This window comes from Seonamhaeicola sp. (genome assembly GCF_028281565.1).
GTDB lineage: Bacteria > Bacteroidota > Bacteroidia > Flavobacteriales > Flavobacteriaceae > Seonamhaeicola.
In genome coordinates this window covers 57,672-157,469 of record NZ_JANQJQ010000010.1, presented here as the reverse complement: position 1 = coordinate 157,469, position 99,798 = coordinate 57,672, and the positions used below count along the sequence as shown (strand labels likewise).

Sequence of the window (99,798 nt, the reverse complement as noted above, 5' to 3'; positions counted from 1 at the left end):
ATCAAACTCTTCATCGTTAAATTGTTAAGCACTTTAAAAAATGCTCTTATCTTCTAACAACTAAATAGAATCTTCAGTACTCAAAATGGTTTATTCTCTTGTCTGTAACAACCGTTTCCAGTTGCTACTTACGCTGTCAATTTCAATATGTTTATGAACTTATTATATACTTATCTAAAGCCTTCCCGACTTTAGCGGGTGCAAATATAAAACCCTTTTTTTTTACCCACAATACTTTTTATATTTTTTTTAGAAAAAATTTTTTACCACTTTTTCTAAATCCAAATACCTATTATGAACATCGCAAAAACAAAAATTAATTCCCCATTTTTGCGGCTGCAAACATAATACCTATTTTCCGTTCCACAATACCTTTTTACAACCTTTTTTTAAATCTTTTTTAAACACCTCTTCTATAGCCTTATAACCAGTAGGTTACAACTCAAAAAAATCCTGAAAAAAATTACTCAAAATAAAAAACCCGCGGAAATCACAAACCTATAAAATACGAAATAACAAGCAAAATACAAAATACAAAATACAAAATACAAAGAACAAAGAACAAAGACCGAAGACCAAAGACCAAAGACAGAAGACAAAAGACCGAAGACAGAAGACGGAAGACGGAAGCTCGAAGTACGAAGCAGGAGACTGAAATAATGAATAGTGAATAATTAATAATGAAACAGGAAACATGAAACAGGAACCAAGAACAAAGACAAAAGACCAAAGACTGAAGACTAAAACTTTTCTTAATATCCTACTCCTTATATTATATATTAAGAACCGAATACTGCTCACTGCCACTGCTTACTGAACACTGAACACTGCTTACTGAATACTGAGTACTGCTTACTGAATACTGAGTACTGCTTACTGAATACTGCACACTGCATACTGAACACTGCATACTGAAACGCGTTAGGGATTGTAGCGGCATCCTTTATGCACAGCCTTAAAAAGAAAAACTCCTGTCATGAGATAGGGCCTACTCCTCAATGAGATCCCAAAACCAGTTCCGGACTGCTGCGCAGAAAGATATAGCAGAAAGCCCGACCTGAGGTACGAAGGGAACGCCATTGAAAAAAATTCAATCAAAAGACTCCTTTCCTATAAAGCCAGGTTGCAACTAATTTTACTGCTTATTATAATTAATCTCACAAGATACTTGTGATATTTTCGTACTTTTGATTCCTTAAAAACTAAAACTCATTCCCAGGAATGAAAATCATAAATAACATCAGAACACACATAGAACGCTTATCTGATACCTCAATAATCATAAGCATCAGCATAATTACTTTTTTAGCATTCTCAAATATTTTCTTTGGTCATGAATTTACCGATTATGACGATAAGTGGTATATTTCTGAAAACAAAAATGTAATCAACCTTTCGTGGAAAACCATTGTCAATATCTTTAGCACTCCAGAAAACGGCCAGTATTCACCTATTGCGGTCACCTACCACGCTATCATTTATTATTTTTTCGGTGCCAATGCCATTGCCTTCAAATTTTTCGCAGTTCTTACGCATATATTCAACAGTATCTTAGTATATAAACTATTCAAAAATTTATCTTCCAATAGATATCTTATTATTTTCGTTACGCTTGTATTTGCCATCCACCCCATGCAAGTTGAAACTATAAGCTGGCTTTCTGCAATTTTTAGAATCGCGGCTACGTTTATGCTACTAGGATTTCTTTTTTATTGTAAGTACATTAAAAAGGAGAGAAGACTAAAATACTCGCTGATTTTTATCCTTTTTTTTATTCTGGCCCTGTTCACCAAAGAACAAGCCATCTTGTTTCCCATCGGGCTTTTAGCCATAAACATAAAGATGGGACATTCCTTATTAAAGAAACAAATTGTTATTGAAAATATTGTTTTAGGGCTGATTGTTCTTGCTTTCGGACTTATTACACTAGGGATAACAAAAACAGGAGGCCCGGATGTAACCAGTCTTCATGTTTCTTTATATACTAAATTCTATATATTCAGTGAATCTATATTAAGATATATTTATAATTTTTTATTCCCCTTTAACCTGTCTATTTCGTACCCGTATCAGGAGGTTCTAAAACCCGTCAATGCCGGTTTAAAAATCTCTTCCACTCTAAGCCTAATAGTTATTGGTATAATTACTTCCGTCAAGAACAAAGAATTGTGTTTTGGAATTATTTGGTCTATAGGTTTTCTAAGTTTAGCACTTAGTTTTACTTTTTTACATTTAAGGGATACTTTTATGGCAGATAGATATGCTTATCTGGCCATAATTGGTTTTGGCTTTATTCTTTATTATCTCCTAAATTTATTACACCGACTTTTAAAGAAAATTTTTATTGCCCAAATATTGGGAATAGCTCTCATAGTAGTTTTTATCGCTACAACATTTAACAGGGTTACCGTTTTTAAAAACTCAGAAACCTTATGGACTGATGCTATTAAAGTCAATAACAAGAACCGGTTTGCACATAATAATTTAGGAAATTATTATCTAAATCATGGAGAGTTAGATCGTGCCTTGGTACATTTAAAAAAAGCTATTGAAATCTCAACAGATTATTACCTGGCACATTCTAATATAAGTAAAGTTTATTACAAACAGCATAAATACGAGCTGGCCTTAGAACATATTAATGAAAACATAAGACTGAAGCCAAATCATGAACGTAATTATGTAAATCGAGCTGGTATAAACGAAATATTAAAAAAATACGATGAATGTATCCCAGACCTAAACCATCTGATTAAATTAAATCCAGAAAATGAAACGTATTTAACTGCTAGAGCAAAAGCTTATTTCTTTACAAAAAAGTATAAAGAATGTATTGATGATGCGGAAAAAATAATTGAGAGTGCCCCTAAGAACAGTATCCCTTATTATTTAATTGGACATAGTTATTATAAATTAAAAAATTACCAGAATGCCGAAATGTATTTAACAAAGGCAATCCAATTAAAAGATAATGATGGCGTGTATTATAATGTTAGAGGGTTATCCAGGTTATTTTTAGATAAGGGCTCTCTAGGCTATACGGATATCTTAAAGGCCAAAGAGCTTGGAGTCAAAGTAAATAATAACTTATTGGAGCAACTGTCCAAATCGTTTAAAAAGAATTAAATGAAAATAGATCGATTGTCTATAGTACTCCCTTGTCATAACGAGGAAAGTAATATTCCTGAACTGATAAAAGAATTGTCTTTGGTATTAAAACCATTTGCTTTTACTTACGAAATAATTTTTGTAGATGATGGTAGCAAAGACAGCACTTTTAAGATCATTAATGACATTTCCAAGTCAAATAAGTTTGTCAAAGGTTACGCATTATCAAGAAACTTTGGACATCAAATAGCTTTGCTAGCAGGTATTGAAAATGCTACGGGCGATGTCATTATTACAATGGATGCAGATTTACAACACCCTCCGGAAATCATTCCGCAATTAATTGAAAAATATGAAGATGGTTACGACATAGTCAATACCAGGCGAAAATATGACAAGAAAACAACCGTATTTAAAAAAACCTCTTCAAAGTGGTTCTATATATTGATCAATAAGTTATCCGATATAAAAATAGAGCCTCAAAGTTCGGACTTTCGCCTGATGAACAGAGAAGCTGTTGATGCTTTTCTAAAGATGAAAGAACACAACCGGTTTACCAGGGGATTGATAAGGTGGATTGGATTTGAACAAACCATTATTGATTATGAGACTAATGAAAGATTCTCCGGTCAATCAAGTTACTCCCTTAAAAAAATGATTACCCTGGCCATTGATGGTGTAACAAGTATGTCCTCCAAACCATTACGATTATCCCTGTACCTTGGGTTTATTTTTTTTGTTTCAGGCCTTGTTTATGGCACTTATGTTATGTTCAATTATTTTAGTGGTATTAACATAACCGGTTGGACTTCTATCCTGATTTCCATTCTAATAATTGGAGGTATTCAATTACTAATTCTATCAATTATCGGGGAGTATGTTGCTAAGATATTTAATGAAGTAAAGTCCAGACCTCTGTACCTTATTAAAGCAAAAACACATAAATAGCAATTTTAATTTAGTCCGTTAAATGCTCCTATGCTCTGTGTCCCGGTTGTTCATTCCTAAAAAGACTAAGCGTTGCAAAGGACAGTTTTCTCCCAACAAAATTTCTAAAAAATAAACTGTCGAGCTTAAAAAAGAACTTCACCAGTTTCTTACCTCCAAGATTAAGAAAGGGAAATGCGTCCGGATTATAAAATAATGTATAAGATAATAAACCCGGATACATCTGGTCAATCAAAACGTAATCATTCTTGAAATACAAATCATTGAGGTCTTTTAATGTAAAGGCGCGTTCGGTCTGCTCATCGAACAAAGTATTTTTCCTATATATACGTTCTCTTATCTTTCTGAAAACATAGTTGTTATGAGTGGGCTCCAAAACCACAAAATCCCCCCCTTCATTTAAATTCTTTTTTAGCAGTTTTACCGCATCTTCACAAAATTCGGGGACATGGTGCAAGCCTCCTATTAATATAATCAAGTCAAACTTTTTATCAGATTTAAATGTGGTGATATCTTGTACATATACATTCAAATTCTTGTTCCTTTCCTTTACTTTTTGAATTAAAACAGAACTGTAATCGAAGCCCTCATAATACCTTATGGCCCCTACATTTTTTTCAATGATCTTTTTGCCTTCGGAATAGCCACACATAGGTTCAAGAACAGACAAACCATCTTTCTTCTTTAAATAGTCTTTGTCCTTAAAAAAATAAGACCACATAAGGTCTTTTAAATACAAATGATTTTCGGATTGTCTTGATTCAAAATATTTTTCAGAAATATTTTCAAAATGCACCCTTTGCCTTTCTATTTTATCTGTTTCTTCCATATTTTTTAGAACCTATATATGTAGGCAAAGTTAACAACTATGTGCCTGTTTAAACAAATTCTATAGAAAGAAATTCCAGACAATACCGAAACGTACAGTAAAGTCTCTGTACGGATTGTTAGGTGCCGAGAAGTAGTCATAACCTGTGAATGCCGAATTAAAATGTTCTGCTTTTAAGAAAAGGCGTGTTTGACGGATCTTGGCATTAATGAAAAAGTCCAATCGCGGAAAATCTCCAAATTCTTCTGTGTTCTGCACATAAAACTCTGCCAATATCGGGTTGTAGGCATTCATATTATACTTGGTAAAGTAATTGAGCGTGACTCCGGTTTGCAGGTACATGGCCTTTTTAAACAAATGACTGGAGAAGTACAGCGTATTACGCGTTGTTAACTCCGGCACATTTAAGGTATTATTATCGTCCTGTACATTTTGGTACAACACCGTATTATTTAAAGCGAACTTACCTACTTTGATCTCGTTTTCCAATTGGGCTCTTAAATAGGTTATGGTACTACTGTTTTGATAAGCTTTAATAGCCTGGTCTGTATTCGCAACGGCATCGTCATGTTTGAAATAAACATAATCTGTTATCGTGTTTAGGTCTACCGTTATATTGGCAAGTTGCTTGTATCTGGCATTAAAAGTCAATTGTTGGGTTTCGGTATTATTAAAACTATTTCGCCAATTGTAATTCTTGTAACTACTTTGATGCAGTAACATATTATAGTTTGGTGCTTTGGAACTATGATTTAATGCGGCTGATGCTGCTATATCCTCATTTAAATTAAATGTGGCTTTTGCTTTTAGGAAATTACCATCGAAATCACCGGCTACATTTAAACCAAATGCTCCCTGTAACTCAAAACCTTTATATTGTTTTCTGTACTTCCCACCGGCAGAAAAAATATCACCTTTTAGCCTGTTAGTAATGGTGGTATTATCCAGAACCACAACTTTATCATAACCATAGTTATAATTATTGTTACTTATACTAAATTGTAGGTCGCCAATTATATTGTTACTGTAATTTACATATACCTTATTATAAAAGTTCTCAAGCGTTGATCTGTCCTTTATATTGGAGCTTATAAAAGCCTCTCCAAAATAACTGGTGATAGCTGATGACTGATCATACTGAAAATATTTATCCTCAAATGACATGATATGCCCCAGCTTAATTTCGTTTTTAGAGAGCGAGTCTTTTTGAATAAGTTTGTAATCGTGCTCTAAATGAAATCGTTTCCCTAAGAAAATACTTTCGGCATTTTCAAAATTGACCTCCAGGATGGAACGGTCCAGAAATTCTTCCGCACCATTTACAAAATTAGTCACACTGGTAGCGTCCAGCCCACCGTTCTCCCGGTTCATTAAGTCCTGGGTTACTATATGCCCCCGGGCATTATATCGTTTATTTTTTGTCTGGTAATTTGATGTGAACCTGAAATTACCGGTACTGGTCAATGCATTTTGATATTTACCCAATGACCGCAATCCTTTATAGGCTATTGAAAAGTTAAATTCAGGCGACGTATTAATGGTAATAAACGAATCTACCAATTGTCCCTGCTCAAAAGCTGTTTTGAAAAACAACTCGGTTAAAGGTGTCGGGACCCTGTAATAATGAACGTCCTCAATTTCCCAGTAATTAAAATGTCTCGCCCTGGCACCAAAACCCGGCATTAAATCGGTGCTCTGAAAATCATAGGTTAAACTATTATAGGTTTGCCCCAGGTTAGCAAATGGCATTAAACCAAAATTATCTTTTCTTATATAATTGAATTTATACTCCTTTTGAATAGTTAATGTAGTATCAACATAAGTAGTATCATTCTCAACAGAAATAATTAAGTAGTCTTCAATATTAGCTTTCTCATCCTTTTTTCCCTTAGAGCCTCTTTGAGCACCTCTCTGCGTCGACATTCTATTATAAATAGAATCTTGTTCTCCACCCGGTGGCTTTACATTATCTCCTAATTCTCCTTGGGCATTTGCAGACGTTAAAAAGCCGATAAACAAACATGCCAAAACTGTTTTCATTATGATTCGATTTCTTTTTCTAAAAAGTGTTTTTGACATGTAGGACATATTCGATTATAACGAAATTTATGTAGCGGTATTTTATAATTATTTTTTCAAGAAGCAAAAGTAATTATTTGAACGGAAAGTGCCTCTAATTATTTTAAATAAAGAAAGCCAGCAACACATGCTGGCTTTCTTTTAAATATTAAACAAGAATATTTATTTTGAGTTAGTCAGGTACAAACATCTAAATATTATAACGAAAAACCAAAAAAACGGACAAAAAACATACGAAAAACTGACAATTTACAGGTTTTGAAATTATTAAATCATCAAAAAAAAGACACTTATTTTATGTTTTAATGCTTTTTTTAAGCTAAATATTATCTAATCTTCAAGATAAATTAAAAAATCCGTAAAGAATCATATAAATACATTATGTATGCATAATAATTTGTTTATAAAATTATAGATTTGACAAATCAATTAAATAAATGCTGTTAATTAATCATTCTGATTTTGAACTGGAATGTGGCACAGATGAAGCCGGGCGCGGGTGCCTTGCAGGCCCTGTTACCGCCGCCGCTGTTATACTACCAAAAGATTTTGAAAACTCGGTTTTAAACGACTCCAAACAGCTTAGTGAAAAGAAACGGGACCTTTTAAAGTCTGTTATTGAATCCAGATCTTTAACCTTTGGTGTTGCTCATATATTTCAAGAAGAAATAGATAGTATCAATATTTTAAATGCTTCTATTTTAGCCATGCATAAATCGATTGACAAACTGAATGTTACACCTGAATTTATAATTGTAGACGGCAATAAGTTCAAACCTTATAAAGACATTCCTTCCGAAACCATTATAAAAGGCGATGGAAAATATTTAAGCATTGCTGCAGCCTCCATTTTAGCAAAAACACACAGGGATCTATATATGAGTAAAATTCACGAAGAATATCCCATGTATAACTGGAAACAGAATAAAGGTTACCCTACCAAAGAACACAGGGAAGCCATTAAAAAATATGGTATTACCAAATACCACAGAAAGTCTTTTAGATTATTGCCGGAACAATTAAAATTAGATTTATAAGTTATTTATCTTTACGGAAAATTAATCTGTTGATGAGACCCTATTTCTTTGCCCTTTTACTATTATTCACTTTATATAACTGCTCGAATCATACAACCCAACGTACCGAACTCATTGATTTTGCTCCTGAAAACAGTTCTGTAATAGTAAAGACCTCAAACCTTGAAAGCCTTAAAAATGCCATCTCCAACAATGATGTTTTACAGAAGATTTCAAAAAGCAACACCTATAAAAATTTAGAAAGCACTTTAGAAAATTCATCACTGATAAAACCATCGGGCGATGTGTTGATCTGTTTTTCAAAAGACTCCAAAGACAGTTTACAGTATGCTATAATAACTAAGTACTATTCAAACTTATTTAAAACCGATTCATTAAAAAATTACACTGAAGAAACTTTAAAGTACAAAAACAGAACGGTTATAAAATCCACTTTAAACAATGAAGCTTTATACAGTACTATTGTTGACAGCACATTTTTCGCATCGTCGTCAAAAGACATTTTAGATGCTGTTTTTATTAATTCCGAAACCAATTATGACCTCAAAAAAATATATAGCACTACAAATAATGACAAGACCTGTGCTATAATAATTAGACCGGATTCTTTATTTATTAAACAGTTCGCCATAGAAGACCAACTTCAATTCGGCAATTTCACCAATTACGTTGCTTTGGATATTGATGCAAGTCAAAATGAAATTGTATTAAACGGAATTACAAAAGCGACAGACTCCCTTAAAAGCATTGTTAATCTTTTTAAAAATACCATTCCGCAAGAAAACCTAACACCAACCGTGGCGCCTTCAAATAGTGACGGATTTATGAGTATTACATTTGATAGTTTTAAAGCTTTTGAAACCAATTTAATCGCTTTTAATAAAAAAGACTCGACTTATATCAGCCCCAGTTTATTTAACGATGTTGTTGAAATTGGAATTATCTACCAGGGAAAACAACAGGCCCTGGTTTTAAATTCTGTTGATAATATTGCTACTAAAGACGCACTGATTGGCAATGAAAATGTGATTGATACGTATAGAGAAATCAAAATTTTTGATTTTGATGACCCTCTGATATTTTCAAAGACATTCACACCTTTTGTATCGTTTAACAATGCCAATATGTATTGTGTGATCGATACCTTTTTTGTGTTTGCTGATTCTAAAGATCTGCTCCAAAACATCATTGCCAATTATCAAAACAAAACAACGTTTAGTGAACGGAACTATTACAAAAACATCAAGGAACACTTAAGTGATGAATCTTCGCTTTTGTGTGTTTACACCCCTTCAACCTTAAACAAGATCGTTAATATTAATTTAGAAGAAACGCAAGATTATAAATTGAGTAAATACCATACTTCTGCGCTTCAGTTTATTTACGATACTAATTTCGCCCATGTAAACGGTGTGATAAAAAAGAGTAAATCCAATGCTACGTTGAATTCGGTTTCCGAAGAATGGAATATCAAATTGGATACCGATATTTTAAACAATCCGCAATTTGTTACCAACCACATTACCAAACAAAAAGAAATTGTAGTTCAGGATATAAATAATAATTTGTATTTAATTTCGAACAGAGGAAAGATCCTTTGGAAAAAGAAACTGCAAGGCCCGGTTTTAGGAACTATCAATCAAATAGATATTTATAAAAATGGCCGATTACAATTATGTTTTGCCACACCGAACAGAGTCTACGTTATTGATCGAAACGGAAGAGATGTCGCTCCTTTCCCGGGTAGGTTTAATGACCAAATCACGCAGCCCTTATCCGTTTTCGATTATGATAAAAAGAAAAATTACAGACTGCTTGTAACCCAGGGCAAAAACCTTTTAATGTATGATGTGAACGCTAAAATTGTAAACGGTTTCACGTTTAAATCTGCTAACAGTGCTATTATTTCACAACCAAAACACTTTAGAATTGGCAGTAAAGATTATTTAACTTTTAAAACTAAAAACAGGCTCTATATTTTAGACCGGACCGGACATACCCGTGTAAGGCCAAAATCTAATTACACCTATTCCAACCAGCCTGTATTTTTGTACAATAATCAGTTCACCACCACCACTCAAGACGGTAATTTAATATCGGTCAGGACCAATGGTAACGTATCATTAAAAAACTTAGGGCTTTCCGAAGATCATTATTTGACCACTACCAGTAAAACGTTGGTAGCATTAAACGAAAATAAACTCACTATTAAAAGTAAAACGTCCGAGCTTGATTTTGGTGATTATTCCGAACCAAAAATTTTCTACATAAACGATAAGATTTATGTAACGGTAACCGATAAGCAACTGCATAAAGTGTATCTTTTTGATAGTTTATCTAAACTAATATCCAACTTTCCGGTTTACGGAAATTCTGCCATTACATTAGATAATATAGACCGAGACAGAAACCTTGAATTTGTTACCAAGGGAGAAAGCAATTCCATTATTTTATACCAGATAAACTAAACGGTTTATAGGTTGAAATACTTCAAATTGTGTGAAATTGTTTGCTGTTAAAAAACTAATCTTTATCTTTAAGCCAGCTATTAATCAGATATTTACAATGCGTGCTCCAGGTTTTAAGCCTTTTTTCAATGTATTCATCTTAAAAAACAATATAAGGGTATAATTGCTATTACCCGAAGTCCTCAGATCTTAGGCGTCAAAGTTTTATGCTTTGGCGCTTTTTTTATGGGTTTCTCTTTCTAAATTAGTACTATTGCAGTGATAAAAATTAGACTATGATCTCACGTAAGAACGCCTCCATTTCAAAATGCATTATCCACAAAGTCGGTAACAAATTCAACGATACAAAAAATGCATTTTCTGAAAAAATCGTCAACTTTGACGAAGCCAGTTATGATCTGATGTTACCTTTTTTGTTAAGGCCTTTTGGCAGTGTTGTACAAAGCTACAGGTTTAACCATCATGCTAACATCAGTCTGAACGAAATCAACAATTACAGTTCCCAAATTTTTAATGACGATGAGGCTTTTATTGAAGTTTCAAAACATATCGTTATGCATTTATATGAACAATCTACCTCAGCCAATATTAAAACCGGCGATGTATTAGTTGTATTATTTGAAGGGATTGAATTTAACGATATTACTACTAATGCATTAGGGATATTTAAGATTGAAAACAAAGTTAACTTCTTTCAAACCTATTTAGAGAATAACAGTTATGACGTGTTGGTTCAAAAAGGGATCAACTCTAAAAAAGTAGATAAAGGTTGTTTGATTTTAAACCAAACCGATACGGAAGGCCATATTATTTTCAGTGTAGATAACAATAATTACGATGCACAATATTGGATCAATCAGTTCTTAAATATCAAATATGCCGATGATGCCAATAGCCATACGCAACACTATATAGAACTTTGTAAAGATTTTTCAACAGACATCTTAAAAACCAGTTACGGCATCCAGGAACAAAATACATTTTTGGCCAAAACCATCGATTTTTTTAAAGAAAACGAGGTGATTAATGTTGAACGGTTCAAAGACGAGCTTTTTGAAGAAGACAAGTACAAAACCCAATTTGAAGACTACAAAAAAAGTTTTGAAGGCGAACAAAGTATTGTCATTAGAAATCAATTTGATGTGGCCGAACGTGTTGTAAACAAAGAAAAGAAAAAGATCAAAACCGACATTAAATTAGACACCAACATTCAAATTAAGCTGGATATTGATGCTCCGGATGCTTCCATTGAATATTTGGAGCGCGGTTATGACGAGGAGAAGAAAATGCACTACTACAAAGTCTTTTTTAATGCTGAAAACTAAAAAAAAGAGCGGTAATACCGCTCTTTTTTTATATAAACATAACTATTAATTTTTCACTATTTTCTTGTAAGCCCATTTTCCATTGGCACTTTCCACTTTTAAAATATATAAACCGGCACTCAAGGTGTTGATTGATAAACTATCAGACGACATGTTTATATCCTCCTTTTTAAAAACTTCAGTTCCGTCAATACTATAAATTTTAATTTTGTTTAATGACACGTCTGCCTGTAATTTTATGTAGTCCTTAATCGGATTAGGATACACTTTTAAATTATTGGTAAACCATTCATCAACAGATGCTGTAGCAACAGGTTTATAAACCCTGATCCAGTCAACTCTAAGCGTATGATCATCTGCATTTGCCAATTCGGTATCTGTTGGTGTTAAAGGCGGTGTCATATCAGACCTCCAATCTTGATCTTCAACACTAAAAAGGATATCCATAGGCTTATTTAAACCTGTTCTGGTATCGTTGTTAGTATCGCCCGGGTTAACAGCATTAGTATGATACAACGGGTCTATTTGCTCCATCCCTTCTCTTTGAGTAACCAAAACACCATCAATGTAATAGTATAAATGGGTAGGGTCTTCCCAATACACACCATAGCGGTGGTAATCGTCTTTCCAGTTAATATTTCCCGCCCCGTCATTTCTTGTTATCCAGGTTGGATGCACAGACGGATTACCATTGGTGTTACTAAATTCGCTGGGTTGCCAATCAGCAAAAGGTGTTCTGATAAAAACATGATGACTCATATGCATACGTTGCGCATACCAGGATTGGTCCGAGCTTTGACTTCCTGACCAGGTTGCTCCGTAACCTTCCATAAAATCAATTTCCTGAGTATCATCCGGACTTAACATCCAACCGCCATTAGCCAGCACGGAGTTCATTATTTTGGCTCGTATCTCTACATATACAGGGTATACCACTGTGTTATTAGAGTGTATTACGCCGGCATGCACTCTATTTGTCAAGTACCTGGAGGCTATGAGTTTTAATTCGCCTCCTTCAACCAACGAATGGTCCCTGGCCCAGGTTGTCAACCCCGGTCCGGACCAGGCATTGTGGTACCAATCATCCCATTTTGTCAAAAATGTGCTCCCTTTACTAGCCGCAGGAGCAGCATAATTAAAATCATCTGAAACATCCTGTTGTAATTGCCATTCTTTACCTGTTCCCGCATCTGGGGGCACCGGAATACCGGTCCAATCTTGTGAAAAAGAGCCTAAAAATGAAAGACAGAATAAAATAGTTATAATTCTTAACATAGCTTAAAGTTTAGTGTAACGTCAAAAATAAGTACCAAAACAATATGCCCAAACAGAAAACCTTATTTGTCAAGTTTATATCAAGTAAATTGTTGCCAACTATTTTCCATTAGCAATAAAAGCATCTAAAAAGTCTAATTAAATTTTTAAATTTGAGTACAACAGCAAATTTTCAATAGCATATGTCAAAAACCATCTCCACCAAAGATTACGAAACAACCTTAAAAGAACTTCACACAGAACTGGTTTATTTGCAGGAATGGGTTAAAAATCACGGATTAAAAGTAGTTATCATTTTTGAAGGCAGGGATGCTTCCGGCAAAGGAGGTACCATAAAACGATTTATGGAACCTCTAAACCCGCGCGTATGTAAAGTGGTTGCTTTGGGCGTACCGACAGAAAAAGAAAAAACACAATGGTATTTTCAGCGCTATGTGGAGCATTTACCTCATGCCGGACAGATCGTTTTGTTTGACCGAAGCTGGTATAACAGAGCCGGTGTAGAAAAAGTTATGGGCTTTTGTACCCAGGAAGAATATGAAGAGTTTTTACGCTCCTGCCCTGAGTTTGAGCGCATGTTGGTACGATCCGGCATTATTCTGCTCAAATATTGGTTCTCCGTAAGCGATGAAGAACAGGAAAAACGTTTTAAAAACAGGATCAATAACCCCCTAAAACGTTGGAAATTCAGCCCTATGGATTTAGAATCGCGTTCAAAATGGTTGGAATACTCAAAAGCTAAGGATGAAATGTTTGCACATACCGACACCAAACAAGTCCCCTGGTATGTAGTGAACTCCGATAATAAAAAACGGGCACGCTTAAATTGCATTAGCCATGTGTTGAGTAAGATCCCGCATGAAAAAATGATCCTAGAGCCTGTTGACCTTCCCCAACTGCCGGATAAAGAGGCCTATGTACGTCCACCCATGGATTATCAAACGTTTATCCCGGAGAAGTATTAATTACTAATTCAATTTGGCTTCAGAAATTAGTCAAATTGGTTAAACAGCAGCTGAGTACCGTAGCTACCATTTTAATCCTTTTTTAATATCTTTAAAAAATGGATCTTTCACCAAAAGCGCGGCACATATATACTCAGATACATTCTGAGGACACTAAACTTGGTGACTTACGAAACATAGCCAAAGCCATAAAAAAGGACCATGTCCTGGCTTTAGAACTTTGGTCAACCGCAGCATTCAATACGCGACAACTGGTTATTCTTATCATGGACAAAAAAAAGTATCCAGAGGGTGTACGCCTAACTACCTCCCGGAATTTATTGAAATTGAAGCGAATAAACGCAATAAATAATAAAACCAATCACTCTTAAAATGAAAGCAATTAAGTTCCTTTTTTTCTCAGCGATTATTTTATGTTTAATTCAATGTAAAAAAGAAAACACTGAGAATACGCCTGAAGATCAGGTAGCGGTTTCAAACCGGGAATACTATCAACTTAAGATCTATTCATTTAATAATGAGACACAACAGCAAAAAACGGACACTTACCTAAGGGATGCTTATTTACCGGCTTTAAAAAGATTGCATATTAAAAATGTTGGTGTTTTTAAAAACCGTTTAAACGAAAAGGATTCCATTCATAAAACGTACATCCTGACCCCTTTTTCAGCAATGGATGATTTTCTAAACCTGGAAACTGCCTTAGAGCAAGACTCCATTTATCTTGAGGCAGGAACCGACTATATTAATGCGCTTCATAATGCGCGCCCTTATAAGAGGTTTGAATCCACCCTTTTAAGAGCATTTACGGATATGCCTGAAATGAAGGCAACCCCTGTGGAAGGTAAAAAATCTGAACGTGTTTATGAATTGCGAAGTTATGAATCTCCAACAGAAGCCTATTACAAACGAAAAGTCCATATGTTTAATGAAGGCGGCGAGATTAAACTATTCAAGAGACTCAACTTTAACGCAGTTTTTTATGCTGATGTCATTTCGGGCCCTAAAATGCCAAACTTAATGTATATGACTACATTCCCGAATATGACGGTACGGGACTCCCTTTGGAAGGCATTTTTTGCATCCCCTGAATGGAGTGCTTTAAAAGTTATGGACAAGTATAAAAAGAGTGTTTCCCACGCTGACATCATGTTGCTATACCCAACCGGGTATTCCGACTATTAGATGTATCCGGGATTATAAAAACTTAAAAAAACTCCGCTTCAAAAAGATTAGAAAAATGCTTTAGAAGTTTTTCTTTTACCTCAGCTTCATCAACCGTTTTTTTACCTAACTCCACGTTCAAAGAAGTAACGGCTTTTCCACGTATACCACAAGGGATGATATTATCAAAATATCCTAAATCGGCATTAACGTTTAATGCAAACCCATGCATGGTTACCCAACGGCTGGCCCGTACACCCATAGCACAAATTTTACGTGCAAACGGAGTGCCCACATCTAACCAAACCCCTGTTTCTCCATCACTACGTTCTGCTTTTAAGCCGTATTCTGCCAACGTTAAAATGATCATTTCTTCCAATAACCGTAGGTATTTATGAATATCCGTAAAAAAGTTTTCCAGGTCTAAAATGGGATATCCCACTATTTGCCCGGGACCATGATAGGTGATATCTCCTCCCCTGTTAATTTTATAAAAGGTGGCGCCTTTTTCGGTAAGTTGCTCCTCGTTTAAAAGCAGGTTTGACAAGTCGCCACTCTTACCTAATGTATAAACATGCGGATGCTCTACAAATAAAAAATAATTATTGGTGTCCAGATCAGCATCTTCCCGCCGGTTCTTAACCTTGGTATCTACAATGCCTTTAAACAACTGTTCCTGGTAATCCCAGGTGTCTTTGTAGTCTTTAAATCCTAAGTCTTGTAACTCAACTGTTTTATTCATCGGTAAACGTCAGATTAACATCCAAAAGTTTTGGGTCTTTAAGAAAATCCAGCCAGCTAACTTTATAAATAATGGTTTTATCATTATTTGAAAGCTTTGCGTTTTCTACGGAGTAGCGCTTTATCTTTTTTGGAAAGGTATACTCGATAACATAATAAGCATTCTCAAAATACGTCATAAACTCTTTATCGGTTTCATCATTTTCATCAAATTTCAATGCCTCAGTATTCCAATCTTCAGGAAGTATGGTGCTTCTTGAAAACCCGTTTTCAGTATATTCGTAACTACAGTCATAGCTATCTTCTCCCATAAACTTGCCTAAAGGCGAACCCTTCATAGCATCCACCTGGTCGTTTTGTGCATTAAGGCTTCTGACTTTTTCAATCTTCTCCTGAATATTTGTTAACTCCGTAATAGACTTAAAATCAAGTCCAATCCCAAAATCAAAAGCGCTTTTAGCTTCATCCATGGTCATTGTCATGTACATATCTTTAACGGCTTCCATCGCCATTCGTTTATCTTCCGGTAAGGCCGCAACACTATCTTTATAGGTTTCCATGATATCTTTAAACACAATAGTGGTATCCATCACCTTTCCTTCCTTTTCCTCAGAACTGTCTCCTCCTCCCATTTGAGATTTCATTTGCTTCATAAACTCCCCCATATCGTAGCTCATCAAATAGTTTCCGCTACCGTCTTCATTAAAAACAACGCGTTCTTTTATGGTACAATTAGTAAAACAAACAGTAAGGGTGATTAGGGCTAATAGTCGGAAAAATTTCACGGTACTTCAAGGTTTAAAATCAAGCCCCAAAGATACGCTTTTATCTGTTAGGATTATTGAGAATTACCAGGGCAGCAATAACGCCCGGAACCCAACCGCATAGCCATAAAAGGAAAACAATAAAAATGGAGCCACAGCCTTTATCCAGAACAGCTAAAGGCGGGCATATAATAGACAGTAAAACTCTCCAAAAACTCATATAAATATTTTATTTCTTGATTGATGTATTGGTTTGACGTAACTCCATAAACTTTGTTACATTTTCCTTAAACATTACGCCACAAAAAATCGTAAATCAATAATCGCATATCGAAAATCAAATGATTATCTTTGTGCACTTAAAATTTACATATAGTATTTAAGATGTCGCAATTATCAGAGCAAGAGCTTGTAAGAAGAGAGAAATTAGGAAAATTACGTGAATTAGGTATTAATCCGTATCCTGCAGATCTATATCCTGTAGACCATACTTCAAAACAAATTAAAGACGCTTTTGAGGAAGGCAAACAGGTGGTTATTGCCGGTAGATTGATGATGATCAAGGTACAGGGGAAAGCCAGTTTTGCACAATTACAGGATGCCGAAGGAAAAATACAAGTGTATTTTAACAGAGATGAAATTTGCCCTGGTGAAGACAAAACCAAATACAACGATATTTTTAAAAAGTTATTGGATTTTGGTGATTTTGTAGGTATTGAAGGCGAACTTTTCACTACTAAAGTGGGTGAAAAAAGTGTACGTGTTAAAGACTTCACGTTGTTGAGTAAGGCTTTAAAACCACTACCGCTACCGAAAGAAAAAGACGGTGTAGTTTACGACGCGTTTACAGATCCCGAACAACGTTACAGACAACGGTATGCTGATTTGGTTGTGAATCCGCATGTAAAAGATGTGTTTGTAAAGCGCACCAAGTTGTTTAATGCCATGCGGGAGTTTTTTAACGATGCCGGTTATTTTGAAGTGGAAACACCTGTTTTACAACCTATTCCCGGCGGTGCCGCAGCAAGGCCTTTTATAACACATCACAATGCTTTGGATGTGCCTTTATACATGCGAATCGCCAACGAATTGTATTTAAAACGACTCATTGTTGGTGGTTTTGATGGTGTTTATGAGTTTTCTAAAAACTTCAGGAATGAAGGCATGGACAGAACCCATAATCCCGAGTTTACAGCAATGGAAATTTATGTGTCGTACAAAGACTATAACTGGATGATGGATTTCTGTGAGCGCCTTTTAGAGCATTGTGCAATAGCTGTTAACGGTACAACTAAAACTACTTTTGGTGAACATGAAGTAGATTTTAAAGCACCTTACGCCCGTGTAACTATGGCGGATTCCATTAAGCATTTCACAGGGTTTGATATTACGGGTAAAACCGAAGACGAGATCAGAAAGGCGGCTATAGACCTGGGTATTGAAGTGGATGACACCATGGGTAAAGGGAAACTGATTGATGAGATCTTTGGTGAAAAATGTGAGGGTAATTACATTCAGCCTACATTCATTACAGATTACCCGAAAGAAATGAGTCCGTTGTGTAAAGAACACAGAGATAACCCGGAATTAACGGAGCGTTTTGAGTTGATGGTATGCGGCAAAGAAATAGCTAATGCTTATTCCGAATTGAACGACCCTATTGATCAACGTGAGCGTTTTGAACACCAATTAAAGCTTGCTGAAAAAGGGGATGACGAAGCTACCGAGTTTATAGACTTGGACTTTTTAAGAGCTTTGGAATACGGTATGCCTCCAACATCTGGGATGGGTATTGGTATGGATAGATTAGTTATGTTTTTAACAAACAATCAGTCTATTCAAGAAGTGCTATTCTTCCCGCAAATGCGCCCGGAGAAAAAACAAGTTGCATTGACTGACGAGGCCAAAGCTGTATTTGACACTTTAAAGAAAGCTGAAAAATTACCTTTAGGTGATTTAAAAACACAATCCGGTTTATCAAACAAAAAATGGGATAAATCCATTAAAGAGCTTACCAAAAACAATCTGGCTAAAGTTGAAAAAACAGAAGAAGGCCTGTTTGTGGAGGTTGTTTAATTTCAATATAAAATTTTAGAAAAAGGGAATCACATGCAGTGGTTCCCTTTTTTTATAATATTTTGTACACGCTAAATAGCTATCTTAGTTCAAATTATCAAAATCCAGGCAATGAAAAAATCAGTAGTTCTACTTACCATATCTATATGTTTTTCGTTCTTTATCAACGCCCAAAACATTACCATTATCCATACAGGCACCTTATTGGATACCCCCGGTGATGATCCGAAAAATAACAGAAGCATCATTATTGAAAACGGTATCATAAAGGATGTAAAAAAAGGATTTGTTTCAGCAAAAGATCTGGATTTAACCGAAACCGATGTTGCCATTATTGATTTAAAAAACAAGTTTGTATTACCGGGGTTAATAGATCTTCACACACATATTACCAAAGAACGAGAACCCGGTAAAAACCCTCATGAATGGACCACCCTGAATGATGAAGATTATGCTTTTAGAGCGGTTCCTTACTTAAAAAGAACACTTCATGCCGGCTTTACAACAGTCAGAAACCTGGGCGCGGACCCTAATTTAATTAATGCTGCAAAGCGTTCCGTAAATATGGGTGTAGTTGAAGGCCCCAGGATCATTGCTTCAACCGGCGCTGTTTCTCCAACCGGCGGCCATGCTGATTTTCATGGTTACAGGCATGAAATTTTGGAAGCTGTCGATAAACGCGTTGGTATTTGTAACGGCCCTGACGATTGTAGTCGCGCCGTAAGAGATTTGGTTAAGCAAGGGGCCGATGTTATAAAAATCACAGCCACAGGTGGCGTTTTAAGTAACACTAATGCCGGTGTTGGGCAACAACTTACTGATGATGAATTAAGATCCATAGTAGAAACGGCTCATAGTTTAGGAAGAAAAGTGGCAGCACATGCCCATGAAGCCGAAGGCGTTAATGCCGCTTTAAGAGCAGGTGTAAACTCTATAGAGCATGGTTCCTATTTAAATGACGAATCTATTAAGCTCTTTCTTGAAAAAGATGCCTACCTGGTTCCTACACTATTAGCCGGTGTATCTGTTGCCGAAGAATTAAAAATAAATAAAAACATTCCTGCCAATGTAGCTGAAAAGATCCTGCAAGTGGCCCCTGTTGTGGAGGCCTCATTTAAAAAAGCACTCAAAGCGAAGGTGAAAATCGCTTTTGGCACCGACTCGGGTGTTAGTAAACACGGTACCAACGCCCGGGAGTTTGAAATTATGGTGGCTTACGGAATGGATGAAAACGAAGCCATCAAATCTGCTACCGTTACCGCATCGGAGCTCTTAGGGATGTCTGAGAAATTAGGAACTATTGAAACCGGAAAAATAGCTGATATCATTGCCGTTGGCGGTAGCCCATTGGAAAACATAAGTACTTTAATGCATGTTACCTTTGTTATGAAAGCGGGGATTGTTTACAAAAAATAAAATACTTCATTTTTTAATTAAACTAATGGCTTCTTTTTTAGTCTAACATTCGGTACAATTTTTGATGTATATTCATCTGATTTATCGTACATTTAATAATTAGAAATTAATCTTCCTATTCACCTGAAAAATGATTAAAAAATTTGCCCTGGGCTTAGTTGCTATTGTACTGTTATCATTTACCATCACAAATAATTTTAGAGACCTGGTACAGGAAAAATTAGCCGATTACATTGACAATTATCCTGAAAAAATTTATGTGCAAACAGACAAGCCGTATTATACTCTTGGCGAAGATATTTGGTATAACACTTATTTGGTTAATGCTATCAATCACAGAAAGACCAATAAAAGCAAAGTGGTTTATGTGGAATTAATTAATGAAGCGGATAGCATTGTTTCTAAAAAGCAACTTTTTGTATTTAATGTTAATGCTCCAGGTGATTTCAAAATAAAAAAGAGCTGGAAACCGGGGAATTATGTCCTTAGAGCTTATACCAACTATATGAGAAATCAGGGTGCCGATTATTTCTTTCAAAAACAAATTCCTATTTGGGATTTAACCGAACCTGATAGTATTAACAACATGGCTTCCAATACAGAAGTAACCTCTCAAACAGCATCTCAAAAAGAAATAGAACTCAAAGAAAAACCGGATATTCAGTTTTATCCCGAAGGTGGTTATTTAATTGATGGTCTGGCTTCAAAAGTTGGTATCAAAGTCAGGGACAAACTTAACAGGGATATTGTTGTGAATGGTGACATAAAAGATTCGGACAACAAAACAGTGTCTTCTTTTAAAACCTTTCAATTTGGGTTAGGCATTGTCACCTTAATACCGCAACCTGAAAAAACGTACCATGCTTCTGTAATGATCAATGATGTTGAATACACATACCCGCTACCAAAAGCTTTACCTAACGGATACAATCTTAACATTGTGAACAACGGGAGCCATCTTATTGTTAATGTTGCTACCGACAATACACTAGGGCTTAAAAATTCTTATTTATTGGCACACCTAAGAGGCTCTTTGGTTTATGAAAAACTAGAGACGGAAAACACCAATTCATATACCATTAAGCTAAACACCGCCACCATTACGGATGGTGTAACGCATTTCACATTGTTCAATAATGAGGGGAAACCTGTTTGTGAACGTTTAGTCTATGTTGATAATCCTGAAGATAATGTTTCTGTGAATCTTGTTTCGGATAATCCAACCCCTAACAGAAGAGATAAAGTGACCCTGAATATTGATTTAAAAGATAAAGATGGAACCCCAATAACAGGAAGCCTGTCTATGTCTGTGACCGATATTGATGCGGTAGGCCATAGTTCTAAAAGTGAAAATATTAAGACATATCTGTTACTCAATTCTGATATAAGAGGCCATATTGATAATCCGGGCTATTTTTTTGAAAAAGAAAACGATGCCAAAAGACGTTATTTATTGGATTTGGTCATGCTTACTCACGGGTGGAGGCGCTTTACCTGGAACGAACTTCTTTATGAAAACATTAAAGATAAAAACACGTTTGATCCTGAAATAGGCATTTATGTATCCGGACGCACCATTTCAAAAAGAAAAAAAGAACAGATTTCTGCAGCCACCAGAATTACGTTTATGGGTAAGTTTCCATACCAGGAAAAAAAACAATCTGATGCAGATGGATCCTTTAAATATGGGCCTTTTGTCTTTATGGATACCATGCCAACCATTCTTGAAGCACGTGTGAAAGAGTTTCAGAAGGATGAAACGAATAACAACCGGATGGTTGATATTCGTTTAGATAGAAGTTATGGTCCGAGCCCTAAAATTACACGTAAGTCTGTTCTAATGCCGCATATAGAAGACCAGACTAAAATCACAAACTTTATAAACCAATCCCAAAGCATTTCTAAAATCAATGAAGCTTTTTTGGAGGAAGCCCAATTACTTGATGAAGTAGTGGTTACGGCTACTATAAAGTCTGAAAAAGAAAAGCGAACCGAGGAACTTAATGAAAAAGCGTTCTATGGCCACGCGACCAATAGAATTGATATGAAAGAATATGAAAATATGGAACAACTTACAATTTTAGAATTGTTAAATATGCTTCCAGGAGTTAATGTTGTTAACGACTCCATATCCATTAGAGGCGGTGGCACCCCTGGCATTTATTTAAACAATATTCCTGTAGAGTTAAACGATATTATTTATATGACCGGGTTTGAAGTAGATTTCATTGATGTTTTAAAAGGGGCAGATGCGTCATTTTTCCCTAATAGCGGCAACGGCGTTATAGTTATTCATCAAAAAGACGGTTCTGATTTTTTTGCTAAAAACGTTAAACGCAAACCGGGTATCATAGACTTTACATCTACCGGATTTTATACGGCCCGGGAGTTCTATGCCCCGGATCATATGTTTGGTTTTGAAGAAGCCTCCAGGCAGGATATAAGGACCACACTACACTGGGAACCCAAAATAATTTTAATGGATGATAATTCCGCCAAAGTTTCTTTCTTTACCAGTGATGCCAGAAGTAATTATGCCATTAAAATTGAAGGTATAACGGACTCCGGTATTCCGGTTTATCACCTATCTACTTTTGAAGTTGAATAACGTATAAAATAAAACCCGGTAATTTTCATTACCGGGTTTTAAAAACTAACTAACAACTTAACTAAATATAATACTAAATAATTTTTGACCCTTCTCACCGGGTCTAAATTTTTAGATAAATTTTCTTTTATGAAAATCAAATTCTGGTACAAATTGACAACAAAAAAACCATATATCCATACCTGTTTAGAAATGTTTAACAGCCTTAGATAAATTTTATAAATTTTTTAAGAATATTCGTCGGGCTAACTACCTTTTATAAACACGAAACCCGTTTTTTTCAGACAAATTTATTTGATTATATCATCTATCTTGTTTTGATACTCCTTATAGTGTCTTAAATTGTTATGGTTGCCACCTTCAATGGTAACAAAATCAACATTTTTGTTTGCAGCGGTTTCAAGGAGTTTTTTTGCGGAAGCATAAGGAACCACCCGGTCATTGGTACCATGAAAGATGGTAATGGGGCAAGTAATATTGGATATGTACTTAAAAGATTCAAACTTATAATTTAAAAGCCATTTTGTTGGAAACATCGGGAATCTGGATTGTGCTATATCGGCTATACTATAATACGGGGTTTCAAGTATGAGTTGTTTAGGGTGATTATTTGAAGCTACATAAGTAGCCATTCCTGTTCCCAAAGACCGTCCGTAAACTGTTATGTTCGTTTCTTCATACTTTTCCTTTAAATAATTATAACAATAAAGGGCATCGCTATAAAGGGCTTCTTCACTCAATTTCCCCCTACTTTTACCGTAAGTTCTATAATCCATAATTAATACATCGTATTGTTTTTCCACAAAATACTCCGCTGTAATGCCCCACCTGGATAAATCGCCTGCATTTCCATGAAAATACAGTATAACACCTTTGGGTTGTTCCCTTTTGAAATGGATCATGTTAATAACACCGCCATCAGTCTCCAAAAAAACTTCTTTAAAAGGATACGAAAAACTATACTCATAATCCTGAGGTAATATAGTAGGTAAAAACAAGAACCGCTCCTGGTTAAAGTATAAGGATGCTCCTATTATCACATAAATGACTATTAGAAAAGCGACTACCCTTTTAAGCTTTCTGCTTATTCCTTTTTGACGCGTGTTTAACATTTATACTGGTGGTTGACAGATCTATTTTTTCCGGGGTGCTGTTCAATATCTCATGGATCATTTCATGGTAGGATTCAAAATTATTCAGATTTTTATGTCCGCCACCTATAACAGTATGTAACTTTGTTAGTTTTGGATTTACCTTAGACAGCTTCACACTGGTTTTATAAGGAATCAACTTGTCATTTGTACCATGGATAATATGGATGGGACATTGCACATATTTCAGCCATTTATAAGTTGGAAGCGGATATTTTAGCAACAGCGACAAAGGCATAAAAGGGGCATATCTGGTGGTAACTTTTGTTAAACTGTAGTAAGGCGCATCCAGAATAAGCATTTTGGGATGATTCATAGAGGCCAGTTTTGCAGCAAAACCCGAACCCAATGACCTGCCGTACAACACAATTCTGTCTTCTGTGGTCCGCTCTTTTAACTTATTGTAAATAACCTGTAAATCCCTCTTAATAGCCTTTTGGGAACGACGCCCGGTACTTTTGCCAAAACCACGGTAATCTACCATTAAAACGTTATAACCATGTCTTGTAAAATCAACGGCAAACTTACCCCAGCCCTTAATACTCTTAGAATTACCCTTTAGATATAAAACAACACCTTTAGATTCTGTTTTGGGTTTAAACAGCAACCCATTTATTATGGCGCCATCCCTGGTTTCCAAATTATACTCCCTGGTATCCTGATTTTCATAATGGAATTTAAAATCTTTTGGAAGTTTCTCAGGTTTAAATAACATGTAATCCTGTAAATAATACAAGGCGATACTAATTACCACGTAAGCAATAAAAACTATAAGACATATATGCAACCAATAAGGCATTTAAAACCTGTTTGATACTAATATACAACAAATAGCCTAATTGTTTTCTACCTCCTTTTCTACATAGTCTTTAATAGGCATACCATTAATAATAACATCTTTTAAAACCGATTCCCCTGCTTTTACATAAACTATAGCGTAAACATCATTTAATAACGAATCGCGTTGGTTCTCTCTAACCGCCACTTCGGCTTCATAAGCTTTGCTTTCTTCCATGTAAAACCTGTTAAAAGGATATTCAATGTTTAGCTCGCCATTATAATCCGCATACCAATCTACTTTAGCTTTAACGTAATCCTTGTCCAGACCCGGTAAAATGTCTTTACTCACTTTATAGATCTCAGCAAAGCCAAGACTATCAATATCAAGGTAAATGAAAATAGCTTCTTTACGATCCCATGATGCATTTGTTGTTTTATACGAATCTGCTTCAAAGTCTAAAGCAATATATTTTCCTCTAAACGGATCTGCCGGATCAACCGGCCTGGTTTTGAATTTATAGACAGCTCCTGTATTAAGCACCTCTTCCCTGTTAAGGATCATTTGCGTAGGAACAACTATTTGAACCGCTGCCACTACTAAAAATATGATGAATATATATCCTGCTTTCATACGTTTAAATTTTGATAATCATCTGTTAATAAATTAATTAATCTTCGTTTCATGTTATTGTTTTTTTAATTCACCTTTATTTTCCCTTTGCTTTTTAAGCATTAAATAGTTAGCTAAAAAGAACCCTAGTCCGAAGCCTACAAACAGAAGGCCTCTAATCACAAAAGACATATCGGTATCAAAAAATCGGCAAATAATCAATACAGCAATGATAAGCAGTCCATAATTCAAAATTCCAAAATGAAATTTATCCGCCCCTATTTTTATCGTAATTAGTGCAATCATTAAGATCAACAGATTTATTAATGTTAACGGAATGAATTTATTATCAAATCCTATAAAGAAAATAACCGTGAATATCAGAAAAGCGTAATGCGAAAGATTAAATGCTGCTACCCACTTTTTTGAAAACGAATACACTAAAATTCCCGTAGTGATTACAAACAAGACTACTGAAATATAGAACTCCTGAGAATTGTAAGCCAAAGTATTTCTAATAATATCCTCCCACAACCAATCAAAACTTGTCAGGATGAGCATGTACATGGTTCCTAAAGCACCTAAGACCAAATAACCGTTTCGTCTTAACTTCTGATCATTAAACAAAGGTATTTTGCCTATGTTATATAGCAACCCGAATAAAACAACATACATCAATACACCAAACGCATCCATATTATCAACAAAAGCTCCTAAAACTATGGTGACACTTAATGGCAATAGCCAATTAAAAATTGAGGTTATGTTCGCATTAGTTTTATGTTTTAAAAGTTGCCCGTAATGTGGTAAAACCAAAGCCAGCAATAACAAATAAAACCAGGGAGTTTGTCCGTTACTTATAAAAGAATATCCCAGATCGGCAGCATAGTAAGTCATAAAAACGACATGGAGTATTGCTAACGCATGGGACCTTAAAAGGTAAATTAAGGGCACACAGAGCAACATCCAGGTTAATAGGAAACTACTAAAATTGCCTGGTATATTGTAAATCTGGCTTATCAAGGAGATAGCGGAACCCACTGCAAAAAAGAGAAAAGTTCCCGAAGCTTCTTTCCTAACAGCACTTTTGTGCTTTAGAATTGAAAAACCAACAAATATCTGGCCAATAACTAAAGGTAAAAAGGCAAAAAAGGTTTTGGTTGCCTTTGAAAAGTCATCCCAATTGTGCGCCAGGATCAGAATGATTCCCAATCCAACCAGTAAAGATCCTAATACGCCGAATACAGTAAATAATCTGTTAGGTGTATTTACTTTTTTAGATTGATAATAGGCTTCAATTTTTGAAGCACTTTCCTGTGATATAACTTGTTGCTCCACAAGTTCTTTGATATCACTTTGAATTTTTGAATTCATTTTTGTTTTAATTTAAAATGGTTAAAAACACTTCCTGAAAAGGATCTCTATTTACAACCGTGTAATAAAAGAGCGCTCCCAACCAACCGTGAAACAGGCCCATAGCATAAACATTCTTATGCTTTAAAAACACATAGCCATAAAATAACGCCAGTACAAAGGTCCCTATCATTAACCATACTGAAGGAAAATGAACCACCGAGAACAACACAGCCGTAATTAAAATAATTAATAGCTTATTCAACTTTTTACTTTTCAGGTCTTTTAAATTCCCTGCTATCAATGCAATAGTTAAAAACTGTTGTATTGCACCCCAAATGGGATATGTAAGTAACAGCGGTAATATATGCCATGTTAGATTAATGGTGTTCTGATAATAACCAATAACAAAAAAGGTAAAAATTGAGGCAAGGCCAAAAGGCAGCATCAATTTAAAAACCTTTTTAAAATTATCTGTTCTAAATCCCCAGTATTTTAAAATACCTTTTTCTTTTTTAAACCGGTAAAATATATAAGTTCCCCAGGCTATTACAGCAAAAACCACATAAGGCAATCTCCAATTGAGATAATCCATAAAAATAAATTTCCCGATGGCAGTCAATGCAACTGCTATTATTTCCAGGATTCTTATTCTATCCGAAATTAGTTTTTCCTTTGAAAAAGCAATTAAACAAGAGGTGAGTTTTGATTTCATTTTAACGTTGTTTTAAACCCCGCAATTGCAAAACAACTGCGAGGTTTCAGTTAGCTAACCAATCATCAAAACAAAAAGATCATATAAATAATAATACCTTCTGCTATCCCTGTTATTATAGACATTCCTAAAATGTCCTTAATCTTACTTCTTAAAAAGAATACAACACTTAATACCGCTATGATGGCTGCTAATAATATTTCCAGTGCATCAATCATTGACAGTAAATAGGTTATTCCTGTAAAAGCCGCTGTAATGCCTAAAGTGATCAGGCAAAACCTGATAATTTCCTCTTTTTTGTAATCGCCCTCAATAAACCCTTTTCGAAGGTCTCTTAAAACCGACAACACAAACAAAAGAGGAACCACCGATAAAAATGGTGCAAATATGACCTTAATTCCTTTTTCAATAGCCAGATTGTTATAAAAGAAAAACGCAATAGCCGTAAAGGTTAATAATCCAATTACGATAATGGATTGAAACGTAAATAATAATTCTCTTTTACCGGAATTATTTTTTTCTGATGATTTAAAAAAAACTTGACTCATAATTATAATTTTTGATGATTTTCAATAAGTAAATTTTTACGCTGATAAGAAAAAAACATGTACTGCCAGCGCTAACATTACACCACTTAAAATCCCGTTCGCCCTTAAATTGTTGTATAAAATGTAATTAAGCACATACGAGCTAACCGTTGTGGAATTAATTAAATGCGCAAAGATCAAATTGTCTTCCAGTTTCTGGTGAGTTAAATACTCAACCAATTGCATTAAACCAATACACAGGGCAATGGTTACCAGTAATAAAACCGTTGCGGGTTTTTGATTTCTTAGCTTATAAGCATCTGTATTTTCAGGTAGAAAATGTTCTATTAAAATGAATCTGACAAAAAACAATAAAGGGATCGGGAATAAAATAGATGCAATAATTTTAATCACATCTTTAAAGGTTTTTATTTCATCATACCCTAAAAAGACCAGATAAATAAATACTACAACCGATATACCTGTAGTAACTATAAAGGCCGAATTCAAATTCTTAAGCTTCATTCTAAACAGGTATTACTACTTGATTGGAAACAAGTTCCGAATAATTGGATAACACCTTATCCACCTGATATATAACAGGATGTACGCAAACCGTAATTAACAGCAGTACAACAGCAAATGTTATTACTTGATGATACAGTTTCATAATAATTGTTTTAATGATTACGAAACAAAACTGCGAAGTATTAATCGGTCAGGAAAGACAATATTAATTTAAAACTGACGATATTTTTTATATTATTTATTAAAAAATAATTACATTTATTATAATAAAACAATATTTACTGACGACTTAATGAACAACTTAAACACTTTAATTTCAGCCTTCTCTACCGAAAACCAACAACGTTTTTTAAACTACCTTGAAAAAAACAACAAACGGGAAGATGTCAAAAACATCAGTTTATTTAAATATTTATTAGATGACGAGTTAAGTTCTAAAGACATCTGTTTAAAACTATACGGCAGTCATAAAAAAGACGCTTATCATGCTCTGAGAAAACGTTTATACCAATCCATCATAAACTTTACTGCCAACAATAGCTTGCAAGAGGAAAACTCTGTTGAAAACAGTGTTATAAAATACACTATTGCCTCCAGGTTCTTCTTTCAACAAAAACAATACAGGCCCGCTTTTAAAGTTTTAAAAAAGGCCGAAACCATAGCTAAAGAACACCACCTGTTCGCATTACTTAATGAAATTTACCATACACAAATTCAGTATGCGGACTTTAATCCGGACATTAACTTAGACACCCTAATTTCTGACTTCAGTAAAAACGAAGAGAAACTCTTATTGCAAGGTAAGCTCAACATCATTTACGCCAAAGTAAAGCATACTTTAAACTCTATGACTTATAAAGGTGAAATTATTGACTTTCAGGCTATTTTAAATGATCTGTTTGAAGCATACAACATCGATATTGATGAAAGCATGTCTTTCAAATCGCTATATCAATTAATGAGTATTGTAAGTTTTTCAGCTTTTGCCACTAACGATTATTTAGAAGTTGAACCGTTTTTAGTAAACACCTACAATTCCATTTTATCGTATAAGAGCGAGGAAAAATTGCCGTTTTACCACATTCAGATCCTGTACATGATAGCTAATACTTTTTTTAGAAATAAAAAATTTGAAGCCTCATTAGACTACCTTAACCGGATGCATCGTGAAATGTTACTTCATCAGAAGAAATATTACAACACTTTTACATTAAAATATCACTTACTATTAGCTTTAAACCTAAATTTCATCAATAACCAGGAACAGGCCATAAACACACTTAAGCCCTTTTTAAACAAAAGGCATGCCGACTTAGAATCGCTTTTAGATATTCATTTGAGTTTGATGATGTTCTATTTTCAAAAACATGACTTTAAAAAAGCACTCAATATCTTTTCAAAATTTTATCACACCGATAAATGGTACATTGAAAAAGCAGGCATTGACTGGGTCTTAAAAAAGAACTTAGCGGAAATATTACTCCATATAGAACTTAAAAACATTGACCTGGTAGAATCCAGATTACTGAGTTTTCAGAGAAATCATTACAAATACTTAAAAGCCACAAAACAGGAACGTGCTATCACTTTTTTAGAACGGGTAAAACATTATTACAAACATCCGGAAGAGATAACCTCAGACACCTTTAAAACCACTGTTAAAAATTCGTTTGAATGGATCAGCGCAGAACGCGAAGATATTTTTGTAATGAGCTTTTATGCCTGGTTGCGAAGTAAAATGATAAAAAAACCTATTTACGAAACTACTTTAGACCTTATTGAAAATGGTTAATTAAAATTTTAGTTTGCCTTGGTTACCGCTTCGCCCGTCCGTGCAATGCTTACATTTGGTTTTAGTACATCTTCAAATAAAAAAATTCATGTACTTTTACCCAATGCCTAAAAAAGTTATCCTACTTTTTGCAGTGATTTTCACAACATCTTTGTTTGCCCAAAAACAGGATAGCTTATCCATTAAGAATGGTATTGAAAACCCATCGCTTTTAAGCACGCATCATTTTGGAATTTTTAATTCCAGGCTCAATACCAACTTTAAGCTTAAACCTTCAAAACATAAAACCTTATCGTTTAATTACACCAGTGGCAACAGCTTTCACCCATTTGTAGAGTCTTATTTCCCTAAAGATCCCGAAGTTAGAAAACAACTTAGTCAGGTTATTTGGTATCAACGCCGGTTTAACTTCATTGATCAGGAAACAACACCTGCAGACTACATGCGTATTGTCATTGATGCGGTTATAAAAGAATTTAGAGCGCGCTTTGATATTCCTATTAACGAACAACAGGAATTTGCAATAGCACTCAGGTCTTATTTAATTACCAAGGGGAAATATCCGTTTTCAGTTTTTACAAGCGATGAAGCCATTGAATGGTTTCATAGTCATGTTGCCGGCGGCGAAGACCCTTTCGGGAGGCGCTACTACGGCTTAAATCAGGTGAATTTTGAATATTTAGACCGGAACGGCAACACACTTAAGCTAAATAACAATGATTTCTTTGTTGGAGGCATTGAGTTTTCTCATTATTATTATCCAAAATTATCCATAAATGAAAGCAGAAACATTTACGTAAATTTTGGCAGTCACCTAGGAATTAACGCCTCTAAATTTAACCCTTCCCTGGATTTGGGAATTTCGGCCAATGCAATCAAGCACCTTCCTTTAAAAAATCAGTATCAATTGGATATTGGCCTTGGCATAAATATATTGCGCAAAAACCTGATTACATTTAGTGATGATGCCATTGACCTTGGAAACAATCCCTATTTGGGTACTTTTGAGGGAAATATTGAAGTCACCAAATTCACTAAAAAGAATAACTACAACGCATTGGGCATAAACTTTCAAATGCAAACCCGATATAATAAAAAAGAAGAAGCCGGCTATTACCACCTCAGAGGCAAGTGGCAAGAAATAAACGGTGGCTGGCATCATGGTGTCAGAACCTTATACGACCTCCTTTCAACCTGGTCCTTAGTTTATACTTATGGTCGTTCTAACTATAAACTTTCACTTTTTATGAAGCAAGACCTTGAAGTAAATAATGCCCCCGATTTTCAAACCGGTATTCACTTAAAAGTGCCTGTTTTTTAATAATGTAACGCGAGTTGAACATAAAATTTGCAAACGTCTCCTCGAGCGCAGTCGAGAGGTTTTCAAAAATTCGATATGTTCATTAGGTCTCGACTGCGCTCGACCTGACATCTCACTATAAACATAGATCAAATCATTATAATAAATCACATTAGTACCATAATAAGTTGCTCTTTATTCTCCTGAAGATTTATTTGTTAATTTCTAGTTAAAATTATTTTTCTATTAAACCTTTTTCATCTGTCAAAGTCAAAAAGGCAAATAAAAACTTATAAACTTAAATAGAATGAAAAGATTAATATTGATTGCATTAGCATTTGTTTCCGTTCAGGCTTTTGCACAACCTAACCAGGGTCAGAAAAACAAAGAAAGAGCTCATAAAATGCACAACCTTTCTCCGGAAGAAGCAGCCACTTTACAAACAAAAAAGTTGACTTTACATTTAGATTTAAACGAAAAGCAACAAGCAGAAGTTAAAGCCATTTTATTAGCCAATGCCACCGCCAGAAAAGCGAAGATGGAGGAGATGAAAGCTAAAAAAGAAAGCGGGGAACTTCAAAAGCCAACAAAAGAACAACGTCTTGAAATGGCTAACGCCAGATTAGATCACCAAATTGCTATGAAAGCGAAAATGAAAAAGATCTTAAATGAAGAGCAATATGCTAAATGGGAAAAAGTACAAGCCAAAATGGCTCAGAGGTCTAAGGCCGGGAAAAAAGGAGAAGGAAAGAAAAGAATGCAAAAGAAAACAGAATAAGATTTTAGTTTGTTGATTGATTATAGTTTGTTAGTAAAAAAGGCAATTCAGCATGTTGAATTGCCTTTTTTCATTTTATAATGTTTTTGCCACCTTATCAATGGCTTCAATCGTGACATCTAAATCCTCATAACTCAAAGCATCTGTAATAAACCAGGTTTCAAAAGCACTTGGCGCAATATAAACGCCTTCATTGAGCAGGCCATGGAAAAAGGCTTTAAAAGTGTCATTATTTCCCTTCGCGGCTGTTTCAAAATCTGTAACGGCACCTTCATCAAAATGAACCGAGATCATAGAACCTACCCTGTTGATAGTATGTACCACGTTATTTTCAGTCAGAACTTTACGTATCCCTTCATGAAGGTATTTTGTTTTTTCTTCCAAACGCGTAAAGATCTCATCATCATTGTCCAGCTCTGTTATCATAGCTAAACCGGCAGCCATGGCTAAAGGATTCCCGCTTAAAGTTCCTGCCTGATACACCGGCCCTAATGGCGCCAAATGATTCATAATCTCGTTTCTTGAGGCGAAAGCACCAACCGGTAAACCGCCACCAATAACTTTTCCGAAACAAACAATATCTGCTTTAATATTGAATAACTCCTGAGCTCCGCCTTTAGACAATCTGAAACCGGTCATTACCTCATCAAAAATCAGTAATATATCATTGGCATCACACACATCTCTTAATGCTTGTAAAAACCCTTCCTTAGGAGGGATACAGCCCATATTCCCAGCCACAGGCTCGATAATGATACAGGCTATTTCATTTTTATTGGCTTCAACAAGTTCTTTTACATTATCTATATCATTGTACCTGGCCAGTAAAGTATCCTTGGCCGTGCCTTGTGTAACTCCTGGGCTATTAGGGGTTCCGAATGTACTGGCACCACTACCCGCCTGAATTAGAAACGAATCACTGTGCCCGTGATAACAGCCCGCAAACTTTATAACCTTGTCCTTCCCCGTAAAACCACGCGCCAATCTAACGGCACTCATACAGGCTTCGGTTCCCGAGTTTACAAACCTGATTTTATCAATATTTGGCACCATGGAGACGGCTAATTCTGCAATTTTGGTTTCGATCTCGGTTGGCATTCCAAATGATGTTCCTTTTTGAGCTTTTTCAACCACCGCATCTACAACCGGTTTATGCGCATGTCCTAAAATCATGGGGCCCCAGGAATTGATATAGTCGATCAATCGGTTTCCATCTTCATCGTACAAATAAGCCCCTTTGGCTTCTTTAACAAAAACAGGCGTTCCTCCAACACCCTTAAATGCCCTTACCGGAGAATTTACACCACCGGGAATCACTTTTTCTGCTTCGGCAAACAAAGCACTACTTCTTTTGTAAATCATTAAATTTTAGTTTTCTGATGATGGTTCAACCTGCAACTCTTGTCCGATACTAAGCGTGGTTCCGGTTAAACCATTCATATTTTGAAGTTCTTTTACTGTAATGTTATATCGTCTTGAAATGGAATATAAAGTATCTCCTTTAGCAACCACATAGGTAGCTGGTTGTTTTTCCGGGGCTTTAATTTTTTTATAAGCATCGCCCAACACTTCTTTATCGTACTCATACAGCTTATAACGTTCTATTAAAGAGATCAGCTTTTGCGGATATTTTCTATCGGTGGCGTACCCCGCTGCTTTTAAGCCTTTTGCCCAGGCTTTATAATCACTTTGTTTCAGTTTGAATAAACCGGCGTACCGTTTCCGTTCTTTTAAGAAAAGCGAATGGTCTCTAAACGAATATTTTGCATCTCTGTACTTTCTGAAACACTCCCCTTTCTTGTCGTCATCATGATAGATCTTAGCACCGGTCCACCCATGACATTTAATACCGAAATGATTATTGGCCTTGACCGACAACCTGCCGTTTCCGGATCCCGATTCTAAAATTCCCTGTGCCAGTGTAATACTTGCAGGAATATTATATAATTCCATCTCGTTTTGAGCAATAGCCTTATATATATCAATATATCTTTCGGTATCACTGGCATAAACCTTTTCAGGCTTAGTTACTTCAACCGGGGTTTCTTCTGTTTTTACAATCGCTTCCGTTTTAGGTTCTTCAGGCTTGGCCACGATCTTTTTCCTTGTTTTACAACTAAACAAAAAACACCCTAAACATATTATAAGCAGTATTCTCTTCATCTATTCGATTATAGGTAAATGTTTCTTTTTTAAAACTGCATTCATCCCTTCAATGCCTTGCAGGCCTCCGGTATGGATTGCTAAAATTTTGGTTCCTTTTTTAAAAAACCCTTTTTCAATTAAATCAAAGATACCAAACATCATTTTCCCTGTATAAACCGGATCCAAAGGAATATTATGCTCGGTTTTAAACTTATTGATAAACGTAATCAATGCTTCGTTTATTTTGGCATACCCCCCAAAATGATAATCGGTTATTAAATCCCAATTGGTTTTAGAGACAAATTTACTAATATCTTCTTTTAAAAAGTCGCCTTTTAAAGCAGGAAAACCTAAAACTTGTTGACCGGGTTTTGAACAATTTATAAGCCCTGAAATGGTACCGCCTGTTCCAACAGCGGAGCAGATATAATCGAAACCTGCATCAGTTTCCGTTAAAATCTCTTCGCATCCTTTTACAGCCAGATCATTCGTGCCGCCTTCCGGTACTAAATAAAAATTTCCAAAAAACTCGTTTAAACCTGTCAGGAAACCGGCATCGGCTTTGGTTCTGTAAATGGCTCTGGACACAAATTCAAATTGCATGCCATTGGATCTCGCAAAACGAAGTGTTTCATTGTCATCAACTTTACCCTTTAACTCGTCTCCTCTAATCACACCAATAGTTTTAAAATTGAATAGTTTACCGGCGTAAGCCACAGCAGCTATATGATTAGAGTAGGCGCCCCCAAAGGTTAAAAGCGTATCATGGCCCAAAGATCTCGCCTCTAAAAGATTGTATTTTAACTTCCTGTATTTATTTCCGGAAACAAACGGGTGAATTTTATCTTCCCGTTTTACATATAATTCTACGCCCGGGTTTTCAGACAAAATAACCTGTTCATTGATACTATTTTCAAGCTTAAAATGCATTACCGCGAAGATACTTTTTACAAATTAATCTATCTTTGTTTCCTATGAAAAAAATAATTCCCATTGAGGAGGGCGATTACTACCTAACGCCAGAGGGTTACAGGTGCTTTACGGAACAATATCACTTAAAAAGAGGCTATTGTTGTGAGAGTGGCTGCAGGCATTGCCCTTATGGTTATAACCCTTCAACTTCACTCCGAACAGGCAAAAACACCAATACGATCAAGAAGAACAATAGTTAAACCTCATTAACTATTGGTATGATTCTTGATGTTATTTTTTAAACCGAATAACCATTATTTGCTACCTAAGGCTTTATTTTGTTAAAAAAGCCCAATACCTAACACAGTTGATAATAGTTTATTAAATTTACTATAACCATTAAAATTTTGCATTATGAAAACATTATTTAGAGCCTTACCACTATTGGCTGTTTTATTTGTGGTTACATCTTGTACCTCTGTGAGGGTTGCAGCAGATTATGATAAAAATGCGCAGTTTAACGAATACAAATCCTTTGCATTTTTTAAAACGGGAATTGACAAAGCTGAAATCAGCGATTTAGATAAACGAAGAATCCTTAGGGCTATTGAAGCCGAACTAATGGCCAAAGGCTATACAAAATCCGAAAGTCCGGATATACTGGTTAGCCTGTTTACAAAATCTCAACAACGTGTAGATGTTTACAACAATGCCTGGGGCATGGGCGCCTGGGGTTGGGGTGGCTGGGGCTGGGGTCCCGGTTGGTGGGGACCCGGATGGGGTCCAGGTTGGGGCTGGGGCTGGAATCAGCCGATGGTTTCAACCAGTACACAAGGAACTTTATTCATAGACCTGATTGATGCCAATAAAAAAGAACTGGTTTGGCAAGGTATTGGAACCGGTTATTTGACCAGGAAGATGGAGAAAAAGGAAGCGCGTATTAAAGAGTTTGTCTCTAAAATAATGGAAAAATATCCTCCGGGAGCATTACAATAATATTTTAAAAGCGACCGGTTACTGAGGTTCTCGAAGTACGGTCGCTTTTTTATTACATTACAATATCATTCTCCCAAACATAAGGCTCCGGTATATCGGTATCATCGATAAGCTGTCTGATATCAATTTCAATACCCCGGCTTAAATCTGTAATGGGTACATCGTTTGGCCCGCCCTCAAAAGGGTTTTCTGAATTTTCTCCTATGGCTTCCATAGTATGGAACACCCATGAAATTAAGGCACTAAAAGGCACCGAAAACCATACAAAATGTTTTGCAATGGCTACCTGTGATCTATGAATCAAAGAGAGTTGGTCGGTATGTGTACTAAGATGGTCCAGAATGGTGGTTCCAAACCCTTCAAATTCTTCCATAATACCGTAAGGTATGAGCAAAATAAAGATCCAGACAAAAATATAATTCAAGGTAGCGAACTGCCTTGGATACGGAAAGTTTTTAATACGCTCGCTCTTTCCTTGCAACGTGTAAAATTCTACCAGCATATTCATCATTTCCATATGACGAAAATCTTCAATTAAACCGGCTTCCATAAGTTCTTTTAACCGCCTGGATTGCACTCCCAATAATTGTGATGCCTTATTGCCTTTGGCAAATATTTCTTTATATTCTTCATCGGAAATATAGGGCTTCACAGCACCCTCTATAGGTTCAACATCCTCACAGACCCTATAATATTGTGCCCTGAATTCCTTATTGGACCGCTGAGATTTTAAGTGCATTTCCCAGGGTTTATCTTTTCTAAGCTGGTACCGCAGTGCATTTAACCAGGCCACATGCCTGTGTACCAATTCGCGCTTGATGGCCTGTAATTCTTCGGGTGTTTTAGTCGTGGCTTTATGGTCATTTGTTATAAAATCTTTTACCATGATGGTCCAGGAACGCGAAGCATTTACTATACCTCCCCAAATCTTCCGGGCTTCCCATAACCGATCATAAGAGGCATTATTTTTAAAACTGACAATAAAAGCTACGGCCGTACCTAAAACGCCTAAAGGCAACCAGGGTACATGTAACCATTTCAGTTCTAAAATATCAAATAGCACCACCGGAACGAGTCCTAAAACAATAAATAAAATGATGTGGCGGCGTGTCCATTTTATGACGCCTTTTATTGGAAATATTCTTCTTGTATACATAGTGTTTTGTAAGGAATCATAAATATATAAAAATCCTTTCGTTTGAATAAAAACGAGAAAACGTTAAATTTTAATAAAAATAATTCAAAATAAAATCCATTTTATAAGAATTTCGTATTTTTAATCATTAAAGTTTCCAAAGCATATCATGAAAAATTTAATTGAGACCAATCCTATTTTAAATAAGCTGCCCAGGCATTTAAAACAATTCATGAAGCCTCAAAACTATGAGGATTATTCGGCTATTGATCAGGCTGTTTGGCGCTACGTTATGCGCAAAAATGTAAACTTTTTAAGCACGGTTGCCCATAAATCGTATTTGGAAGGCTTGAAACAAACCGGAATTTCTATTGACAGTATCCCAAACATGTACGGTATGAACCGGATCTTAAAAGATATAGGTTGGGCCGCCGTAGCGGTTGACGGGTTTATACCGCCTAATGCCTTTATGGAATTTCAGGCTTATAATGTTTTAGTCATTGCCAGTGATATCCGGCAATTGGAACATATTGAATACACCCCTGCTCCAGATATTATCCATGAAGGTGCGGGACATGCCCCCATAATAGCGAATCCCGAATATGCGGAATACCTGAGACGCTTTGGAGAGATTGGTTGCAAAGCGATCTCATCGGCTAAAGATTACGAATTATATGAAGCCGTCAGGCATTTATCCATTATTAAAGAAGCACCAACTACTAAAGAGGAAGACATTATTAAAGCCGAAAAGCAGGTTGAAGCACTACAACAAAATATGGGAGCCCCCAGTGAAATGGCGCTTATCAGAAATTTACACTGGTGGACTGTGGAGTACGGACTTATAGGAACGGTTGAAAATCCAAAAATTTACGGTGCCGGTTTACTATCGTCTATTGGCGAAAGCGAATGGTGTATGACCGACGCTGTTAAAAAACTGCCTTACACCATAGAAGCTACCTATCAAAACTTCGATATTACAAAACCGCAACCGCAGCTTTATGTCACACCGGATTTTGCTCATTTAAGTTTAATTCTGGAAGAATTCGCCAACACCATGGCTGTTAGAAAAGGAGGGCTTTCAGGAGTCAATAAGCTTATTGAATCCGGAGCTTTAGGGACCATTGAGCTAAGTACCGGTATTCAAATTTCAGGTGTTTTTACCGAGACCATTGAAAACGAAGGGCAACCTGTTTATATTCAAACTACCGGCAATACCGCCCTGGCTTACAGAGAAAAAGAATTGGTCGGTCATGGTATTGAAACGCATACCAAGGGTTATGGTTCTCCTATCGGGAAGTTAAAAGGTATTAATCTGGCTATTGAAGATATGAGTCCGCGAGACCTTGCGGCCTATAACATTTATGAAGAACAGACCGTCACACTGGAGTTTGAAGGCGGGGTTAAAGTTTCTGGCGAGATCATTACAGGAAAACGCAATTTACAGGGCAAGATCATTTTAATCAGCTTTAAAGATTGTACGGTAACACACCATGACAAAGTGCTGTTCAAACCGGAATGGGGCATTTACGATATGGCGGTAGGAAAAGAAATAGTTTCGGCATTTTCAGGCCCTGCAGACTTGAATAGTTTTGATCTAATTACACATGTGCCTTCCGAAAAAACCATTCATATTGAAAAATCTGAAGAGCGATTGCGATTAGAAGCGTTATACCAACAAGTGAGAGATTACAGGGAAGGTAAAAACAGGACCATTTCAAGAACAAAAGTCCTTGAGGAACTTATTGAAAATCATCCGAACGATTGGTTATTGCCGGTTGAACTGTATGAATTAGCTTTTATTGGTAATGAAACTAATTTATGCCAAACTATCTTAGAGCATTTGGAAACTATTAAACAAGACAGGCCTGATGTCGGGAAATTAATTGATGACGGATTAAACATGATCCGTTATGAAAAAAACCATTCAACTAAGCGTTAATCTTTTAACCAAATAAATTATGTGACCTAATTGAAATTACTGTGTCATAGTATCACAAGCATATTGGTAAAGTAAAACTCAATTACGTTTACTGTTTATAAATATAGAGCCCTTTTAAATTTAATAACAGTGACATTGGTTTTATGCTCAAGTTAAAGCTTCAAAGCTTTTCTTGAGCATTTTTGTTTATTAGCTTCCCTATCTGAAACGTTTAAGCGTTTTTTTTGTGAATTTACTTAAAACCAAGGTACCACTTTTGGCAGCCCTTTCCTGTAATAGTGTATCCCAGTGATCGGTTCCTTCCCAAAACACTTGTTTCATGCTATTTAAAGCATCAGGATTATAACTACTTAGTTTTTCAGCCAAAACTTTCACGGCTTCATCCAATTCATCGGTAGTTTCAAATACTTCGGCATATAAGCCTTTTTCTTTTGCCCAATCGGCAGAATAAAATGTCTCCGCATCAATGGTCATTTGAGTCATGGCTGTTTTTCCTATTTTTCTGGACACAGCGGGTTCTATCACAAACGGACCAATACCAATACTCAATTCGCTTAATTTTACTGAGGCATATTGCGTTGCCAGGCAATAATCTGTAGCCGCTGCCAAACCAACACCGCCACCAACGGTTTTTCCCTGCACTCTGCCGATAATCAGTTTAGGACATTTGCGCATGGCATTGATCACATTCGCAAATCCTGAGAAGAATTGTCTGCCTGTTTCGGTATCTTCAATAGCAATTAACTCATTAAAACTGGCCCCTGCACAAAAGGTTCTGTTGCCGCCGCTTTTAAGTACAATGACTTTAACACTTTCATTATTCCCAGCTTCAATGATAGTCTGCTCCAATTGATGCAAAACATCACCGGGCATAGAGTTTCTGTTAGGATGAAAAAATTCTATAAACCCAATTTTATCTTCAGTTGTTAAGGTTACATAAGGTTCTGTCATGGTTGCAAATTACAATAATTAGCAAGAATTTTACATAAATACTTTTTGAAAAATTCTTTTATTTTGGATTCCCGCTTTCGCGGGAATGACAGTTACAAAAAGCACCTCAATGCATGCATTGGAGAGGTCCTTTCGTTTAAAAAGGCAAGTTTGAAACATCAACATTTCCACCGGAAAGTATCACGCCTGCTTTTTTGCCTTTAATATGATCTTTATGCTTTAAAAGTGCTGCAAATGCCACAGCACTTGAGGGTTCCACAATAATTTTCATACGTTCCCAAATAAGTTTCATAGCGTCTATAATGTCTTGTTCGTTAACTAAAATTATTTGTTCTACATATTCTTTTATGATGGGAAAGTTTCTATCGCCCAAATTAGTTCTTAAGCCATCGGCAATGGTATTGGCTGATTCATTTAACTCAATTTTGCCTGAAATTAAAGAGCGATAGGCATCATCTGCATTTTCCGGTTCACCGGCAATAACCTTACATACTTCGGAAAAGGCATTAGCTGCTAAAATGGTTCCTGCCAACAATCCGCCGCCGCCAACCGGTGTAAAAATATAATCTAAATCAGGGTAATCTTCTAAAAGTTCTATGGCTGCTGTCCCCTGGCCATGGATAACATCATGGTCATTTGAAGGGTGTACAAAAGTGGCACCGGTTTCCTGCCGGATCTTATCAGCTGCTGCTTCCCTGGCAACCGTATTGGAATCGCATTCCCTGATAATGCCTCCATACCCTAAAACGGCATCCTTTTTTACCTGAGGAGCATTTTCGGGCATAGCTATATACGCCTTAACACCAACACTTTTTGCCGCTAAGGCTAATGCCTGGGCAAAATTACCCGATGAATGTGTTACCACGCCTTTACTTTGCTGCGCTTTGGTTAAATTTAAAATGGCGTTGGTGGCACCCCGCATTTTAAAAGCCCCCATTTTTTGAAAGTTCTCGCACTTAAAAAACAAGTCCACGCCACTAATTTGATTTAATAGCTGGGATGTTAACACAGGTGTTCTGTGGATATATGGTTTAATACGACGGTGAACTTTTTGTAGATCGGATTTGTTCATTTGCTGAATATACTAAAATTACACGGTAACAGAGGTTACATTACTTTAATAAATTAATAAGGATATTTGCTTAAAATTAAAACGATGGGACTAGTAAATTCTCTATTTGGAACTAAAAAAAACAGGATTGAAGATTTTAAAAACAGAGGTGCTGTTATTATTGACGTAAGAACACCCCAAGAATATCAACAAGGTGCTATTAGCGGCTCTAAAAACATACCGTTACAAACATTGAACTCTAAAATTGACGCCATAAGAAAACTTAACAAGCCTGTTATTACCTGTTGTGCCAGTGGTATGAGATCCGGTAGTGCCTGCCGCATTTTAAAACCTCATGGTATTGAAGTTTTAAACGGTGGTGGCTGGCAAAGTTTATCCGGACAGCTATAGTTTTAAATTTTGAAGTGATTCTAAAGAGGTCATGGGCAATTCATTATATTGAAGTGTCCACCCAAACGAATTGGTTAAAATGTAGAATTTAGAAAGTTCACTTATCAATCGGTTCTTTGCATTCTTTTTTAAATCCGATGCTTCAATCTTTTTTGCCAAAGACACATCAACTGCCTTCTTAATAGCGTTATAATCTTTAGCTTCAAACGGATTAAAGAAGTCTGCTTGTATGTCGTAATATTCTAAATCCGGGTTGATATTGATTTCCTCCTTCGGAATACTTAAAATATGCAGAGTTTTATTGGCTTCGTCAACTTTGAATTCAATTTTACTTAAATCGTAAGCAATAGTAACACTGGCATTAACAACCACAAGTGCTTTTTTCTCAGAGGTAATATAGTCACCAAAAATTTCTTTTGAATTCTTATAATTAAAGACTTCACTAAAATGCCCTTCGGTGACAACCAGCTTTCCAACATTTTTAATTTGTTCTTGTATAAGTGTAGAACGTTCCTGAAGCACTATGTTGTCCTTTCTTCTGTCGTCACAATACTTGAACGTAAAAAGAACGACCAATGTTATAACAACACCAAATAGAATTTTTCGCATGTTACTAATTTAGACATTATATAGAAAAATCAATTTAATTTGGCCAGAAAAAAGTATTCGTTCTGGAGGAAAAACTTAAGCACATATATATGCAATCATGAAGACAATAAACTTAAGATCCCACTTTTCAGCTGGATTATCCCGATAGCTATTGGGACAACTTGCAAATTGAGAAAGCCTGTAATAGGCTTCTCAAATTGAGTTTCATAAAAAAAACATTAGTTTCCTTCGACATAAGAAGTCTAACCAATGCATTTATGGAATGTAAACTAACACTACAAATATAAGCCCGGTGTTTGAAAGCTAGTTTATCTAAAAGTTAAAGAATGTTTAAAATAAGCCTTTTAAAGGCTTTAAAAGATTCATTGGGCTTATCGAAGTATTTTAACTCATCCAAAATCAAGATCGTTTTCGACAGGCTCAAACTGACAATGTGATTTAGGTTGGCTTCTTAGAAAGTCTATAGTTTTTCTCATATTAACTTATTCTTTTTAGCCTTTTGTACAGCCTCCAGTTTATTGTGCACCTGTAGTTTTCTATATATATTTTCTATATGCTTCCTAATAGTTCCTGTTGACAGAATTAAATTATCTGCAATGGCATTGTAACTTAAACCCTTGCTAAGTTGTTCCAGCACGTCAACTTCCCGATTAGTTAAAATTATGTCTTCTTTTTCTTTAGCGTTTTCAAAAGAATCTGGATTCCTTAAAAGCTTGAGTGTTTTTAAAGCAATAGATGGGGTCATGGCAGCACCTCCGGTCAATGTGTCTTTTATCCCGTCATATAAATCTTTTGGGCCCACTTCCTTTAGCAAATACCCATCGGCTCCTGCCTTAATAGCGTTGAAAATATTTTCATCGTCATCAAAAACGGTGAGCATAATTATTTTAATATGCGGATATTTTTGTTTTACCGTTTCAGTACTTTCAATACCATTTTTAACGGGCATTTCAATATCCATTAAAATGAGGTCCAGGTTATGATTTTCTTCAAGTTTTACCAATAGATCATCACCGTGAACAGCGGTAAAACTCACTTTTACATCCTTACAAAAAGAAAGCTTTTCCTTTACTGCCTTTATTAAAAAGCTATTATCATCTGCTATGGCTACTTTAATGGTCATGCTGTAGACTTAAAATAATTTCAGTTCCCTTATCCTTTATACTATTATAAACGATCTCGGCCTTTATATTGGCAGTTCGTTTTTTCATATTGTTAAATCCGTTGCCTGCTTCAATCTCATGGATATCAAACCCACTTCCGTCATCCTTAATTAAAAACACCACCGAATCATTTTTCTTTTGGATCTGAACATCGATATTGGAAGCTTCGGCATGTTTAATAGCATTGTTTACAGCCTCCTGAATAATTCTATAAATATTCATCCCCTTTACCGAAGTGAAGACCAACGTTTTTGAAAGCGCTTCATCTATAGTAACATTGAAGCCCAAATCGGTCGCCGATACATTGGCCTTATCAATGAAATTTGAAATGCGCGCTTGCAGATCATCCAAAGTAATTTCACTTTTATTCATGGCCCAAATAGTGTCGCGCAATTCATAAATAGTTTCTTTTGTAAAATCACTAATATCAGTTAGTTTGCCTTTGAGCTTATCATTGGTAATTTTAAATCCGTATTGTAAATTTTCTATAGATGAAATAATAAAAGTCAACTGTGCTCCGATATTATCGTGTAAATCCCTGGAAATCCTTAGCCGTTGTTCCTGTAGTTTATTGTGGGTTTCAATTTCAGCCAGAGCCTGTTTAAGTTCATTCTCTTTTTGTAGTTGCCGGTTCTTTAATTTTTGCTGGTTATAAAGTAAGTATCCTAAAATGATCAGTACTACAGTTAATACAACCAAACCGATAATCTGCGTATTTTTTCTACTTAAATTGAGTTCTTTTTCAGCTATTTCCGCGCGCTGTGTTTGAATTTCTTTTTCTCTTTCGGCCGTATCGTATTTCTCTTGAATTTCGGCCACTTCCTTAGTTATTCTACTACTGTAAATGGAATCGTTTAAAGATTTAAATAACGCCTTATAATACATAACACTATCCGGAATTCTTTTATAGGCATAATAGGAAGCCAATTTATCATAGGCATCCATTTTTAATTCATTTATATTGAATTTTTCCGATTGGTTTAATCCCGTATATAAATAGTTTTTCGCCTTGCTAAAATCTTTTAGGTCTATATACAACCCGGCAAGGTGTAAGGAGGTACTTGTAATACCGTAATTATCGTTTAATTCTTTTCTTAGTTTTAATGCTTTTGTATTGTAATCAATAGCTTTGTCATATTCCTGCATATCGTGTAATATGCCTCCGTAATTATTATAAAGAGTCGCCAACTCTTTTTTGTAATTGTGTTTTTCAGCTAAATCAATACTTTTTAAATAATACGTTTCGCTTTGCGCCGTATCTTTTAAAAACAAGTAAGCATTGGCTATGTTATTATAAGTTCTTGTTAGCCCTAAATTATCATTGATCTGTTTGTTGACCTCAGCAATTTCTAGATGTGTATCCAGTGCTTTTTTATACTGTTTTAAACCTCGGTATATATTGGCTATGTTTGTTTTGATATAAGCAACGTATCGTGTATGATTCTTTTCCTCGTATATCTTCAGGGCTTTGGTCGCGTAGAAAATAGCGGAGTCCAGCTTAAATGTATTCTGATGAATGAGCCCTATTTTATTATAAAGGGCTGCAATACCAATGGTGTCATTAAGCGCTGTCCTTATTTTTAACGATTTTCTATAGTGACTCAAAGACTCGTGATAATGGGCCAGGCCGTAATGAATGATTCCCAAATCATTGTAAGCCTGTGCTTCTCCTACCCTATTATTGGTTTCCTTTGAAAGCTTTAAAGCTAAATTCCCATATTTGAAAGCCGAATCCACAGATATGGTTCTGTAATACCAGCACAAATCGCCATAAGCTTTTATCTTAACTGAATCTGAAGGTTTATTGTAGATTACCTTCTTCAAGCTGTCAATTATCTTTGAATTATCCTGGGGGAAACAATACGTAATAAGCAACAAAAAAGTAAGCGAGAGGAACTTTCTTTTCATCTGTTTATTTCTATTTTTTGGTTGGTAGGGTTGGTTGCTTCTATAAATATAGGTTGAAAAACTATAAAATTTACCGGCTTTGCTCAAATATAACTTTTTGAAGCGAAAGAAGTTGTTTTATAGTATCAAAAAAACGCGGGAGCAATATTGAATTAATGTCATCATTAAGAGCCGTCTTTTGCTTCAACCTGATATTTTTTTGTTTTACAACTTCTAATTTAAGCCTTAAATCATGGTCGTTTAAATGCCCCTTTTTCTTTAAATGTATCACCCTCTTTTGAGCCTGAACTATGCAAATAACCGCTATAAGGATAGCCAGAGCAATTAATACTTCAAAAACCAAATTAAAGTCCATAACTACTGTGATTTAGTCTTAATGAAGTTGAAATTAGTACATAAAAAAACACCAATCGCCATTCTTTTCTACAAGATCTGAGCAATTGATGTTTTTGATATGAACTGATTAATAGCATTTTAAATCTACAACTATATGTTATATGTGGGGTAAATTTTCGATAAACTGTTATTAAAAAAGATTAAGCGCAATAAAATATTTATCACGCCTAATCGAACAAATCTCAACAACAAGATTTTACTGATTTAAGTTGTAAGCACTTATGTTGTTGCTTTTGTCTTTGAAATAGAGGAAGCCGGCAATATCATCTACTTCGTACATTGGATTCTTATCTTTAATTACAATTTCATTCATTGTTTCCCCGGAATCCTTATCAACTTTCACTAGAGCAACGCCCCCGTCAACCTTGGTCAAAATAAACGATGAATTGGCAGTAGCTTTGGTCGCTTTAAAGCGTTTCATCATTTCCTGGAAGGAGGCATCGGCAATAGCTGCATAGGCAGCGGCAGCATCTTCTTCCCTTTGAACTGCTGAATGATACGCAGGAACTCCGGCACCTTTCATATAACCCGCCCTGGCTGAATGCGCTGCACCCATAGTCATTGAAGCAGCCGTAAGTGCACCCATAAGCACAGCTCCAAAAGCACTTTTACCAGGAGCTCTTTTATAAGTATGCCATTTTGAGGCTCCCTGAAAATCCAACATTTCTAAATTCTGTGAAGCCGTAAGTAGTATTCCTGTGTCCCTTACATCAATACCTGTTGGGTCCTCTTTACCTTCAAACTTGGTCCCGTTAGAAATCAGGTTATATTCACCATTATTACCATCAACTTCATAAACACCATCTTTACAAGTGATTAGAAAACGATCTCTTGTAGAATCGTAAGTAGAAGCTACTGCGGCAGAGCGTTTATATTTGATGGCCTTCCCAAATACCGATTCGCCTGTTCCCATATCAATAATATCAGTATCCGTTTCAGAGATATATAGCAATCCTTTTGGAACCGTTGCCATAATTTGAATGCCAGGACCAGTTTTTAAAGGTTTTTTCCATCGTGGTTTTCCATCAAAAGCTATTTTGTTTATACCTCCGTCAGATACACCGAAAATAATACCGTCCTCTTCAACATAAAAATGGTTGATGATGCCTTTAGTTTTAGGTGACTTATCCCATAGATCTGCCCCTGAATTTAGGTCCAGTAAATATACTTTTGAAGTCCCCGAGCCTTTTAGTTTGTTCATTAATTTATTACCACCACTAACAATATTGGTTACTATGGCTAAACCTGCTTTGGTAAATTCTATAGTAGAAATGACGCCTTTGATCTTATTACCGTCGGGCCACAGTGAAGCTCCATTGTTAGCATTAATTTTATAAACTACAGTATTATCCCCCTTTGAACGGAACGCATATACTTCGTTCGAGGCTTCATTGGTAATAATATTGGTAGCATTTTTTACATCAGCCGTCCATTTTACGGCTCCGGAACTTATGGAATAACACTCTACATTTTTTAATCCCGGAATGATGATGTTATCGCCCATAATATCAGGTTCACCGGTCATCGGGTTGGATGGTTTGCGCTCAAATATTTTAACCAGCTTACCGGTCTTTAAATCATACAAACCAACTCCTGCGGTATATTTCCCGCCCCCTTCTTTATGCATCCCGTTAACCACAAACATCATTTCAGGATATAAAAAATACCTGCTTGTAACCCCGTTTTGCCAATCCTCAGCTTTGGAATCGAACACTATTTTTCCTTTGACTACATCAATCACCACTGTATGCATAAAAATACCACGGGGTTTGATGATGACGTAAGGCGTATTAGGCACAAACTCTAAATGCTCTTCCTTAACACGTTTTAATCGTTCCATTTTAAAAGATACTTCACTACTATTAGGTCTAATACCTGCTAATGCTTCACCAGTTGAAGCCAGTAAAGTTCCGGACTCATGAAGTATTAACCACTTTACCTGACCATCAAAAGCATATTGATAATTTGGAGTGGTTTTTTGAGTCCATCCTGTGTGCGCCAGTAACATAACCGTTATCAGCATCACTAGTTGTTTTAAGTTTCCCATTGTTGAATTTTGTTTACAATTAATAGCATCTCAAAATTGCAACTATATAGAAATCAAATCAATACGATGAATTGCGTATATTTCTAATTAGAACACAGATCGCTTCGCTCTTAGAGAATAGATTATAGACGAATTAGCTAAAACTTAATATGTGAGTACCTGGATTGAAGTTTATTAATTTTTGCTTCAAGCTTTTGGAGAAATTTTTGGTGTGCTTCTGAGTTGGGGTTGAACGGTTTGTGCAACAACCCTTTTTGAACGGCATCAACGTCCTCCATGGTCTTTTGTGCTTCAGAAGTTATCCACACCTGGTTGAACTTGTCCCAAATGTAATTTACTGCTATTTGGCTGGGGTGTATCATATCGTCTTTATAAAAACGATAGTCGCGCAGTTCGTCCATCATGATTTCATACGATGGAAAGTAAAACGAGTTACGATTTTCGATGGACACGTTTTGATTTAAAAATTGATGGATAGCTGTAATTAAATGTGCCTTACTCTGCGTATTTTCTACAAAACCGTCTTTTAGATGTCTTACGGGAGAAACTGTGAAAATGATTGAAGTTTTAGGGTTTACGCTTCTGATTAAGTCGGTGGTATTCCGTAATAATTCAACAACTTCTTCAACTGATAATAGGTCTTTTGAAAATTGCTTTTGAGGCACCTTATGACAATTGGCAACTATGTTCCCGGTTTCTTTATGCCGATATACCCACGAAGTTCCTAAAGTAATAATGATGTGCGTTGCACTGTGGATTTGTTTATTAGTTAATTTGATCTGCTTATTTAAGGCACCCAACAAACTGTCTTTTGAGCTGTTACTTAATCTTGAATGTGCGTCAAAGCAGTGCCATTGTTCGTTATTAAAAAAAGCATCTTCATCGGTATAATGCCTCTCTTTAATAGCATTTTCAACTAATGTTTTAATGGCTTGCGGGTGAAATAAAATCCCAAACGGATTTACCTCAGATTGAAACTTGAAATATCCTAACTTCTCACCAATATTCTCAACAAAACAGGAACCTAATAATAGCATTTCAGACTCATAACCTATTTGATTATCAGACTGCCTGGATAATGGTATTTTGGTTTGAAGGTTCATACAAATGGATTCCTGCCTTCGCAGGAATGACAACTAATTTATATAGCTCTTAGCAGCCTTTAAAGCGTCTTCTATCCCATTAGGATTTTTACCTCCTGCAGTAGCAAAGAATGGTTGTCCGCCACCGCCACCCTGGATATATTTGCCCAATTCACGTACCACTTGCCCGGCATTCAGGTTATTACTGGCAACTAATTCTTTTGAAATATAGCATGACAATAAGGCTTTTCCGTTTTGTTCCGCCCCAAGTAATAAGAATAAATTATCAAACTGACTTCCTAATTCAAAGGCCAGATCCTTAAGGCCGGCAGCGTCAAGCTCCACCTTTTTGGCTAAGAATTGAACACCGTTAACATCGGTCAACTCACTTTTCAATTCACCTTTAATATTTTTAGCCTTATCTTTTAAAAGGGCTTCTATCTGCTTTTTTAAACTGGCATTTTCATCCTGTAAATTCTGTAGTGCTTTTACCGGTTCTTTGGCATTGTTAAGTAAATCCCTCATCTCGAAATAAGCCCGGTTATTCTCGTGATAAAAATCCTTAACCGCATCATTGGTAATAGCTTCAATACGCCTGATCCCTGCTGCCACAGCCCCTTCCGAAATGATCTTAAAATGCCAGATATCTGCTGTATTCTTTACATGTGTACCACCACAAAGCTCTATGGACTGTCCAAAACGAACCGCCCTGACCGTATCACCATACTTCTCACCAAATAAAGCCATAGCGCCTTCTGCAATCGCTTCTTCCATAGGGATATTTCGCTTTTCTTCTAACGGTAGTTTTCCATCTATTCTGGCATTTACAAAATTTTCCACATCACGTAATTCCTCTACGGTGAGCTTCGCAAAATGCGAAAAATCAAAACGCAGATATTTTGAGTGGACCGCACTACCCTTCTGCTCTACATGATTTCCTAAAACCTCTCTTAACGCCTGGTGAAGTAAATGTGTTGCCGTATGGTTACACTCTGTTCTGTAACGTTGTTTGGCATCTACAACCGCTTTAAACGTTTCATTAATATGCTTCGGTAAATTCTTAGCAAAATGAATGATAACGTTGTTTTCTTTTTTGGTGTCCAAAATATAAACCACATCCCCGTGGGCATCTTCCAAATACCCTTTATCTCCAACTTGTCCGCCCCCTTCCGCATAGAAAGGTGTTAGATTGAACACCAACTGATACATATCACCTTCTTTTTTAGAAGACACTTTTCTGTACCGCGTTATTTTCACATTGGCCTCTAAAGTATCATACCCTATAAATTCCTGATCCGAATCATCAACTAAAATGGTCCAGTCATCGGTTGACATTTCACTGGCAGCACGGGAACGGTCCTTTTGTTTTTGTAGTTCTTTGTTAAAGCCTGCTTCGTCTAACTTATACCCTTTTTCTCCTAAGATCAACGATGTTAAATCTATCGGGAAACCGTAAGTATCATACAATTCGAAGGTTTTTTCACCCGAAACCGTATCGCCTTTAGTTTCATCTACTATTCTGTTCAACAGGATCAACCCTTGTTCCAGGGTTCTTAAAAAAGAATTTTCTTCTTCCTTTATAACATTTTGGATCAGTTGCTTTTGAGATCTTAACTCCGGAAAGGCTTTCCCCATTTTTTCACTCAACACGTCCACCAACCTGTAAATAAACGGTTCTTTTTTATCTAAAAAGGTGAATCCATAACGTACTGCACGTCGTAAAATCCTTCTAATCACATAACCTGCCCCGTTATTACTAGGTAATTGGCCATCGGCAATTGAAAATGCTACGGCACGCACATGATCTGAAATGACCCTAATAGCAATATCCACCTTTTCTTCTTTACCGTAATCTTTGCGGGTAATGGTCTCAATCTCGCGGATAATGGGCGTAAACACATCGGTATCATAGTTAGACTGCACCCCTTGCAACACCATACATAAGCGTTCAAAGCCCATACCGGTATCAATATGTTTATTTGGTAAGGGCTCCAATGATCCGTTGGCTTTTCGGTTATATTGCATGAATACCAGGTTCCATATTTCCACCACTTGCGGATGGTCCATATTCACTAAATCTTTCCCATCCACTTTGGCTTTTTCTTCGGCTGAACGAATATCCACATGTATTTCACTACAAGGCCCGCAAGGTCCCTGGTCACCCATTTCCCAGAAATTATCCTTCTTGTTCCCTTTTAAAATACGATCCTCCGGCACATGTTTTTTCCAGAAATCATAGGCTTCGATATCCATAGGTAAGTTATCGCCTTTATCACCTTCAAAAACCGTTACATAGAGTATGTCTTTATCAATGCCATAGACTTCGGTAAGCAGCTCCCAGGCCCAGGCAATAGCTTCTTCTTTAAAATAATCCCCAAAACTCCAGTTGCCCAGCATCTCAAACAGGGTATGGTGATATGTGTCATAACCTACTTCTTCCAAATCATTGTGTTTTCCTGACACACGCAGGCATTTTTGGGTATCGGCAATCCTATTGCTTTTGGGTTCGGCATTGCCCAAAAAGAATTCTTTAAATGGCGCCATCCCCGAATTTACGAACATCAGGGTTGGGTCGTCTTTTAATACCATAGGTGCCGAAGGTACAATACTGTGCTTTTTACCTTCAAAAAAATTCAAAAATTTAGATCTGACTTCTTGTGACTTCATTTATTCTAAGGGTATTCTCTTTTGTGTTAAATTATATAAATTGTAAAACAATTTCTATCTTTACTCACCAAATTCTATAATAAATTTTGGTGTTTGTGAACCTGTTTCTATTATAAACCATCTGCAAACATCAAAATAATAATTAGTTAGGTTTGGTCGTTAGCATTAAAAACTCAGGCCTTAGGCTTGAATTTATTCGATGCAAAAATAGTATAAATAACGTAATGAGTAAGGTAAAATATTACTACGATCCGGAATCACTTTCTTATCGCAAAATTGAGCGCAAAAAACGACGTACATTTAAGTACATTATGGTGTTTCTTTTAGCCTCGTCTTTGTTCGCTTTTGGATTTGTTTTTATAGGAAGCCACTATATTGAATCTCCCAAGGAAAAAGCTTTTAAACGTGAGTTGCAAAACATGCAATTCCAGTATGAGATCCTAAACAAGAAAATGGCCGAAGCCGAAGCAGTTTTAGCTAATGTAGCCGACAGGGACAATAATATTTACCGCGTTTATTTTGAAGCCAACCCAATACCTGAGGCACAGCGTAGAGCCGGTTTTGGCGGTATCAATCGATACAAAGATTTAGAAGGTTTTGATAATTCAAAACTCATTATTGAAAGCAACAAACGCTTAGATATACTTCAAAAACAAATCGTGGTGCAATCTAAATCGCTGGATGAAATAGCGGCGCTTGCCGAGGAGAAAGAAAAATTGCTTGCAGCCATACCGGCTATTCAACCGGTAAGTAATGAAGACCTGACACGAATGGCCTCCGGTTACGGTATGCGTACGGATCCGTTTACCAAGGCAAGAAAAATGCATTGGGGCATGGACTTTACAGCGCCCAGGGGAACGCCTATTTATGCCAGTGGTGATGGAAAAGTAGTCAGGGCAGATTCCCGGGCCAGTGGTTATGGGAAACACATACGTATAGATCACGGCTTTGGCTATACCAGTTTGTATGCCCATTTATATAAGTACAACGTACGTAAAAACCAGAAAGTAAAACGCGGTGACCTTATAGGTTTTGTTGGCAGTACCGGGCGCTCTGAAGCACCGCATCTTCACTATGAAATCTTTAAGGACGGTAAACGCATCAACCCTATAAACTTTTACTACGGAAGTTTAACAGCTGAAGAATTCAGTAAATTGCTGGAACACGCTTCTTTAGAAAATCAATCCCTCGACTAATGCACATAGATTTACCTGAAAGACGCTACTACGGTATTGGAGAAGTTGCCAAAGCTTTTGGTGTTAACACCTCTTTAATTCGTTTTTGGGAAAAAGAGTTCGATATCCTTAAGCCTAAAAAAAATGCAAAAGGTAACCGTAAGTTTACACCGGAGGATATAAAAAACCTTAAATTCATCTATCATTTGGTTAAAGAGCGCGGGTTTACTCTGGAAGGTGCCAAAACGCATCTTAAAGAAGACAAAAAAGAAGCACTTAGCAATTTTGAAATTGTCAGTAAACTGGAAGATATTAAAGTGCAGTTATTAAAAATCAAGGAGCATCTTTAAAAAAGATTTCTTGATTGTTGTAACTTTTTAATAAACGACGTGTCACATAGTTAACCATTAATAAATTTATTTTAAACTATTTATCATGAAGAAATTTTTACCATGGATCATTATTGGAATTCTTGTCATTGGATTATACTCTTGGGGAAAAGGGTTTAATAATACTGCTGTGAGGTATGAAGCTGATGCTAAAACCGCCTGGTCTAACGTAGAAAGCGCTTACCAGAGACGCGCCGATTTAATTCCGAATTTGGTAGCCACAGTTAAAGGGTATGCAGCCCATGAAAAAGAAACGCTGGAAGGTGTTATCAAAGCTCGCTCTGAAGCTACAAAAACGACTATTGACGCCAATAATTTAACACCTGAAACCATGGCGCAATTTCAACAGGCCCAACAAGGGTTAAGTGGTGCGCTTTCAAGACTTCTGGTTACAGTTGAGCGCTACCCTGATTTAAAAGCAGACAAAAGTTTTTTAGAACTCCAATCTCAACTTGAAGGCACTGAAAATAGAATCAATGTTGAACGCAACAGATATAATCAGGCTGTGAATAAATATGATATTCATACAACTGAATTCCCAGGAAAACTATTGGCTGGATTGTTCGGTTTTGAAGAAATGCCTAGATATAAGAGTGATCCGGGTAGTGAAAATGCCCCTAAAGTAGAGTTTTAAATGTCTAAAATTGAAGATTTTCTTTCTGCAGCTGAAGAACAAGAGATTGTTGAAGCCATCCGCAAAGCAGAGCTAAACACATCCGGAGAAATACGGGTTCATATTGAGAAAACATCTTATGGTGATGCTCCCAACAGAGCGTTAGAGCTTTTCCACTCACTTAAAATGGATAATACCAAAGAGCAAAATGGCGTGTTGATCTATGTTGCCGTTGAAGACAGAGCCTTTGTGATCTATGGTGACAAAGGCATCAATGATGTGGTCTCTGATGATTTTTGGGACAGTACTAAAGATGTTATACAATCTCATTTTAAACAGGGTCATTTTAAACAAGGGCTGGTAGAAGGTATTTTAATGTCCGGTGAACAACTAAAAAAATATTTCCCATATACCGATTCTGACACTAACGAACTCTCTGACGAAATTTCTAAAGGCTAAAACCCGTATGCAGTTATCAGTATTCAGTAAACAGTATTCCAAAATGAAAATTATTTCTTTTACTTCAATACTTTGCTTTACGCTTTTTTCTTTTAATATTTCGGTTGCCCAGTTTGAAATTCCGGAAAAACCTTCAGACAGCAAACAGACTTTTGTTTACGACTATACTAAGCCTAAACTTCTATCCAAAAGAGATTCAACGAATTTAGCCATTAAACTTAGAAAATATTCCGATACGACTTCCACGCAAATTGTTGTTGCCATCATAAGTTCAACTGAAGGAGAGGAAATAAAATATTTAGGCGCACAGTGGGGAGAAGCCTGGGGTATTGGTCAAGAAAAAGAAGACAATGGTATTTTAATTCTATTGGCTAAAGACGACAGAAGGATTGCCATCAATACCGGTTATGGTGTGGAACATCTGTTAACCGATGCCATGTCGAAACGGATCATAGAGCGTGATATCATTCCATTCTTTAAACAAAACAACTATTATGGCGGATTAAACCGAGGGACCGATGCTATTTTTGAAGTTTTAACTGGCGAGTATAAAGGCACAAGAAAATCTAATAACGATTTTCCTGTCGGTTTCTTTTTAATCTTTATCCTGATCTTTTTTGTCATACTTATTTCCATTTCAAAAGGTAGACGCGGTGGCGGAAAAGGTGGCAGAGGTGGAAGATCCGGCGGTATAGATATTTTGGACGCCATTATTCTAAGTAATATGGGGCGTTCATCTGGTAGTCGTTGGGGATCCAGCGGAGGCAGCTCCGGTGGTGGCTGGTCGTCAGGGGGTGGTTTTGGTGGCGGCTTCGGTGGCGGTAGTTTTGGTGGCGGTGGTGCCAGTGGTGGTTGGTAAATTATATTTACACCTAAAATTTATTATGAAGAAGTTTTTACTTTTTATTTCACTATTTACCCTGATATATTCTTGCAAAACTAATTCGCAAAACACATTAGAATTCAATCAAAAAGTTGTTCAGGATAATGCTTTATTATTTTCTAAAGAGGAAGTTTTGAGTTTAACTAACAAAATAATTGATTACGAAGCCACATCTACAAATGAAATATGTATTTACACTTTAGATTCATTACCAAAAAACTTTACAGCGCTTCAATATGCAACAAAAGTTGCTAACCAATTTGGTGTTGGCAAAAAAGAAAAAGACAATGGTCTTTTGATTCTCGTTTCAAAATATGATAGACAGATAAGTATTGCAACCGGGTATGGCACAGAGAAAATTTTAACTGATGATTATTGCAAGGGGATCATTGATAACATTATTGTACCTGAATTTAAAAACGGACTATATTATCAGGGTATAGACAAAGTCCTTGATTCCATTATTAAAGACTGGAAATAAATATAAATACTATGTTAATTAAAGACCGAACTATTTTCCCTATAACTAAATAGGTTTTAGGTTGCCTCTATCAATGCCTCCAACGGAAATTGCGGTTTCTAATCTCCCCTTTTTTTCCAAGGCTATTAAACTTCCAGCTAAAACCTAACATAAAATACTGTTGCAGCACGGTACTCTGTGAATCCTGTATAAAGTTCTGATTGGCAGTACGTCTTGCATTGGTATTCTGGTTCAGTAGATCATAAGCCTTTAATGACAAAATAGCTTTCTCTTTCATAAAAGAATACGACAGTGTGGCATTCCAAAACCAGGCACCTCTTTGAAACCCTTCGGCAATATTAGGATTGTAATTATACTGCACATTATTTCGCCATTCCAAATGTTTAGGTAAAAACGTAGCAGTATTGAAGTGCAGGGAGTGAAATGTAAAATCCCTGTTATCAAAAGACTCCAGGTCATAGGTGTTTTTTGTAAAATTCAATTGGTATCTTGTACTAAACTCCATTACATCCTTCCAATCCAGGGACACTTCAACAAACGGAGAAACGGTACTAACCTTACTGGCATATTTTACATCATTATTAAAATTCACTCTTTTATTATAGTTCCCTGACCCTCCCATATTAAACTTAATGGTTTTTAAAGTATCTATTTTAACCGCCTTATTAAAACCTAACCACCCTCTGAAATTCTTATTTCCGTTAACGTTGGCATACGTTGTTTCCCTAACAAAATTTTCATCAATAGTTGTTTTGGAAACAATTTCATCCTGAATAACATTCCCGCTAAAAGAACCGTTAAAACCGACTTTCTTTTGAAAGTCAAATTTATGAAACCACAAAAAGAAGCGATGCCTGTTTGTTGGCTTAATATCCGGATTTCCAACCCGCGTATTCAAGGGATCTGTAACATCTTTGAAGGGTTGGATCTGAGCTATGGACGGGGGCGTATTATCCAGGTTATAACTTAAAGACATGGAAGCCGTTTTACTAAGCCTGTACCAAAGCCTGGAACTTAATTCTAAGGCTTCAAATCGCCTTTTAAGATTAAATTGAGGCCTGAGTACATCAGCGTTTTCCAATGTTCTAAACACATAACTGCCTTCTACCCGGGCGTTCCAGTCCTTCTTTCGGTAACTAAGACCAATTCCCGGTATGCTTTGTTCGTTTACATATTCAAAATCCGTACTCAAATCCGTATTAAACAAATCGTATTCATTGGTAGACGCATCTTTTTCATAAGTGCTGCGTCTGTTTTCCTCTTTATTATTTGAGTAGTTGTATTTTAGATTTAAGAAAAATTCATTCGAAATAAGGGGTATTCTGTAATAAATGTTTGAGCTTACATTATTGGTTTTGTTTTCACCATCTGTGAACTGGTCTCTTATAAGATCACTTGGGTTGTCACCATAAATATTAATTTCCGAATTAAAAAAGTCTTCGCTCTCCCGTTCATTAATCCTATGGCTCAAATGAAATCTGATAAAGCCCCCGTTAGCCCCATATTTCTTGGTAAGCGACAACCTATTGTTAAAGTTTTTAGAGGCATTGTCCACGACCGATGCAGAGCTCGATTCATTTATTAATTCATTTGATTCGTTAAAAGACTCCTGATTATTTGAGTTAACAGATTGTGTACTTGAATACCTGAATGACGGATCTATGTTGATATATAAGGTTGAATCTATTTCTATATCAAACCCCATGTTAAAACTATGATTATCTGTGTCTGTGACGTTATTTGAATTTGAATTTGTGAAATACCTGGAATCCGGTAAAATATTCTCCCGTTGGGTTCTGGTTTCATTTTCAGAGGTACTTCCTGAATAAAAATAATCGGAGCTTAGCTCCAGTTTCTCACCAAAATCATCGGCATAATTCACCCCTGCATTTCTGGATTCCGTAATACCCTGGCCGCCTCCAAAGGAACGCCCATTAACTTCAAAAGAGCCGTTGCCATTAAATCTAACGGACCTGGCACCACCAAACATCTTTTCAATTTCTCCAAAACTAAACCCGGGGGAGTTCACGTTATTCCCGCCGGCTAACACACTAAGTCTTTGATCGTTATCAAACCTGTTAAACATCCCTGCATATTCATAGCGCTCATCGGTTCCTAAGCCACCGGATACTCTACCAAAAACTCCTTTATTATTTTCTTTATTTATAGTAAGATTAATGGTCTTATTTTCACTATCACTCTGTTCACCGGTAAAGGCCTGAGCTTTTGTTTTAGTATCAACCACCTGAATTTTTTCAATAATATCTTTGGTTAAATTTCTGGTTGTAATGGTGGGGTCGTTACCAAAAAAAGGTTTTCCATTAACCAGTATTTTATCTACCTCCTTACCATTAACCGTTATCTTTCCTTCCTGGTCTACCTCGACCCCCGGAAGTTTTTTTAAAACGTCTTCAACAGTGGCGCCTACTTTTGTTTTAAACGACTTTACATTAAATTCTATAGTGTCTTTTTTAATGGTTATCGGTGCTACGGCATTAATGACGACCTCATCTAAATTATTCAGATCCTGTTTAAGTTTTATGGTTTTTAAATCGACCGCTTCCTTGTCAAATTCTATGTTTTTAAAATAGGTCTGATAGCCGATATAAGAAATAAAAAGGTTGGCAGAAGCATCATACGTTTTGTCTTCCAGTATAAACTTTCCTTTTTCATCTGATATAGTATAGGAAATGAGTGCGCTGTCTTTAACGCGTTGCAAATAAACAGTAGCTGCATCTAAAGGTTCATTGGTTTCTTCAGAAATTAAATTTCCTGAAATTTTAAACGGCCTGGATTGAGAGAAAGACCATAGTGTAAAGAATAATGCCAAACACAAACAGGTTTGCTTCATTTTTTGATTGATGATGATTAGTTCAATTGATTGATGTAGCTTTTAATGTGTGTTTAATAGTAATCACAGCATGAAAAAACAATGTATTTTACTACAAATTCTATGCCGTATTTTATTACAAACAGAAAAAAACCTAAAGCGAAGATAAAACTAGTTTAGTATGAACTTTCTTAAAGAAAGCATAAACTATTGTAAAGAAATGTTATTTCTTACGCATATAGACACTCACAGGCACACCCGTAAACCCAAAGTTATCACGGAGTTTATTTTCTAAAAAGCGCTTGTAGGGGTCTTTTACATACTGAGGTAAATTACAGAAGAACGCGAATTGTGGCTGCGGTGTTGGCAACTGCATGATGTATTTAATTTTTACGAATTTGCCTTTATACGCCGGGGGCGGATAATGTTCTATTATAGGTAAAAGCACATCATTAAGTTCACTGGTTTTAATACGTTTGGAGCGACTTTTATAAACCTCAACAGCAGTTTCTATAGCTTTGTAAATACGCTGCTTGGTCAACGCCGAAATAAATATAATAGGTACATCTGTAAAAGGTTCTATTTGCTTCCGTATAGCTTTTTCGTATTCCTTCACAGATTTATGGTCTTTCTCCACCAAATCCCATTTATTGACAAGAATGACAATACCTTTTCTATTACGTTCAGCTAACCAAAAAATATTTTGCACCTGACCGTCAAAACCACGGGTAGCATCAAGAACAATCAGGCAAACATCCGCATGTTCAATGGCTCTGACGCTACGCATAACCGAATAAAATTCCAAATCTTCCTTTACTTTGGATTTTCTGCGAATACCGGCCGTATCAACCAAATTAAACTCAAAACCAAAACGATTGTATTTGGTATCAATGGCATCACGGGTGGTTCCGGCAATATCCGTTACAATATATCTGTCTTCGCCAATCAAGGCATTTATAAACGATGATTTTCCGGCATTAGGTCGCCCAACCACCGCAAAGCGCGGTAAGTTTTCTTCTTCAACCTCTTCTTTATCAGGTAACGCTTCCACCAAAGCATCTAATAACTCGCCTGTACCACTACCGTTAATACTCGCAATGGTATAATAATCGCCTAACCCTAAAGCGTAGAATTCAACAGCATCTTCGGCCCTTTTGGAATTATCTACTTTATTGACTGCCAGGAACACCGGCTTGTTTACTTTTCGCAATAACCTGGCAACATCTTCATCCATGCCCGTGACACCGGTCTCTACATCTACCATAAAGATAATAGCATCAGCTTCATCAATGGCCAGCTCCACCTGTTTGTCTATTTCAGCTTCAAAAATATCGTCACTCCCAACAACATACCCTCCGGTATCTATTAAAGAAAACTCCTTTCCGTTCCAATCACTTTTACCATAATGACGGTCTCTGGTAACGCCGCTAACAGCATCAACAATGGCTTCCCGTCTTTGAATAAGACGATTGAAAAACGTTGATTTCCCAACATTTGGCCTCCCTACAATAGCTACTATGTTACTCATATGCGTTAAATGATTTCGGTTTCAATTTGAAACATTTTGCAAAAGTACATCTTTTTAGAAACTATTAGGGTTTAAATAAAAAATAGTACTTTAACAAACCTAAACTACCCACTAAATGCCAACAGCTAACGACATTGTTTTAAGACCCCGGTTTAAAAAAGAACTTAATGAGAATAATGAAGTTGTTTTAAAAGCCTTTGAGGATGCTAAAAAGGAGCAATCTGAATTTATTGTTACCCGATTAGACAATCATGTCTTTATAAAATTCCCGAAAAAAGACCAACGGTTTTGGACCCCACAACTTCACTTGGAAATTGATGAAATTGATGAAAAAACAAGTCTTCTGTATGGCTTATTCGGCCCCAACCCAACGGTTTGGACCATGTTCATGTTTATGCATTTTATAGTAGCTACTTTATTTATTGGTTTTGGCATCTGGGCTTATTCCAACTGGAAATTAGACAGTGATTTTATACTTCAAGTCAGTATCATGATCCTGATGGTAATTATTTGGTTTACCCTGTATTTTGCGGGTAGTATTGGAAAAGCCTCCAGCAAAGGAGAGATGCACAAACTCAATAATTTTATGAATCGGGTACTAAAAGAGACTGAAGCAGACCCCGATATACATCAAGGTTAGTCCAACATACAATTTCGACCACGTTTTATGAGGCTTCTCAAAATTGAGTTTCACTAAAAAGAAAAAGTCTTAATTGAAGGACTCATTTAAGACTTTCTATAACTAAACTAACTAACTCAAAAGTTTAACAAACTCTGATGGTACAAATGTATTTTAGTTATGTAAAGTTATGATTATCTAAAAATAAAGTGTAGGTTACCTTTTAATTGTTGTAACCAAAACGTTTCAACTGGTTTTGATTACTGCGCCAATTCTTATTCACTTTTACGTAAAGTTCTAAGTGAATTTGCTTACCGAAGAATTTTTCCAAATCCTTTCTGGCCTCAACGCCAACACGTTTTAAGGCATTGCCCTTATGACCGATGATAATGCCTTTTTGGGTTTCGCGTTCCACCATAATGACAGAGCGAATTCTAATAATATTGTCTTCTTCATGAAACGCCTCGGTTTCAACTTCAACGGCATAGGGTATTTCTTTTTTATAATGAAGCAGGATCTTTTCCCTGATACTTTCGTTAATAAAAAAGCGTTCCGGTTTATCGGTTAATTGATCCTTTGGATAAAAAGGCGGTGACTCCGGAAGTAACTCAATTATTCTATTGAATACTTCTTTTACCTGAAACCCTTCCAGGGCCGAAATTGGATAAATTTCGGCATTTGGTACTTTTTCTGCCCAAAGCTGAACCTGTGCTTCCAGTTTCTGTTGATCTGATGTATCAATCTTATTCAATAATAATAAAACCGGGATTTTTGAATTGGTAATCTTTTTGAAAAAAGCGTCATCTTTTAAAGCTTGTTCTCCTATTTCAACCATATAAACCAATATATCAGCATCTTCAAAAGCGGACTTCACAAAATCCATCATAGACGCCTGTAACTCGTATGCCGGTTTGATGATGCCCGGGGTATCGCTGAACAACACCTGAAAATCATCGCCATTTACAATACCCAAAATACGGTGTCTTGTTGTTTGTGCTTTAGAGGTTATTATGGATAGTTTTTCACCTACAAACGCATTCATTAAGGTGGATTTACCCACATTAGGGTTACCAATAATATTTACAAAACCTGCTTTATGAGCCATATATGATTTTTAATTACCGTGCAAAGTTACAACCTTGATCGCTTTATTGCACTATAATAGTACAAACAAAAAAGCAGGAAGTAAACTTCCTGCTTTCCGAATATTTATAACCTGTAGTTATTACTTCACTATTTCAATCAACTCTACTTCAAATACTAATGGTGTAAAAGGCTTGATGTGCTGCCCTCTTTGTTGATGACCATAAGCTAATTCCTGAGGAATATAGAATTTGTATTTAGATCCTACAGACATTAACTGTAGTCCTTCTGTCCATCCCTTAATTACCTGACCAACACCAAAAGTAGAAGGTTCACCTCTGTCAACAGAGCTGTCAAATATGGTACCGTCAAACAAGGTTCCATGGTAGTGCACTTTTACCCTGTCGGCAGCTGTTGGTTTGTCACCTTCAACGTCTTTTAAAACAATATACTGCAAACCGCTTTCTGTAGTTTGTACGCCTTCCTTAGAAATGTTGTCCGCCATTAATTTTTCTCCGGCAGCTTTTAAATCTCCAAATTGCTCTTCAGCTTTTTTAGCTGCTTCTTCCTGTTGTTTTGCAAATTGTTCTTGTTGCTTTTTCTGCATGTAGGTTTGGATAATGCCCTGAACAAGTGTTTTATCTATTAAAAGATCTGTAGAATCAGTAACACTCATGTACCCCTGGTAAAAAAGATCATGATCAAACTCATCGCCTTCAAAACTTGAAGCAACATTTCTGGCTACATCCATACCAATGGCATAGCTTAAAGAATCTGTAGCAGTTTCTAAAGATTTGGATTGAGCACCGTTCTTATTACAAGACACCACTATTAAAGCTATAGCAAAAACGCTTAAAATTTTTCCTATTTTCATATTTCTGTGTTTATTAATTTTTAATGCGTTGCGAATTAACGAATTTAAGTTCAGAATAAAAAGAAAAGAGCCACAATAAATTGCAGCTCTTAATTCTTAAATACCTATTATAACTATCTAACAGATTTAATGATAGCTAAAGCATTTTTTACATCTTGCTCTAACTTAGCATAATCTTTATTAGCGATAATATCTTTTGAGATTAATTTTGATCCCATACCCACACAGGTAACACCGGCATCAAACCAACCTTTTAAGTTCTCTTCTGTTGGAGATACCCCTCCGGTAGGCATAATGCTTGTCCAGGGTTGCGGCCCTTTAATGCCTTTTACGAACTGCGGCCCGTAAATATCGCCGGGGAATAGTTTTACTATTTCACAACCTAATTCCTCTGCCCTGGTTATCTCTGTTAGTGTTCCACATCCCGGAGACCAAAGTACTTTTTTACGGTTACATGCGATGGCAATGTCTTCTCTTAAAACCGGAGTTACCACAAAGTTAGCTCCTAAAGACATATACAGAGACGCTTGTCCTGCATCAGTAACAGAGCCAACGCCCATGATCATACCCGGTAATTCGGCAACGGCATATTTGGTTAATTCACCAAAAACTTCGTGAGCAAAATCACCGCGAGCCGTGAACTCCATTAAACGCGCGCCACCGTCATAACATGCTTTTAATACCTTTTTACTTAATTCTATATCATTATTGAAGAATAAAGGGATCATCCCTGTTTCTTTCATTGCCTGAGCAACTTCAATTCTTGTAAATTGTGCCATTTTCTTTAATGTTTAATCGTTGATTCGTGTTTTTGTTGAACTGTTAAACCGAATAAACGATTCAACAGATCAACAATTAAACACTATTTATCTGGCTACACGCCCTGAAGCGTCCCCACCCATTAGTTTTTCAACCTCAGAAACAGTTACTAAGTTAGCATCACCTTTAATGGTATGTTTCAGGCAAGATGCTGCCACAGCAAAATCTAAAGCATTTTGATCATCTTCCGGGTACTTTAATAATCCGTAGATCAATCCACCCATAAATGAATCGCCACCACCTACTCTATCAACAATATCAGTAATTTGGTACTGACGTGTTTCAAATAGTTTTTTTCCATCATATAATACTCCTGCCCAGGTATTATGAGACGCAGAAATAGATCCTCTTAAAGTAGTAATTACCTTTTTAGCTCTTGGAAATTTCTCCATCATTTGCTGACAAACAGACAAGAATGCCTCTGCCTTAACATTGTGTCCTTCGGTTTGAACACTAATGCCTTCCGGTTTAATTCCAAAGTGCATTTCAGCATCTTCCTCATTACCTAAAACAATGTCACAATAAGAAGTCAATTCGGTCATGATTGCTTCTCTATGAGCCGCATCACAATATTTCCAAAGTTTAGCTCTATAGTTCAGGTCTGTTGAAATAGTAATGCCCTTAGCACTGGCAGCCTTCACTGCTTCTAAACAAACATCTGCAGATCCCTGAGAAATGGCCGGTGTAATACCTGTCCAGTGGAACCACTCCACACCATCAAAAACAGCATCCCAATCAATCATTCCTGATTCAATCTCAGACATGGCGGAATGTGCTCTGTCATATACAACTTTGCTACCTCTTGAAACTGCTCCGGTTTCTAAAAAGTAAATCCCTAAACGGTCTCCACCCCAAACAATCTTGTCTACACCAACGCCTCTTTTACGCATTTCCATCATAGCACATTCACCAATGTCATTCTTTGGTAAACGCGTTACAAAGTCTACATCAACGCCGTAATTTGCTAATGAAACTGCTACATTAGATTCACCTCCACCATAAATTACATCAAAGCTGTTAGCTTGTGAAAACCTTAAAAATCCTTGTGGAGCCAATCTTAACATGATCTCTCCAAACGTTACTACTTTACCCATTTTTTTAAATTCTTATTTAAATATTAATTAGTTTGCTTAAACGTTTAAGCAATATTCAAAAAATAAATCAAAACTCTTTAAAATAGGTTAAGACGTTTTGATTTATTCTATTAAAGCAATATATTTGCTTAAACGATTAAGCAAATATATAACAAAATTGGGAAACAAAAAAAAAGCGACCATAAAAGATATTGCAAATGTGTTAAACATCTCCCCTGCAGCAGTATCCAAAGCCCTTCATAATGATTCCCGAATTAGTGAAAAAACCAAAAAGGCGGTAAGACAGGTTGCCAAAAACTTAAACTATCAACCAAACCATTTAGCAAGTGCCCTCAGAAAAGGCAAAAGTAATTTGGTTGGTGTCATTGTTCCCAGGACCAATAGTAATTTCTTTTCTTCCGTCATTCAGAATATTGAAGAAGTTCTGAATAAAGAAGGATATAATATCATCATTACGCAATCGAACGAATCGTATAAAAAGGAATGTGATAATATTGATACCCTTTTATTCACACAGGTAGATGGTATTATAGCCTCCATGGCTAATGAGACGGTGGAATTAGACTATTACGAAAAAGTGAAATCCAAAGGCATTCCCCTTATTCTGTTTGATCGTGGTGAAAACGATTTAAATGTAGACTATATTGGTATTAACGACTATGACAGTAGCCATATGATCGTTGAGCATCTGGTGAATCAGGGGTGTAAGCGAATCGCCCATATTGGTGGTTATAAACACACCAGGATTTATAACAACCGGATCAGAGGTTATATAGATGCTATTAAAAAACACCACCTGCCTCTTGAAGACGACCTGTTAATTGAAAGCAACCTGACCACCAAAGATGGCAGGGTTAAAATGCAACAACTATTAGATCTTAAAAACAGGCCGGATGCCGTTTACGTTGCCGGTGATTATGCCGCCTTAGGGGCTTTACAGGTTCTGAACGAAAATAATATAAACATCCCGCAAGATATGGCCCTGGTTGGTTTTGGAGACGAACCCTTTACAGCTATGGTTACACCAACCATTTCCAGCGTAAATCAGCACAGTGCGGACATTGGAAAACTCGCCGCACTTACCTTTTTAGAGCATGCCAAAAAAGAGGTGATTACCCAATCGCTTAACAAGCAAATTTTAGATGCAGAATTGATCGTAAGAGCGTCTTCAGCAATAAAAAAGTAACTATACTTTTATAAATATCTTTCTTCTGAAAAGAACGTATCCAAGAATCATATAAAACAGTACTACTGCCAGTCCATATAATAAAGAAGACATCTTAGCGGATAGAAAATCATGCACAAAAATGGTGTTAAATAAATACGAATGAATATTACTGTTTTCTCCTACTTTAGTCATATAAAAACATTTCGAAATAAAACTAGAGAGGAAATAAATGGTTATAGCATTCATACCTACATATTTGAAAACAGCACCAAATTTCAGGTTCTTAACGTCTGTTAAATAGTAGATAACTGCCAAAATTAAAGTGCCCCAGCCACTGGTGACCAAAACAAAGCTACTACTCCAGATCGCTTTATTAATAGGGAACCAAATGTTAAGAACATAACCTGTTAACAGGAATGCTCCCGAAATTGCAAACAGGAACCCAATATTGCTCTTATGAAGCCCGGACAAAACCCTGCCAACCAAAACACCAAAGAGACATGACACAATAGAAGGCAACGTACTTAAAATACCTTCGGGGTCATAATCCGGTTGCCACATATGTTTTCCAAGAATATTAAGGTCGATGTAATTGGCCCAGTTGTTCGGGGCTCTGTCAAATGTTGGAGATAGCCCGTCAGGCAATGGTACAAATCCTAAGAACAACCAATAGCCAACCAAAATAAAAACGCTTATTCCCAGGAGTGTCCTCCAATTACAATTCAGAAACATTATCGCAGCAATGAAAAACACAATGCCAATACGTTGTAATACCCCTAGAAACCTTAAGGTTTCCAGATCTTTAATAAATGGCATATACGGCAAAAACGCATTTAAAAAAAGTCCCAGACCTACAAGTTTCAAACTTCGTATTACTATTTTTTTATAGGTTGATCTGCTTTTGGGTTTGTTCCTGTAAGCGTAGAAAATAGATATTCCCGCAATGAACAAAAAGAAAGGAAATATTAGATCTGTAGGTGTTAAACCATGCCATTCTGCATGTAGCAAAGGCGCATATACCTGGCTCCATGTTCCCGGCGTATTTACCAGTATCATGGCTACTATAGTAAAACCTCGTAGAATATCTACAGACTCTATCCGTTTCTTCATAATATCAGAACTTAGCTTTTATTTAACCCTATTTTATGTCCCCAAAAGGCATAATAAAGAATGATGACATAACACGGTAATAAGATCCAATAGCCGTTTGATGCCGATTCTGCTACGGCTGTTACTTCTTCTATGCCATTAGCTATTAGTTGTTCCTTTCTATGGTCTACAATAGCGCCGTAAAGCGGTGGAATAATGGCCCCACCTGAAATGGCCATGATCAATAAGGCTGAAGCTGTTTTGGTAAACTTCCCTAATCCTGTAAGTGCCAGAGGCCATACAGCGGGCCACACCAAAGCATTGGCAATACCCAAAGCAGCCACAAAAAGTACTGAAGTGAATCCGCTTGTGAACACGATACAGAAAGACAGCACGATTCCTAAAACAGCACTGGCTCTTAATGCAAAGGCCTGAGAGATATACTTTGGAATTAAAATAACCCCTAAAGCATAAGTAAATACCATAGCCATAAGCGTATACGATGTAAAGAATGTAGCTTCCTCAGCTGAAATACCTAATGAAATACCGTAAGAAATAATGGAATCTCCGGCAATAACCTCAACACCAACGTACACAAATAGCGCTAACACGCCCAATAATAAATGTGGAAATTGTAAAATACTGGTTTTGGTTGTTTTTCCGGAGGCTTCTTCGTCAATAGGTGCTGCTTCCACATGTGGTAATGATGCCTTTCTAATTAACAGACCCAGTATAAAAAGGACCACAGCCATGACTATATAAGGCATGATAACGCCACTGGCGGTAGCATCAAGCAGATCTGCTTTTTCCCGCCCCGTTAACACCTTAAGCTGTTCCTTAACATCATCAATACCTGTTAACAGTATAGTTCCAAAAATGATAGAGCCCAATCCGCCTGCTACCTTATTGGCTATTCCCATAATAGCTATACGCTTCGCCCCACTCTCAATTGGCCCTAAAATAGTTATATACGGATTTGCTGCCGTTTGCAACAACGTCATACCGGCACCCTGAATAAAAATACCCGTTAGAAACATCCAATAGGTTCTGGCATTGGCCGCCGGAATAAATACCAAAGCGCCTAATCCCATAATGATCAAACCTAAAGACATACTTTTTCTATACCCGACCTTCCCAATAACGTACGATGCCGGAAGTGCCATGACCACAAATGAAATATAGGATGCCGAAGCCACCAGATAAGACTGGGCATCGGTTAACTCATTGATGGTTTTCATATAAGGAATCAAAGCCCCGTTGATCCAGGTCACAAAGCCGAAAATGAAGAATAGTCCGGCTATAATTAGGATGGGAACTAAGTACTTATTTTTTGATTGAACGTCTTGAGTAGTCATGGTCATGAATGGAATTTAAAAGGGTTTATAATTTGTTTTTATCGTCATTAATATTAAAAATGCGCTCTTTGGTTTGCTTTAAATAATTTCGGCCAATAGGGATTTTTTGGTTTGATATTTCTACCGTATTGCCGTCTAAGGCCACGACCTTATTAATTGAAATGGTATAGGATCTGTGAATGCGCATAAAGTTGGATTGTGGCAATTCTTCGGTAATGGCCGACAATGATTTGTGTACCACGTAGTCACCCAAACTGGTAATCACTTTAATATAATCTTTCAGGCTTTCTATATACAGAATGTCATTAAGGTTCACCTTTATAAGCTTCTTATTAACTTTTAAAAAGATATGCGGTTCTTGTTGTAAACTGGCATCAGCGGTTGTATTAGCTACATAAACCTGCTGGTATATCTTATTCACAGCTTTTAAGAATCTATTAAACGGAATTGGTTTTACTAAATAATCTAAAACGTCTAATTCAAAGCTTTTAACAGCATATTCTCTGTAAGCCGTTGTAATAACTATTAAAGGCTTATAACTTAGATTTTCTATAAATGAAAACCCTGTCATTTGCGGCATATTTATGTCAAGGAAAACAACATCGATCTTTTCCTGTTCCAAAACCCTGTAGGCCTTTAAAGGATTGTTAAAGGTTTCCACAATTTCAATATGATCAAAATTCTTTAAATGCTCTTCAATCACTGAAATCGCTAAGGGTTCATCATCTATAATAAGGCACTTAATCTTCATTACACAGGTATTTTTAAGAACAAATTATAAATAGCTCCTTCAACTTTAGTCTCTAAACTATAATTATTAGAAAACAGTAGGTTTAATCGTCTTTTTGCATTTTGATTGCCAATGCCCCTGGTCTCCGGTTTAGTAGCTTCAGGGTTAAAATTATTGTTTAAATGAAACTCTAAATAGTCATTTACAATATTAAAGCTCATTTGAATTTTCAGTTCATCATTTTCAACCGTACCGTGTTTAAAACAATTTTCAATAAATGAAAGTAATAATAAGGGAGGGATCTCAATATCTTCAATATCGCCTGTAATATCCATTTCTACGTCCACCCGGTCTTTAAACCTGATACGTTCAATATCTATGAAGTTATTGATGTGATTGATCTCCTGTAACAAACTGGCTTTGGAACTCTTTACATCATACAGAATATATTGCATCATATCTGATAACTTGATCACCAGGCGTGGCGCGTTATCTGATTTTTTTAAAGTTAAAGCATATAAATTATTTAGCGTATTAAAAAAGAAATGTGGTTGAATTTGCGTCCTTAAAAACTTAAGTTCGGTACTCATTTGAAGTTTAGCCAAATCCTCATTTCTTCGCTTTTCAATAGACCAGTCTATGACAATTTTAATAGCAGTTACAAAACCAATGACGTATAATTCGCCTAAAACTACAGCTATAATATGGTTCAGCTCCATGAACTTGGCAGGGTCTTCGGCTTCAGGCCAGATATCCTTTGTCACCAGTAAATAGTTAAGCCCGGTTCTAACCAAATAAACCATGCCTAACATAAACGCTAAAGAAAAAATATATACCCCGTATTTTTTTCGAAGTATAAATCTGGGGATCAAATAGTAAATGTTACTGTAAACTATGATGATATGGATTGGGAACTCAACTAAGTTGGATTTTAATGAATACCAATAATCATCAAAATAACTTCCCCACCTGATCACATTAAAAGTGAAGTACCCCAGCCAAAATATCACATGATATCTGATGGGAATGGTCTGTCCTATTTTTTTACTAAACAATGAAATAATTCTCAGTTTTAACCAGATTTCTTTAGAAAAACCTTATTAATCTTAGGCAATTTTAGTGATATATTCATTAATTAACAATTAAATCGACAATTCTTTATTATCCCAAAATCACTTATCGAATTTAGAAGGTTGTCTGTGTGCAAAACCATGCTGTTGGTATAATTTTTTTTAAAACAATTTTCATAATAGATAGTTTGGCTCAACTAAAAAACAAAATAAATCAAATTATGAAACAAAACTTACGTACACTATTCTTGTTTTCTTTTTTACTTTTTGTAGTGCAGTTTTCTTTTGCACAGGAAAAGGATATTACAGGAACAGTAACTTCTAAAGCTGATGGCATTCCTCTTCCCGGGGTTAATGTTATTGTACAAGGTACTACTAACGGTACTCAAACAGATTTTGACGGAAACTACAGCCTAACGGTAAATGTAGGAGATGTATTGGTTTTTTCTTATGTGGGAATGACTACTGCACAAATAACCGTCGCCGACTCTAATACTATTAATGTCCAACTTGAGGAAGACGCACAACAATTAAAAGAGGTTGTTGTAACGGCATTAGGTATTAAAAAGACCCGAAAGTCTTTGACCTATGCGGCTCAGGACATTAATGCAGACGAGTTGAACAAAGCCAGACAGACCAACCCGATAAACAGTTTATCCGGTAAAGTATCAGGGGTTTCTATAACAAGAAGTTCTTCCGGTGTTGGTGGTTCTGTTAAAGTGACTTTACGTGGTAACTCATCTATTGGAAACAACCAACCGCTTTATGTGGTAGATGGTGTGCCACTGTCTAATCCATCTGCAAGTCAGCCCGCTGAAACTTTTGGAGATATTAACGGTGGTAACCGCGATGGTGGTGATGCCTTAGCCTTAATTAATCCGGATGACATTGAATCTTTAACCGTATTGAAAGGAGCGTCGGCATCGGCTTTATACGGTAGCGCCGGTTTGAATGGTGTAATTTTAATTGCCACTAAAAAAGGACGTTCCGGAAGTTTTAAAGTTGATTTCGCTTCAAACTTAACGGTTGACAGTGCCGCCTACACTATGGATTTCAATGATGAGGCTCAAAGTAACATCGATGATTTCTTAGACACGGGAATTACCAATATTAACTCTTTATCGGTTTCCGGTGGAACCGAAAAAGCGCAAACGTATTTCTCTTATAGCAACACCTTTGCTTCAGGTGTCTTACCAACTAATAACTTAAAGCAACACACGTTCAATATTAGAGAAACAGCACAATTGTTTAACGACAAATTAGACATTAATGCTTCTGTGATGGCATCTACTCAAAACATTAAAAACAGGCCAATCTCAGGTTTATATTTCAACCCGTTAGTTGGAACCTATGCTTTTGAGTCAGCAAGCGAACGTTTATCTGATTATGCCGATTTTGAGGCTTTCGAGCCTAACAGAAATATTATGGCGCAACGTTGGTTCAGGGGCACATCAGACATTGAACAAAATCCTTATTGGATCATTAACCGTAATGCTTCTGAAGACACCAATAAAAAGCTGGTTGCCTCCTTAAGCTTGAACTTTAACATTAACGATTGGCTATCATTACAAACCAGAGGGACTTATGACCAGTCTTTATTTAACTTCGAAAGAAGGATTCACGCTACAACTGAAGCTACTTTAGCCCCGGCTAATGGTAGATACATTGTTTTTGAAAATGACTACACGCAGTTATACGGTGATTTTATAGCCAATATTAATACCAATATTAACGAGACCACATCGGTTACGGCTATCTTAGGTACCAGTACAACCCGCACTACCACGGAAACATTTAATGCAGATTCCGGTACTAACGGCGGGTTACAATTTGCAAACGTGTTTGCTTACCAAAACTTTAACGGAAACCCGGCGGTTACTTTCACTCAAAATTCTCTGGAAACCAGGGTGAACTCGGTATTTGCCAGTGCAACCATAGGGTTTAACGATAAAGTATATGTTGATTTAACAGCCAGAAACGACTGGACCTCAACATTACCGGCAGAAAACAACTCGTTCTTTTACCCTTCAGTTGGTGTAACAGGTGTATTAAGCGAATTGTTAGATTTACCTGAAAGCGTATCGTTCGCTAAAGTAAGAGCATCATACGCCGAAGTAGGTAACGGTTTTGCCGCAGACCTGATAGCACCAAACAACAGTATCATTTTTGGTGGCGGTGGTGTAAATCCAACCGATCCTATCAGACCGTTCCCGGGCTCTACTCCTAAACCTGAAAGACAAAAATCGTTTGAAATTGGTACGGAGTGGCGATTCAACAATAACAGATTAGGATTTGATATTGGTTATTATAACACAAAAACCGTTGACCAGTACTATGCATTCTCTACTTCCGTATCCATTATCGGAGCTCCTCAGGCAAACTTAAACTCCGGTGAAATACTAAACAAAGGTATCGAAGCTTCTGTGTTTGCCATTCCATTTCAGGAAGAAGACTTTAAATGGACAACAAACGTAAACTTTGCAGCCAATAAAAATGAAATTGTTAGAATTTATAATGGTCAACAATTGGAAGGCTTAATCGAACCTGAATTCTTTACCCTCTCCGGTAAAGGTGTAAATACGTTTGGTTCTTACCTGGTTGAAGGTGGTTCGTTTGGAGATATTTATGCCCAGGTAGTTAGAAAGACTGCAGATGGTCTACCTATTATTGAAGGTGATGCCGTAATTGCAGACGATGATAATACGGTTGACGGACTTACCAAAGTAGGTAATGCCAACCCGGACTTCACTTTAGGATGGAACAACTCCTTTAGGATTAAAAACTTCTCTGTTGATTTCTTGATAGATGGTAAGTTTGGCGGAGAAACCATGAGCATGACCGAAGCTATTGTTGAAGGGTTTAGTAATAACTCGGCAAGAGAAACCAATAATGGCCCTGTAAATGTTCAGGTTGATGGTGTAGCTACTACCATGCCGGCACAGGAATACTACGGAAAAGTTGGTGGTAGAAACGGTTTTACAGGCGAGTACATTTACAGTGCTACCAATGTAAGATTAGCGGAATTCTCCCTGGGTTATAATTTCAACCTTGGTGAAAGCTCTTTATTCAGAAGTGTCAAAGCATCATTAGTAGGAACTAACTTGTTCTTCTTCTATAAAGATTCGCCACATGATCCGAACCTGTCTTTAAGTACAGGAAATGCATTGCAAGGTGTTGATGTTTTAGGACTTCCATCATCCAGAAGCATAGGTCTAAATCTAAATGTAACATTCTAAAAAAATGAACACAATGAAAAGAATAAATAAACTATTAGCATGTTTGATTGTTTTAGGTCTGATTAATACGTCCTGTAGTGATTTAGAACAATTTAATGGCAACGAAAGAAATATATCGCAGGATCAGTTGGAAGTTGACTTTCAACACGTAGGTTCTAAATACAAACCTATTTTTGAGAGTATTTATCAATACACACCAGCCTGGTCTTATCAGCTGCAACAAAACCTGAATGCCGATGTATATTCGGGATATATGACCAACCCGCGTCCATTCGTGGCAGGCGCCAATAATACAACATACAGTTTAGTAAGCGGATGGAACAACTTCATATGGTCCGTACCTTATTCAAATGTTATGAATAATGTACAATCGATTAGCGAACTAACCGAAGGTGAATTTCCAACACTACATGCGGTAGCCTTAATTTTAAAAGTTGAAGCTATGCACCGTGTATCGGATGTGTTCGGACCAATAGTGTATACAAACTTTGGCGATTTAGCCAATGCCGGTGTATACGATTCGCAGCAAGAAGCTTATAACGCCTTTTTTGCGGACTTAGACACCGCTGTAGCCAATTTAATGGCGGATATTGACAGTCCAAGGTTTACAGCGTTTGACTTATCATACGGAGGCGATTATACGCAATGGGTAAAATTGGCCAACTCGCTTAGATTGCGTTTAGCTATCCGCATTTCTAAGGTAGACCCCTCAAAAGCCCAAACCGAAGGTGAAAAAGCTTTATCGCAGTCCTTAGGATTATTGGCTGGTAATGATGATAATTTTAATGTAAACAGTTCATTAGACCATCCAATCTCTATCATTGATAATTCCTGGGGTGATATCAGAATGAATGCTTCTATGGAATCTATCCTTACCGGATATAGTGATGGCAGAGCAGAAAGCTATTTTGATACCCCAACAAGTGTAGCAGGAACCGTAAAAGGCATTCGAGGCGGATTACCATTATTACCGGGATATGCAGATGAGCTGGCGCAAAAAGCAGATTATATCGGATTCTCAGCAATCAATGATGGGATACACACTTCAGTGGTACAATTAATGACCAGTGCCGAAGTATATTTCTTAAAAGCTGAAGCAGCTTTAAGAGGCTGGTCCGGTGCGGGTAATGCCCAAACCAATTATGAGATGGGCATTCAAACCTCTTTTGATCAACATGGTGTTGGCGGTGCTGCGGCTTATATTGTAGATAACGCCTCTGTACCGGCAGATTATGTAGACCCTGTAAATGCGGCTAACAGTATTGCTGCCCTTAGTACAGCCACTATTGCCTGGAACGATGCTGATGATAACGAAACCAAACTGGAGAAGATCATTACCCAAAAATGGATTGCTATGTTCCCGGAAGGACAGGAAGCCTGGAGTGAGTTCAGACGCACAGGATATCCTAAGATCTTCCCGGTTGTGAGCAATCAAAGCGGCGGTGTGGTAGATACAGATATTCAAATAAGACGTATTCCATTTGTTGACAGCGAACTATCTACCAATCCGGCCGGTGTGGCAGATGCCGTTAACAAACTAAGTGGCCCTGATAATGCCGGTACGCGCCTTTGGTGGGATACCGGAGGACCAAACTTTTAATTTTCATATTCGCTTAGTAGTTGAGCATAGATTAGTTTAGTTAATGTTTAGCGAACGGAAAATGTAACCTTTCCGTTCGCTTTTCCAAAAATCCTTAACCCGAAAAAGAAACACTGTGAAAATTGCAGATCATAAAAATATAGCTTACACAAAAGCCGGTATGTTTGAAGAAACACGTTTTGAAAAAGTTCATAACGTTATCTTCAAAGACTCTAAAGAACCTTCCGTTCTTGTTGCACAGGAAATAGCGACCCTTATCCGTGAAAAACAGGTAAAAAACCAATCCTGTGTTCTGGGATTAGCTACCGGATCGTCTCCTATAAAAGTTTACGAAGAACTGGTTAGAATGCATAAGGAAGAAGGTTTAAGTTTTGCCAATGTCATTACCTTCAACCTGGATGAATATTACCCTATGGATAAAAGTAACATTCAGAGTTACTTTTATTTTATGCATGAACACCTGTTCAATCATATAGATATTTTACCTGAAAACATAAATATTCCCGATGGAAAAGTAAGCAGTGAAAATCTATATCAATATTGTATTGATTATGAAATGAAGATCAAAGCTGTTGGCGGCTTGGATTTTCAATTGTTAGGTATAGGCCGAACCGGGCATATTGGCTTTAACGAACCCGGATCACATTATAATTCGGGTACGAGAAATATCACATTAGACCATATCACCCGTGTGGACGCTACCCCTGCTTTTTTAGGCATTGACAACGTACCAAGAAAAGCTATTACCATGGGTATTGGCACCGTAATGAGCGCCAAACGCATTGTGTTGTTAGCCTGGGGCGCCAATAAAGCAGAAATTGTTCAAAAGACGGTTGAAGGGGGTATTACTTCTGAAGTTCCGGCAACTTATTTACAAAACCATGATAACACTACCTTTATTTTAGATGAAGGTGCTGCATCAGAGCTAACCCGTGTAAAAACACCCTGGTTGGTTACAGCTTGTGTTTGGAACGAACCGTTAAAATTAAAAGCTGTGGTATGGCTTTCCCAACTGTCAGGAAAACCTATTTTAAAACTCACAGATTCTGACTATAACAATAACGGGATGTCTGGTCTGTTAACCGAAGAAGGCACGGCTTACGATCTGAACATAAAAATGTTCAATAAATTACAACACACCATTACCGGATGGCCCGGGGGAAAACCTAATGCGGATGATTCTAATCGCCCCGAACGCGCCACTCCCGAACGTAAACGTGTGATCATTTTTAGTCCGCACCCGGATGATGATGTGATCTCCATGGGAGGCACTTTTGACAGGTTGGTAGAGCAAGGGCATGACGTTCATGTAGCTTACCAAACGTCCGGAAATATTGCCGTATCTGATGAAGAAGCTTTAAAATTTGCTGAAATCACCCAATCGCTTTGTCCGGATTGTGATGAAACTCAGAGTATCATCAATTTCCTGAAAATAAAGACCGATAACGATATTGATTCCGAAGAAGTAAGAAAACTTAAAGGGTTGATCCGTAGAAGTGAATCCTTAGCCGCTACAAGATATTTGGATCTAAAGGATGAGAACGTACACTTCCTGGATTTACCGTTCTATGAAACCGGCACCATAAAAAAGAATAATATAGGTGATGACGATGTAGCCATTATGAAAGCGTTAATTGATGACATAAAACCGCATCAAATATATGCCGCAGGCGATCTGGCAGATCCTCACGGGACCCATAAAGTGTGTTTAGATGCCTTGTTTATGGCTATAGAAGCATTAAAGCATAACGATTATATGGATAATTGCTGGGTATGGTTATACCGGGGTGCCTGGCACGAGTGGGAATCCTATCAAATTGAAATGGCGGTTCCAATGAGTCCGGACCAGGTACTTAAAAAACGGCATGCTATTTTCTATCACCAATCGCAAAAAGACGGTGTGATGTTCCAGGGTGGTGACTCCAGGGAATTCTGGGTACGTGCCGAAGACAGAAACAGATTAACAGCCAAAAAATATAACGATCTCGGCTTAGCGGATTACGCAGCTATTGAAGCATTCAAAAGGTATATTTTCTAATCCCATTTTAGTACCAGTTATTCAAGCATTTAGCTTAGATATTACGTTGTCTGTCTAAATTTATTTTTTCTTAGGCAAAATTTATGAATTTTTATAAAGTAAATAATTAGTCTTATGAAGTCTCTGGCTCTGTTTTCTTTATGTTTAGTGGTATTGATTTTAAGTTGTGCTAAAAAGCAACCGGTCAATCCGTTATTGGGGACCTGGAAAATGGTGTATGCCGAAACTTTAGAACAGGACTCTTTAACAGTAAAGGATTTGACCAACACCGCATTTATAAAGATCATAAATGACAGCCATTTTGCTTTTTTCAACCAGCATAATCAATCCACCGAGCATTTTTATGGCGGTGGCGGCACCTATACCTTAAACAACAACAATTATGTTGAGACCTTAAGCTATACCTCTGTTGAAGCCCTTAAAGGACATACATTTTCCTTTAAAGTTGACTTTGCGGGTGACACCTTGATCCAATCCGGGATCGAGAAAGCAAAAAAAGCAAATATTAACCGAAAAATAATTGAGAAGTACATCAAAATAAATTAATTATAAAATTTAGAACGCATGAAAAAAATCCTATTGTTTCTTTTACTTTTTAATTGCTCAAGTGGTGATACCAATGGGCAAAATGCGTTAATGGAACAGTATGATTTAATGCCATGGCCAAAAGACATTACAGAAAACCCTGCTAAGTTTTTAATTAATAGCGACGTTACGATCTCTATAAATGCTGATGATACATCGGGAAGAGTTCGTAATGCCGCTGTTAATTTTTTAAGACGGTTAAGTAACAGGACCGGTGTGTTTTTAAACGAGGGATTTCCTGTTGCTGCCAAAGACGGAACCATTCAAATTACATTTGACCAGGTTGCCACTTTAAGCATCAATACCGATGAATCTTATAGTTTGGACATTAGCGATTCCTCAATAACCATTAGGTCTAAAACCGATGTAGGGGCCACTCGTGGTTTAGCAACACTATTACAATTAACACAGCATAGCGATACAGATTATTATTTTCCCGGAATTCATATTGAAGATGCGCCCCGGTTTGTATGGCGTGGCCTGATGATTGACGTAGCAAGGCACTTTCAACCTGTGGGGGTTCTTAAACGCAATTTAGACGCCATGGCTTCGGTAAAAATGAATGTATTTCATTGGCACTTGACTGATGACCAGGGTTTCAGGGCAGAATCCAAAGTCTATCCAAGACTTCAGGAATTTGCCTCAGATGGCTTATACTACACTCAGGAACAAATTAAAGATGTAGTGGCTTATGCCGACAAATTAGGCATTCGTGTGATTCCGGAGTTTGATGTTCCGGGGCATGCCTCAGCGCTTTTAACAGCCTATCCCGAATTGGGAAGCAAACCCGGTTTTCATTATGCCATTGAACGCTATTCCGGCGTTTTCGATCCAACGCTTGATCCTACCAATGAAAAGACCTATGAATTTTTAGAAAACCTGTTTTCTGAAATGGCGCCGTTGTTCCCTGATGATTATTTCCATATAGGGGGAGACGAAAACGAAGGAAAACATTGGGATGAAAACGAAACCATCCAGGCCTTCAAAGAGCAACATGGTTTAAAAACCAATCATGACCTGCAAACCCATTTCAATATCAAACTGGAAAAAATACTATCCAAACTCAACAAAAAATTGATGGGTTGGGATGAGATCATGACCCCTGACATGCCTACAACTGCTGTTATTCATTCCTGGCGCGGTGAAAATGAAGGTGTGCCAAATGGTGGTTCTTTAATTGCCGCTGCTAAAAACGGCTATCAAACGGTCCTTTCCAATGGGTATTATATTGATAGAATGTTACCCGTTGCACATCATTATAGTGTTGACCCCATTGGGGATATCAAACTAACGCCTGCCCAACGATCCCGAATTTTAGGTGGCGAAACCACCATGTGGAGCGAACTGGTTACCCCGTTGACCATAGATTCCCGGATATGGCCAAGAACGGCAGCTATTGCCGAACGTTTTTGGTCCTCCAAAGATGTTAATGATGTGCATGCTATGAAAAAGCGTTTGAAAACGGTATCATTCAACCTGGAAGAATTAGGGATTACACATATAAAAAACAGAGCGGTTATTTTAAGAAACCTTACCAATAACCAGGATATCTCGGCCTTAACTACACTTTCAAAGGTATGTGAACCGTTAAAAGTTTACCAACGCAATAAAGGCGGTATAGAATATAAATCATATTCACCATTCACCTTATTTGCAGATGCCTGTGTGGTGGATGCAGAAGATGCTGAAGTATTTAACACCCTGGTCTCTCAATTTGTAAACGGTAATGACAGCATTCAAACTGAGTTATTATACTATTTAAAACTTTGGAGCAACAATCATAATGCGTTCTCAAAGCTTAGCAAGAACCCTAAATTATTGCCACTGGAAAGCTTATCGAAAACCCTGTCGGAAACGGCAGAAGTCCTTTCAAAAGCAGTAGCGCAGGAAAAAATCTCAAAAGCCGATTTAAACACTATTGAAGAACACCTTAAAACCTTGAACAAACCTTTTGCAGATGTTGAAGTTGTGGTAACCGATGCCCTAAAGACCTTAACCGGATATTACGAAACACATTATTTAGCCAATTAAAAATTTAACTGATGATATTAATAGCAGACAGCGGCTCTACAAAATGTGATTGGATGTTATACAGTGACAACCGGTCAAACCCTATAAAGATCAGAACCAAAGGGTTAAATCCGGCTATTTTGTCAAAAAAGCAACTTAAATCCATAATAACCGGGAACGAAGACCTGTTTTCCTATAAAGACCAGGTTACATCCATTCATTTTTTCGGAGCCGGATGTGGTACCAAAAAGAATCAACATAAGGTCAATAAAATTCTAACATCGCATTTTAAGAATGCCAACGCTTCAACACATGAAGATATTATGGCAGCGGTTTATGCCACTACAAGTACACCCGCGGTGGTATGTATATTGGGGACAGGTTCCAATTGTTGCTACTTTGATGGTAAGGAGGCCCATTTAAAATCACCGGCTTTAGGTTATATTTTAATGGATGAAGGCAGTGGTAACTACTTCGGAAAGGAGCTTTTAAAAGCTTATTACTATAAGCAAATGCCTGAAGCATTAAGGGTTCGCTTTGAAAAAGCTTATAATTTAAAAGAAAGAGAAGTCGTTAAGCAGTTGTATAAATCAACTACACCAAATAAATACCTGGCGGATTTTGCCCGTTTTCTGTTTGAAAATGAAACCCATCCTTTCATAAAAAAAGTCCTTTTGGGCGGGATGACTGTATTTATTGAAAACCACATTCTCCAACACAAGGAAGAACTTAAAACAGTGCCTTTACATTTTGTAGGGTCTATTGCCTATTTCGCACAAGACTATATTCAGCAGGCGCTTAGTAAAAAAGGACTGAAGGCCACTCATTTTATCAGAAGGCCTATTGATAATATAATTGACAATATTGTTAATGAACCGGTATAAACAGATGTATAAGGTACTCTTATACAATTTTATACTTAACAAAAACTATAATTTAAAACTATTAAAAATGAAAAATCATGCATCCTAATGTTTCCTCAGGCATAGCTAATAAATTAAAGATCTCATTTGACAGACCGTTTCATCAATTTGTTAGAAAAGAATCCTTCCATAGCATGGACGTCTACAGAAAATTTCTGAACTGGGTAAGCGGTGAGTTTGATCTGAACTTACAGGATGGGTCGGATACCCTTAAGATCTTCTTTCCTAATGAAAGATTGTCCATAACCAAATCCAACGTTTCAGACCATAGGATCTCCGCAGAAATCGTGGTGAAATCACGTGTGATTCATGATGGCTTTAAACTCATGAACAAAATTGAAGCTATTTATCAAAATTTGATTAAAATGGTAGATTAACGAGAGTTCGATTTAAATTTTAGCAAATGAATCATTGCCATAATAATATCGAGAAAACTGTGATTTGTCATATCGACAGAGCGAAGTATGAGCGACGAGATATCTCATTAGCATGAGATTCCTCCTCGTTCCTCGTTTGGAATGACATAGTTAATATGATTATTGTAGTTAAACCGCTTATTATCATCTTATAATATGTCGAACTCAGGTTAGATTAAGTTTTAGATTCATACCTATTTCAATAAAAACAGAAAGACCAGTTGCTTCTGCAACTGGTCCTTGCTACTAAAAGAGGCTAAGCTTCCTTAGTTACTTGGGAAATTCATCACCTGACGGTGTCCTATAAAGAGCAAATACCTCCCCTTTGGAAATCAAACTAAAAACTAAAACTATACACTATTCTTCTATAATTTTTTCATACTCTACTCTACACCAACACTTTATCCACGGCTTTTATAGCGGAACGTGCCGCCGCATGCACACTGCTCCAATCATCTCCTGAGGTATAAGAATCCCCGGCAAAAAACACCTTATTATCTATGGTCTTTTCGAGATCCCTTACCTTGGAAGCGTCTTCATGAGCCGACAAATAGGCACCCTGGGCATAAGGTTCTCCATTCCAGTTCTGTGTCACATGCTTTATATAATTTGGCGTTGCCTGGTTTTCAAATAGTTCATCCAATTCATTCAATATATAATCTTTAAGCAGGTCATCGGAGAGGTAGATATAGAGTTCTGCTGGTGCTCCGGTGGAGAATACCCCTAAAACATGGTGTGCAGTATTTTGGCCATAGGATGCATTATAGAACATTTTCTGACCTAAAGTAGGTGGCTGGATATCAAATCCAATTAAGGTGGGGTAAAACACCTCTTTAAACTCAAAAAATGCCTTAAAGCCACTCCAAACCTGTGTGGTATTGATAGCATTTTGCTTATAAGCCGGTAAAGCCGGCACGAAACTGATATCCCCGGATTGCAAAACTCTTAACGGCACCGTAAAAATGATCTTATCGGCCGTATAATCCATACCATCCTGCGTACTTACTTTAACCAGATCCCCTGAATAATCGATTTTAACTACCGGTTTATTATATAAGATCCTGGATTGGATATTTGGCAGCACATAGTCTGAGAAAAAATCCAACCAACTGTAGTCAACAAATTTCCTGTCTATGGAAAAGCCTACTTCCTCTAAGGAAATAGGTTCTCCATTCTCCGAATTGATATAAACATCGGTTGCCGGATTGTAACCTACGGTATTGACCTCCGGATCTACCGAAGGGTCATTTACAATTTCATCAAAGACACTCCTTTCTACATGGAGCCACTCCGCTCCCAGCGGTATTGGAAAATCAACAAAGGTCTTATTGGTCTTAATTCTGCCTCCTGGATTTGGCAGTGCCTCCAATATTTGGAAATCAACACCTTGTTGCGCTAATAAATGACCGGCCGTCATACCGGCAGGGCCGGCACCAATAACAAGTACTTTATCTTGTTTTTCATCAGGAGTAACAGGCCCATCATCTTTTTTACAAGACGTCAAGACCCCGGGCAAAGGCAATGCAATTCCCAAATACCCACACATTTTAATAAAATCGTTACGCGTCATAGCTTCATAATTTAATTTAACTTCTCTCTGATTTATCCTTTTTTTTATTTCGGATCAGCAGGCATCCAATCCGGTGGTTTAAGACATACCAGTAATTTATTTTTAAACCCTTTAACCTTTTTCATCTTTTTGAACAAACGACTGATCCCATGAAAAAAGACTATGATGGGGTTATTAGTATTTATGGGTTGTGAAATACCGTATTTTACTTTTTCTACTTCAGGTTCAAAAGTCCCCAGCATCCGGTCCCAAATAATGAGGATTCCGGCGTAGTTCTTATCCCAATATTGCCGGTTGGAACCATGATGTACCCGGTGATGGGAGGGCGTGTTAAAAATGAACTCTACGGGTTTGGTCAACTTACCTATGATCTCGGTATGCAACAGGGTTTGAAACACCTGAACAAAAACCTCTGATAACAATACCAGTACGGGGTCAAACCCCAACATAACAATAGGTATTGAAAAAATGATGGGCATAATGGCATCCAGCGGGCCGAAACGATACGCCACGGACATATTAAAATGTTCCGAACTGTGGTGCACGGTATGCGTAGCCCATCCAATGCCTATCCGGTGCATGGCTCTGTGCTCCCAGTAATAGGCAAAATCGGCAAGAAGGACGCAAGTCAATATGGTGACCCAGTTAAGCTCAAGATGTGGCAAACTAAAATTATTATGTATCCAAAAATACACCTTGGTCACGGCCAGTAAACCCAATAGTATTCCAACAACCAAAAAGCCGCCATAGGTAAGTACACTGGCTATCGAATCAAAGATCAGGTCTTTGGTCAATTGTTTAAGAAAGGCATAACGAATGAGCTCTAAAACAAAAAAGGGAATGATCAGGTACAATAAACTGAGATCATTAAGTACATAAAACCAGTATTGCACATCGATCCATTCTAATTTTTCAGATAACATCTCTACCATGATCTATTGTCTTTTCCAGGTTTCAACATCGCTATAACCGTAGTAGTCATAGCTTAATTTAAAGGTGTTTTCATCCACCATATCAATACTACAATCCATGTTATGGATTTTCCCCTTATATTCCATTTTATAGACGCCCTTTCCTTTATAGCCGTCAAAACGTTTTATGGTAAGTACTTTATGGCCCTCTGCTTTTTGAGAATTACCATGGACATCCTGATATTCCATAGCATAAGCATTAAAAACCCTGCCTTCCTTTTTTAAATGGTAAAGCACCGCACCTTCAAATTCAGCCGACTTATAATTCGCAAGCCATGTTCCGGTGATATAATCGGTATTTTCATTATAATTAAGTATCTTTTTTGAATTTGAGTCACTTTCGGTAAAGTCGGTATTAGTATGTTCATCTACGATCGGGCTTGTTGTATAACTCACGGATTCTCCTGTTGTATAACTTCGACCCAATCTAACCAGGTGGGCAACTCCCGCAATGAGGATAATGATGGCCAGGCTTCTGAATAGTAAGGTGCTGTTTTTCATTTCAAAATATTTAATTCAAAAGTATTGTTTAACGGTGTCACTAATTTTGACCTATATCAAAAACGTTCAAATAATTAACTATGGAATACAATGCCAGTAATGACCAGATAATGATCATAATGCGGTATAGCCCGGGTGTTTCTTTTTTTGAAACGGCTTCTACAAAGTGAATTTCCCCGCTTCTTATCACATGAATTAATCCAAGAAGGATAAACACCGCCCAAAACCATTGCCAATCAAAGTACACAGCCAAGCCCATAAAAACAAGTGACAATACGGTCTTCCACTTTTTCATTTTTAAACACGATTCATTTGGATTACAGGCACCACAAAGCTTCCAATTCTAATAAAATGATCTCTCATCGTTCTCCTGAACTATATTCATACTTCATGGCATACCTGTTTCTGTGTTAAGATCCTATAAACGCCCATTTGATCTGTCTTTTAAATACCTCGGGCTCTCACTCCCGAGGTATTCTAAAAAGCCCAAACCAAGGCAACTATTAGCACAGCCCAACCCGCTCGTGCTAATGTCTTTATATGGTTTCCCTTTTTTTTAATAAAGGGCCTCATTTTTTTAAATTTTAGGTATAAGACCAGTTGCATAAACGCAACTGGCCCTGCTACCCGAAGTCCTCTTAGGATAAACCTTTGTTGAAAATTGCTATTAACAGTATACCTATTAACGGTCTCCTCCTTAGGGACTTTGAACTAAAACCGGACATTATGATATTTAATCATTCTATTATAAACGTCTTTACCATAGTGTTCCCATTCAAAGTACACAGTTTAACAACGGTTATCAATCATAAATACAGATTTTCCTGTCATGCTGAACTCGTTTCAGCATCTCATAACAACCGTAAATCAACATTGTATAATGAGACCCTGAAACAAGTTCAGGGTGACACAAGTATTTATGATTGAACAGACATTTCTTTATTTTTTTAATTCTTTTTAGTTTTCGTGACTATGGTCATTCATCAGATTCCAAAAGGAAAAGCCTTTTAAACAAAGGCTATTCCTTAATTATTTTATAACTTCCTATAGCATCCCCCACTTTTACTTTAACAATATACAGACCCGTTGTCAGTTCGGTTAACAATACCCTGGAACTTGCCAGGTTGGGCTGGATTGAAAGCACTTCCTGCCCCATCATATTATATACAGTCATGGTATCTACCGGTTCCTGCGCTTTAAACCATAAGGCATCTTTAACTACCCGTGGATACAATGAGAAGTTTTCAATGGCATTAGCTTCTACACCCAGGGTAACGTTGTTTGATGTAACAGTTATGGTAAATGCCCCTTCGCTGCCATCGTTAATACCGCTATATGACCCTACATTGATCCAGTATTGTTTTCCGGCTGTTACGTTAACTCCGTTAAGGATCTCATCAGTGCTGGTGCCCCAACTGTCCCTGGAGGCGATACAATTAAATGCGCCGCAGGACCCATCGTATACACCTATTTCAGCATCCCAGCCAAAAATATTGGTGACAGCAATATCAACCGTACCGGAACCGGCTGCGGTAAAGGTGTACCAGACCCCATCATTCATACCATTACCACATGCTGCTATAAAACCATCATTATTGGTTGTGAAGGCATCCAGTGTTTCATTAAAAGGCAACGCGGTGACTACTGTGGCGTTTGCACAAGCATCATTGGAAGACGGGGTTGTTGCCGTAGGTGTTGCTATACACAGGTCAAAGGTTGTATCCCTCCCCGCTATATCAGATTGCCCAAAAACCCTTACGTAGTAAGTGAGCCCCGGTGTTAGATTATTAACCCGGCTATTTTTAATGGAAGCACTTAGATACACACTAGAGAGCGAGCCACAATTCCCTCCTAATACTTCATGGACCAGATCTGTATAGGTTCCGGTAATATTCCGTAATGAAATATAATGCGATGTTTTGGTAGCTACAAAACTAAACCAAACATCATCATTCGGGTTCCCGTATCCGTTATCGCCTTCTCCGGAATCAGTGGCCCAGGCTATGGTCCCCGGAGTCATTGCCGTACAGGAGACATCCGAATTCACTGTAAGCGCGGTGGCATTAGCGCAGTCATCATTAGCCGGGGGTGGCGGTGGCGTTCCCACACAGATATCAAAAGTAGTTTGTTGCAAAATGCTATAAAACCCAAATACTCTTACGTAATAGATTTGTCCCGGTGTTAAGCCTCCAACCAGGCTCGTATCGGGATCACTTATATTGAGACTGGCTAAGGAGCCACAGGATCCGCTGAGGACTTCATGTACCAGGTTGGTATTACTCCCGGCAACATTGAGCAGTTTAATTTGATGCTCAGATTTCGTAGCCTGAAACGTATACCATACATCGTCATTAGGTGTACCCACGCCGTTATCACCTTCCTCCGAATCGGTGGCCCATGCTATGGTTCCTGAAGTCACTGAACCACAAGCTACATCCGCATTTACGGTTAGCGTCACCGCATTGGCACAATCGTCATTGGACGGTGGCGGAAGTGGTGTCCCTACACAGATATCAAAAGTTGTTTGTTCCGAACCGCTATAATACCCAAAGACTCTTACGTAATAGATTTGTCCCGGTGTCAGGCCTCCTACCAGGCTCGTATTATCCGAATCAAAACCACCGGTTATAATTAAACTGGTAAAACTGCCACAGGATCCGCTAAGAACTTCATGTGCCATGGTAGTACTGCTTCCGTTAACATTTAGCAATTTAATTTGATGTGTAGATTCGGTAGCCTGAAACGTGTACCATACATCGTCATTGGGTGTACCTGCACCGTTATCGCCTTCACCGGAATCGGTGGCAGACTCTATGGTTCCGGAAGCAACCGCACCACAAGCTACATCTGCATTCACTGTAAGTGCTATGGCATTGGCACAATCGTCATTGGCCGGTGGTGGTGGGGCGGCTTCGGTGGTAAAACTCCATAACGGACAACCGATTGCCGGTGTGGTACTGTTTTTAGGGATGACCTTCCAGTATGTCGTAGTATTATATTCATAAAACCCTGTTAAATTAAAAGTAGTATCGGTAATGTTGCCTTCATATAAATCTAAGTCAGAGCCATTAGCCAGTGACCCTATATACAGATCGTATCCTGTAGGCGTTGGCCCCGATACAGGAGCGTTCCACGATAAGGTAATGTTCCCGGTTGGGATAGCTGTGGCGCCATCTGCAGGTGTCGGGGTGGTTGCACAATCCGGCGTTGGTGGTGGCGTAAAGGCTTCAAAACAAAGCTCTAAGGTTCCCACAACATCAAAAACTCGCCAAACAGCCAGTTTATATACCTGTCCCGGCGTGAGATTGGATAGTAATGCTTCACTACTTTGTGAACTGATACAGACTAAAGCCGTTCCACCACAACTATCATAAAGGGCATAATAATTTCTGGCATTACCCGATGAGCTATTAAAATTAACCTTAACACCGGTGGTTGCCGGTGCCGTAAACTCAAACCAGTCGCCTCTATTAGGTAAACCACTGGATCCACAGGATCCTACCGATCTGCCCAGACTAGCAGTCGTAGAAAAAACCATTGTATAAGGTGTAGCCGTACTGCAATCTGATTCAACAGTTATTGCTATGGGCACACTACAGGCATCACCTACATCGGGTTGCCTCCAGCTAAGATCGGTCCAGTTGCTATTCCCGCTAGCGCCACAATTGGCCTGTACATAGATATCATATCTATTCCCGGCAATTAAACTACTAATGTCCAACGTGTTGGTTGTGGTGTTACCCGAAGTCCCCGTACCACGTGTAAAGCCCGAAGCACCGTACTCATAAGACCAGTTTGTTGCGGAACCTGCATTCCAGGTTACCGTTGATTCTGTAGTGGAGGCATGTGACACCTCAAGGCTCAAAGGTGTTGGGCAAGCTTGAGTAATGCCGTTAAAGGTAATGTTTCCCCTTTGTTGCATTATATATGAATCACTGCTCGGACCTGGGGGTGACCCCGGCTCGGGATTATTTTCATCGTCCAGGATCAGGAGGCTAAGCCCACCAGTGGGGCCATTGGTAGATAACACATAATCTATATCGTTACCGTAAAGCGGTTCATCGGCATCAATGGCAATGATCAGGTTATCCGTGCCATTGTATGAAAAGGGCGCATTGAACGGAATGGTGATCTTATCATTGGCCGCCGTAATGGTCCCGTTTACAAATACGTGGGTTAAAGTAGAAACATCTACCCAATCTTCATCACTATCAAAACTTGATTTGGTGGTATGGCCAATCCATACATCCACCATCTCATCGCAGGTAGCAATACTGGCCCCGGGATTGAGTTGTAGGTTTATGGAGGTAATATCCCCACTGGCATTAATTTCTGAAGCCAGGTAAATAGACTGTCCGTAAGTGTAGCCGTAATATGGGTTTATGGGAGGTGAGAATTCACTATCGCCATCATCTCCGGTACCAATAGTTACCTGGGAAAATGACAGGGACGTTACTAAAATCAGTAAAAGGGATAGTAGTTTACAGTTCATAAGGATGCTGTTTTTGAAATTACACAGTTTTTTAGGGTCTTATTTTGGTTGTACTTTCACGTTGTATGACAACATAAAAAAGCATTGAAAAGCCATCCATAAAGTCCTGAAACTTCCGGATATTGGTTCTCAAATGTCAAAACTATTTCAAACACCCCTAGAATTAAAGGTATTTTTATGTACAATTCATGTACGCGTAGTCTTCTGCGTATGCACAAATGATGTACATTTTGATAAAGTAAGAAAAACAAACAGCTGGTTTACAGAAATTTAATCAAATATCCTTTAAAATAAGATTTAAATCCTCATCCTGAGACAAACCCAGTTTTTGCCTAAGCCTGGAGCGGCTTCTATAGATGGATGCAGGCGCTACATTTTGCAGAATGGCTATTTCGTTATTATCAATCCCTAACCGGATATAGGTACAAAGCTTAACCTCATTTTTAGACAGGTTAGGAAACCTGTCATGGAGCCTTTTATAAAAAGCAGTATTTAAAGCATCTGCTTTATTTCGAAAATCCGTAATGTGCTTATTTGTAATTTCCTGTTTTAAAACAGCCTGCTCCAGATCCCTAAAATTGGCATCATTGTTCAGTACCCCCGATTTTTTGATCTTCTTTATGTAGTTTAACAACTCCTCGGTACGCTCCCGATTTCGCGCTAAATTAAGGGCAAACTCCGAAATATCTTTCTGCTTGTGATCCACCTCCCTTTGCAAGAGGTCATTATGAAGCTTTTCTATTTTTATTTGTTCCTTCCTTTTGAACAAAACAGAGATTATCGCTATAATTATAATACCGAACAGCGCCAGAAAAACGGAGGTTATTTTCCAAAACCTTGAGGAAGCCTGCTCTATTTGTTTATCGTATTGATAGGTTGCTTCCAATTCAAAAAACTCCTTATTACTCTTTGCATTCAGGTCCTTAACCTGTTGTCGCTTATACAACCTGTAATACCCAAAGGCCGTATCGCATTGTTGCAAATCGGTATACACGTTGCTAAGCGATAAATACCTGTTGGCCCATAAACCTTCAATCTCCATATCTTTGGCCATCTGCAGCGATTTGATATAATACTGCTTAGCCTTTAGAGGTTGGCCTAATTTACGGTAGGCGTATCCAATTTGCTTAAAACACTTTTCAATACCAATGCTGTCACCCTCCTTTTGATAAAGGACTAAAGCGTCTTCGGAATACGGTACTACGGCCTCATAACGTTCCTTTCTGCGTTCATAGCCTGATAAATAGGTAAGCGCCCCGGCCTTCCCCCTGTCAAATCCAACAGAATCGGCGTGCACATAAGCCTTTTGGGCATAAGTTCTTCCCGATTCCAGGTCATCATAGGAAAAACTATAGCCGCTTAGCGCGTTAAGTGTATAAACGTATTCTTCATCATTTTTATAGGTCTTTGATAATTCCAGAGCTTTTTCAAGGTACTTTCCGGAGGCCGCACTATCTTGCTTTTTAAAATAAAGCAACCCGAACATACGGTAGGTTTTCGGTAAGGTATAGGTTTCTCCTAATGACTCTTTAATTTCCAAACTTTCCTGAATGGCTTTTAAACTTAAGGCAAAATCAAAGTCCCTCCGGTAGGCATAGCTCAATTCATCAAGCATTAAGGCCTTTCTCATCAAAAAATACCGGCCCTCTTTTTTGTCAACCGGCATACTATCATTGATAATACGCACGGCTCTTTCAAAATTGAGCAGGGCGATTTTTGGCTTTTTTCTTAAATATTCAAAACCCGACCTGTAAAGCCTTTCAACTTTTAAACTATCCTCCTGGGCCCGTAAGCCCACGGTAAACAGACCTGTTACAAGGCAACAAATACAAAACTTACCAAAAGTGCCGAAAGCTTTATTACAAAGGAAACCGTCCAAATACAAGAGAATATACATTAAGTGCGTCTCAAAGATAGAAAATCTAATATTTATATCGAATTTAATATTAGCTCCAATTTATGCCCCATGATCACCTATATTTTGGCACTTTAATCTCAACTCAAAAACCAAACAAAACAATAAAAAAACCCTAATTTTAAAGTATTTGTCTTATATTGTATACACAACAACTCTGTATAGCTAAATTAACGTCATCATGTTGCGGTATACAATTTATTCCATTTTATTATGCTTCCATATCTGTTTAAACGCCCAGGAATTACCTCCAATTGAGGCCTTTTCCCCGGAGGTTTACAACGCAGATAATCAGAATTGGTCCGTTGCTCAAACTGAAGACCACTTAATTTATGTAGCCAATAATATTGGCTTGTTGGAATTTAATGGTGAAACCTGGAAATTATATGAGTCTCCCAGTGGTAAAATGCGGTCTGTTAAGGTCATTGACAGCGTGGTTTATTCCGGCTCTTACAGGGAGTTTGGTTTTTGGACCAAAAAGCAAGACGGTGCCATGGCTTATACGTCGCTTTCAAAAAAACTTGACATTGACTTTTTAGAGGATGAGGAATTTTGGAACATTATTGCTGTTGATAATTATATTTTATTTCAGTCGCTTAAGCGTATCTACATATATAACAAAGCGGATGCGTCTTATTCTGTAATTGATTCGGACACCAGCATCTACAAGATGTTCCAAATAAATAAAACCATCTATTTTCAGGAAGTCAGGCGGGGGTTATTCAAAATTGACCAGGGTGAACCGCAGCTGGTGAGTAATGATGTTGTTCTAAAAAACAATTATCTGGTCAATATCTATGAAAAAGACAAAGACATTCTCATTCAAACCGAAGAAAACGGTTTTTTTGTTTTAGACCCTAATAAAAACTTAAGCCCATGGGATATTCCTGCCGCTCGCAAAATAGCCTCACTAAGTGTTTACCGCAGTAAAAAAACAAATAATGGTTATATCCTGGGAACCCGCTCTAATGGGGTATTTCATTTAACCTCAGGCGGTCATATTGACTATGCCATTAACTTTTCTAACGGGCTACTTAGTAATTCCATTCACGATATTTTTGAGGATGCCGAGCATAACATCTGGTTGGCACTGGAAAATGGCATCAATTGTATTAACGTGGAATCCCCTTTCCTGTTCTTCCATGATAAAGAAGGTAAAATAGGCACTACTTATGCCTCTGCTATTCATAATGATCATTTATACCTGGGTACCAACCAGGGCCTTTTCTACAAAAGATTAGATACTGAAGATTTTCAATTCACCTTCGTTGAAGGGACTGAAGGCCCCGTCTGGTCTTTGGTAAACCATAAGGGTGCTCTGTTTTGCGGACATAATTTCGGAACCTTTATAATAGAAAACGGACGCGTCAAACGCAAAATAGATACGGATGGCACCTGGAACATTATAAGCATCCCAAATCATGAAAACCTCTTGTTACAGGGAAACTATAACGGCCTGAGTGTTCTTGAAAAGGCCAACGGAAGCTGGAACTTCAAACATCAGATAAAAGGGTTCAATATTTCAAGTAAATTTTTTGAACTATATCAGGACGATGTTGTTTTTGTAAGCCATGAATATAAAGGTGTTTTTAAATTAAAGCTTAATAAGGACTTCACAGAAGTCATAGAGACTACTCAGGACGCTTCCGTAGACAAAGGCATTTATTCAAGCCTTGTGAAGTACAACGACAAGATATTATACGCCTATAAAGAAGGGGTCTATACCTATGCTGAGGACCTGAATAAATTTGTAAAGGACACCCTTATAAGTCGTTTGTTTGAGAAAGAAGAATTCACTTCCGGAAAACTCATTTCAGATACGGACAATGATATCCTTTGGGGCTTCTCAAAGAAAAAACTCAATTATATTACTACCAGTGGCCTGTCTACTAATCCAACCATAACAAGCATCCCGTTTTCAGAATCCCTGCCACACGGCCTAACAGGCTCAGAAAACATTTCACCTTTATACAACCGGAATTACTTAATAGGCACCTCTGACGGCTATACGATCATAGACCTGGACAAAGTAAAACAGAAAACCTATCAAATTTCCATTGATGCCATAAACATTACCGATCAGGAAAGCAAAATAGCACTAAATGCATTAAGGCAGGAACCGGGAAGCTTTGAGAACCATATGAACAACATAGAATTCAATTACAGCGTTCCCGAATTTAATAAGCACCTTGATACGGAATATCAATATAAGTTAGAAGGTTTTTACTCGGATTGGAGCCCATGGACATCAAATTCCAATGTACTTTTTAAAAATTTACCTTACGGCAAATACGGCTTCAAAGTAAGAGCAAAAGTAGGCAACACGCCTACGGAAAACACAGGCGTGTACAGTTTCACCATTGAAAGGCCCTGGTACTTAAGCAATACCATGATAACACTTTATGCGTTAACAACTATTTTCCTGGTACTTATTGTGCATAATATTTACAAGCGATACTATAGAAAACAAAGGGAAAAGCTAATTAAGAAAAACGAAAGAGAGCTGGAATTAAAAGAACTGGAAAACAAACAACAATTAATGCGTTTTAGAAATGAAAAGCTCAAACAGGATATTGACAGCAAGAACCGAGAACTCGGTATATCCACCATGAGCTTGATAAAGAAGAATGATTTCCTGAACAGTATTAAACTGGAGCTTCTTAATATTGAAAACAACGACAAGGTAAAAAGGATCGTCAGGATCATTGATCAAAATTTAAATAACAGAGACGACTGGAAACTATTTGAAGAAGCATTCAACAACGCGGATAAAGACTTTCTTAAAAAAGTAAAACACTTACACCCGGAATTGACCTCTAACGACCTGAGGCTTTGTGCTTATTTGAGGTTAAACCTATCCTCAAAAGAGATCGCTCCACTTCTGAATATTTCACCCAGAAGTGTTGAAGTGAAGCGGTACAGGCTTCGGAAAAAGATGAATTTAGCCCATGAAGCAAGCTTAACAAACTACATTCTGGAAATATAAAGCCAATACAAAATTGTAAAACACCTATACATTACCACAACATCACCAATATCTTTCATTTTTTTTTGAATACCTGAAGTCCCAAAACATCAGTGTTTTCGGTGTAACATTGCGATTTCATTAAAAAAATTCGTCTTTTTTTGATATGTATGTTTTTTGTAGTGCTAAAAAATAAGGATTTCACAAACCTTAAACATAATTTTATCATAAACGAAAACTATACTAAATATGAAAGACAAACTAATGTTTATTCTGGCATTATGCCTTTCCCTTTCTGTTTATGCTCAAACAACAGATGTAAATGGTACCGTAGTAGATGATACTGGGATGCCAATACCGGGTGCTAATGTCATAGTAAAAAACACTACAACCGGAACTGTTACTGACTTTGATGGTAATTTTACATTATCAGGCATTGATGTTGGTGCAGTTTTATCAATTAGTTATATAGGCTATATAACTAAGGAGATTACAGTACAAAATTCTGACGCTATTACCGTTCAATTAGACCCTGACGTTGCGCAATTGAGCGAAGTGGTCGTAGTTGGTTATGGTACGCAGAAGAAAAAAGAAGTAACGGGAGCAGTTGCTGTATTAGACACAGAAGCTATTGAAAAGTTAAACCCAACAAGGGTAGAACAGGCTTTACAGGGCCAGATAGCCGGTGTAAATATTGCTTCTAATTCCGGTTCACCGGGTGCCGGTTCTAATATCAGGATCAGGGGTATCACTACAAACGGTGACAACCAACCTTTAATTTTGGTGGACGGAAACGTCATTTCAGACCTTTCTGTTTTAAACCCTAACGACATTAAGAGTATTAATGTACTTAAAGATGCCACTGCCGGTATCTATGGAGTTCGGGGTGCCAATGGGGTAATCATCATCACGACAAAGACCGGACGCAAAGGATCTGAACTTAAATTCACTTTAGATGCCTTTACCGGGTTTCAGTCTACAAGTAAAGAGATTGACCTGTTAGGTCCTCTGGATTTTGCTATTTATGTAAATGACGCTTTTGATGAGACCAGGTATTTTGTGTATCCTCAGGAAGGTACCGACTGGCAGGATGAGGTATTTCAAACGGCCTCTATTAGCGATATTAATCTTAGTGCCAGTGGCGGTGGAGAAAAATCTGCCTACAGTTTCGGTATCTCAAATTTAGACCAGGACGGTATTGTTGGTGGCGGCAAATCCAATTTCCGAAGAACCACGGCCAGATTATCATACAATTATGATATTCTGGAAAACTTAAAGTTAACCACTACCGGACTATATACCAATTCTAAAAAGAATAACTTGCCGGAAGGTGGTATAGGAACCCCGCTTTACAATGCGGTAAATATCAATCCGGATCTACCCGTATATGATGAAAATGGCGATTTTTCTTTAGCAGAAAGTGTTTCAAGTATTGAGATCATCAACCCTGTAGCACAAATTACTAACAATCATAACATTACACGGGTAGACAGATATAGTGCTACTATAGGTTTAGACTATACATTTCTAGAAAACTTCACGGTAAGTTCCAAGTTTCAAATTAACTATGCCAACGTATTAGATGACGTGTTCAGGCCTGTAGTTGATTTCGGTAACGGTGGTAGTAAATCAAATTCAAGAACAGAAAATGAAGTACAGGATTTTAATGCTATATTCACTGATTACACCTGGGACAGTTATATCACCTATAATAACACGTTTGCAGAAGATCACAATCTTACAGTTTTATTGGGAGCCTCAGCCTTCAGAACAAGAGGTCACTATTATGGAAATACCGGGTTCAATTTAGCAAATGGCAGTAATTCGGTATCCGATGCCTTTGTTGACGGCTGGGTTGGTGATAGAGTTGACGGACGTATAGTACCGCGCTTTGATGAGGCTGCTTTGGCCTCCGGTGCCGACTTCTTTGATAGTCGCTTACAATCATTCTTTACCAGGGTACAATATAACTACAAGGGAAAATATTTGTTATCCGCTGTGTTACGTAGGGACGGATCCAGTAATTTTGGACCAAACAATAAGTTTGGATACTTCCCTTCAGGCTCTATAGGTTGGAATATTTCTGACGAAGACTTCTGGAACCAGGACGGTATAATAAACTCGTTAAAATTAAGAACAAGTTACGGTATCATTGGAAATGACCGAATAGGTTCTTTTGGTTTTATCACCAGACTTAACGGAGAAGCTACTATAGCACCGGGAAATGCCACTACTTTAGATGATTTGATTTTCGGAATTGCATCTGGTGTACCCGGTAACCCCGATCTAAAATGGGAGGAGCAGGAATCAACCAATGTAGGTTTAGATGCCAGGTTGTTTAATAGCAAGGTAAGATTCTCCGCAGATGCTTATAGAAAAAGAACAAAAGACTTATTATTTGCACCACAGGCGTCCGGGGTCATCAACCCAAGTTTAAATCCATCGAGCTTCCCATTGGTTAATGCGGGAACCGTTGAGAACAAGGGGCTTGAGTTCAGCATTTCTTACAACGACAATTTTTCTGATGATTTTGAATTCAATATAGGTTTCAATCTGACAACATTAGATAATGAAGTGGTTTCAGTGAATGGTGAAATTCCACCCGTAGGTGGCGAATTTGGAGTAGGTATCAGTCAAACCGGTATTTCACGTATGGTACCGGGATTACCGCTAGGTCATTTTTACGGTTACAAAACCAATGGCGTATACCAGACACAAGCAGAATTAGATGCCCTGAATGCTACGGCTCCTAGCGGTGTTTATCATAGCGATAATGGCGGTGCACAGGTAGGTGACCTGATCTTTGTTGACTTAAATGGCGATGGCGAGATCACCCCGGATGACAGAACCGTAATAGGCGATCCTATTGCTGAATTAACTATGGGCTTTAATATCGGGTTTACGTACAAGAACATTGACTTTAGTGCCAATGCATTTGCTTCCATAGGGAATGATATGATCAGGGATTATGAGCGTAAGGACCCTACAGGAAATATTGGAGATTATATCCTGCACAGATGGCAGGGAACCGGAACCAGTAATTCAGTCCCCAGAGTGACTTCAGGAGGTTCTATTAACACCAACTTATTATCAGACTTTTTTGTTGAAGACGCCTCTTTTGTACGTCTGCAGAATGCGCAATTAGGGTATACCGTTAATCAGGATGTTCTGGAAAGTTTAGGTATAGACAGACTGCGCATATACGTATCAGGTAACAACTTATTTACCATTACGGATTACAAAGGTTTTGACCCTTCTGCCGCATCTAACGAACCCATTGGAAACGGTATAGATAAAGGATTTTATCCGGTAGCCAAATCTTATTTATTAGGAGTTAATTTAAAATTTTAAACAAGCTATGAAAAGAATAGAAACATTAAAGTATTTATTGATACTGCTTCTTTTTATTTATCCTTCATGTGATGATTTTGTTGAAGTAGAACCGGCAGGAAAGACCGATGAGGATTTTTTCAATTCGCCTGAAGAATACGAAGACGCTTTAATAGGAGCTTATGATCTGTTGCAAGCCACGTTTTGGAATGTACTCACCAGTGTGGTGGCTTCAGATGATATCATTGCCGGCGGGGATTCATTTACCATTGACCAGCCGACCCTTCAAAATGTAAATTACCTGACACAAACACCGTCAGACAATAACCAATTAAGGGATATATGGACGCTGATGTACGCCGGTATCAATCGTACCAACTATCTGTTGGAGAACAAAGATAAATTAGACTTTGCCGGTAAAGAAGAAATCATTGCGGAAGCTTATTTCTTAAGAGCCTATTACACTTTTGAGCTTGCCAAATTCTTTGGTAATGTACCGCTAAAGATTGAAGATCGGAATGGTGTTAATAGAATCAAGGACGAAAGAGTGATCCCGGGAGACCAGTTCACTATGGAAAGAACGGCAAGTGTTTCGGCTATTTATGGTCTGATTCAGGAAGATCTGAAAGCAGCCATTCCCGCCTTACCGGTAACTCAGGACTTGCCTTATGAAGCCACCAAAGGCGCTGCCCAGGCATTGCTGGGAAAAGTATATCTATTTGATGGCAAACACGCCGAAGCTGCTGCAGTCTTAAACCAGGTTATTTCAAGCAACCAATACAGTTTGGTAACCGGTGATGATTACACCAACTTGTTTACTATAGATGGTGAAAATGGCCCGGAATCCGTATTTGAAATTCAATATACCAATTTAGAAGGTGCCGGATGGGGCTGCCTGGCCTGTAGTGAAGGCTCGTATTTTGTACAATTTAACGGACCAAGATCGCCTTATGACGATCCTGTTTATGCATCCGGATGGGGCTTTTGTTTACCTACACAACAACTTTATGATGCCTTTGATGATGATGACATGAGAAGAGCTGTTACCATTTTTGATTTAACAGATTTAAAAGAAGCAGGCGATAACTCTTCGTATTCCCCACCAAGAGAAGATACCGGTTTCTATAATCATAAATACATGCCTCGTAAAGCAGACAAAGGTGCTGCAACCGCAGAATTGACACACCCGCACAATTACAGATCTATTCGTTATGCCGATGTCCTGTTAATGGCTGCAGAAGCAGAAGCTCAGAGCGGTGGCAGTAATGCTGAAAATTACTTAAACCAGGTAAGAGCCAGAGCCTATGGCGACAACAGTCATGATTATACTTCAGGTGAAGGGGCTTTAGCAGATGCCATATTTGCCGAACGCCGTAAAGAGCTGGCAGGCGAAGGCCACAGGTTCTTTGATCTGGTAAGAACCGGAAGAGCTAAGGCCGCATTTGACAACTACAATACCACAAAACCTGATGACTTTGTGGCTATAACCTTTGTTGAAAACAAACATGAATTATTCCCTATACCACTAATAGAATTGGAATTAGCCAATGCTGAAGAAAGATGGGGACAAAACCCTGGATATTAATACTAAACTAAAAACAATAAACTAAAAAAAAATAAAATGGATTTATTAAAAAAAGTAGCATACAAACTCTTAGCGCTGATACTTTTATTAAGTATTACCACAGCTTGCGAAGAAGATGATCAATTAAATATCATTGCGGGATTAGACTTTAATATTGCAGAATTAAATCCTGAAGGAACCAAATTCGGGGTCATTGCAACAACCGTACCACCGGATGGTAGAATTGTTTACACCATAGACTTTGGTAATCCTGACGATGCGGAAGATGTTTTTAAAACAAGTGGCCCTATGGTGACTTATACGTATCCGGAGGTTGAAGAATCAGTGACATACACAATCACCGTAACGGCGTCTTTAGCCGGTCGGGAAGATGTGACCATTACAAAAGATGTTACGGTTATTTATACTCCTGTTGTAAACCCGGGCCCTGGCGGTGGAGGTGCTTCGCCGATAGTTGGTACCTGGAAATTAGCTCCGGAAGCCGGTGCGCTTGGTGTTGGCCCTGGATTAGACAATGTGTCCTGGTGGTCCAATAATGAGGCGGATGTAACAACAAGAGCTTGTTTATTTGATGATTTATACATTTTCAAGGAAGATGGAACGTTCCAAAACGTTCTTGGAGATCAAACATGGATAGAACCATGGCAAGGAGCTTCTGCCGAGGAATGTGGTGCGCCTGTATTCCCTCATGATGGAACCGCATCAGCAACCTATGCATATGACGAAGCCGGAGGAACAGTTACAATTACAGGTAAAGGGGCCTTCTTAGGTTTGGCAAAAGTAATCAATGGTGCGGAAATTGCCAGTCCGGCGGAAGCAGCAGATGCTATTACTTATATCGCTAAAATTGATGGCAACACTATGGAGTTGGATATCCAGGTTGCCGGAGATGGACACTGGTCTTTCAAACTTATTAAGGAAGAAGTATCTAACGCCATCGTTGGTACATGGAAACTAGCTCCGGAGGCTGCGGCATTAGGTGTTGGGCCTGGTCTGGATAATATTTCTTGGTGGTCTAATTCATCGGAAGATGTGACTACAAGAGCCTGTTTATTTGATGATGAGTACGTATTTAATGCGGATGGTACGTTCCAAAATATTTTAGGAGATCAAACATGGGTAGAACCGTGGCAAGGAGCATCAGCCGAGGAATGTGGTACTCCTGTATTCCCGCATGATGGTACGGCTACGGCCACTTACTCCTATGATGAAAGTGCAGGAACTTTAACTATTAACGGCAAAGGCGCATTTATGGGCTTAGCTAAAGTAGTAAATGGTGCAGAGTTGGCAAGTCCGGCAGAAGCAGCAGAATCTATAACATATATAGCCAAGATAGACGGTAATACCATGGAATTGGATATTCAGGTAGGTGGCGATGGTCACTGGTCATTTAAATTTATCAAACAGGAACCACCGGCAAATCCATTAGTAGGTACCTGGAAATTAGCTCCTGAAGCCGCTGCTTTAGGTGTTGGCCCTGGGCTAGATAATATCTCATGGTGGTCTAATTCTTCAGAGGACGTGACTACAAGAGCCTGTTTATTTGATGATGAATATGTGTTTAATAATGATGGTACATTCCAAAATATTTTAGGAGATCAAACATGGATAGAACCTTGGCAAGGCGCTTCAGCTGAGGAATGTGGGGCACCT

The 99,798-nt window shown here is 37.4% G+C and carries 81 protein-coding genes (1 of these 81 cut by a window edge); 38 read left to right on the top strand and 43 right to left on the bottom strand.

Annotated features, from left to right (window positions below; translation table 11 throughout):
• The first annotated feature begins 1,221 nt into the window (after positions 1–1,221).
• On the top strand, positions 1,222–3,126 hold the full coding sequence (locus Q0983_RS04650) for a CDC27 family protein (protein WP_299549489.1): 1,905 nt from the start codon (positions 1,222–1,224) through the stop codon (positions 3,124–3,126).
• A complete protein-coding gene (locus tag Q0983_RS04645; protein WP_299549486.1) occupies positions 3,127–4,056 on the top strand; it encodes a glycosyltransferase family 2 protein in 930 nt (309 codons plus the stop codon). It begins immediately after the preceding gene.
• Between the two features lie 28 nt (positions 4,057–4,084).
• On the opposite strand, the gene Q0983_RS04640 is transcribed toward Q0983_RS04645, so the two are convergent.
• Together Q0983_RS04640 and Q0983_RS04635 are read right to left on the bottom strand one after the other, a co-directional pair.
• Complete coding sequence (locus tag Q0983_RS04640) at positions 4,085–4,885, bottom strand: methyltransferase domain-containing protein (protein ID WP_299549483.1); 801 nt, start codon at positions 4,883–4,885, stop codon at positions 4,085–4,087.
• Between the two features lie 60 nt (positions 4,886–4,945).
• Positions 4,946–6,925 carry a putative porin gene (locus Q0983_RS04635; protein WP_299549480.1) on the bottom strand — a complete coding sequence of 660 codons (1,980 nt, stop codon included), beginning with the start codon at positions 6,923–6,925 and terminating at the stop codon, positions 4,946–4,948.
• A 476-nt stretch (positions 6,926–7,401) separates the two neighbouring features.
• Here Q0983_RS04635 and Q0983_RS04630 point away from each other — a divergent pair, with 476 nt between their 5' ends.
• From Q0983_RS04630 to Q0983_RS04620, 3 genes are all read left to right on the top strand, one after another.
• Positions 7,402–8,001 carry a ribonuclease HII gene (locus tag Q0983_RS04630; protein ID WP_299549477.1) on the top strand — a complete coding sequence of 200 codons (600 nt, stop codon included), beginning with the start codon at positions 7,402–7,404 and terminating at the stop codon, positions 7,999–8,001.
• A gap of 32 nt (positions 8,002–8,033) precedes the next feature.
• Positions 8,034–10,469, top strand: coding sequence for a ribonuclease HII (locus tag Q0983_RS04625; RefSeq protein ID WP_299549474.1), 2,436 nt, complete (start codon positions 8,034–8,036; stop codon positions 10,467–10,469).
• A gap of 275 nt (positions 10,470–10,744) precedes the next feature.
• On the top strand, positions 10,745–11,794 hold the full coding sequence (locus tag Q0983_RS04620) for a nucleoid-associated protein (RefSeq protein ID WP_299549471.1): 1,050 nt from the start codon (positions 10,745–10,747) through the stop codon (positions 11,792–11,794).
• Between the two features lie 45 nt (positions 11,795–11,839).
• Here the strand turns inward: Q0983_RS04620 and Q0983_RS04615 are convergent, their stop codons facing one another.
• Positions 11,840–13,069, bottom strand: a complete 1,230-nt coding sequence (locus Q0983_RS04615) for a T9SS type A sorting domain-containing protein (RefSeq protein WP_299549468.1) — start codon at positions 13,067–13,069, stop codon at positions 11,840–11,842.
• Between the two features lie 182 nt (positions 13,070–13,251).
• Here Q0983_RS04615 and ppk2 point away from each other — a divergent pair, with 182 nt between their 5' ends.
• The 3 genes from ppk2 (at position 13,252) to Q0983_RS04600 (ending at position 15,219) form a co-directional block, all read left to right on the top strand.
• On the top strand, positions 13,252–14,034 hold the full coding sequence (gene ppk2, locus Q0983_RS04610) for a polyphosphate kinase 2 (protein ID WP_299549465.1): 783 nt from the start codon (positions 13,252–13,254) through the stop codon (positions 14,032–14,034).
• A gap of 98 nt (positions 14,035–14,132) precedes the next feature.
• On the top strand, positions 14,133–14,405 hold the full coding sequence (locus tag Q0983_RS04605; RefSeq protein WP_299549462.1) for a hypothetical protein: 273 nt from the start codon (positions 14,133–14,135) through the stop codon (positions 14,403–14,405).
• Between the two features lies 1 nt (position 14,406).
• On the top strand, positions 14,407–15,219 hold the full coding sequence (locus Q0983_RS04600) for an NIPSNAP family protein (protein WP_299549459.1): 813 nt from the start codon (positions 14,407–14,409) through the stop codon (positions 15,217–15,219).
• 22 nt (positions 15,220–15,241) lie between these two features.
• Here the strand turns inward: Q0983_RS04600 and lipB are convergent, their stop codons facing one another.
• From lipB to Q0983_RS04585, 3 genes are read right to left on the bottom strand one after another with little or no spacing between them, the layout of a single operon-like run.
• Positions 15,242–15,940, bottom strand: a complete 699-nt coding sequence (gene lipB, locus Q0983_RS04595; RefSeq protein WP_299549456.1) for a lipoyl(octanoyl) transferase LipB — start codon at positions 15,938–15,940, stop codon at positions 15,242–15,244.
• Positions 15,933–16,724: a hypothetical protein gene (locus tag Q0983_RS04590; protein WP_299549453.1), complete on the bottom strand. Its 792-nt coding sequence runs from the start codon at positions 16,722–16,724 to the stop codon at positions 15,933–15,935. Before Q0983_RS04590 ends, lipB begins: the two co-directional genes overlap by 8 nt.
• A 40-nt stretch (positions 16,725–16,764) precedes the next feature.
• Complete coding sequence (locus tag Q0983_RS04585) at positions 16,765–16,923, bottom strand: YqaE/Pmp3 family membrane protein (protein ID WP_223548593.1); 159 nt, start codon at positions 16,921–16,923, stop codon at positions 16,765–16,767.
• 164 nt (positions 16,924–17,087) lie between these two features.
• Here Q0983_RS04585 and lysS point away from each other — a divergent pair, with 164 nt between their 5' ends.
• The 3 genes from lysS (at position 17,088) to Q0983_RS04570 (ending at position 22,803) form a co-directional block, all read left to right on the top strand.
• On the top strand, positions 17,088–18,779 hold the full coding sequence (lysS, locus tag Q0983_RS04580; protein WP_299549448.1) for a lysine--tRNA ligase: 1,692 nt from the start codon (positions 17,088–17,090) through the stop codon (positions 18,777–18,779).
• 111 nt (positions 18,780–18,890) lie between these two features.
• A complete protein-coding gene (locus tag Q0983_RS04575) occupies positions 18,891–20,195 on the top strand; it encodes an amidohydrolase family protein (protein ID WP_299549446.1) in 1,305 nt (434 codons plus the stop codon).
• Between the two features lie 130 nt (positions 20,196–20,325).
• Entirely contained in the window at positions 20,326–22,803 is a 2,478-nt protein-coding gene (locus Q0983_RS04570; RefSeq protein WP_299549444.1) for a TonB-dependent receptor, read from the top strand.
• A gap of 290 nt (positions 22,804–23,093) precedes the next feature.
• On the opposite strand, the gene Q0983_RS04565 is transcribed toward Q0983_RS04570, so the two are convergent.
• The 8 genes from Q0983_RS04565 to Q0983_RS04530 form a co-directional block, all read right to left on the bottom strand.
• Entirely contained in the window at positions 23,094–23,915 is an 822-nt protein-coding gene (locus Q0983_RS04565; protein ID WP_299549441.1) for an alpha/beta hydrolase, read from the bottom strand.
• Positions 23,875–24,753, bottom strand: coding sequence for an alpha/beta fold hydrolase (locus Q0983_RS04560; RefSeq protein ID WP_299549438.1), 879 nt, complete (start codon positions 24,751–24,753; stop codon positions 23,875–23,877). Before Q0983_RS04560 ends, Q0983_RS04565 begins: the two co-directional genes overlap by 41 nt.
• 36 nt (positions 24,754–24,789) lie before the next feature.
• Entirely contained in the window at positions 24,790–25,365 is a 576-nt protein-coding gene (locus Q0983_RS04555; RefSeq protein WP_299549435.1) for a GDYXXLXY domain-containing protein, read from the bottom strand.
• A gap of 54 nt (positions 25,366–25,419) precedes the next feature.
• A complete protein-coding gene (locus tag Q0983_RS04550; RefSeq protein ID WP_299549433.1) occupies positions 25,420–26,718 on the bottom strand; it encodes a DUF2157 domain-containing protein in 1,299 nt (432 codons plus the stop codon).
• 7 nt (positions 26,719–26,725) lie between these two features.
• Positions 26,726–27,412, bottom strand: a complete 687-nt coding sequence (locus Q0983_RS04545) for a CPBP family intramembrane glutamic endopeptidase (RefSeq protein ID WP_299549431.1) — start codon at positions 27,410–27,412, stop codon at positions 26,726–26,728.
• Positions 27,413–27,477: 65 nt separating this feature from the next.
• Complete coding sequence (locus Q0983_RS04540; RefSeq protein ID WP_299549429.1) at positions 27,478–27,960, bottom strand: hypothetical protein; 483 nt, start codon at positions 27,958–27,960, stop codon at positions 27,478–27,480.
• Positions 27,961–27,996: 36 nt separating this feature from the next.
• On the bottom strand, positions 27,997–28,464 hold the full coding sequence (locus tag Q0983_RS04535; protein ID WP_299549426.1) for a hypothetical protein: 468 nt from the start codon (positions 28,462–28,464) through the stop codon (positions 27,997–27,999).
• Position 28,465: 1 nt separating this feature from the next.
• Entirely contained in the window at positions 28,466–28,609 is a 144-nt protein-coding gene (locus Q0983_RS04530) for a hypothetical protein (RefSeq protein ID WP_299549425.1), read from the bottom strand.
• A gap of 150 nt (positions 28,610–28,759) precedes the next feature.
• Here Q0983_RS04530 and Q0983_RS04525 point away from each other — a divergent pair, with 150 nt between their 5' ends.
• The 3 genes from Q0983_RS04525 (at position 28,760) to Q0983_RS04515 (ending at position 32,337) form a co-directional block, all read left to right on the top strand.
• Entirely contained in the window at positions 28,760–30,259 is a 1,500-nt protein-coding gene (locus Q0983_RS04525) for a hypothetical protein (protein ID WP_299549422.1), read from the top strand.
• A 103-nt stretch (positions 30,260–30,362) separates the two neighbouring features.
• Positions 30,363–31,580: a hypothetical protein gene (locus Q0983_RS04520; protein ID WP_299549419.1), complete on the top strand. Its 1,218-nt coding sequence runs from the start codon at positions 30,363–30,365 to the stop codon at positions 31,578–31,580.
• A 286-nt stretch (positions 31,581–31,866) separates the two neighbouring features.
• A complete protein-coding gene (locus Q0983_RS04515; RefSeq protein ID WP_299549416.1) occupies positions 31,867–32,337 on the top strand; it encodes a hypothetical protein in 471 nt (156 codons plus the stop codon).
• A 75-nt stretch (positions 32,338–32,412) separates the two neighbouring features.
• Here Q0983_RS04515 and hemL read toward each other — a convergent pair whose 3' ends face one another.
• The 3 genes from hemL to Q0983_RS04500 are packed head-to-tail and all read right to left on the bottom strand — an operon-like array spanning position 32,413 to position 35,412.
• Positions 32,413–33,699 (bottom strand): glutamate-1-semialdehyde 2,1-aminomutase, encoded by a 1,287-nt coding sequence (gene hemL, locus Q0983_RS04510; RefSeq protein ID WP_299549414.1) that lies wholly within the window; start codon positions 33,697–33,699, stop codon positions 32,413–32,415.
• A gap of 6 nt (positions 33,700–33,705) precedes the next feature.
• Positions 33,706–34,500, bottom strand: a complete 795-nt coding sequence (locus Q0983_RS04505) for a glucosaminidase domain-containing protein (RefSeq protein ID WP_299549411.1) — start codon at positions 34,498–34,500, stop codon at positions 33,706–33,708.
• On the bottom strand, positions 34,501–35,412 hold the full coding sequence (locus Q0983_RS04500; protein ID WP_299549408.1) for a pyridoxal-phosphate dependent enzyme: 912 nt from the start codon (positions 35,410–35,412) through the stop codon (positions 34,501–34,503).
• Between the two features lie 44 nt (positions 35,413–35,456).
• Between Q0983_RS04500 and Q0983_RS04495 the strand changes: the two genes are divergently transcribed.
• Positions 35,457–35,654: a DUF5522 domain-containing protein gene (locus tag Q0983_RS04495; protein ID WP_299549405.1), complete on the top strand. Its 198-nt coding sequence runs from the start codon at positions 35,457–35,459 to the stop codon at positions 35,652–35,654.
• A 154-nt stretch (positions 35,655–35,808) separates the two neighbouring features.
• A complete protein-coding gene (locus Q0983_RS04490) occupies positions 35,809–36,390 on the top strand; it encodes a DUF4136 domain-containing protein (RefSeq protein WP_299549401.1) in 582 nt (193 codons plus the stop codon).
• A 52-nt stretch (positions 36,391–36,442) separates the two neighbouring features.
• Here Q0983_RS04490 and Q0983_RS04485 read toward each other — a convergent pair whose 3' ends face one another.
• Positions 36,443–37,546, bottom strand: coding sequence for a bestrophin family ion channel (locus tag Q0983_RS04485; RefSeq protein ID WP_299549398.1), 1,104 nt, complete (start codon positions 37,544–37,546; stop codon positions 36,443–36,445).
• Positions 37,547–37,694: 148 nt separating this feature from the next.
• Here Q0983_RS04485 and Q0983_RS04480 point away from each other — a divergent pair, with 148 nt between their 5' ends.
• Positions 37,695–39,464, top strand: coding sequence for an aromatic amino acid hydroxylase (locus tag Q0983_RS04480; RefSeq protein ID WP_299549395.1), 1,770 nt, complete (start codon positions 37,695–37,697; stop codon positions 39,462–39,464).
• A gap of 198 nt (positions 39,465–39,662) precedes the next feature.
• On the opposite strand, the gene Q0983_RS04475 is transcribed toward Q0983_RS04480, so the two are convergent.
• Positions 39,663–40,415 carry an enoyl-CoA hydratase/isomerase family protein gene (locus tag Q0983_RS04475; protein ID WP_299549391.1) on the bottom strand — a complete coding sequence of 251 codons (753 nt, stop codon included), beginning with the start codon at positions 40,413–40,415 and terminating at the stop codon, positions 39,663–39,665.
• Positions 40,416–40,551: 136 nt separating this feature from the next.
• Entirely contained in the window at positions 40,552–41,487 is a 936-nt protein-coding gene (locus Q0983_RS04470; protein WP_299549388.1) for a pyridoxal-phosphate dependent enzyme, read from the bottom strand.
• Between the two features lie 84 nt (positions 41,488–41,571).
• On the opposite strand from Q0983_RS04470, the gene Q0983_RS04465 reads away from it, so the two are divergent.
• Complete coding sequence (locus Q0983_RS04465; protein WP_299549385.1) at positions 41,572–41,877, top strand: rhodanese-like domain-containing protein; 306 nt, start codon at positions 41,572–41,574, stop codon at positions 41,875–41,877.
• Here the strand turns inward: Q0983_RS04465 and Q0983_RS04460 are convergent.
• The 7 genes from Q0983_RS04460 to alaS form a co-directional block, all read right to left on the bottom strand.
• On the bottom strand, positions 41,872–42,486 hold the full coding sequence (locus Q0983_RS04460; protein WP_299549382.1) for a DUF4230 domain-containing protein: 615 nt from the start codon (positions 42,484–42,486) through the stop codon (positions 41,872–41,874). The two genes, Q0983_RS04465 and Q0983_RS04460, sit on opposite strands and share 6 nt — an antisense overlap.
• Positions 42,487–42,958: 472 nt before the next feature.
• Complete coding sequence (locus tag Q0983_RS04455; protein WP_299549379.1) at positions 42,959–43,609, bottom strand: response regulator transcription factor; 651 nt, start codon at positions 43,607–43,609, stop codon at positions 42,959–42,961.
• Positions 43,599–45,557: a sensor histidine kinase gene (locus Q0983_RS04450; RefSeq protein ID WP_299549376.1), complete on the bottom strand. Its 1,959-nt coding sequence runs from the start codon at positions 45,555–45,557 to the stop codon at positions 43,599–43,601. The genes Q0983_RS04455 and Q0983_RS04450 overlap by 11 nt, the downstream gene beginning before the upstream one ends.
• A 70-nt stretch (positions 45,558–45,627) precedes the next feature.
• The gene (locus Q0983_RS04445; protein WP_299549373.1) at positions 45,628–45,912 is read right to left on the bottom strand and encodes a hypothetical protein; all 285 of its coding nucleotides are present in this window, start codon (positions 45,910–45,912) and stop codon (positions 45,628–45,630) included.
• A gap of 237 nt (positions 45,913–46,149) precedes the next feature.
• The gene (locus Q0983_RS04440) at positions 46,150–48,000 is read right to left on the bottom strand and encodes a hypothetical protein (RefSeq protein WP_299549370.1); all 1,851 of its coding nucleotides are present in this window, start codon (positions 47,998–48,000) and stop codon (positions 46,150–46,152) included.
• Between the two features lie 137 nt (positions 48,001–48,137).
• Entirely contained in the window at positions 48,138–49,103 is a 966-nt protein-coding gene (locus tag Q0983_RS04435; protein ID WP_299549367.1) for a GSCFA domain-containing protein, read from the bottom strand.
• Between the two features lie 33 nt (positions 49,104–49,136).
• Positions 49,137–51,749, bottom strand: coding sequence for an alanine--tRNA ligase (gene alaS, locus Q0983_RS04430; RefSeq protein ID WP_299549364.1), 2,613 nt, complete (start codon positions 51,747–51,749; stop codon positions 49,137–49,139).
• Between the two features lie 224 nt (positions 51,750–51,973).
• Here alaS and Q0983_RS04425 point away from each other — a divergent pair, with 224 nt between their 5' ends.
• The 6 genes from Q0983_RS04425 to Q0983_RS04400 all read left to right on the top strand — a co-directional run bounded on the left by Q0983_RS04425 (position 51,974) and on the right by Q0983_RS04400 (position 55,749).
• Positions 51,974–52,945 (top strand): M23 family metallopeptidase, encoded by a 972-nt coding sequence (locus Q0983_RS04425; RefSeq protein WP_299549361.1) that lies wholly within the window; start codon positions 51,974–51,976, stop codon positions 52,943–52,945.
• Positions 52,945–53,274, top strand: coding sequence for a MerR family transcriptional regulator (locus Q0983_RS04420; RefSeq protein ID WP_299549357.1), 330 nt, complete (start codon positions 52,945–52,947; stop codon positions 53,272–53,274). The genes Q0983_RS04425 and Q0983_RS04420 overlap by 1 nt, the downstream gene beginning before the upstream one ends.
• 85 nt (positions 53,275–53,359) lie before the next feature.
• Entirely contained in the window at positions 53,360–53,947 is a 588-nt protein-coding gene (locus Q0983_RS04415) for a LemA family protein (protein WP_299549354.1), read from the top strand.
• Positions 53,948–54,385: a TPM domain-containing protein gene (locus tag Q0983_RS04410; protein ID WP_299549351.1), complete on the top strand. Its 438-nt coding sequence runs from the start codon at positions 53,948–53,950 to the stop codon at positions 54,383–54,385.
• Positions 54,386–54,428: 43 nt separating this feature from the next.
• Positions 54,429–55,244 carry a TPM domain-containing protein gene (locus Q0983_RS04405; protein ID WP_299549348.1) on the top strand — a complete coding sequence of 272 codons (816 nt, stop codon included), beginning with the start codon at positions 54,429–54,431 and terminating at the stop codon, positions 55,242–55,244.
• Between the two features lie 25 nt (positions 55,245–55,269).
• A complete protein-coding gene (locus tag Q0983_RS04400) occupies positions 55,270–55,749 on the top strand; it encodes a YgcG family protein (protein ID WP_299549345.1) in 480 nt (159 codons plus the stop codon).
• Positions 55,750–55,819: 70 nt separating this feature from the next.
• On the opposite strand, the gene Q0983_RS04395 is transcribed toward Q0983_RS04400, so the two are convergent.
• Both Q0983_RS04395 and der read right to left on the bottom strand, forming a co-directional pair.
• Entirely contained in the window at positions 55,820–58,600 is a 2,781-nt protein-coding gene (locus Q0983_RS04395; RefSeq protein ID WP_299549342.1) for an outer membrane beta-barrel protein, read from the bottom strand.
• Positions 58,601–58,802: 202 nt separating this feature from the next.
• Positions 58,803–60,107: a ribosome biogenesis GTPase Der gene (gene der / locus Q0983_RS04390; RefSeq protein ID WP_299549339.1), complete on the bottom strand. Its 1,305-nt coding sequence runs from the start codon at positions 60,105–60,107 to the stop codon at positions 58,803–58,805.
• A gap of 115 nt (positions 60,108–60,222) precedes the next feature.
• On the opposite strand from der, the gene Q0983_RS04385 reads away from it, so the two are divergent.
• A complete protein-coding gene (locus Q0983_RS04385; RefSeq protein WP_299549336.1) occupies positions 60,223–60,747 on the top strand; it encodes a GTP-binding protein in 525 nt (174 codons plus the stop codon).
• Between the two features lie 202 nt (positions 60,748–60,949).
• Here the strand turns inward: Q0983_RS04385 and era are convergent, their stop codons facing one another.
• From era to Q0983_RS04365, 4 genes are all read right to left on the bottom strand, one after another.
• Positions 60,950–61,831, bottom strand: coding sequence for a GTPase Era (era, locus tag Q0983_RS04380; protein ID WP_299549333.1), 882 nt, complete (start codon positions 61,829–61,831; stop codon positions 60,950–60,952).
• Positions 61,832–61,951: 120 nt separating this feature from the next.
• Positions 61,952–62,683, bottom strand: coding sequence for an FKBP-type peptidyl-prolyl cis-trans isomerase (locus tag Q0983_RS04375; RefSeq protein WP_299549330.1), 732 nt, complete (start codon positions 62,681–62,683; stop codon positions 61,952–61,954).
• Positions 62,684–62,796: 113 nt separating this feature from the next.
• The gene (locus Q0983_RS04370; RefSeq protein WP_299549327.1) at positions 62,797–63,462 is read right to left on the bottom strand and encodes a bifunctional 4-hydroxy-2-oxoglutarate aldolase/2-dehydro-3-deoxy-phosphogluconate aldolase; all 666 of its coding nucleotides are present in this window, start codon (positions 63,460–63,462) and stop codon (positions 62,797–62,799) included.
• An 87-nt stretch (positions 63,463–63,549) separates the two neighbouring features.
• Entirely contained in the window at positions 63,550–64,596 is a 1,047-nt protein-coding gene (locus Q0983_RS04365; RefSeq protein ID WP_299549324.1) for a sugar kinase, read from the bottom strand.
• A gap of 157 nt (positions 64,597–64,753) precedes the next feature.
• On the opposite strand from Q0983_RS04365, the gene Q0983_RS04360 reads away from it, so the two are divergent.
• Positions 64,754–65,782 (top strand): LacI family DNA-binding transcriptional regulator, encoded by a 1,029-nt coding sequence (locus tag Q0983_RS04360; protein ID WP_299549321.1) that lies wholly within the window; start codon positions 64,754–64,756, stop codon positions 65,780–65,782.
• Here Q0983_RS04360 and Q0983_RS04355 read toward each other — a convergent pair whose 3' ends face one another.
• Genes Q0983_RS04355 through Q0983_RS04340 form a run of 4 tightly spaced genes read right to left on the bottom strand, consistent with a single transcriptional unit; the run spans position 65,783 to position 69,993 of the window.
• Complete coding sequence (locus tag Q0983_RS04355; protein ID WP_299549318.1) at positions 65,783–66,874, bottom strand: heparan-alpha-glucosaminide N-acetyltransferase domain-containing protein; 1,092 nt, start codon at positions 66,872–66,874, stop codon at positions 65,783–65,785.
• 11 nt (positions 66,875–66,885) lie between these two features.
• Positions 66,886–68,214, bottom strand: coding sequence for a sugar MFS transporter (locus tag Q0983_RS04350; protein WP_299549315.1), 1,329 nt, complete (start codon positions 68,212–68,214; stop codon positions 66,886–66,888).
• A 19-nt stretch (positions 68,215–68,233) separates the two neighbouring features.
• The gene (locus Q0983_RS04345; protein WP_299549311.1) at positions 68,234–68,959 is read right to left on the bottom strand and encodes a LytTR family DNA-binding domain-containing protein; all 726 of its coding nucleotides are present in this window, start codon (positions 68,957–68,959) and stop codon (positions 68,234–68,236) included.
• Positions 68,959–69,993 carry a histidine kinase gene (locus tag Q0983_RS04340; protein WP_299549308.1) on the bottom strand — a complete coding sequence of 345 codons (1,035 nt, stop codon included), beginning with the start codon at positions 69,991–69,993 and terminating at the stop codon, positions 68,959–68,961. Before Q0983_RS04340 ends, Q0983_RS04345 begins: the two co-directional genes overlap by 1 nt.
• A gap of 236 nt (positions 69,994–70,229) precedes the next feature.
• Here Q0983_RS04340 and Q0983_RS04335 point away from each other — a divergent pair, with 236 nt between their 5' ends.
• From Q0983_RS04335 to Q0983_RS04305, 7 genes are all read left to right on the top strand, one after another.
• A complete protein-coding gene (locus tag Q0983_RS04335; protein ID WP_299549305.1) occupies positions 70,230–73,244 on the top strand; it encodes a TonB-dependent receptor in 3,015 nt (1,004 codons plus the stop codon).
• A 13-nt stretch (positions 73,245–73,257) separates the two neighbouring features.
• Complete coding sequence (locus Q0983_RS04330) at positions 73,258–74,844, top strand: RagB/SusD family nutrient uptake outer membrane protein (RefSeq protein ID WP_299549302.1); 1,587 nt, start codon at positions 73,258–73,260, stop codon at positions 74,842–74,844.
• A 115-nt stretch (positions 74,845–74,959) separates the two neighbouring features.
• Positions 74,960–76,882 carry a glucosamine-6-phosphate deaminase gene (nagB, locus tag Q0983_RS04325; RefSeq protein ID WP_299549299.1) on the top strand — a complete coding sequence of 641 codons (1,923 nt, stop codon included), beginning with the start codon at positions 74,960–74,962 and terminating at the stop codon, positions 76,880–76,882.
• A 114-nt stretch (positions 76,883–76,996) separates the two neighbouring features.
• Entirely contained in the window at positions 76,997–77,428 is a 432-nt protein-coding gene (locus Q0983_RS04320) for a hypothetical protein (protein ID WP_299549296.1), read from the top strand.
• Between the two features lie 18 nt (positions 77,429–77,446).
• Complete coding sequence (locus tag Q0983_RS04315; RefSeq protein WP_299549293.1) at positions 77,447–79,498, top strand: family 20 glycosylhydrolase; 2,052 nt, start codon at positions 77,447–77,449, stop codon at positions 79,496–79,498.
• An 11-nt stretch (positions 79,499–79,509) separates the two neighbouring features.
• Positions 79,510–80,361, top strand: coding sequence for an N-acetylglucosamine kinase (locus Q0983_RS04310; RefSeq protein ID WP_299549291.1), 852 nt, complete (start codon positions 79,510–79,512; stop codon positions 80,359–80,361).
• Between the two features lie 77 nt (positions 80,362–80,438).
• Complete coding sequence (locus Q0983_RS04305; RefSeq protein ID WP_299549288.1) at positions 80,439–80,777, top strand: hypothetical protein; 339 nt, start codon at positions 80,439–80,441, stop codon at positions 80,775–80,777.
• Positions 80,778–81,204: 427 nt separating this feature from the next.
• On the opposite strand, the gene Q0983_RS04300 is transcribed toward Q0983_RS04305, so the two are convergent.
• From Q0983_RS04300 to Q0983_RS04285, 4 genes are read right to left on the bottom strand one after another with little or no spacing between them, the layout of a single operon-like run.
• Positions 81,205–82,386, bottom strand: coding sequence for an NAD(P)/FAD-dependent oxidoreductase (locus Q0983_RS04300; RefSeq protein WP_299549286.1), 1,182 nt, complete (start codon positions 82,384–82,386; stop codon positions 81,205–81,207).
• Positions 82,387–82,430: 44 nt separating this feature from the next.
• On the bottom strand, positions 82,431–83,318 hold the full coding sequence (locus Q0983_RS04295) for a sterol desaturase family protein (protein WP_299549284.1): 888 nt from the start codon (positions 83,316–83,318) through the stop codon (positions 82,431–82,433).
• Between the two features lie 3 nt (positions 83,319–83,321).
• Positions 83,322–83,858 (bottom strand): hypothetical protein, encoded by a 537-nt coding sequence (locus Q0983_RS04290; protein WP_299549281.1) that lies wholly within the window; start codon positions 83,856–83,858, stop codon positions 83,322–83,324.
• A gap of 40 nt (positions 83,859–83,898) precedes the next feature.
• Positions 83,899–84,153 carry a hypothetical protein gene (locus tag Q0983_RS04285; RefSeq protein WP_299549278.1) on the bottom strand — a complete coding sequence of 85 codons (255 nt, stop codon included), beginning with the start codon at positions 84,151–84,153 and terminating at the stop codon, positions 83,899–83,901.
• Between the two features lie 431 nt (positions 84,154–84,584).
• Here Q0983_RS04285 and Q0983_RS04280 point away from each other — a divergent pair, with 431 nt between their 5' ends.
• Positions 84,585–84,785 (top strand): hypothetical protein, encoded by a 201-nt coding sequence (locus Q0983_RS04280; protein ID WP_299549275.1) that lies wholly within the window; start codon positions 84,585–84,587, stop codon positions 84,783–84,785.
• 91 nt (positions 84,786–84,876) lie between these two features.
• Here Q0983_RS04280 and Q0983_RS04275 read toward each other — a convergent pair whose 3' ends face one another.
• The gene (locus Q0983_RS04275; protein ID WP_299549272.1) at positions 84,877–88,350 is read right to left on the bottom strand and encodes a T9SS type A sorting domain-containing protein; all 3,474 of its coding nucleotides are present in this window, start codon (positions 88,348–88,350) and stop codon (positions 84,877–84,879) included.
• 274 nt (positions 88,351–88,624) lie between these two features.
• Positions 88,625–90,247, bottom strand: coding sequence for a hypothetical protein (locus Q0983_RS04270; RefSeq protein ID WP_299549269.1), 1,623 nt, complete (start codon positions 90,245–90,247; stop codon positions 88,625–88,627).
• A gap of 199 nt (positions 90,248–90,446) precedes the next feature.
• Here Q0983_RS04270 and Q0983_RS04265 point away from each other — a divergent pair, with 199 nt between their 5' ends.
• The 4 genes from Q0983_RS04265 to Q0983_RS04250 form a co-directional block, all read left to right on the top strand.
• Complete coding sequence (locus Q0983_RS04265; protein ID WP_299549266.1) at positions 90,447–93,251, top strand: triple tyrosine motif-containing protein; 2,805 nt, start codon at positions 90,447–90,449, stop codon at positions 93,249–93,251.
• A 228-nt stretch (positions 93,252–93,479) separates the two neighbouring features.
• Positions 93,480–96,581, top strand: a complete 3,102-nt coding sequence (locus tag Q0983_RS04260) for a TonB-dependent receptor (protein ID WP_299549263.1) — start codon at positions 93,480–93,482, stop codon at positions 96,579–96,581.
• 7 nt (positions 96,582–96,588) lie between these two features.
• Positions 96,589–98,145 (top strand): RagB/SusD family nutrient uptake outer membrane protein, encoded by a 1,557-nt coding sequence (locus Q0983_RS04255; RefSeq protein WP_299549260.1) that lies wholly within the window; start codon positions 96,589–96,591, stop codon positions 98,143–98,145.
• A gap of 36 nt (positions 98,146–98,181) precedes the next feature.
• Positions 98,182–99,798, top strand: the 5' portion of a protein-coding gene (locus Q0983_RS04250; protein ID WP_299549257.1) for a PKD domain-containing protein. Its footprint extends 246 nt past the window's final position; the window shows 1,617 of its 1,863 coding nt (coding positions 1–1,617); it begins with the start codon at positions 98,182–98,184; the stop codon falls past the right edge of the window.

Excerpts from the sequence above, each read along its gene's own strand:
- Q0983_RS04290 (WP_299549281.1), bottom strand. The coding sequence starts at position 83,858 with ATGAAAAACAGCACCTTACTATTCAGAAGCCTGGCCATCATTATCCTC.
- Q0983_RS04565 (WP_299549441.1), bottom strand. The coding sequence starts at position 23,915 with ATGTTAAACACGCGTCAAAAAGGAATAAGCAGAAAGCTTAAAAGGGTA.
- Q0983_RS04530 (WP_299549425.1), bottom strand. The coding sequence starts at position 28,609 with ATGAAACTGTATCATCAAGTAATAACATTTGCTGTTGTACTGCTGTTA.
- Q0983_RS04415 (WP_299549354.1), top strand. The coding sequence starts at position 53,360 with ATGAAGAAATTTTTACCATGGATCATTATTGGAATTCTTGTCATTGGA.
- Q0983_RS04550 (WP_299549433.1), bottom strand. The coding sequence starts at position 26,718 with ATGAATTCAAAAATTCAAAGTGATATCAAAGAACTTGTGGAGCAACAA.
- Q0983_RS04525 (WP_299549422.1), top strand. The coding sequence starts at position 28,760 with ATGAACAACTTAAACACTTTAATTTCAGCCTTCTCTACCGAAAACCAA.
- Q0983_RS04300 (WP_299549286.1), bottom strand. The coding sequence starts at position 82,386 with ATGACGCGTAACGATTTTATTAAAATGTGTGGGTATTTGGGAATTGCA.
- Q0983_RS04555 (WP_299549435.1), bottom strand. The coding sequence starts at position 25,365 with ATGAAAGCAGGATATATATTCATCATATTTTTAGTAGTGGCAGCGGTT.
- Q0983_RS04410 (WP_299549351.1), top strand. The coding sequence starts at position 53,948 with ATGTCTAAAATTGAAGATTTTCTTTCTGCAGCTGAAGAACAAGAGATT.
- Q0983_RS04625 (WP_299549474.1), top strand. The coding sequence starts at position 8,034 with ATGAGACCCTATTTCTTTGCCCTTTTACTATTATTCACTTTATATAAC.
- Q0983_RS04305 (WP_299549288.1), top strand. The coding sequence starts at position 80,439 with ATGCATCCTAATGTTTCCTCAGGCATAGCTAATAAATTAAAGATCTCA.
- Q0983_RS04575 (WP_299549446.1), top strand. The coding sequence starts at position 18,891 with ATGAAAAAATCAGTAGTTCTACTTACCATATCTATATGTTTTTCGTTC.
- Q0983_RS04645 (WP_299549486.1), top strand. The coding sequence starts at position 3,127 with ATGAAAATAGATCGATTGTCTATAGTACTCCCTTGTCATAACGAGGAA.
- Q0983_RS04315 (WP_299549293.1), top strand. The coding sequence starts at position 77,447 with ATGAAAAAAATCCTATTGTTTCTTTTACTTTTTAATTGCTCAAGTGGT.
- Q0983_RS04455 (WP_299549379.1), bottom strand. The coding sequence starts at position 43,609 with ATGACCATTAAAGTAGCCATAGCAGATGATAATAGCTTTTTAATAAAG.
- Q0983_RS04630 (WP_299549477.1), top strand. The coding sequence starts at position 7,402 with ATGCTGTTAATTAATCATTCTGATTTTGAACTGGAATGTGGCACAGAT.
- era (WP_299549333.1), bottom strand. The coding sequence starts at position 61,831 with ATGGCTCATAAAGCAGGTTTTGTAAATATTATTGGTAACCCTAATGTG.
- Q0983_RS04280 (WP_299549275.1), top strand. The coding sequence starts at position 84,585 with ATGATATTTAATCATTCTATTATAAACGTCTTTACCATAGTGTTCCCA.
- Q0983_RS04560 (WP_299549438.1), bottom strand. The coding sequence starts at position 24,753 with ATGCCTTATTGGTTGCATATATGTCTTATAGTTTTTATTGCTTACGTG.
- Q0983_RS04470 (WP_299549388.1), bottom strand. The coding sequence starts at position 41,487 with ATGAACAAATCCGATCTACAAAAAGTTCACCGTCGTATTAAACCATAT.
- ppk2 (WP_299549465.1), top strand. The coding sequence starts at position 13,252 with ATGTCAAAAACCATCTCCACCAAAGATTACGAAACAACCTTAAAAGAA.
- Q0983_RS04460 (WP_299549382.1), bottom strand. The coding sequence starts at position 42,486 with ATGCGAAAAATTCTATTTGGTGTTGTTATAACATTGGTCGTTCTTTTT.
- Q0983_RS04520 (WP_299549419.1), top strand. The coding sequence starts at position 30,363 with ATGCCTAAAAAAGTTATCCTACTTTTTGCAGTGATTTTCACAACATCT.
- Q0983_RS04285 (WP_299549278.1), bottom strand. The coding sequence starts at position 84,153 with ATGAAAAAGTGGAAGACCGTATTGTCACTTGTTTTTATGGGCTTGGCT.
- Q0983_RS04600 (WP_299549459.1), top strand. The coding sequence starts at position 14,407 with ATGAAAGCAATTAAGTTCCTTTTTTTCTCAGCGATTATTTTATGTTTA.
- alaS (WP_299549364.1), bottom strand. The coding sequence starts at position 51,749 with ATGAAGTCACAAGAAGTCAGATCTAAATTTTTGAATTTTTTTGAAGGT.
- Q0983_RS04540 (WP_299549429.1), bottom strand. The coding sequence starts at position 27,960 with ATGAGTCAAGTTTTTTTTAAATCATCAGAAAAAAATAATTCCGGTAAA.
- Q0983_RS04450 (WP_299549376.1), bottom strand. The coding sequence starts at position 45,557 with ATGAAAAGAAAGTTCCTCTCGCTTACTTTTTTGTTGCTTATTACGTAT.
- Q0983_RS04620 (WP_299549471.1), top strand. The coding sequence starts at position 10,745 with ATGATCTCACGTAAGAACGCCTCCATTTCAAAATGCATTATCCACAAA.
- Q0983_RS04445 (WP_299549373.1), bottom strand. The coding sequence starts at position 45,912 with ATGGACTTTAATTTGGTTTTTGAAGTATTAATTGCTCTGGCTATCCTT.
- hemL (WP_299549414.1), bottom strand. The coding sequence starts at position 33,699 with ATGATTTACAAAAGAAGTAGTGCTTTGTTTGCCGAAGCAGAAAAAGTG.
- Q0983_RS04650 (WP_299549489.1), top strand. The coding sequence starts at position 1,222 with ATGAAAATCATAAATAACATCAGAACACACATAGAACGCTTATCTGAT.
- Q0983_RS04265 (WP_299549266.1), top strand. The coding sequence starts at position 90,447 with ATGTTGCGGTATACAATTTATTCCATTTTATTATGCTTCCATATCTGT.
- Q0983_RS04585 (WP_223548593.1), bottom strand. The coding sequence starts at position 16,923 with ATGAGTTTTTGGAGAGTTTTACTGTCTATTATATGCCCGCCTTTAGCT.
- Q0983_RS04485 (WP_299549398.1), bottom strand. The coding sequence starts at position 37,546 with ATGTATACAAGAAGAATATTTCCAATAAAAGGCGTCATAAAATGGACA.
- Q0983_RS04275 (WP_299549272.1), bottom strand. The coding sequence starts at position 88,350 with ATGAACTGTAAACTACTATCCCTTTTACTGATTTTAGTAACGTCCCTG.
- lysS (WP_299549448.1), top strand. The coding sequence starts at position 17,088 with ATGTCGCAATTATCAGAGCAAGAGCTTGTAAGAAGAGAGAAATTAGGA.
- Q0983_RS04490 (WP_299549401.1), top strand. The coding sequence starts at position 35,809 with ATGAAAACATTATTTAGAGCCTTACCACTATTGGCTGTTTTATTTGTG.
- Q0983_RS04615 (WP_299549468.1), bottom strand. The coding sequence starts at position 13,069 with ATGTTAAGAATTATAACTATTTTATTCTGTCTTTCATTTTTAGGCTCT.
- Q0983_RS04320 (WP_299549296.1), top strand. The coding sequence starts at position 76,997 with ATGAAGTCTCTGGCTCTGTTTTCTTTATGTTTAGTGGTATTGATTTTA.
- Q0983_RS04570 (WP_299549444.1), top strand. The coding sequence starts at position 20,326 with ATGATTAAAAAATTTGCCCTGGGCTTAGTTGCTATTGTACTGTTATCA.
- Q0983_RS04635 (WP_299549480.1), bottom strand. The coding sequence starts at position 6,925 with ATGAAAACAGTTTTGGCATGTTTGTTTATCGGCTTTTTAACGTCTGCA.
- Q0983_RS04335 (WP_299549305.1), top strand. The coding sequence starts at position 70,230 with ATGAAACAAAACTTACGTACACTATTCTTGTTTTCTTTTTTACTTTTT.
- lipB (WP_299549456.1), bottom strand. The coding sequence starts at position 15,940 with ATGAATAAAACAGTTGAGTTACAAGACTTAGGATTTAAAGACTACAAA.
- der (WP_299549339.1), bottom strand. The coding sequence starts at position 60,107 with ATGAGTAACATAGTAGCTATTGTAGGGAGGCCAAATGTTGGGAAATCA.
- Q0983_RS04535 (WP_299549426.1), bottom strand. The coding sequence starts at position 28,464 with ATGAAGCTTAAGAATTTGAATTCGGCCTTTATAGTTACTACAGGTATA.
- Q0983_RS04260 (WP_299549263.1), top strand. The coding sequence starts at position 93,480 with ATGAAAGACAAACTAATGTTTATTCTGGCATTATGCCTTTCCCTTTCT.
- Q0983_RS04295 (WP_299549284.1), bottom strand. The coding sequence starts at position 83,318 with ATGGTAGAGATGTTATCTGAAAAATTAGAATGGATCGATGTGCAATAC.
- Q0983_RS04255 (WP_299549260.1), top strand. The coding sequence starts at position 96,589 with ATGAAAAGAATAGAAACATTAAAGTATTTATTGATACTGCTTCTTTTT.
- Q0983_RS04365 (WP_299549324.1), bottom strand. The coding sequence starts at position 64,596 with ATGGGTAAAGTAGTAACGTTTGGAGAGATCATGTTAAGATTGGCTCCA.
- Q0983_RS04475 (WP_299549391.1), bottom strand. The coding sequence starts at position 40,415 with ATGACAGAACCTTATGTAACCTTAACAACTGAAGATAAAATTGGGTTT.
- Q0983_RS04405 (WP_299549348.1), top strand. The coding sequence starts at position 54,429 with ATGAAAATTATTTCTTTTACTTCAATACTTTGCTTTACGCTTTTTTCT.
- Q0983_RS04420 (WP_299549357.1), top strand. The coding sequence starts at position 52,945 with ATGCACATAGATTTACCTGAAAGACGCTACTACGGTATTGGAGAAGTT.
- Q0983_RS04355 (WP_299549318.1), bottom strand. The coding sequence starts at position 66,874 with ATGAAGAAACGGATAGAGTCTGTAGATATTCTACGAGGTTTTACTATA.
- Q0983_RS04370 (WP_299549327.1), bottom strand. The coding sequence starts at position 63,462 with ATGGCACAATTTACAAGAATTGAAGTTGCTCAGGCAATGAAAGAAACA.
- Q0983_RS04385 (WP_299549336.1), top strand. The coding sequence starts at position 60,223 with ATGCCAACAGCTAACGACATTGTTTTAAGACCCCGGTTTAAAAAAGAA.
- Q0983_RS04400 (WP_299549345.1), top strand. The coding sequence starts at position 55,270 with ATGAAGAAGTTTTTACTTTTTATTTCACTATTTACCCTGATATATTCT.
- Q0983_RS04440 (WP_299549370.1), bottom strand. The coding sequence starts at position 48,000 with ATGGGAAACTTAAAACAACTAGTGATGCTGATAACGGTTATGTTACTG.
- Q0983_RS04330 (WP_299549302.1), top strand. The coding sequence starts at position 73,258 with ATGAAAAGAATAAATAAACTATTAGCATGTTTGATTGTTTTAGGTCTG.
- Q0983_RS04345 (WP_299549311.1), bottom strand. The coding sequence starts at position 68,959 with ATGAAGATTAAGTGCCTTATTATAGATGATGAACCCTTAGCGATTTCA.
- Q0983_RS04545 (WP_299549431.1), bottom strand. The coding sequence starts at position 27,412 with ATGAAATCAAAACTCACCTCTTGTTTAATTGCTTTTTCAAAGGAAAAA.
- Q0983_RS04500 (WP_299549408.1), bottom strand. The coding sequence starts at position 35,412 with ATGCATTTTAAGCTTGAAAATAGTATCAATGAACAGGTTATTTTGTCT.
- Q0983_RS04425 (WP_299549361.1), top strand. The coding sequence starts at position 51,974 with ATGAGTAAGGTAAAATATTACTACGATCCGGAATCACTTTCTTATCGC.
- Q0983_RS04310 (WP_299549291.1), top strand. The coding sequence starts at position 79,510 with ATGATATTAATAGCAGACAGCGGCTCTACAAAATGTGATTGGATGTTA.
- Q0983_RS04270 (WP_299549269.1), bottom strand. The coding sequence starts at position 90,247 with ATGTATATTCTCTTGTATTTGGACGGTTTCCTTTGTAATAAAGCTTTC.
- Q0983_RS04505 (WP_299549411.1), bottom strand. The coding sequence starts at position 34,500 with ATGAAGAGAATACTGCTTATAATATGTTTAGGGTGTTTTTTGTTTAGT.
- Q0983_RS04435 (WP_299549367.1), bottom strand. The coding sequence starts at position 49,103 with ATGAACCTTCAAACCAAAATACCATTATCCAGGCAGTCTGATAATCAA.
- Q0983_RS04640 (WP_299549483.1), bottom strand. The coding sequence starts at position 4,885 with ATGGAAGAAACAGATAAAATAGAAAGGCAAAGGGTGCATTTTGAAAAT.
- Q0983_RS04480 (WP_299549395.1), top strand. The coding sequence starts at position 37,695 with ATGAAAAATTTAATTGAGACCAATCCTATTTTAAATAAGCTGCCCAGG.
- Q0983_RS04395 (WP_299549342.1), bottom strand. The coding sequence starts at position 58,600 with ATGAAGCAAACCTGTTTGTGTTTGGCATTATTCTTTACACTATGGTCT.
- Q0983_RS04605 (WP_299549462.1), top strand. The coding sequence starts at position 14,133 with ATGGATCTTTCACCAAAAGCGCGGCACATATATACTCAGATACATTCT.
- Q0983_RS04515 (WP_299549416.1), top strand. The coding sequence starts at position 31,867 with ATGAAAAGATTAATATTGATTGCATTAGCATTTGTTTCCGTTCAGGCT.
- Q0983_RS04375 (WP_299549330.1), bottom strand. The coding sequence starts at position 62,683 with ATGAAAATAGGAAAAATTTTAAGCGTTTTTGCTATAGCTTTAATAGTG.
- Q0983_RS04465 (WP_299549385.1), top strand. The coding sequence starts at position 41,572 with ATGGGACTAGTAAATTCTCTATTTGGAACTAAAAAAAACAGGATTGAA.
- Q0983_RS04350 (WP_299549315.1), bottom strand. The coding sequence starts at position 68,214 with ATGACCATGACTACTCAAGACGTTCAATCAAAAAATAAGTACTTAGTT.
- Q0983_RS04495 (WP_299549405.1), top strand. The coding sequence starts at position 35,457 with ATGAAAAAAATAATTCCCATTGAGGAGGGCGATTACTACCTAACGCCA.